We start from the raw sequence: 107,224 nt of genomic DNA, 5'->3' as shown, positions 1-107,224 counted from the left end.
TCCCGGTCATACCGCGAGCCTGATCCTGCGCGGCATCTTCCTCGGCGCGCCCGAGGACCTGCTCTATCTGTACCAGGGCAATGCCGCGACGTGGGCGCAGGACCCGTACGGGCTGACCGAGCCCGGCGCCTATATGAAATATCCCGCCGAATGGGCGGACTTGCTGTCGGTGCTGACTGCCGAGGAGCGCACCGATGTGATGGCGTCGTACAAGGCGATTTTCGATATGGTGCCCGCGACCGAGGCCGAAAAGGCGCGGCAGCTGAAGGCGGCGCTGACCTGGTCGCTGTGGGAAGGGGTGATTTCGAACATGATCCCCGAGACTGCCGACACGGGCAAGTTCGGCGAGGCCGATTTCGCGCTGTGTTTTGCGCAGATCGAGGCGCATTATTTCGCCAATGCGCTGTTCATTCCGGCGGGGCATTTCTTCGACAATATTGCGACGCTTGCAGGCATCCCGGTGCATATCGTCCATGGCCGGTTCGACGAGGTGTGCCCGCTGACGCAGGCCTCGCGGCTGGTCGCGGCGCTGCGCGCGGCCGGGGCCGAGCCGGTGACCTATGTGGTGACCAACGCGGGGCATAGCGCGATGGAGCGCGAGAATGCGCTGGCGTTGACCGCGATCATGGACGGGTTAGCGCCGATTGGGGGTGAATGAAGACGATTGCCCTGCGTTGCGGCAGCTGTGCCCGATGTCGGCCTTTCCGCCGTAATGTCCCTTTGCACCGAAGCGGACGTTCGATAGCATCCGCCACTATGAGCTCCTTCGCTATCCATCATGTCCGGCTCCAACGCTCCTTGTGGAATGCCCAGCGCACCGATCCCTCCCGCGCGCTCCGACAGGATTGATAGGCTGTGGCACCGCACTTGGGACAAGGCCGTTTCGAGACTCGAATTCGGGCCTTGTACATCGGGCTGCTTGGGTCGGGGCGCCAGTCGGCCGGCTCATCCCCGCCGGCATCGATCTCACGCTGCTGTCAACCAGCTGACCTGGCATGAATGCCACGATGTGAGCGTCAGGTATCCCATGGCAGCTCTGAAGCAGACATCCTCTATCGGCCAAGTCCCGCAGTAGCAGGCACGAAATAGGATGCGATGTAGGTTGCATTGTAGGATTGCGATTGTTCTCTTCTTGTTCTCAGTCAGCGGCTTTGCTGGCGTCCAGAGGAGAATTTATGAGCTGCCTTCCCATCGCCACACAAGCCGAAGCCGAGGCCGGTACCGCCAACGACAAGGTCATGACCCCGCTAAGAACAAATCAAGCGATCCGGTTTGTCACGCCCGAACAGTTCGGCGCGAAAGGCGACGGCACAACAAACGACACCCCGGCTCTAGCCCTCATGGCAGCCCACCTTGTCGCCAACGGCGGCGTGGCCGAGTTTCGCGCCGGCGCAACCTATGTTGCATCGGACCAAGTGGCCCGCACTGCTTCTCCTTATCATCCGAAGTATAGCTGGCAACCGGTCGACGGCCTTGTATTCAAGAACGCAACGAAGCCGATTTACCTCAAGGGCAACGGCTGCAAACTGATCCCGAAGGCTGGATATAAATACGGAACGTTCGACGCGGCCGGCAACCCGACAACCCATGCGCTGCCCTATTGGGCGTCGGCGGGCGAGAATGATCTTGCCTCACCGTTCGAGGCTCTGATTTGGTTCCACAACTGCGTTTTCGCGCGCGTGGAGGGGTTCAACTTCGACGGCCTGCTTTCGACTGCGGTTCTCGGCGGCCCTTACGGTGACTTGGGGTGGCAAATCCCTGCCTCGGCTATGAAATTCTCCGACACGAAGGACTGGCGCGTTAACGACTGCAAGGCATGGCAGTTCCCGCTTGATGGCATCCTAGTCGACGACCTCATTCCGGCTGACAAAAAGCTGTCCGGCAACGGTACAGAGGATTGCGAGTTTTGGGAGTGCGGGCGTCAAGGCATTTCACTAGTCGGCGGTTTCGGCAACGTATTTACTCGCACCAAATGCTATCGCATCGCCAAGAATACGGGGACGATCGTCAGCGCTCCCGCTGCCGGGTTCGATATTGAGCCCGAGGGTTCGCGAGTCTGCCATCACATCCGCTTCATCGATTGCGAAGCGAGCGATAATACCGGTCCCGGCATGCTTGACGCTATCGGATCGCGAACTTTTGATGTCGTGTGGGAAGGCGGTAGCCTCATCGGTACTACGTTTGTGCCGCTATACTTTAGTGGCGGTCGGAATATCATTATCAGAGACGCCTTGATTGTTGGGGGCGTCGACACATTCAGAGGGGATGCATCACCCTATGGGCCTGGGGGTGAGCAGTTCGAGAACTGCTACTGGACTAACGATCCGGCTCGCTCGCCCACTGGCGTTGTTTACGATCTTGGCGGTAACAAACTGGCCGCGAATGCTATCACTGGTAACTACTTCCGACGTTGCACCTTCGAGAATGCCATTTCGGCGGCCAGCGCCAACGGAAACACAAACGGGCCGGTCTACGATGCCTGCACGATCCTTGCTAAAGCAGGGACTCTCGCCATGTACGGTCGGTTCCGGGGCGGCACTGAGATTATCGAGCAAGTCGCGAACGGCGTGCAGGCTGTGCCTGGCGGTTTCTCACCCTATATTGATGCGGGCGACTCAGAAAGCGACTTTTACGTCACCACGCTTGTTGGCGGACGACGCCGCTACGGTGCCACGCTCGGCAAGGTAGCGATTGTGCCTTATTCCGCCTCTATCGCGCTAGATTTCAGTATAGCATGGACCAACTATGAGATCACCCTGACGGGCAACCTCATCTTGTCCAACCCGGCGCAACTCGCCGCGGGACGTCAGGGCGAGATCATGCTTATCCAAGACGCTACTGGCGGTCGCACACTAACGGCGGGAGGCGCGTGGAAGTTTGCCGGCGGTGACAAGACCCTGACGGCAACCGCCGGAGCTATTGACATCATCCGCTATCGCGTTGGGCGCGCGAACATCATCTACGCCGAAATACACAGAGGCTATGTCTGATCTCTTGCGCACGGTCGATGCGCCTCGATGGTGCGGCTTTGCGTCTCGCTTGGGCGGCGTTGGCGTTGATCATTACCCACCTGCGCTTCTGCTGGAATAACCAGCGGGGATTCGGTGATGACGGTGCAAAGCGAACTTAACACTTGGAATTAGCGGCCGAAAAAGCTGGCAACTCGATTTGGCGGTTTAACGATTTGGACGACTAGCTTCCAGCATATGATGTGGGCGGCGAGCTATAGTTCGCCGCCTTCATTGTGGCGGCAAAACGGAGGTCTTCGCCTCGGGCGCTCACGGTTCCCCCGACTCATCGCCAGAGGCCTTGGGAAGCTCGGCGCAAACTCGCTGACCATGAATGTCAGCTTTCCCCGTTTTGAGTCCAGAAGCGGTCCGTCTCGAACCGGCCATATACGGCCAAAACGTGCGTCCAAGAGACGTTTAAACCATATAGGTTAAAAACTCTTGACATCGTCACGCTGTTATGGCACAAATGTTCCATCATGAAGAATTGCGAGTCGGGCCGGCGCCCTTCCCATTTGGCGGGAGGGTGTTTCGGCCCCTTTGTTTTTGGAGTGTGGCGATATGGGCGATATGGGCGAGGCAAATGAAGAGATTACCGCTTTTCAGAGCGGGCCGGCGCAGCGGCGGCGGGCAAAGCCGGCCAGCTGGACCGCGGCGCGGCGCAAGACGTTCCTGACCGAGCTGGCCTATAGCTGCAACGTCACGCGTGCGTGCAAAGCGGCGGAAATCTGGAACGCCAGCGCCTATGAGCTGCGGCGGCGCGATGCCGAGTTTGCGCGGCAATGGCAGGCGGCGCTCGAAATGGGTTACGAGCGGCTGGACATGGCGCTGGCGCGGCGCGCGCTGGAGGTGCTGGGCGAGCTGGAACTCGACGAACGCGAGGAGCCGGTCGAGAAGATGACGGTCGCGCAGGCAATCGAGGTGATGGCGCTGCACCGGCGCAGCGTCCAGCAAGGGCGCGGGTATCAGCGCAAGCTGTGCCATGTCGCGACGCAGGAAGAGACCGACGCGGTGCTGCTGAAACGGATCGCGATGGTCGAGCGGCAGCGCGCGCGCCGCGATGCGCTGGCCGCGAACGGGGCACCGGTCGGTACTGCGGCGATCGCGGGTAAGGCCGAGCGCGAGGATGAGCGCAAGGATGGCGAGGCATGATTGCGGCGGCGGCCGCGCCGCGGGTGCGATCCGGCGATGTTCTGCAGCGCCTCCTCCGGTTAAGCGAAGGCGAGCGGCGGTTGGTGCTGCGCGGGCTGACCGATGCGCAGCGGGCCGAATTTGCGGCGCGCGAATTCGGGTGCAAGGATTGCCGGGCATGACGCCGGAGGCGACCGCGCGGCGGGCGCAATCGGACGCGATATTGAAACGATTGCGCGGGATGGACGAGCGGGATCGGCGGCAGGTGCTGCGCGGGCTGAGCAAGGCGCAGATCGCCGAATTCACCGCGCGCTGGTACGGGTTCGAAAATGACGGGCAGCGGGACCCGCCGGGCGACTGGCGCGTCTGGCTGATCCGCGCCGGGCGCGGTTTTGGCAAGACGCGCGCGGGGGCCGAATGGGTGAGCGAGCTGGCGCGGGCGATGCCCGATGCGCGGATCGCGCTGGTCGCGGCGACGCAGGTCGACGGGCAGCGCGTGATGATCGACGGGCCGAGCGGGCTGCTCGCGGTTGCACGCGCCAACGAGGAACCGCGCTGGGTGAAAGGCAAGCGCGAGCTGCGCTTTTCGAGCGGCGCGGTGGCGACGCTCTATTCGGCCGAGGCGGGCGAGGAATTGCGCGGACCCGAACATCATTTCGCCTGGTGCGACGAGCTGGCGAAATGGCGGCGCGGCGAGGCGGCGTGGGATAATCTGATGCTGGGGATGCGGCTGGGCGAGCGGCCGCGTGTCGTGGTGACGACGACGCCGCGCGTCAATGCGGCGATGCGGCGGGTGCTGGCGGCGCCGGGGCTGGCGGAAACGCTGGGGCGGACGCGCGATAATGTGTGGCTGCCCGACAATTTCGTCGAGGCGATGCTCGCCAGTTATGGCGGGACGCGGCTGGGACGGCAGGAACTCGACGGCGAGATGCTCGAGGATGTCGAGAGCGCGCTGTGGACGCGCGCGCTGGTCGAGCAGTGCCGGGTTGCGGCCGACGCGACCGGCAAGCTGGTGCGCGTGGTGATCGGGGTCGATCCGCCGGCGACGAGCCATGGCGATGCATGCGGGATCATTGTCGCGGCAGAGCTGCGCGACGGGCGGCTGGCGGTGGTCGAGGATGCGAGTGTCGAGCGCGCGCAGCCCGGCGTGTGGGCGCAGGCGGTCGCGGCGGCGGCGGCGCGCTGGGGCGCCGACCGGGTGGTCGCCGAAAGCAATATGGGCGGCGAGATGGTCGCGGGCACGCTGCACGCCGCCGAGGCGACGCTGCCGGTGGTGGCGGTGCACGCGAGCGTCGGCAAGGCGCGGCGCGCCGAGCCGGTCGTGCTGGCCTATGAGCGCGGGCAGGTGGTGCATGCGGGGGTGTTCACCGCGCTCGAGGACCAGCTTTGCGGGTTCCAGACCGGCGGTGGTTACGCGGGGCCGGGGCGCTCGCCCGATCGCGCCGATGCGTGCGTGTGGGCGCTGGCGGCGTTGCTGGAGGGACTGCGGCGGGGGCGGGCGCCGGGGGTGCGGCGAATCTGACGTACCTGGGCCCCGGCCTTCGCCGGGGAACAGTGGAGGGAGAATGGCATGAACTGGTTTGGCCGGAAGGCGGCGCAGGGGGCTGCGCGGCCCGCTTTGTCGCGGGTGTATGGGAACTGGTCGGCGCCCGCGCCGCTGTCTTACGAGGCGCAGCTGCGCGAGGGCTATCTGGGCAATGCGATTGTCCAGCGGGCGGTGCGGTTGGTGGCGGAAGCGGCGGGGAGCGCGCCCTTGATCGCGAGCGATCCGGCGCTGGCGGCGCTGGTGTCGGCTTCGTCGGGCGGGCAGGGGCTGATCGAGACTTTGGCATCGCAATTGCTGCTCCATGGCAATGGCTATGTGCAGATTTTGGCCGATGGCGCGGGGGCGCCGGCCGAGCTGTTCGCGCTGCGGCCCGAGCGGGTGACGGTCGAGGCCGATGCGCGGGGGTGGCCGGTGGCCTATCGGTACAAGGCCGGCGGGGCGGTGGCCGTGCTGCCTGCCGCGGATGGCGCGGGGCGGACCGTGGTGGTGCATGTGAAGGCGCTGCATCCGCTCGACGATCATTATGGCGCGGGGTGTCTCGGCGCGGCGGCGGGCGCAATTGCTGCGCACAATGCTGCAGCAAAATGGAATGCGGCGCTGCTCGACAATGCGGCGCGGCCTTCGGGCGCGCTGGTCCATGATCCGGGCGACAAGGGGATGCCTTTGTCGGCCGAGCAGGTCGACCGGCTGCGCGAGGAATTGGCCGAGAGTTTTGCGGGCGGGGCGAACGCGGGGCGGCCGTTGCTGCTCGAGGGCGGATTGCGGTGGCAGGCGCTGTCGCTGTCGCCGGCCGAGATGGATTTCCTGGCGCTGAAGGATTCGAGCGCGCGCGAGATTGCGATGGCTTTCGGGGTGCCGCCGATGCTGCTCGGGCTGCCCGGCGATGCGACCTATGCCAATTACCGCGAGGCGAATCGCGCGCTGTGGCGGCTGACGGTGTTGCCGCTTTGCGCGAAGATCTTGGGGGCGGTGGCGCAGGGGCTGGCGGGGTGGTTCGATGGCGCGGACTTGCGCGTCGATCTGGATAAGGTCCCCGCGCTGGCGGAGGACCGGATGGCGCTGTGGCGCGAGGTGTCGGCGGCCGACTGGCTGACGGCGGACGAGAAGAAGGCGCTGCTGGGCGTCGCTTAAACCGGAGATTGCGACATGGACGAAGAAGAGGCGCTGGCGCGGTTGATCGCGCTGGCGGGGACGAACGCGCCCGATGCGGCACTGCTGCGCGCGGTGGTCGAGGAGGCGAGCGAGCTGGGGGCGCGGCGGGCGCTGGCGCGGCTGGGGCTCGCCGACGAGGCGGCGCGGGACGACATGGCCGATCTGCGCCAGCTGCTCGGCGCCTGGCGCGATGCCAAGACGAGCGCGTGGAAGGCGGCGGTCGACTGGGCGGTGCGCGCGATGCTGGCGCTGCTGGTCGTCGGGCTGGCGATGAAGCTGGGGCTGCCGGGGCTCTTGAAGTGAGGGCGGCGGTAGCCGTCGGGGCGCGCGCCAAGGACGTGCGGTTCGCGGGCTATGCATCGGTGTTCGGCCGCGTCGATCGCGGGGGCGATGTGGTGCGGCCGGGAGCTTTTGCGGCGAGTTTGCGCGAAGGGCGCGCGGTGCCTTTGCTGTGGCAGCACCGGCCGGGCGCGCCGATCGGTATCATCGAGACATTGGCGGAGGATAAGCGCGGGCTGCGCGTGGTGGCGCGGGTGACGCATCCGACGGCGGCGGCGCGGTGCCGGGTGACGGGCAGATCGATGAACGGTCATTGACCGTGCGGGTGGAGGAACGGAGATGACGACAAGTTTGTGGCCGGGCGATGCCCCGGTGAGCCTGGATGAGGCGCGCGGGTGGTTGCGGATGGGGGCCGCGATCGACGATGCGGTGGTGGCCGGGCTGGTGCGCGCCGCGGAAGAGACGTTGCCGATCGGTGCGGGCACCTTGCGGCTGAGTGTCCGCCCGGTCGTCGGGGTCGATGCCGTCGTGCTGTTGACCGACGGGAACGGCGAGGCGGTGCTGGCGGCAGATGATTATCGCGTGACGATCGCGCGCGACGGCACCGCGCGGCTGACGATCGATCATCCCGGCGATGCGCGGCGGATTCGCGTCGCCTATCGCGCCGGCATGGCCGACGACGTCAACCGAATCCCCGAAGCGATCCGGCAGGGGATCGTGCGCATGACGCAGCATTTATACGATGCGCGCGACGGGACGGAGGCGCCGCCGCCGGCCGCCGTCGCAGCGCTGTGGCAGCCGTGGCGGTTACTCGGTCTGGGCGGCAGGCGATGAGCGGCGCCGAACAGGCGGTTCGTGCCAAAGCACTCGCCCTGCTAGAGGGGGACGCCGAACTGGCGGGGATGGTGCACGGGATCTTTGACGGCACGCCGCCGCGCGTGAGCGCGCCCTATGTCGCGGTCGGTGCGGCAGAAGGCAGCGACTGGGGGACCAAGGACCGGGCGGGGCGCGAGATACGCCTGACGCTGGCGCTGGTCGGCGTGGGCAGCGGGATCGACGACAAGGCGGCCGCGCGCATCGAGGCCGTCGTGGCGGCGCTGCGCGGCGCAGCGGGCGCTTGGGCGGTCGTCGGGGCACGGACGATACGGACGCGCTTCACCTTCGCCCGCGAAGGCGGCTGGCGTCACGACATCATGGTGCGTTGCCGTTGTTTGGCGGCGTGAGATGAAAGCCCCTCCCCCCGAAGGGGAGGGGCTTGATGGGATTCACTCGCCGGGCAGCGAGTTGTTCGCTTTGTAATCCTTGAACTTGTCGGTGAAATTGGCGTGGTAATCCTCGATCTGCATGTCGGCGTCTTCGGACGCGACCTTTTCGGAATCGCCGCCCGAGCGGCCGAGCGCGATCACCGCCGCACGGAACGCGTCGCGTTCTTTCGAGCAGTTCGCCTTGAGCCCGAGTTCATATTCGGCCTCCTCCTTCTTGGCTTCGAGTGCCTTCTTCATGTCGTCGCGCAGGCATTTGGTGAATGCGGCGCGCGTCGTGTCGACCGCACCCGTCGGTGCGGGTGCCATGGCGGCCAAAAGCAATGTCGTAATCAGCATCCTGCGACTCCCCGTTAACGCATGATTTTTCTGTCGAGGAGAATAGACGATGGCAATCGAAAATGGGAGCGCTTTTCTGCTCAAGATCGGCGACGGCGAAGCGCCGCCGACGTACCGGACGGTCGCGGGCCTGCGGACGACCCAGCCGAAGGGCAATGCTGGATTGTCGGTGCGACGCCGACCGGCGGCTGGGTGGGCCAGGAAAATGCGATCGCGCTCTGGACCGCAGGAGGGTGGCGCTTTGCATCGGCGCGCGACGGTATGCAGGTAACCCGGCTCGCCGATGGCGCGCAGCTCCGCTTCGACGGGGCCGGATGGGCCGCGCCGGGCGTGGTCGGAACTCCGGCTGGCGGGTCGACAATCGATTCCGAAGCGCGTAGTGCAATCACAACGTTGATCCTGCACCTCGCCGCGCAGGGTCTTCTGATCTCAGGCTGAATTTCCGTTCGACAGCAACGGAAGTGCGACTTTTTGGCAACAGATTATCGATTTGTTCACTTGCACGGAACCAAAGCGGCGAGTAGGACGTCTGCCGAGACGTATATCTCAATTTGAAAGGGGAATTACTATGAGGAAGCTTGCCGTAGCTGTGGCGTTGGCCTCCACTGCCCTGGCGTCGCCTGCTCTGGCGCGCGACGACTCTTGGTATGTTGGCGTTGGCGCTGGCGCCATGCTGGTCGAAGATCTGGATCTCGATATTGGCACGTTCAAAAATGCCGGTACGCTCGATCACCGCGCTGGCTATGATTTCGAAGGCACCGTCGGCTATGACTTTGGCGGTTTCCGCGCTGAAGTCGAAGTCGGCTATCGTGAAGCCGACATCAAGTCGGGCCGTTTCACCGCTCCGGGCATCCCGCAGACGGTTAACGGTTCTGGTGCACTGCGCACGGGTTCGTTTGATCTGAACGGCGACACGAACGCGCTGAGCTTCATGGTCAATGGTATGCTCGACTTCGGTGACGACGACGGCCTTCAGGGCTTTGTCGGCGGTGGTGCCGGTGTCGCTCGCGTTTCGGTTGAACCCGTCTTTGCTGGCGCGTTCCTCGACGATTCGGACACGGGCTTTGCCTGGCAGGCAATCGCGGGCATCCGCGCTCCGCTGACCAAGAGCATCGATGTTGGCCTGAAGTATCGCTTCTTCAATGCCGACAACCTGAACCTGGTCGACCAGGTCGGTCGTGACGTTTCGACGCGCTTCCGTTCGCACTCGATCCTCGGCACCCTGACGTTCAACTTCGGTGGCGCTGCGCCGGAACCGGTTGTGGCACCGCCCCCGCCGCCCCCGCCGCCCCCGCCGCCGCCGCCCCCGCCCCCGCCGCCGCCGGTTGTGGAATGCGCGCCCGGACCGTACATCGTGTACTTCGACTGGGATCAGTCGAACATCACGCCGGAAGCGGCTTCGACGCTCGACAACGCGATCAGCGCCTACAACCGTGGTTGCACGGGTACGCAGGTCATGCTCGCCGGTCACGCTGACCGTTCGGGTTCGGCCAAGTACAACGTCGGTCTGTCGGAACGCCGCAACACCGCGGTTCGCAGCTATCTCACCGCTCGCGGTATCTCGGATGGCTCGATCAGCGCACAGGCATTCGGCGAAAGCCGTCCGGCCGTTGCAACCGCCGATGGCGTCCGCAACGACCAGAACCGTCGCGTGGAAATCACTTACGGTCCGAACTCGGGCATGTAAGACGGTTCCGCTCCCGACTGGGACGGAACGAAAAAGAGGGGCGGTACCGCAAGGTGCCGCCCTTTCTTTATGCGCGCCTAGCCCGGCCACGGCGGCCTGGCATTCTTCGAGATTCCGCTTGCCTGTCTCGTATTATGATATACCATCACAGGAGAGGGCGAGATGGTCTTGGGCCCTCCATGAGCGGGGGCGCCCGTCAAGGGCGGTGCGAACTCCCGCGATCGGGAGAGAGGCAATGCGCAGACGTCGTAGCATGTTTCATCGCAGCATTTTTCGCGCCGACCCCAATGGCGATCCCGACATCAACACGACACCGCTGATCGACGTGATGCTGGTGATGCTGGTGATGTTCATCATCACCATCCCGCCGCCGACGCACAGCGTCGACGTCATGTTGCCGACCGACGTGCCGGGAATATCGGTCGCGGACAACAATCGCATCACGATCGATACGGCGGACGTGATCCGCTGGAACAACGAGGCGGTCGACCTCGCTCAGCTGGGCGTGCTTGTGAAGCAGGCGGCCGAGCGTCCCGAGCCCGCCGCGATCCTGTTCGAACCCGATGCACGGGCGCGTTACCTGCGGGTCGACGAGGCGATCGGGGCGATCCGGCGCAACGGCGGGTCGAAACTGGCTTTTCCGGGCATCCGGAATTACGCGAGCCTGATCTGATCGCCGTGACTGGCGCCTGCCGCCCGGTCAGGCGGCGGGCGCGGTCCCGGGCCGGAGATGGCGCATCATATAGCCGACATAATCGGCCTTGCCGAGCGGGACGCCCATATGGCGGAGCACGGCATAGGCGGCGACGCGGTGGAAATAGAATTGGGGCTGGGCCCAGTCGCGAAGATATTCGAACGCGGTCATGTCGAAGATCATGCCGTTCGGCAGATCGAAGCTGATCGCGCGGTCGCCTTCGTTACCGAGCGCGGCGGGTTCGACGGTATCGAGAAAGGCGAGCGCCGTGGCGATCTGGTCCTGCATCGCCGCAAAATCGTTCGCCTCGTCCGAAAATTCGGGGGCCCCTTCGACGCCGAGGCGGGCCAGCGGCTGGACCGCCTGCACGCATGTAAAGCGGACCTGCGCGGCGAGCGGGAACATGTCGGGCGCCAGCCGGGCGACGGCGAACTGCAATTCACCAATGCCATTCTCCGTGCCCCACGCGAGCGCGCGGGCCAGCTCTCCCGACAAGGCTTTCAGGCCGTTTTCATAAGCCGGGACGGTCAGGTCATAGAGCAGCATCGTCAATCCTTGTTGCGCGAGGAGGGTCAGGCGGCGGCGAGATTATCCTGGAACTGGAGCCGCGCGAGGCGGGCATAGAGGCCGTCGGCCGCGACGAGCGCGTCATGCTTGCCCTCTTCGACAATGCGGCCGTCGTCCATCACGATGATGCGATCGGCGGCGCGCACGGTCGCCAACCGGTGCGCAATGACGATCGTCGTGCGGTCGTGCATCAACGTTTCGAGCGCATCCTGAACGAGCTTTTCGGATTCGGCGTCGAGCGCCGAGGTCGCTTCGTCGAGCAGCAACAACGGCGCCCGGCGGAGCAGCGCGCGCGCGATCGCGACACGCTGGCGCTGGCCGCCCGACAGGCGGGCGCCGCCTTCGCCCATGAAGGTGTCGAGGCCCTGCGGCAGTTTGCGCAGGAATTCCTCGGCGTTGGCGGCGCGTGCCGCCTCCCAGAGATCCTCGTCGGTGGCGGCCCAATTGCCATAGCGTAGATTGTCGCGTGCCGAGGCGGCGAAGATCACGGTTTCCTGTGGCACCATCGCAATGCGCGCGCGGATATCGGCGGGGTCGGCGTCGACCAGCGGCACGCCGTCGAGCAGGATCTGTCCGCCCTGCGGATCATAGAAACGCTCGGCAAGCTGGAACAAAGTCGATTTGCCGGCGCCCGAGGGCCCGACGATCGCGACCGTCTCGCGCGGGCGGATGGCAAGGCTGAAATCGTGCAGCGCGGGGGCGTCGGGGCGCGTCGGATAGTGGAACTCGACGTGCGCGAATTCGAGCGTTCCGACCGGCGGTTCGGGGAAGGGGCGCGGTTTCGCGGGCGGCGCGATGCTCGGTTCGGCGTTGAGAAGTTCGCTCAGCCGTTCGGCGGCGCCGGCGGCGCGAAGCAGGTCGCCATAGACTTCGGTGAGGGCGCCGAACGCGCCCGCGACGAGCCCGCCGGTGAGGACGAAGGCGGCGATCGTGCCGCCGGTGATCGTGCCCGCGGCAACCCCCGCCGCACCGTACCAGAGCAAGGTCGTGATCGCGCCGAAGAGCAGGCCGATGACGATCGCGGTCATCATCGCGCGCAGGCGGATGCGGCGCTTGGCGGTCGCGAAATTCGCCTCGACCGCGGTGGTGAAACGCCCCGCTTCGCGCTCTTCCTGCCCGAAAGCCTGGACGATCTTCATCGCGCCCAGTTGCTCCGCGGTCGTCGCGCCGATGTCGGCGACGCGGTCCTGGCTCGAGCGCGAGACATTCTGGAGTTTCCGGCCGAGCAGCACGATCGGCATGATGATCACCGGGATGCCGAGCAGGATGCCGCCGGTCAGCTTGGGCGAGAGCGAGAAAAGATAGGCGATGCCGCCGATTCCCATCACCGTGTTGCGCAGCGCGACCGAAACGGTGGTCCCGACGGTCTGTTCGATGATCGAGGTGTCCGAGGTCATGCGCGAGGCGATTTCCGACGGACGGTTTTCTTCGAAAAATCCGGGGGCGAGACCGAGCAGGTTGCGCTGGACCGCTTGCCGGATGTCGGCGACGGTGCGTTCGCCGAGCCAGCTGACGAAATAGAAGCGCAGCGCGGTCGCAACTGCGAGCAGCAGCACGATGACGTAGAAAAAGCGGAAATGCGGCGCGACGTCGCCGCCGCCGGCCACGAAGCCGCTGTCGATCATTTCCTTGAATTGATACGGAATCGCGAGCGTTGCGAGCGCGGCGACACCCAGCGCGATCGCGGCGATCAGCAGTTGCAGCGGATAACGGCTGGCATAATGCCAGATCATCCGCAGGCTGCCGAGCTTGCGGCGGGGTTCGGCGGGGGCTTTCGCGGCGGAAAGATCGGGTTGGCTGGCCATTGCTCCGCCCCTAGCAGCGGCGATGGCTGCGCTCAACGACGCAGAATGATGTGGGCCTTCATATGCTATGAAGCCGCGCTACACGACGGGGGCGAAAGGGAGCACGGCGACCCGCGCCGCGCTCCCGATTGTCAGCGATTGTCGAGCTGCGCGCGTACGGCGCGAAGTCCCGCCTGCGTGATGCGGTACGGTGCACCGCGGTGCGAACCGATGAAACCGCGCCGGCGCAGCCGGTTAAACAGCGACAGGCCGGTATCGGCGAGGACGAAACCGTCGCGGGTGAAGCACAGCGCTTCGACGATCTGGCCGTTTTCGCCGCGCCGATGACGGATCATGCCGCCCTGCGCCAGCACATGGAGCACGCGCTGCTCCGCTTTTGAAATGTTCATGGAATATATCCGGGATATCAAGCAACAAAGGCGCGCTGACCGATGGTCTGCACGCTTCCCACATCCCGATTACGCCGGGATGTTAGCGGTTGCCCGCAATCTCAGACATAAAACACTCCGTTGGCGCAAAGCGCGCCGCGGGTGCAGAATATGGACAAAATATGCGTCCCGCAATGATTTTGATGCATTGCACAATGAGACGGAACGCCTAGACTGCTAACCAATGAGCAGGCGCCAGAGAGCGCCGCCGGGGCCACGCTAAGGAACAATCGAATATGCTGTATCACGCCTTTGACATGCAGAAGAACTGGCTGGCGGGAGCGAGCGCGCTCGCGACCGCGGGCGCGCAGGTGATGCAGCATCCCGCGAATCCGCTCGGCTATTTCAGCGGCAGTCCGATGTTCGCCTCGGCGCTCGAAGTCTTCGCGCATGCGTCGGCGCCGCGCGGCAAGCCGGGGTTCGAGCTGTACGAGACCGAAGTCGACGGCGAGACGGTGCGCGTCACCGAGGTGGTCGAGGCGCGCAAGCCGTTCGGCCAGCTCAAGCATTTCAAGCATAAGGGCACGAAGGACGCGCCCAGGCTGTTGATCGTCGCGCCGATGTCGGGCCATTATGCGACGCTGCTGCGCGGTACGGTCGAGCGAATGCTGCCCGGCCATGACGTGTGGATCACCGACTGGCGCGATGCACGCAATGTGCCGCTGGAGGCGGGCAAGTTCGATCTCGACGACTATGTCGATTATCTGATCTCATGGCTCGAACATATCGGCCCCGGCGCGCATGTGCTGGCGGTGTGCCAGCCGTCGGTGCCGAGCCTCGCGGCCGCGGCGATCATGGCGGCGAACAAGCATAAGTGCCGGCCGAAGACGCTGACGATGATGGGTGGCCCGATCGACACGCGCAAGGCGCCGACCGCGGTGAACGAGCATGCGATGACGCGGCCGCACGCGTGGTTCCAGGAAAATGTCATCGCGACCGTTCCCGCTTATTATCCGGGCGCCGGGCGCCGCGTCTATCCAGGCTTTCTCCAGCTTGCCGGCTTCATGTCGATGAATCTGGGCAATCACATGATGAGCCATTGGGAGATGTTCAAACATCTGGTCGACGGCGACGGCGAAAGCGCAGACAAGACCAAGGAATTCTACGACGAATATCGCGCGGTGTGCGACATGACGTCCGAATTCTACCTGCAAACGGTCGATGTCGTGTTCCAGCGCCATCTGCTGCCGAAGGGCGAGATGACGCATCGCGGCCAGCCGGTCGATGTCGGCGTGATCGACGATATCGCGATCCTCGCGATCGAGGGCGAGCGCGACGATATTTCGGGGATCGGCCAGACCAAGGCAGCGCTGACGATCGCCAAGGCGCTGCCCGCCGATCAGAAGAAATATCTGATGGTGAAGGGTGTCGGCCATTATGGCATCTTCAACGGCCGCAAATGGCGCGACGAGATTGCGCCGGTGGTCGAGAAATGGATCCGCGCGCACGGCGGGTAAAGCTGGCGGCGGACCGCTGCGGGAGGACGAAGCCCATGACCCTTATGTTGCCGTCCCGGATCGGTGCCTTTGCGGCGCTTGCGCTGGCCACCGCGACCTCCGCGATCGCGGCCTTGCCGCCCTATCACCAGCGCGCGCGGGAAATCGCCGCCATCCTCGAGAGTGCCGAGGTGCAGGAGGTGCTGCGCGATTCGCCGATCGATTCGATTGCCTGGATCGGGGTCGACCGTTTCACGGTGAAGGGCGGGGCTTGCAGTGCCGAGGTGAAAATCGTCGACACGGGCAAACGCGGCGATCCGCCGGGGCCTCGCAAATTCAGGCTCGATGTGAAAAAGCCGGTCTGCAGATAAGCTGCTCCCGGTGCATACGGGTTGTGCGCTGATGGGCGTGAATGCCGGCTTTGGGGTGGGAAGCGGACATTGAGGTTTTCGGCATTGAGGGCTGTTAGGACGCCCGATGATATGGGGAAGCTTTCAATGCTATCGCCTAATGTCGAAACCTGTGGAGTGAGGGCGACGTGACACGAAGCAGGCATTTTTCTGCTGCTATGGCGTTCGCGACGGGCTTTTTAGGTCTGGCATTCACGATACTAGGGCTCATCTTCACCGCGACGGTGCCGATGCTCGGCTTTTCCCAGAAGGGAGGCTCGCCGTCGTCCGCGATGGAGATCGTAGTTGCATTGGTTATCGGCGTGGGCGGTATCTCGCTTGGATTGAGGCTTAGCCGTGACGGTCGAAACAATGCCGTTGGACATGGTTGTGTGGGTGCAATCGCAATTCCCTTAGCGATTTGGGTCTTTGCCCGTTTGCTTTGAAATCCGGATCTCTACGTCCGCAACTGGTCGATTCCGGTAATTGCCGTCAGATCGGTGGCGAACGTCTGATATGGGGTGGGAAGCCGACGTTCGCTCCCGCTCCTGTTCCCCGGCGAAGGCCGGGGCCCAGAGCGTTAGAAAGCAGACGTCCGCTGGTTGCGCTCTGGACCCCGGCCTTCGCCGGGGAACAGCAACTCTTGGTCCAATTCAGACCATCGTCATCCCGGGCTTGACCCGGGATCCACGACAGCGCTGACGTCATGGACCCCGGATCAAGTCCGGATTGACGATGGTCGATAGGTAGCGGCTGGACGCTTTCGGAAACGTCCCGCGTCCGTTCGCGTCGAGCGAAGTCGAGACACCCTTCGTCCTTGTGCCGTGCCGATGGGCATCTCGACTTCGCTCGATGCGAACGGACAAAGAGGTCGCCTTTCGGTCGAAAGCGGCCAAACCATTTGCGCATCCGCGGCCTAGTGCCAGGGCGACGTCCGCACCGCCCAGTAGACCAGATAAAGCAGCCCCGCCCACAGCAGCAGGATGATCGCCATGCCCGCGCGGCTCGAGGGGCGTTCGCTCGCGGTTTCGGCGGCGGCGTGGAGTTCGGCCCAGAGCGGCGCCGGGATCAGTTGCCGGACCGCCAGCAGGCCCAGCGGGACGATGATGAGATCGTCGAGCCAGCCGAGTACCGGAATGAAATCGGGGATCAGGTCGATCGGCGATAGCGCATAGGCCGCGACCGCGATTGCGAGAAAGCGCGCGAGGAGCGGCACGCGCGGATCGCGCGCCGCAAGCCATGCGGCATGTGCTTCCACCGCGAGGCGGTGGCCGAGGTCGCCGATATGTTCGGAAAGGGATTTGCCGGTCATCGCGATCTACACTAGCCTTCCTGCATGGCTATCCAACTGAAAAGCGCGCGCGTCGAACGCTGGCCGGTCGCGGGTGCGTTCGTGATCAGCCGCGGCGCCAAGACGCACGTCGATGTCGTCGTTGCCGAAATCGAGAGCGAGGGCGAGACCGGGCGCGGCGAGGGGACGCCAATCTATTATCTGGGCGAGGATGCTGCGGGATGCCGTAACCAGTTGCTGCACGTCGCGCCGCATATCGCCGATATGGATGCGGCCGAGGCGCGCGCGGCGGTGCAGGAACTGATGGCGCCCGGCGCAGCGCGCAACGCGATCGACTGCGCGCTGTGGGATCTCGAGGCGAAGCAGCGCGGGCTCAGGCTTTGGCAGCTTGCCGGCCTCGACGGCGCGCCGACCGCACGCGTCACCGCCTTCACCATCTCGCTCGGCACGCCGGGCGCGATGGCCGAGCAGGCGGCCACCGCGGCGGCCGACGGCTATCGGTTGCTCAAACTGAAACTGACCGGCGAGAGCGATCGCCTGCGCGTTGCCGCGGTGCGCAAGGGCGCGCCCGAAGCGCGGCTGATCGTCGATGCCAACGAGAGCTGGGGGGCGATCGACATTTTGAGCGAGGCCGAGGCGCTCGCCGACATGGGGGTCGAAATGATCGAGCAGCCGGTGCCGGTCGGGGCCGACGCGTTGCTCGATCCCGTTTATGCGCCCTTGCCCTTCATTGCCGACGAAAGCTGTCAGACCGCCGCCGATGTCGCGCGCATCGGGGCTTTCTATGACGGGGTGAACATCAAGCTCGACAAAGCCGGCGGGCTGACCGAGGCGCTGCGGATCGCCGATGCCGCCGATGCAGCGGGGCTGTCGATCATGGTCGGGTGCATGTTGTGCACCAGCCTAGCGATCAGGCCGGCCTTCGTGCTGGCGCAGCGCGCGCGTTGGGTCGATCTCGACGGACCTGCGCTGCTGGAGCGCGACCGCGAGGGCGGGTTCGAGTTTCGCGAGGGGCGGATCGGGCCGCCGGTAGGCTACCGAGATCATGGATAGCCGTGTGTCCCCGCGAAGGCGGGGACCCATCTCCGGTGGGTTCAACTTGCACTGGCGGGAGATGGGCTCCCGCCTTCGCGGGAGCGCATAGACCTATAAATCGAAGACAAGATCGCTCTCCGGACGTCGCGCGGGGTGACGATCTTTACAGCGCCACTTCGGCGTGCTTGCCGAACGGCTATTCCTTCATCGTCCGGTCGCTCGCGATCGGAAACGTGCCTTTGCGGCTGGGACGCGGTTCAGCGCGGGCGTGCCTCCGTATAGCTGACGACTTCATATTCGATTCCGTCGGGATCGAAAAAATAGAAGCGGCGGCCGGGTTCGTAATCGCCATGGTTGAACGGGGTCAGACCCACGGCCTTCACGCGCATCTCGATCGTGTCGAGATCGTCGACCTGCACCCCGACATGGTTGAGCGGTGCGCCCTTCGGATATTGCGCCTGCGCATGCGGGCCGCCGGGACCGGCGTAGAGCGCGATATAGGCGGCGTCGCTGCCGAGGTGGATCGTTCGTCCGCCGTCGCGCGCGGGGCCGCGCCAGCGTTCGTGCCAGCCGAAGATTGCCGAGAGGATTCCGGCGGTGCGGTCGGGATCGCTGACGGTCAGATTCACATGTTCGATGAAGGGGTGCGTCACCTTATATTCTCCTGATTCGCGTTGACGCACGGCTTATGAAAGCTCAAGTGAGGTTTAGATCAAGGATAAAATCAGGAGCATCGACTATGCATCGGACCGACCTGATCGCCATCGGCGAACTCGCGGCGCGCACCGGGGTCGCGGTGTCGGCGATCCGCTTTTACGAGGCGAAGGGGCTGGTCGAAGCGCTGCGCACGGGCGGCGGCCAGCGGCGTTTCCTGCGCGCCGACATCCGCCGCGTCTCGTTCATTCTGATCGCGCAGCAGCTGGGGCTGAGCCTTGAAGAGATCGCCACCGAGCTGACAGGGCTCCCGGCGGGGCGAACGCCCAATGGCGCCGACTGGACGCGGATCAGCACCGGGCTTCGCAAGCGGATCGATGCGCAGATCGCGGCGCTCGAACGGACGCGCGAACTGCTGGGCAATTGTATCGGCTGCGGGTGCCTGTCGCTCAAGAAATGTGGGCTCTACAACCGCGAGGACAAGGCGGCGCAGCGCGGCGCGGGGCCGCGCTATGTGCTGGGCGACCGGTCGGGGGAGATTGCCGAGGTCGGGTGATGGGCGGCGGTTTTGGGGTAGCGAACTGCCGTTGCTTCACCCCCGTTCCCCGGCGAAGGCCGGGGCCAGGGCGGTAGAGAGCAAATCTTTGCCAATTGCGCTCTGGACCCCGGCCTTCGCCGGGGAACAGTTCCTTCCGGTCGAAACCGGCCATATTCGCTTTTGCGGCAATGACCCGCCCCGTGATCAGACTGCCGCGAGCGTCTCAATCTCGGGTGCGCCCGCAAGACAGGGGCCGAGCCTGGCACCGATGCTGCGGAAATGGTCCGAGACGCGGTGCGCGTCGAGCGCGGCCTGGTCGTCATAGCATTCGAGCACCTTGTAGACGCCCGTCTCGCCCGTCTGGAACAGGCGGTAATAGCTGTTGCCAGCCTCGTTCGCGTTCACCGCGGCGGCGAGTTCGGCGAAGACGCCTTCGAATTCGGCTTCCTTGCCGGGCTGGACGCGCAGCGTTGCGATCACACCGATTGCACTCATGTATCTCTCCTTTTCGTTCAGGCTTTGAGGTCGGGGTCGACGGTCCAGCCGTCCTCGACCTGGATACCGAAGCTGTTCAAGATCATCGAAACCTGCGTGTACTGGCCGACGGTCATCACGAGATCCATGCGGCCCTTGTCGCCGAGCGGTGCAAGCGCGACCCAGCTGGCGTCGGTGACAAAATGGTTCGTGGTGAGATCGTCGGTCGCGCGGAGCATGGCGCGGTCGAGGTCGCTCCAGCCGTCCGCGTCGGGGCCGGCCTTGATGCGCGCGATCTCGTCTTCCGAGAGCCCGCAGTCGAGCCCGATGCGCTTGTGCTGCGTCCATTCATAGCCCGAGCGGCAGTTGTAGCCGGTGCGCAGGATGACGAGTTCGCGGTCGCGGGGGTGCGCTTCGAGAGGATATAATTGCCCCAGCCGAGGAAGGCGGTGAGCGCCTTGGGCGCGTGGGCGAGGGTGCGGAAGATGTTGAGGATCTTGCCGCCCCCGACCCGGCCGCCATCGGAAGCCAGGAAGGGTTCCAGCGCGGCGCGCTGGTCGGCATCGAGCCGGTCGAGGTCGACCGGCTCGATACGCGGAGCGTTCAAGCGCAAATCAGAAGACCTCGAACAGCCCTGCTGCGCCCTGACCGCCACCGATGCACATGGTGACGACGGCATATTTCACGCCGCGGCGCTTGCCTTCGATCAGCGCGTGGCCGACGCAGCGCGCGCCGGTCATGCCGAAGGGGTGGCCGATCGAGATCGAGCCGCCGTTGACGTTGAGCAGCTCGTTCGGGATGCCGAGCGTGTCGCGGCAGTAGAGGACCTGCACGGCAAAGGCTTCGTTGAGTTCCCAAAGGCCGATATCGCTCATCTTGAGGTCGAAGCGTTCGAGCAGCTTGGGGATCGCGAAGACGGGGCCGATGCCCATTTCGTCGGGCTCGGTGCCCGCGACCGCCATGCCGACATAGCGGCCGAGCGGCTGAAGGCCCTTCTTTTCGGCGACCTTGGCTTCCATCAGCACCGCGGCCGACGCGCCGTCGGCGAGCTGGCTGGCGTTGCCCGCGGTGATCGTGTGGCCTTCGCCCATCACCGGCTTCAGGCTGAGGAGGCCTTCGAGCGTCGTGTCGGGACGGTTGCACTCGTCCTTGTTCGCGACGACGTCCTGGAAGCTGACTTCCTTGGTTTCCTTGTTCACGACCGCCATGGTCGCGTTGCAGGCGACGATCTCGTCGTCATATTTGCCCGCGGCCTGCGCGGCGGCGGTGCGCTGCTGCGACTGGAACGAATATTCGTCCTGCGCTTCGCGGCTGATGTTGTAGCGCTTCGCGACGACCTCGGCGGTGCCGATCATCGGCATATAGGTGTCCTTGTGCATCGCGATCAGCTCGGCGTCGGTCTCGATGAACACCTTGCCGCTGCCGCTGACCTTCGAGATGCTCTCGATGCCGCCGGCGACGGCAATATCCTGGCGGTCGACGATGATCTGCTTCGCGGCGGTCGCGATCGTCATCAGGCCCGACGAGCACTGGCGGTCGATCGACATGCCGGGGACGGTGACGGGCAAGCCTGCGCGGAGGGCAATGAGGCGCGCGACGTTCATCGTCTGCGATCCCTGCTGCATCGCGGCGCCGAAGACGACATCGTCGATCTCGCCGCCTTCGACCCCGGCACGCTCGACCGCGGCGCGGACCGCATGGGCGCCGAGCGTCGGGGCGAGGGTGTTGTTGAACGAGCCGCGTCCCGCCTTGGTCAGCGGGGTGCGGGCGGTGGAAACGATGACGGCGTCACGCATGATGATATTCCTCTTCGGTGAGTTTGGCAGAATCTTTGCCGGGGAGGGGTGAGCTCAAACGAAAAACTGGCTGATCCATTCGGCGATCAGGGCGGGCTTTTCCTCGCCTTCGATCTCGACGGTGACTTCGTTGGTCTGCTGCCACTGGCCGGGGCGTTTTTCGTCGAGTTCGAGCAGCTTCACATGGCTGCGCACGCGCTTGCCCGAGCGGACGGGCGACAGGAAGCGGACTTTGTTGCAGCCGTAATTGACGCCCATCTTGACGCCGCCGACCTTGGGACCGTCGGTGCTCGCACCGAGCAAAGGCAGCAGCGACAGGGTGAGAAAGCCGTGCGCGATCGTGCCGCCGAACGGCGTCAGCTTGGCCTTTTCCTCGTCGACATGGATGAACTGGTGGTCGCCCGTCGCTTCGGCGAACTTGTTGATCATTTCCTGATCGACAAGCACCCAATCCGACGTGCCCAGATGCTCACCGACCTTGGTTTGCAGTTCCTGCGGCGTGATGGTGGCCATAAATCATCCCCTCGATAGCTGGTTCGGGGCGCGTTCTAGGCCTCTCTTGACGCGTTGCACAAGAGCCAAGCCCCGCAGCCGCGCCGCCGTAGCGTCAGCCGGGCTTCGCTGCCTTTGCCGCCGCTGCCCTGGGCTTTGGAGACTCGGAATAGGGCATGATCATCGTCCCGTCGGGTGCCGCAGTAAAGGTTGTCTGCGTCGGATAGGCAAACTCGTATCCGGCTTTCGCCATCGCCTCGAACAGGCGGATGCCGATATCGGTGCGCGCGGCGGCGACGACGTCGAATTCGTCGCTGAAAACGTCGAAGAGCAGCTCGAAATCGAGGCTCGACGGACCGAAGGTCAGAAAGCTCGAGCGGATGAATTCCTGGCCACCGGCGACAACCTGCGCCTCGAGCAGGGCAGGGAGGTCGCGGAGCATCTCGGGCGTGGTCTGATAGATGACGCCGATCTTGAAGGTGATCCGGCGGCGGTGGAGATGCGCGAAATTGGTGATCTCCTTGCTCAGCAAATTGGTGTTCGAGATTACCAGAAGCTCGCCATTGAGCGAGCGCAGGCGTGTGCTTTTCAACCCGATGCGTTCGACGGTCGCGGTGCTCGTGTCATATTTGATCGTCTCGCCGACCCGGAAGGGCCGGTCGAAGATGATCGACAGCGACGCGAACAGGTCGGAGAAAATGCCCTGCGCGGCAAGGCCGATCGCAATGCCCCCGATGCCGAGACCGGCGATCAGGCCGGTGACATTGACCCCCATATTGTCGAGGATGACGATTGCCGCGATCGCGAACAGGGCAATACTGATCAGCAGCCGGATGATCCCCATCGCGTTGCTCAACGTTTCGTTATTTCCTTCGGCGGCGCGGCGCTGGATCAGCCCGAGTATGATTTCGCGCGCCCAGATGGCGACCTGCAACACGACCGCGACGGTGAAGACGAACTGGATCAGCTGCATGATGATCGCGGGCGGCTGCGCGTAGCTCGCGACCATGCGGATCGCGATGATCGCGAGGACGAACGACTTGGTCTTGTGGATCACGCGGCCGGCGATGTGGGTCAGCGTCAGCTCGCCCGCGGCCGATTGCGCATGCTTGAGTGCGAAGCTGCGGGCTATCGACAGCAGAAAATAGATGAGGAGGCCGGCGGCGATCGCGATGCCGATCTGCAGCCAGTGGCTGTTCACCCACGCGACGCTCATATCCCAATAGCGTTGCAGATCGTCGAGCGGGTTGGTCGCGGCCGCTCTTGCGGGTGCGGCTTTCGGGGCGGCGGCGGTCGCGGTGGCAAGGATGGAGAAAGTCATGCGGGTCCTTCGGGGGTCCTCTCGAATCGGATCAGGCGGATTGAAGCAGCACCGCGGCCGCGGGTGCCTGCTCCAGATAGGTCAAAAATCCACGTTCGTAACGCGAAAGATAGCGCGTCGCGCGCGGCAGGTTGCCAACCGCTCCGGCAAAGTCCTCGCGTGCCTGCGCTGCGCCGAGCATCGCCGGGTGGACATAGGCCTTGCGCGCGATCGCGGGCGTGTTGCCAAGGCGGTCCGCCACATGCTCGAGCATCGCCTTCAGCGCCCGCGGTTCGGGGGCGTCGTACAGAAAAGCGAAGGCCTCGACGCTCGCCGTCCAGGTGCGGAAATGCTTGGCGCTGAAATCGCCGCCCATCGCCTCGCGGATATAGGCGTTCACGTCCTCCGAGCCGACCGCGCACAGCCCGTCATCGTCTTCGTACTGGAACAGATTCTGCCCGGGCAGATCCTGCAATCGCCGGACCAGCGTCGTGAGGCTGCGATCGCTGACCGTCACCTCGCGCTTGGCACCGCCCTTCGCACGGTAGCGGAGGTGCAGTGTCTTGCCCGACAATTTTGCGTGGCGCTGACGGAGCGTTGTCGCGCCGAAGCTTTTGTTCGCGGCGACATATTGCTCGTTCCCGATCCGCAGCGCGGCGAGATCGAGTAGCCGCACGACCGCGGCGACGACGCGTTCCGGACACAATGTCCGGCGGTTCAGATCGTCCACCAACCGCGCGCGGAGCAGGGGGAGCGCGTGGCCGAATGCGGCGCAGCGGTCATATTTGTCGGCCTCGCGCGCCAGCCGGAATTCGGGATGATAGCGATATTGCTTGCGTCCCCGCGTGTCGAAACCGGTCGCAAGAATATGACCATTTGCTGCGGGGCAGTACCACGCATCCTCATAGGCCGGGGGCAGCGCGATGGCGTCGAGACGGGCGATTTCCGCGCGTTCGCGGATGATCTTTCCCTTCGCGTCGCGATAACGCCAGCCGGTCGCGATACGCTCGCGGCTGATGCCGGGCAGGCTGTCGTCGACATGGACAAGGCGAGTGGCGGACATGGAGCAATAGCGCTCCGGATGACCGGTTGGTTCCGGCCGACGGTTCCACGTCAGCCGGCGTCCGCCACCGGGTGCCGCGCGGGAACCTGCGCCGGTCGCGCCATCAGCGGGCGCCATCCGGCTTCCTGCTCGCGGCGGCGACAATAGGTCGTCAGGCCCATTTCGAGTGCCAGCATCATGTAGATGAAAGGCTGGAACGCGATGCCGACGAACAGCGATCCGACCATATAGGTAATATGGCCATGCTGGAGCGCCGTTGCCAGCGGTGCGATCCATTGCTCCTCGCCGCGCCGCGTCTTGAGGTAGCGGCGCCGGAGTTGTTCCATCCGCCCCAGGCTGACGACGTGGATCAGCAGCCACAGCGCGAGACCCGGATAGCCTTGTTCGCCGAGCATCTCGAAATAGCTGGAATGATAGGCGCGGGAGCGTTCCTCATACACCGTCGCTGCGGCATTTTGCGGCGCCTTCGGGTCATAGGCGCTTGCGGCGCGTTCGACGCGGACATGGTTCTGGATATAGGCTTCGAAGCCGCCGCCGAATGGATTTTCCTTCGCATAGTCCCACGTCCATGCCCACACGGCGACGCGGGTCGAGGCGGACTGGTCAGCCTTGTGGTCGCGGATCGTTTCCATGCGCTGCGTGAAGCTTTGCGGCAGGAAGGGAATCGCCGCGACGGCGAGCAGCGCCGCACCTGCGATATAGAGGAAGCGGTTCTTGACCGCGCGCAGCGAGAGGATCGCGAGGATGACGAGGCAGACGAGCCCTGTACGTGCCTGCGTGCCGACCGGGAGCAGGGCGCAAGCAAAGACGAGCGCGAAGCAGAAGAGCGAGACGCGCCAGTCGGGCGGAAAGATCGTGCCGTGGTTCCGGTACCAGAGAATGAGCGGAATGATCGCGATGCCGGCCATCGACATGATCGATCCTTCGTAGAGGCCGTAATTCTCGTTGAGCAGCAACTGCAGCTGGCCATAGCCGCCGCCGCCGCCCGCTGTCTTGATGCCGCCGGCGATCGCGATCGCCGCCGCCGATAACAGCATGACCAGGATCAGCGATTCGATACGCAGCTTCGTTCGTAGCGTGAGCGGCAGGAAGATCGCCCAGACCAGCGCCTTCCACACCCAGCTCCACTTATCGGCGGCCTCGACCGGGAAGTCGGCGTTGATCGTCGTCATCCAGCAATAGAAGAGCAGTGCCATCAGCAGGATTTGCCGTCCTGACCATCGGGTGTCCTTCTTGTCGTCGGCCGTCAGCCAGCCGACGATCGCCAGCCCGAAGACGATCAGCGAGATCGGGATCGAGTTGATGAGGAAATAGCTCAAACGCTGCGGCGCGACGACGTCGATGTAGCAAAAGCACAGTATGAACAGGAACGGCTTGCGAAAGCCGACCCCGATGAACGCGAACAGAAAGGCGACGAACGCGATGTCACGCATCGGGGCGTGAATCCTCTTTGGCGCGTTCGGCGTCGCGGTGTTGTTGCCACAGCAGGCGCGGGCTGACCTCGCGGTCGAGATCGTCGCGATGGAGCAGGCGCCACAATGCAATCGCCAACAGGACGTGCGTGAGGCCAATGGAAAAATTGTCGACCATATCCGCTCCCGTTATGCGATCGGGGTTGACGCCGCGTTAAGGCTTGTCTGTCAGTGCTCTGGCCCATGACCCGAATTCTACACGTCCTCGATCATAGCCTGCCGGCGCACAGCGGCTACACCTTTCGCACCCGCGCGCTGATGAAGGCGCAGGTCGCGAAGGGGTGGGAGGTCGCGGGCGTCACCGGGGTACGGCATCCCGAACCCGGACCCGATGGCGAGACCGTCGACGGGCTGACCTTCTATCGCACCCTGCCGATCGCGCCTGCGCGCGCGCCGATCCGCGAGTGGCGCGAAATCGGCGCGCTGGCAAAGCGCGTCGAGGCGCTGGTCAAGGCGTGGAAGCCCGATCTGCTGCATGCGCATTCGCCTGTGCTCGACGGGCTCGCGGCGCTGCGCGTCGGCAAGAAGCTCGGCATTCCGGTCATTTATGAAATTCGCGCCTTTTGGGAGGATGCGTCGGTCGGCAACGGCACCGGGCGCGAAGGCAGTTTGCGTTACTGGCTGACCAGGCAACTCGAAACCCATGCGGTGAAATCGGCCGACGCGGTCGCGGTGATCTGCGAAGGCCTGCGCGGCGACCTGATCGCGCGCGGGATCGACGCGGACAAAATTACCGTGTCGCCGAATGGCGTTGATCTCGACCTGTTCGGTGATCCGACCCCGCGCGACGATGCGCTTGCCGACACTTTGGGCCTCGCTGCCGATGACGCGGTGATCGGCTATATCGGCAGCTTTTACGACTATGAGGGGATCGACGATCTGATCGCTGCCATGCCCGCGCTCGTCGCGGCGCAGCCGAAGGCGCGGCTGCTCCTTGTCGGCGGCGGGCCGATGGAGGCAGCATTGAAAGTGCAGGCTGCGGCGTCGCCCGCCGCGGCGCATATTCATTTTGTCGGCCGCGTGCCGCACCAGGAGGTCGAGCGCTATTATTCGCTGATCGATATCCTCGCCTATCCGCGCAAGAAGATGCGCCTGACCGATCTGGTCACGCCGCTGAAACCGCTCGAGGCGATGGCGCAGGGCAAGCTGGTCGCCGCGTCCGACGTGGGCGGGCATCGCGAGCTGATCGAGGACGGCGTAACGGGCACCTTGTTTGCGCCCGATGATCCATCGGCGATTGCCAATGCGCTGGCGGTGCTGCTCGAAAATCGGGGGATGTGGCCGGAACGGAGGCGGACGGCGCGTATTTTTGTCGAAAGTCATCGTAACTGGTCATCAAACATTTTACGTTACGAGCCGGTTTACCAGCGATTGTTGCGTGGCGCCTGACGGCGGCCGCTCGATGTGACGACAGGATGGCCCAAGCGGCCGATGGATTTGGGACGATATGGAAGAGACCAGCGAGAACCGGGCCAAGGTCATAGCGACCGCGCTGTTGCGCGCGCTCCAGCCCGCGATTCCGGCGGTGATCGGCGCCGCGGCGCTGACCTTCCTGTTCGCCGCCGTGATGCCCCTTTCGTGGGTTGCGGGGATCAGCTGGAATCTTTACCTCGACCGCCTGTCGGACTTTTTCGTACCGCCGATCGGCAATGCCGGCAGGCTGGCGCTCGCGCTCGGAATGTCGGCCGTCGCTGCTGCGATCGCGGGGCTTGTCGCGCTGCTGATTGCAAAGCCCGAAGCGGCGGGGCTGTCTTCGCTGCGTAATCCGTTTCGCCGCGCTGCGGTCGAGATGGACGGTGACGACGAACCGGTTCTGACGCGCCGCCGCGTCGACCTGCATCCCGACGATCCCCCGCGCCCGCCGATCCGCGCGGGCCGCGACTTGCCTGCGGGCGGGCTGGGCGCGCTCGGCGCGCGCATGATCGACGATGCGGACGAACTGGTGCTGGCCGATCTGGCGCCCGAAGAGAGTTTCGACGGCAACGAGCCCTGGCTGCAACCCGCCGAGATGACCATTCCGGCGATGCCCGACCCCGCCGACAAGTCGCTTGGTGCAATGGTAGCCCGGCTCGAGGCCGGCCTTGCCCGCCGCCGGCAGGAGCCGGGCGCGCAGGCCGCGACAGCGGCGATCCCGGTGCCCGAAGGCACTGCTCCCGATACCGGGCCCGAGGTCGATCTCGCGCTTGAAGCCGCCCTCAGCACGCTGCACCGGATGACGCGCCAATCGGCCGGTTAATCCTCGACGGTCAATATTTCGATCCGCAGCGCGCCGGGCTCGGCACCGCGCTCGACCACGACATCGGCAACGATATGCCCGGGCAAACTCCATTCGACCATGCTGAGCCCGTCCTGCAGCGCATCGCGTATTGCCGCGCCATCGCCGGCCGCGAGCGTGCAGGGAAAGATATGACGCGCGCCGACGAAACTGGCGCTTGCCCACGGGCGAAAGACGGAAGCGCCCGGTGCCAGCCCGCGCGGCAATTCGCGCAGCAGCAGGTGGCGGAGCCGACGGTGCGGGCAACCGGGGCGAGCGGGTAGCACGGGCGACCAGCGCATCATGCCCGTGCACCCGCCTCGAGATGGCGCACGGCGCGGGTTCGCCGGTCACCCAGCGGCGCGATCCGGCCGGCATGCCGGTCGGCACGCCATTTGTTCATGAAATGTTCCACACGACATATCACGCGAAGCCCGGGTTCGCGCCCCCCGCGCAAATCGCTGACGAGGCGCGGGTCGCGCACCGCCGCGCGGCCGAACACGCTGGGCGGCATCGCCGATTCCTTCAGAAAGGCCTCGATCCGTTGCAGCAGGCTGCGCTCCATAATTCCTCCCTGATCGCGCTGAAACCGGGCGACTCACCCGATAGGATATTTCCTATTTGATGTTCATTTTCCTACTTGTCTAGGAAAAATCCGCTTGGTAAAGACGAAATAGGAAGGACCAGCCCCCAGCGACCTATGCCCGATTTTGTTCAGGATCCGCGTGCCGCGCTCGACCGTCTCTTGACCGACAAGGGCATCGATTACGCGCGCCTGTCGCAGGTGATCGGGCGGAACCCCGCCTATATCCAGCAATATATCAAACGCGGTTCGCCGCGGCGGTTGGCCGAACAGGACCGCGCGCGGATCGCCGCCTATCTGGGGGTGCCCGAGGCGATGCTGGGCGGGCCGGTGCAGCGCGTCGCGACGCCGGCGCGGGGGCGCGGGCCGGGCATGATCCTTGTGCCGAAACTGGCGATCGGGGCCTCGGCGGGCGCAGGGGCCAGCGTCGATGGCGAGGCGATCGAAGGCGAAGTCGCGTTCGACCCCAAATGGCTGCGCGACCTTGGCGCCGATCCGCGCGCGCTCAGCATCATTCGCGTCGAGGGCGATTCGATGGCGCCGACCCTCGACGACGGCGACGATATATTGGTCGACGGCGGCGATGCCGCGGCGCGGCTGCGCGACGGCATCTATGTGCTACGCATGGACGATGTTCTGATGGTGAAGCGCGTCGCGCGGGCGCCGGGGCAGGGACGGATTTCGGTGATCAGCGATAATCCGCATTATCGCAGCTGGGATGACTTGCCGATGGGGGCGGTGCAACTGATCGGCCGCGTCGTGTGGACGGGCCGCCGGGTGCGGTGAACCGCTTATCGCGGCTGCGCCATCACCGCTTCGATCTCATGCTCGAGCACCTCGGCGCGCTGGCATTGCTCGGCATTGCCATCGCGGCATTTTTCGGCCGCCTTGTCGCGCTGGCGCGACAGCTTGCCCATCTGTTCCTCGCGCTTGCGGATTTCGCGGCCGCGGTTCCGATCGGACTCGTCCTGACTGGTCGTCGACCAGTCGGCGACCTGGCCGACCGCTTTCACCGGTGCGGTCACGACCGTCTTGACCGCACTGATGCAGCCGGCGAGCAGGGGTGCTGCCAGCACTGCCAAGATTATAACGCGCATATTCTTCTCCTCGCGACACGGGTCCATCGCATAAGCGCCGCGATCTGAACAGGATATTGCGACGGATGGCCCCAGCGGATGGCTGATATGTCACATCACTGAAATAAATGGTTAAAGTCGTGTTTACCAAGGCGCTCTAGGTCGGGGCGCATCAGGGTCGCAGAGTGAAGAGAGACGGATGAACGCCATCGGATATGCCTTTACGCCGTCGCCGGGCCATGCCTCGGCGATCGGCGCCGATGCGCATATGTCGCAGGTCATCGACCTGTTTCGCAGCAATCCGCAATTGCGCGCGCTGGCGGTGGTCGACGGTGATGAGGGCCCTATCGGCATCATTCGCGAACAACGTGTCCGCGAGCTGCTCTTCTGTCCCTTCTGGTTTTCGCTGATGCAAAATCCGACGATTGGCGGCTCGATCGCCTCGATGATCGAGCCTTGCCCCGTCGCCGACGTCGCGCAATCGACGACCGATCTGCTGCGCATCGTGGCGCAATCGCCGGGGCAGCAAGAGCTGATCCTCGTTCGCGCGGGACGCTTCGTAGAAACGCTCGATAGCGGCCAGCTCGCCAAGCTGGCGATGCTGCGCGAGGTCGAACTGGCGCAGGAGCGGGCGGCGCGTACGACGCATATCGATGACGCCGGGCGGCAATTCCAGCAAGAGATCACCGCGCTCACCGGCGCCTTGTCCGAGATGGCGCGGAAGGTCGAGGCGGTCGCTGGCACCTTGTCCGAACGCGCGCGGCAAACGGGCACCGACGCGGTGACCGTCGCGGGAGCGACCGCGCAAACGCTTGCGGGACTGCAGGAGTTGGGGGATCGCGGCCACGCGCTCGCCGCGACGATGACGAAGATCGTCGAGGACGGGTCGCGCGCGCGCGCGGTCCGCGGCGAGGCGCACAGCAAGATCAAGCAGGCGGGTGAGCGGGCCCATGCGCTGAAAGCAGCAAGCCAGTCGATCGAGCAGATGCTCGCACTGATTATCGATATGGCGAGCCGGACCAACATGCTGGCGCTCAACGCCGGGATCGAGGCGGCGCGTGCAGGCGATGCGGGTCGCGGCTTTGCGGTGGTCGCATCGGAGGTAAAGACGCTGGCCAGCCAGACGCGTGTCGCGGCGGGCGACATCACGCAATATGTCGACCGGATCCGCAACATCGTCGGCCAGGTCGCCGAAGGCTTTGTCGAGGTCGAAAAGGCGATTGACGCGAACAACGGTTTTTCGGATGCGATCGACCGCGCGGTCAACGGCCAGAGCGCGACGACGCTGATGATCGCAAGCTATGTCGAACAGGCGGTGTTCGCGGGCCGGGAAATCGATGTTCGTGTCCGCGAGATCGGGCATGGGGCGACGGCGGTCGGCGATGGCGCACAGACGCTTGGGCAATTGTCTGCGGGGCTGACGGAGGCGGCGCTGTCGCTGCATCAGCGTGCGCGTCATTTCGTCGAAGCGGTCGCCGTAGCCTGATTTTACGGCGCTTGCGCAAGGGCTTGTCCGGCGGCGCATCCCTGATAGGATGATGCCGCGCCGGCGGCGTCGATGGCCACCGGCGGGGAGGAGGGTCACCATGACCAATATGCAAAAGGGTCTTGCCGAGTTTATCGGCACATTCTGGCTTGTCTTTGGCGGTTGCGGCAGCGCGGTGCTGGCTGCGGCATTTCCCGATGTCGGAATCGGTTTGCTCGGTGTTTCACTCGCTTTCGGTCTGACGGTGGTGACCATGGCCTATGCGATCGGGCATATTTCGGGCTGCCACCTCAATCCCGCGGTGACCGTGGGCCTATGGGCAGGCGGACGTTTCGACGCACGCGACATCCCGCTTTACGTCATTGCGCAGGTACTCGGCGCGATCGTCGCGGCGTTCCTGCTCTTCTATATCGCCAGCGGCAATCCTGCCTATGACCTGGCGACCAACGGTCTGGCTGCCAATGGTTTCGATGCCGGCTCGCCGGGGCACTACGATATCTGGTCGGGCTTTATCATCGAGATCGTGCTCACGGCCTTCTTCCTGTGGATCATCATGGGATCGACCGACGGCCGCGCGCCGGCCGGATTCGCACCGATCGCCATCGGCCTCGCGCTGACGCTGATCCACCTCATCTCGATCCCGGTGACCAATACGTCGGTCAATCCGGCGCGCAGCACCGGCCCGGCGCTTGTCGTGGGCGGCATCGCCCTGCAGCAATTGTGGCTGTTCTGGGTGGCGCCGCTGATCGGCGGAGCGATTGGCGGCCTGCTCTACAAGACGCTGGGGGCCGACAGCTCTCCGAAGCCGAATATCGAGGGCGAATGATCGTCGGGCCGGCGGGGGCCAAAGCCTCCGCCGGCCCTATTTCAGCAGATCGATCGCAAAGGCGCGGACTTCGTCGGCGATGTCGGGGCGTTCGAGCGCCACCGCAAGATTGGCTTGGATGTAGCCGGCTTTTGACCCGCAATCATAGCGCGCGCCGTCAAAAGTGACGGCGTGGAATGCTTGTTTGCCGATCATCGTCGCCATTGCATCGGTCAGCTGGATTTCGCCGCCCGCGCCTTTTTCCTGCCGCTCAAGCACGCGCATCACTTCGGGCTGCAAAATATAGCGGCCCGAGATGATCAGGTTCGACGGCGCTACGTCGACCGCAGGTTTTTCGACAAGGCCTTTCACCTCTGTCAACGCGCCGTCGCGTGCGCCGGGCGCGATGACGCCATAGCTCGATACTTGTTCGTGCGGGACTTCGAGGACCGAGATCAGATTGCCGCCGACCTTGTGATAGGCATCGACCATCTGCTTCATGCAGCCGGGCGTTCCGTGCATGAATTCGTCGGGTAGAAAGATGGCAAAGGGTTCGTCGCCGACGATGTCGCGCGCGCACCAGATCGCGTGCCCCAAGCCCAGCGGTTCCTGTTGCCGGACGTAGGCGCAGGCGCCCGGTCCGAGCCGCGTGGGTTCGAGCACCGACAGATCCTTGCCGCGCTCGGACATCGTCTTTTCAAGTTCGAACGCGACGTCGAAATGATCCTCGATCGCGCTCTTGCCGCGCCCCGTGACGAAGATCATCTGTTCGATCCCGGCCTCGCGGGCTTCGTCGACCGCATATTGGATCAACGGCCGGTCGACGACGGGCAGCATTTCCTTGGGGATCGCCTTGGTCGCGGGCAGAAAGCGGGTGCCGAGACCGGCAACGGGAAAGACGGCTTTGCGGATGGGTTTCATGGCCAGAGGCTTAGCTGTGAATTTCCAGCAAGAAAAGGCGCGAGGATCGCGACTTCACCCCGTTGTTACGGCGTGACGATCACGACGACGCGCCGGTTGTCCTGGCGGCCTTCGACGGTGTCGTTGCTCGACATCGGCACCGCCTCGCCGCGGCCGACGATCTGGTCCGCGGTGAAGCGCATCCCGCCCGCCTGCAACGGCGCGGCAACGGCTTGTGCGCGTGCCTGCGACAGCGCCAGATTATAGGCCGAAGCGCCGGTCGAATCGCTATGCCCCTCGATCCGCGCGGTGAAGATACCCACCGACGTCAGGTTGCGCGCCAGCGTCGCGATGCGCGCCTGCTGTTCGGGCTGCACCGCGCTTTCGTTCGAGGCGAAGAGCAGGCGTTCGTTGAACGTCAGCGCCCAACCCGTGTCGGTTTCGACAAATCCTTCAGTCTTCAGCGCTGCGATCTGTGCAGGCGTAAAGCCGGTTGGCGCGGGTACGCTCTGACAGGCTGCGAGCATGGCCGCGAAGACGCTCAGGAACAGGGTTCGGATCGATCGGGGGAAATCAAGAGTCACGGTGTTCTCCGCTGGTTATTATCTGGAACGGTTGGTCAGTTTGTCTGCATACATCGCGGCGTCGGCGGCGGTAAGCAGCGCGGTCGCGTTGCTGCCATTGTCGGGAAAGACTGCCACGCCGACGCTCACGGCCGCGCTGTACGTGTCTCCTCCGGGCAGAAGCACCGGTTCGGTGACGCTGGCCCGGATGCGGTTCGCGAGGCCGTCGGCCCGGGCATCGCTGTCGAGTGGATCGATGATGACGATGAATTCGTCACCGCCAACGCGGGCCGCGAAATCGCCCTTGCGCAATGTGTCCTTGATCCGCGCCGACAGCGCGACGAGCACCGCGTCACCTGCGGCATGACCGAAATTGTCGTTCGCGGCCTTGAAGTTGTCGGCATCGATGAACAGCAGGGCAAAGCGGCTCCCGCGCCCCTCGGCCGCTTCGATGCGCTGTGCGAGCTGCTCGTCAAACGCGGCGCGATTCGGCATCGCGGTCAGCGTATCGTGTGATGCGCGATGGGCCAGCATCGCATGTTCGCTTTCCATATGGCCCTGCCAACCGTGCAATTCGTCGAGCAGGGCATTGATATCGCCGCCAAGCCGGTCGAGTTCGGCAATGCCGAGCGGCTTGACGCGCTTGTCGAACCGGCGGTGCAGGCGCACGTCATGCGCCACGGTTGCAATCTCGTTCAATGGCTTCACCAGCTCATATTCGAAGCGCCGCGCAAGGAAGATTGTGCCGAAGGCCGTGATCAGCAGGCAGGCGAGCCCGGCAAGCAAGCCGAGGCGGACATAATCGATCAACGTCGAGCTGTCGCCCCATACCTCGATCGTTCCGATCGCCGATCCACTGCGCTGGACCGTCACCGCGAACGGGCGGGGAAAGAAGATGCGCGTGAGGATCGGTGCCGGGTCGGCGACGGGCGAGGTCCATTGACTGAGCGGTTGCCCGACATCGTTCAGCACCCGCAGCCGTGCAATACCGGGGATCCGGGTGAGCGGCTCGAGCCCCTCGCGAACCGCTTGCGGATCGTTGAACACCAGCGCGGGTTCGACACCATAGGCGCCGAGCTGCGCCGCGAGTTCCATGTTGCGGTCGGCATAGCCGCGTAGCGCAGTCACCCCGGCGAGCAGAATGGTGAGGCCCGAAAGCGCGACCGCGAACAGCGTAATACCGAAATGGAACCGCGACAGCAGTTTTTGCAGCGTCGTGCGCGCACCGATCCGTTCCGGAGGAGTGGGGCTTTGCCCGGTCATGGCGTGCCCCCTTCGCCGCCGCCGATCCGCAGCACGCGCGGATCGATTCGCAGCGGGCCACGGCCGATGGCGTCGAGATTGACCGAGAAGCTGATACTTGCCGCCCTGTTGTTCAGGCAGAACATTGCGCCATAGATGCACGCGGCATCGTCGTCGGTGATGGTCAGGATGGGGCGTCCGCGTACCCAAGCGATGAGCTGCCGCCGGTCGGCAACGGGCATCCGGCCAAGGAACAGCATGTCGCAATCGGTGCGGTTTATTGCCATATCCGCACTCATCCGGCGCACGGTGATCGCGCCCGGCCCAGGGGCGTCGGGCGCCATGCGATCGGTCAGTCGCGGGGTCCCGACCAGGCACATGACGCGCCCGGTCCTCGCCGAGCCGTCGGGCCAGCGGGCATAGCTCGCGATACCGCCAATCATCCGGTTGACGGCGCGCGTCATTCCACCGGAGCCGTCCTCGACAACCGTCAGGCTGGCGGCCTGAACCGACATCTGGGGTGTCGAGAACAGCGCGCCGATCAGAAACAGTGATGCCAACACCTGGCAACGCCCCCAACTGCGTTTCAGGGGCATCCTGCCCCAACGAAGGCGCGTCCGCTAGCCAAAACTATTGGAAAGTCAATGAAAAGTGACGTCATGCGGCCATATTGCAACACCGCCGCCGCCGCCGTGAGGCCGCCTAGCCGGCGCGCAGTCGATCGCTGAATCCTTTGCGCAATTTGGCCAGTTTCGGCGGAATAACCGCCATACAATAGGGATTGCGCTGCCCTTCGCCTTCCCAATAGGATTGATGATAATCCTCGGCCGGATACCAGTCCGATGCGGTTTCGACCGTGGTGACGATCGGTGCAGGCCAGTCGGCGGCGGCGCGTTCAATCCCGGCACGCGCGGCGTCGGCCTGCGCCGCATCGAGCGGGAACAGGGCGCTGCGATACTGGGTGCCGATGTCGTTGCCCTGCCGGTTCAGGGTCGTCGGGTCATGCGTCGCGAAATGAACGTCGAGCAGGTCGTCATAGCTGATGATCGAGGGATCAAAGGTGATGCGGATCGCTTCGGCATGGCCGGTGTCGCCGCCGCAGACCTGCTTGTAGGTCGGGTTGGGGACGGCTCCGCCGATATAGCCGCTCTCGACGCCTTCGACCCCGCCGAGGGACTGGAACACGGCTTCGGTGCACCAGAAGCAGCCTCCGGCAAAAATCGCTGTCTCGTGGGTCATGGCGTCGGTCCTTGCGGGAGGAAGATCAGGTGGTGCCAAAATAGGATGCCCGCCGCTTTATTCCAAGGGCGGTGGTGCATCGATCAGCGGCGGGTGCAGTGGCTGTCCCGCCGCCCGCGCGGCAGCGATCGCGGCGGCCTCTGCTTCGAGCGACGCGACGCGGTCGCGCCAGTTCGGATGCGTGCCCGCCTGGAACAGCGGCCGCCCCTTGCGCTGACCGAAGCGCGTCCAGAAGCGCGCCGCGGCGGCGGGATCGTAGTCCGCGCCGGCGAGCAGCCACACCGACAGCCGGTCGGCTTCGACTTCGGTCTGCCGGAACAGGCGGGCGTTGCGGCCGAACTGCTTTCCGGCGCCTCGATCGACCCCTGCCGCGTCGAGCCGCGCACGGTGACGCAGGATATTGTGGGCCAGTTCGTGAGCGATTGCGGCTGCGAGTTCATTGTCATCGGCAGCAAAATCGGCGAGGCCCTGGTTGACCAGCACCATCCGCCCGTCGGCGACGGCGCCCGGCTTCTCGCTGGTCTCGACGCGAAAATCGCTGACGCATCCCGGCACGGGCTGGACGCTGACCGAATGGCTATCGCCGGTATCGAGCGCAAGCGGTGCATTGGCCGGCCGCGCGGCAAGGCGGGTCTCGATCGCCGTGATCCGGGCAAAGGGGTGGTCGCCTTCGCCCGCCGGTACGGGGCTGCCCGCCATCCCGAATATTGGCGTGCCGACGCGTATACCCGCCGCCGCAGCAGGGGAAGCCGGCGCGAGTCCGGCGATGAAGGGCACGCCGCGATCTGTGGTACCATAAGCTGCAAGCGCTTGGGCACGCTGGTCCGATGCGTAAAGACGGGGGTCGCCCCATATCCATCCGAACTGGGGCTGGCGTGCCGGGCACCATACCGCATTGGTCGTGGTCAGGCGAAAGCCGATCGTCGCCACCCGCGCCTCGATGGCGGCCCAGGCTTCATAGGAGGGTTCGGCCGGAGCCGCCGCGGCGGCGGGCGTCGCCATCGATAGCGACAGGGCGGCAAGGACGGATCGGGCACGGTGCGGCATCGGCATCCCCTATCAAGGCGCGCCTGTCGGGGCCATGAATTTCCCTGGAGCGTTCGGGTTCGGACCTCTTGCCTATCGCCCTGCAAGCGCCGATAGGGCGGGCGATGACGCATGCCTCCACCTTGCATTCGCCCGCCGCGCGCAAGCCCCGCCCCGCGGCGCTCGCGCGCTGGCTCTGGGCCGTCGCGCTGCTCGTAATCGCGGTTGTGGCGGTCGGGGGTATCACCCGCCTGACGGAATCGGGTCTCTCGATCACCGAGTGGCGCCCCGTTTCGGGTGTCCTGCCGCCGTTGAACGAGGCCGACTGGGTCAGCGAATTCGAGAAGTACAAGCAGATCCCCGAATATAAGGAGATCAACCTCGGCATGACGCTGGCCGGCTTCAAGGCGATCTTTTTCTGGGAATGGCTGCACCGTATCCTTGGCCGTCTGGTCGGGATGGCGCTGGTCGTGCCGCTGGTCTGGTACGCCTGGCGGCGCGCAATTCCGAGCGGTTATGGCGGGCGGCTGCTCGCGCTCGCGGCGCTCGTCGGGTTGCAGGGCGCCATCGGCTGGTGGATGGTTGCCTCGGGCCTCGAATATCGCACCGACGTCAGCCATTTTCGCCTCGCAACCCATTTGCTCACCGCGCTGTTCCTGCTCGCGGGGCTCGTGTGGACCGCGCGAGATCTCGGCGTATTGGCGCGCGATGCGGCAGCGCGACCGGCGCGGCTGACCGGGCCCGCGGTCGGCATCATCCTGATCCTGTTCATCCAGTTGCTGCTCGGCGCGTGGGTCGCCGGGCTCAACGCCGGTTATGTCGCCAGCACCTGGCCGCTGATGAACGACCATTTCGTGCCCGAGGGCATCGACTGGGCGGGGGGTGCCTGGCTCGCGATGACCAACGATCCGTTTCTGATCCATTTCCTCCATCGCTGGTGGTCGTGGGTCGCGGCGCTGGCGCTCTTGCTCCTTGCGCGTACATTGTCGCGGCGCGGCGCGCGGCGTGAGGCCGGACTGCTTGTTGCGGTCGTCGCGGCGCAGATGCTCCTCGGCATCTGGACCGTCATGTCGGGCGTGTCGATGTGGGTTGCGGTGCTGCACCAGGTCACTGGCGCCATCCTCGTCGCCAGCGCTGCGGCGGGTCTTCATCGTCTGGGTCGCCGGACCCCATGATCTTGGCGGGCAGCCTCGGCGGCGCGCTGTTGCTGCTGGCGGCCCAGCCCCTGCCGCTCGCGGTGCCCGGCGACCTTCCCGCGGCCGCCGCGGTCTATTCCCGGTTTGCGCCGCCGGTAGGCGTGCCCATGATCTACCGTGTGACGTCGCGCCGTATCGGCCGTGACGGAACGCTGATCAGTTTCGCGCTCATCTATGCACTGCAATGGCAGAGGATCGGGCGCGGTTATCGGCTCGAGGCGGTGCTGCAGCGAATCGAATCCGACGCGCGGCCCGAAGTGACCCGCGCGGTGACGATGATGCTCCAGCCGCTGATCGGTGAAGCGGTGGCCTATCTTGTCGCGCCCGACGGCAGCCGCATCGACCTTGTCGATCCCGAAAGCTTGTGGGACCGGGTGATCGCGCGACACCAGGCAACGGCGGCCGAGGCCGGACGTTCCGAAGCCAGGCAATTGGCGCAGTTGATCGCCGCGCTTCCTCCCGCCGAACGCGACCGGCTCGCCACCGCCGACATTCGTGCGCTCGTCGCACCGGCGAACGAGGCCATTCCGGTTAAAGCGCCGGGCGAAGATGCCAGCGTGTCGATCCGGCACGACGGGGCGCAGCGGACGATTGCCAGGGTCGAGCATGATTCGGTGACAATCGGCGCCGCCGACCAGCCGGTGGAAATCGACCATCTGTGGACCATCGACACCGATACGGGGCTGGTGATGCGCGAGCGGCAGCAGAGCTGGATCGTCGAGGCGGATGGCAAGGGACGGACGCTCGTCGAGGAGCGGGTGCGTGCGCTGGAACCCGCCTTATAACGCCTAGGGTATCATAATACCTGTCAGCAAAGCCGCTCTATGCTTGACTTTCCGTCCGCCTGGCGCCATTGGCCCGCTCCGAAGCGCCGCTGCGTCCCCTTGTGGATCAGGCGGCGCGGTTTGTTTCGGGGTCGCAGGCATCGTGCCGGTCGCCCCAGTCCATATCTGTCAAGGAGCGTGCCATGATGAAGGCGCTGACCAAGACGACCGCATCGGCAAACGCCGCGACGGTCGAAAAGAAATGGGTGCTGATCGACGCCGAGGGTCTCGTTGTGGGCCGCGTTGCATCGATCATCGCCAACATCCTGCGCGGCAAACACAAGCCGAGCTTTACCCCGCACGTCGATTGCGGTGACAATGTCATCGTGATCAACGCCGAAAAGGTGGCGTTCACGGGCAAGAAGCTGCAGGACAAGCGTTACTATAAGCACACCGGCTATGCCGGCGGCATCAAGGAAACGAGCCCGGCGAAGATCCTCGAAGGCCGTTTCCCCGAGCGCGTGCTCGAAAAGGCCATCGAACGCATGATCCCGCGTGGCCCGCTCGGCCGCCAGCAGATGCGCAACCTGCGCGTCTTCGCCGGAGCTGAACATCCGCACGAAGGGCAGAGCCCCGAAGTGATCGACGTTGCGTCGATGAACCGCAAGAACAAGGTGGGTGCATAATGGCTGACGAACAGACCATGACCGATCTCAAGGATCTCGCCGGCGCCGTCGAAGGTACCGTCGCAGCCCCGGTCTCGACCACGCCGCTGCGCGAGAAGATCGTCGACAAGCAGGGCCGCGCTTATGCGACCGGCCGCCGTAAGGACGCTGTTGCCCGCGTGTGGCTCAAGCCCGGCACGGGCAAGATCACGATCAACGGCCGCGACCAGGAAATCTATTTCGCGCGTCCGACGCTGCGCCTCGTGATCAACCAGCCCTTTGGTCTGACCGATCGCATCGGCAGCTATGACATTATCGCCACCGTCAAGGGCGGCGGTTTGTCGGGCCAGGCGGGTGCCGTGCTTCACGGCATCGCGCAGGCGCTGACCCGTTTCGAACCCGCGCTGCGCGGTGTCGTCAAGACGGCCGGCTTCCTGACCCGCGACAGCCGCACCGTCGAGCGTAAGAAGTACGGCAAGGCGAAGGCCCGCCGCAGCTTCCAGTTCTCGAAGCGCTAAACAAGTTTTTCCGTCGACGGACGGAGAAGGGAAGGGCGGTCCGGCAACGGGCCGCCCTTTTTCTTTGGGCAAAGACATCTCCGCGAATTTCCACTTTGGGGTAATGAAGAGCCGTTGCCTTCTTTCGTCATCTTGGGTTGGATCCGGCCGACGCAGGGAGCGCGGAATCATTCCAAAGTTCAGGAAAGTTCAGCCCTGTGCACGCCCCTGACGTGGACCGCGCGGCCTGCTGGACGCGCCGGGCACGCCCGCCGTGACCGCGCGCGCAAGCGAGGCAGCGACCGCTTTTATCCACCAAATGAAAGAGCCGGATGAAGGCTGGCACAGCCGGATAATGTAGGAAAGGCCTATTTGAAGGCGACGCCTGCTTTCGCCGGAGTGCACGTCATTATCGGCAGCAAGCGGTCGACGGCCTGAACTAGAGCAGATCCAGACTCCCCAGCGCCAGCGCCTGCCGCGCCGGGCGTTCGGCCATCACCGCGAACATCTCGTCGCCGCGGGCCGTGCGTTCGACACTCATCGAGGCGAAGACGGCCATGAAATAGCCGCTCAAGGCGCCGACGCGATAGTCGGCCCATAGCGCTTCGCCATCGGCCGCGACGCCGGCCGCGGTCAGCGCCGCGATCCAGTGGTCGAACGCGGGCCGGTCGGCGGCGGCGCGATCGAACGGATCGGCGATGCTGGTGCCGATCAGATAGGCGAGGTCGGCGGCGCCGCTGCCGCGCCCCAGTGTCTGCCAGTCGACAAGCCAGCAGGCTTCGCCGCCGGGCGCAAACAGGATATTGTCGATCCGCAGGTCGCCATGGATGATCGTCCGCGCCGCGGGTTCGTGTGCCAGATAGGCGTCGAGGCGGTCGACGATCCCTGCGCCCACATCGAGCAGGTCGGGCGCGAGCCTTGTCGCATAGCGCTCGCGAAAGCCCAGATAGAGCTGCGGAAAGAGCGCGCGGACCAGATCGCCATTGTCGCGCGCGAGCCAGGGTATCTGCGCGAGCCGCGCATCGTTCCACAGATGGGCGTGGAGCTTCGCCGCGGCTTCGATGCAGGGGATGAGGCCGGTCAGTCCGATCCCTGCCAGCTGGTCGCCCTGCCGCGCCGGGGCAAGGTCGGAGAGGATCAGAATGAAATCGACGTCGTCTTCGGCGATCTCGCCATAATGGCACAGAGGCGCCGGAACGCCGCTCGCTTCGGCCATTTCGCGATACCAGCTCACCTCCTTGACATAGGTGCCGGTGAGCTTGGCGATATTGCGGCTGGCCTCGTCATGGCTCGGGAGTTTGGCGATCACGCTGGCAGGCGCGTCGACGCCATCCTCCCAATCGAGCGACAGGCGATAGCTGTCGCACATCTGACCGGTGCCGACCTTCGCGGAGGTGAAGGCCCGCAGCTTTTCGGGATACCCGAGCGCGGCGCCGAGCCATTGCGGTTCGATCGCCCCGGGCGAGGTCGGAAAACTCACGCGATGGGGTCCAACAGGCCGGTGAGACCGGTCGGTGCGTGCGGGCCGACGAACAATTGCTCGAGCACGCCTATACCGCGCTCGCTGCGGTCGCCGTCGCTCAGCTCGGCATGGACCAGCGCCTGCACATGCATCGCGAGCGGATTGCCCCAGTAACGGTCGGCTTCGGACAGGCTGTCGTGTGCGACATCAAGGTCGCCATGATCGAAGCCATGCCCCCAGACGGGATGGGTGTAACCGAGCCCGCTCATCGCAAACATCGGTCCGCTCGGGGTGAGCGTCAGGCGGGTGCTGGCATCGAAATCGGCGGTCAGCCGGTTCAGGCGACGCGTTCTCGGCAGCCATTCGGCGGTGAAGCCGGGGTCGGCATAGTGGCGCTCGCCCCCGTTGCTGCCGACAAGCACCGCGCGACGGTTCCAAGGGGTCCCTTCGCCATCGTCGTTGCTGTGGAAAAAAAGCGATCGGTCGGCGAAATTGCACGGCGTCCACAACCAGAAAAACTGGTGGAAATTGCCCTGCGGCGGGGGTTGCGGTTCAGCGGCACCCACCGGGCGGATGCCCCAGCTGCGGTCGCGTGTTCCGGCCCAGTCCTTGTCGGCATCGATGCGCTGCCCGCCAACCGAGAGCCACCCCGACCAATGGCCGTTCTGGGTCATGCGCGTATAGTCCATGAACAGGCGCGTCCCGTTGCGGCGGGTGAAACGCGGCTCCTCGATCGGAAAATGGCGCGCGGTAAAACGCAGCTCGCCGGCGAGCGGCCCGTCGTTGGCGGCGATACGCAGCGTTAGCGTTTCCAGCGGCGTGTCGATGCTGATCGCGATCGGTCCCGCCGACAGGTCGAGCCGCTCGCCGCCCGACCGGCGGCTCGCGCGTAAATTATGCTGCACGCCATCGACCAGCACGCAAAAGGCCGCATCGACGATGCCAAGCTGTGGATAGAAGCCCATCGCCGCGGCGAAAAAGACCGATCCGTCGGGCGAATAGCCGTTGAAGAAATAGCGGTCGTAAAAATTGCGGTCGGTGCCCGCGAACGCAATCGGCTCGGCACTCTGGTGCAGCGGGAAATCGTCGCCCTTGGTCAGCATCGTTTATCATCCCATTTCCGTTTTTTGTTGCAACGTAACGGGATGCCGAGATGCGTCAATGGGCGGCGTCAGTGCACGGGTGGATCGACCGGCGGCACGGCATCGATGGGCGCGACCGGTTCGCCCGGTGCGCGGGGCGGCAAGGCGTCGGGCGGGACGTCGGCTATCTGCATGTCGGGGGTCGGCACTGCCTCGACATTCCGGACGCGCACTGCGATCGCGCCCTGTTTGACGCGAAGTTCGTTGAAGCCGGGCGGGGTCGAGCGGATGCGCTGCGATAGCGTGCCCGCGCCGATCATGCGGATCGGCCCGTCTTCGGTTTGCATGACGAGATCGAACGCGTCATGGACGTGGCCGGTGAGCACCGCCGCGACGCCGCGGGCCGCGAGTTCGCGCAAGGCGCGGGCGCCGCCGCGGGTCAGCGCGCGGCCGCGTGTCCCTGCCTCGACCAGCGGATGATGCGCGGTCACCAACACCGTCGTACCGGGCGGAAGCGCATCGATCGCGGTCAGCGTTCTGGCCAGCGCTTTCGCCGTCACCCAGCCTTTCGACCAGTCGAACCGCCATTGCGCGCGCGCCGTCGTTTTGAGCGGGATGATCGCGACGCCGGCCAGATCGAGTTCGCGTTCGACCAGCCGCTCGATCCCGCGAATCCGGCGATAGGGGTAAAAGAAGCGCGCAACCGGGTTGAAATAAGGAAGGTCATGGTTGCCGACCTCGACGGTGACAGGCACATCGAGGCCGCCGATCCAGTCGACGGCGGCAGCGAATTCCCGGCTTCGTGCGCGCATCGTAAGGTCGCCGGTGATCAGCACCGCGTCGGGTTGTTCGCGGCGCACGCACTCCTTGAACCATGCGAGCGCGGTGCGATCCTCAAGTCCGAAATGCAGATCGCTGATGTGAAAGAGCCGCGTCATGCCGTCGCCACAAAGTCCACCACGCTCGTTCCCAGCGCGAAGCGGGCGGGCGAGGCCGTCTCGGCCAGTTCGCCATCATATTCGAGGCTGATGGCCGCGTCGCTTTCAAGAATGATCGTTTCGCCCGTCGCAATTTCTTCGCTCGGTCCGTTGCGAAAATCCCCGCCCAGCCAGGCGAGGCCGTGACGCAACACATCGCCGGTGCCTTCGGTCAGGATTCCGTCGGCGCGGATGCCGTCGGGGGTGGGGGTGAGGATGACCGCAGGATAGGGCTGCTCATCGCCCGCGACCTTGACCCCGGGTGCGTTCGTCATCGCATCCAGCGCGTCGGGTGCCGCGCGGCTTGCCTCGATCAGCCCCTCCTGGCGCATCGTCTCGCGCACCTCGGCCCAGCGTGTCGCCGGCCCCGCGACGACGGTGATGAAGGCTTCGCCTGTGGCGGACCGGATCGTCGGGATAGGGCTGCGCCGGCCTTTGCCCTGCAGCGTGTCCGCCAATATCACGGTCGCCTGGCGGTCGCCGTGCAGCGCTTTCGACAGCAGGTTGAGCGTGCCGCCGGGTAGCGGCAGGATCGCGCCGTCCCAGCCTGCCGCCTTGGTCGCCGCGGTGTTGATTGTCCCGTCGCCCGTCCAGACGAGCAGTAGGTCGATGCCCTGCCGGCCGAGGTCGGCCGCGCCTGGAATCTCGTCGTCGGGGAGCGCAAAGACGGCGACGAGCGGCGCGCCCGCAACGCGGCAGGCTTCGACAATCGCCGCGAGTACGGCGTCGTCATGACTTCCGCTCTGGCTGTTGCAGATAAGGGCGGGACGGGAGAAGGAACTGGCCATTGCCCTCTCCTACGCGCGAGTGGCAAAAAGGTGGCGGCCTATATCGTGTAGCCGTCTTGTTCGCCGCCTCGCCGCCCTGTAGGGCGCGGAAGATGGCGGGGCCGGTTTCCAAAGGACGACGGTTGATCAAATTCCTCTTCGTGGTGCTGTTGCTCGTGCTGCTATTCGGTGGCGGCGCCAAGATGATCGTCGCGGGCGGTGCGAAGTCTCTCGACATGGCCGACCGGCTGCTCGGACAGGGCGACGGCACACGGCTCCTGCTCGGGGACCAGCCCTATGGCAACGGGCCCCGACAATCGCTCGACATCTGGGTGCCCGAGACCGCCCAGGCGGGCGATCAGCTGCCGGTGATCGTCTTTTTCTATGGAGGGGGCTGGGACAGCGGCGAGCGCGGCAGCTACGGCTTTGTCGGGCGTGCGCTGGCGCAGCAAGGATTTGTCGTCGTGATCCCCGACTACCGGCTCGTGCCCAAGGCGCATTGGCCTGACTTTATCGAGGATAGCGCGGCGGCGGTCGCATGGACGCACGAGCATATCGCCAAACTTGGCGGTGACCCCGACCGGATCGCGCTGATGGGCCATTCGGCAGGCGCCTACAATGCCGCTATGCTCGCGCTCGATCCGCAGTGGCTGCGCTCGGCGAAGAGCGATCCGTCGATCATTCGCGGTGTTGCTGGCCTTGCTGGCCCCTATGACTTCCTTCCGCTCGAGAAGGGCGGCCGCGGGGACAAGGCGATGGGCAAGGTCAAACCGATCGAAAAGACCCAGCCGATCCATTTTGCGCGCGGCGACGCGCCGCCGCTGTGGCTGGCAAGCGGCGACGAGGATGACACTGTGCGTCCCCGCAACAGCCAGAATCTTGCGGCGGCGATCGAGCGCGCCGGCGGTCCGGTGGCGCTGCGCATCTATCCCGGCATGGGGCATACGGGCATCGTGATGGCGCTGGCTGCGCCTTTCCGTGGCAAGGGACCGGTGCTCGAAGAGGCGACCGACTTCCTGCGCGGGGTCACGGCGCGCCGCATCGTGCCCGCGGCGAAGGTGGCACAGTGACCGGCCAGATTCCGGCCATCGTTCTCGCGGGCAGTCGCCCCGGTTCCGACCCGCTGCTGACGGGTAGCGGCGTGTCGACCAAGGCGCTGTTGCCGGTCGGAGGTCAGGCGATGCTTGTTCATGTCGTCGGGGCATTGCGTGCCTCGCCGCTGATCGGTCCGATCATCATCCTCGCGCAGAACAGCGCCAAGCTGGCCGCCGAGCCGGGTCTCGCGAACCTCCCCGACCTGCATTTCGCCGATTCGGGGCAGGGGATCAGCAGTTCACTCGCTGCGGCGCTTCCTCCGGGCGACGACCCATTGCTGGTAACGACCGCCGACAATGTGCTGCTGACGCCGACGATGATCGCTGAATTTCTGACGGGTGCCGAGGATAGCGACGTCGCCGTCGCGATGGTCGAGCGCGATGTACTGCTTGCGCGCTATCCGCAATCGCAGCGGACCTGGCTGAAATTCCGCGGCGGTTGGTGGTCGGGCGCAAACCTGTTCCGCCTGCGCGGGCGCCGCGTGCTCCCTTTGCTCGATTTTTGGGGTCGCATCGAACGCGATCGCAAAAAGGGGCTGAAGATCATCGCCGCCTTTGGGCCGTGGTTGCTGATCGGCGCGCTGCTCCGCCTCTTCACGATCCAGCAGGGCGTGGCGCGCGCGGGGCTCCGTTTCGGGCTCAGGGCAAAGGTGGTGCCGATGTCCGAAGGCGAGGCGTGCATCGACGCCGATAAGCCCGCCGACATCGAGCTGATCGAAGCCATATTTGCCGCACGGCGGTAAGGCGCTATAGGGCGGCCCCTATGAGCATCGATAAAGCCATCATCCTGTCGGCCGGGCAGGGCTCGCGCCTGCTGCCGCTGACCCGCGACATCCCCAAATGCCTGATCGACCTGAACGGTCGCACGCTGATCGGCTGGCAGGTCGCGGCGCTCGCCGCGAACGGCATCAAGGACATTGTCGTTGTGACCGGATTCCGCACCGAGCGGGTCGAGGATCATGCGTTGCAGCTTTACCGCGACACGGGCGTGCGCATCCGCACTTTATTCAACCCCTTCTTTCAGGTCGCCGACAATCTCGGCACCTGCTGGATCGCACGCGAGGAGATGGACCGCGACTTCATCATCCTCAACGGCGACACCATCATTTCGGAAGAGATTGTCGCGAAGCTGATCGCGGGCGCGAACGAGCCGATTACCGTCACCGTCGACGTCAAGGCCGACTATGACGACGACGATATGAAGGTGAACCGCGACGCCGAAGGGCGCCTGCATCATATCGGCAAGCGGTTGCTGCCGCCCGATACCAATGCGGAGTCAATCGGCATGCTGGCTTTCGTCGGCGACGGCCCGTCGATCTTTCGCAATCAGGTCGACCAGATGATGCGCACCCCCGAAGGGGTCGAGCGCTGGTATCTGCGCGCGATCGATGTCATCGCCAAGGGCAACCGTGTCGGCACCGTGTCGATCGAGGGGCTCGAATGGCAGGAAGTCGACTTCCCGCAGGACGTCGAAGCCGCCGATGTGCTTACCGCCAAATGGGCGGAAGAAGGCCGTTACGCGAAATAGGGTTTGAGCCAGCCGACGAGTGCGGCGACTTGAGCGTCATCCAGTTTTATAGCCTGCCCGAGGTCGGGCTGCGCCGGCCAGCCTGCGTCGGCGACCGTCAGTCCCGCGCCCGAGCGTTCGCCCTCATAGCGCGGCAGCACGTGAAAATGGACGTGCGGGTCGACCATCATCAGCATCAGATAGTTGATCCTCGCATAGCCGACCGCCTGGCGCAGCGCGGCCTCGATCGCGGCGGTCGCGATCTTGAGTTCGGCATGGGCGTCGACGGGCAGCTCGCCGAACGCCGTGGCGTCCGATTTCGCCGCCAGCACCAGCGCGCCGAGTGTCGGTTGCGCGGGACGGAGAAGCACGACCCAATGATCATATTCGGCGATCAGCGTCGCCGGATGGCCGAATTTTGCGATGGTCTCGTTCATGCTTCTTCCATCCAGCTGACAATGGGGCGTCCGGCGCGCCGCGCAGCATAGGCCTGCATCAGCTGTATTGCATGGACGATCAGAGAGATGATGGTCCACCATGCAACCGCGATCAGGCCGATGTCGGGACGTCCGGCAAGTGTGGCGAAGAACAGGATCGCGATATTCGGATTGCGGCGCGCGGTGATCAAGCGGAACTGGCTGTCGAAAGGCCGCCAGACATGGACGTCCATGCCGAAATCCTTGATGAACATCCCCTCGATCACGCGCTGGAGCACATAGCCTGCGACCACCGCGATCATCACCAGGATGAACGTCTGGTTCGACAGCGCGAGACCCCAGGTGCCGAGCCCGACGCCCCAGAAATACCACCAGAAGGGCGGATGGATCAGATCGACGCCATGGTCGGCGACATTGCCCCATTTCGACGAGGTGATCGTGCAGCGCGCGAGCTTTCCGTCGACCGTATCGAGCACCATGAAGATGAAGCCCGCGAGCATCCCCTCCCAATAATGGCCGTAAGCGAAAAGATATGTGGCATAGACGCAGAGCGTCGCGCCGATCGCGGTGACCATGTTGGGCGTCATGCCGATGCTCGCGGCGATCCGCGTCAGCCACAAAGCGAGTTCGGGCCACAGATATTTGGTCAATGCATCGGTGACGCCCTTATAGGCGCCAAAATAGCTTTTCCGTTCGATCGCGCGCCGCGTCTCGGGGATCAGGCGCTCGATGAACGGGCATTCGAGCTTGCGCAGCTGGCGGTTATAGATTTGCGGATTGTCGCGATAGTTGATGACCGTAAGCGCGCCGCGATGCTGCGCCATATCCTCGGCCATATTCTCGGGGCGCATGCCGCCGGTCAGATACGCCATCACCAGTTCGTCGCCATCCATCACCACCGTGCCCGGCAGCGTCAGGATATGGCGCAGCCATACCGGATCGAACACATAAGCCAGATTGACGAAAAGCTGTGCGCCCGATTGTCCGGCGGTTTCGGGCAGGCCTTCGGCTCGCGCCAGCCGGCGCAGTCGTTCGGCATTGGTCATACCCCACAGCGGCGTCGAATTTTCACCGATCAGCGAAAGGGCGGGCAGGGAGGAGGCTTCGGTCATCCGCCGCTCTTATCCTGTACCGTGCCCTTTGCAAGGAAGCGCGAAATCGCTTCGGCCCCGCGCTGGGCCGCACCCGCGGGATCGCCGCCTATCGATTCCGCCAGCCTTTCGCATTGGGCGTCGGCATAGAGCGGGTGGCGCGTGGGCGCCTGATCGAGCGCCTCGGGCAGCTCGGCAAGATCGTCAACGACATCGCCCAGCGTCCAGAACAGATAATCGGGATCGCCGTTCCAGTCGACGCGGTGGGCATTGAGGAAGACGCAGGGGCGCGGGGTTGCGAGAAATTCGTAAACCTGGCTGCTGACATCGCCGAGATAGATGTCGGCGCCGCTTGTATAGCTCATGTCGAACAGGCGGTCTGATTCGAGGTCGACCCGGATTTTTCCGGGTACCGCCAGCGCAGCCACGGCTTCGCGCTCGGCATCGCTCGCTTCGGCAAACAGGCGCACGTGCGGCGCGACCACGAGGTTGTAGCGATCCTGCGCTGCGAACCAGCCAATGATATCCCGCCCGAACCGGTCCCACGACGACAGCTCGCGCCGGAAATGCGGCGCATAAAGGATCGTCGGCCGGTCGTTTGCAAATAGCGGCTCGCGCGCCGCCTGCAGCCGCGGCATCAGGTCGAGTTTCACATAGCCGTTGACCGCATAATGGCCCGGCCGGATTGTCCCGGCATCGAGCAGGCGATGCTCGCTCTTCTCGCCCGCGACCAGCACGAAATCGAAATGCCGATCGCGCGGGTCGAGCATGATCGCGCGGTCCCCTGCGCCGTGGGGGGTGAAGATCAGGCGCGTTTTGCGCGGCAGGAAGTGCCGGATTGCCGTGGTCGTCCGTTCGGGCACGACGATCGCATCGAACTGACGCAAGAAAGGCAATGCATCAAGCAGGATCGGCAGGCGCGGGTTGCGAAACAGCCCGCGCCTCCGCAGCCACCCGGTGAGGCCTTTCTGCCCCAGCAGCGTGACGCGCGGGGCAAAGCCGGGATAGGCGAGCGAGACCTGATCGACCATGCGCAGATGGTCTGCGCTCGCGACGGCCACTTCGACATCATGCCCCGCGGCTGTCATTTCGGCGGCGATCGGCAGCGCGTGAAATATCTGGTGCGGTTCGCCGATGAACAGGAAGAGCGAATGCATTATCGAACTCCAGCAAGGGCGCTTGTCGCGGCATCCTCGAAATCCGCCGTCTGCCAGCCGTGCCGGGCCGCCAGCCGTCTGAATCTGGCGCCGTGCCCGACCAGCCAGGCTTCGCCGGCGAGCGCAAAGGTCGGCGCGTCGCTGGCATGATCGGAATAGGCGCGGATATGGGCGGCGCCGCCCGCCGTATTGGCATCCAGCCATTCGGTGACGCGCCGCGCCTTTTCGGCACCGTAGCAATTCGGCCCGTCGAGCAAGGGCAACCAGTTCCCGGCGTCGTCACGTTGGTGGCGCGAGGCAACGATCGCGTCGAAGTCGAGGGCATCGGCGATGGCGCCGGCGTAGAATTCGGGTGCCGCGGTCGCCATCAGCAAGCGATATCCCTCGACCCGGTCGCGCGCGATGCATGCTGCGGCGCCCGGCGGGACGTCGCCGGGCACGCGCCATGCGGCGAAGCCGGCGGCGAGTGCCTCGGCCCGCGCCGGGGCGATGCTCGCGCCCAGCATCAGGCGGATCGCTGCCGGTTTGAACCGGTCGCGGCCGTAGAAGCCTAGCGCGTAGCCGATCATCAAGGCGGCGAGCACGGGGAGCAGCAGCAACCGCCAGGGCGCCTCGCGCCATGCCGCCCACAGCAGGAACAGGGTGAAGGTCGGCTTGCGCAGCACGGTGCGATCGAGATCGTAGATCGCGACGCGGATGGGTGAGGTCGTCTCGATCATGCAGTTTCGCGTTCGAACAGTCGAAGCTGGCGGCCGGTCTTGCCCAATGACATGCGATCGGCGAGCGGCAAGGCAAAGCGCAACGAAAGCCATATCGAAGCGACGGCGATCAGTGCGAGCAAAGGCAAGGACAGCGCGTCGGGGAGGAGGTCGGCGAGCATGGCGGCTGTTCCTGCCACCAGGGTGATCGCAAACCCGCGGAGGGCCACCGCCGGAAATTGCGCGTCGAAGGGATGGAGTTTCTCGACCAGCGCCAACTGAAGCGTCGGGATGGCGGCCATCACGACAAGGCCGATTGCGGTGGCCAGCGTCACCCCGGTCAGGGCATCGAGGTGGCCGACGATCAGCCACCCCGTGCCAACCGCGACGCCGACGCCGAAAATGCTGGCGGTCAGTTGCTGACGGAACGCGGCGACGACCTGCAACACCGGCGCCGAAATCCCGAGCACCGCTTCGGCGGCGCGCGCGAACAGCAGGATGACCAGCGCCGCCTGTGCGGCCTGTGCCTGATGCCCGAACAGCCCGAGCAGCGAGGCACTGCCCGCCGCGAGTACGGCGGCAAGCGGAAGCGCGATCGCCGAGATCAGCCGCGTCGCATAGGCATAGATATCGGCGACCTGGCGCCGGTCCTCGCGCTCGGCGCTCGCCGCGAGCGGCGCCATCACATAGGTGAAGGCGATGCGCACCAGCTGGACCACGCTCGACAGTTTTCGCGCGATCGTGAACAGGCCCGCCGCCGCCGCGCCCGCTGCGCCGGGCAGCAACATGTTGAGGATCAGCGCGGGTGCGTCGCCGAACAATCGCGCGATGATGTTCGACGGCAGGATCGAAAGCCCGGCCAGGAAGGTGTTGCGCGCGGTGTTCGATGCCCATGGGCCGCGCCACAGGTCGGCGAAGCTATAATGTTTGGCGAGCAGGCGGACGCAAAGCGCCGCCGCGATCGCGAGCGAGCACAGATGCGCGATAAACAGGCCCTTCAGACCGAGCCCGCCGGCGAAGAACAGACCCGCGAACACCAGTCGCAACATCTGTTCCCAGACGATCCGCAGCCGGATTTCGGCCCCGAACACCATGCGCGCGCGCAGCGCCGAGGTCGCGATCTCGACAAACGCCCAAAGCGGGAGCGCCCAGACAAAAATGCGGATAGCGGGGGTGACGAGCGCGCGGTCATGGTCCGCGACATTGAGCAGCGGGCCGAGGTCGGCAGCAAAGAGCGCGATCAGCGCCGCGACGATAATGCAGGGCCCGACGCCAAAGATCATCGCCGTGCGCAGCGCCGCTGCGGCCTCCGCATCGCTCGCCGATTGCGGTACCGTGCGCTGCATCGCGCTCGTCATGCCCATGTCGAAGATATTCTCGAGCAGGTTCACAGCCGCCCACAACACGGCATAGAGACCATAGCCCGCGAGGCCGAACATCAGGACGTAAAGCGGCTGCGCGACAATTTCGACCACGGCGCCCAGTCGCGCCAGCACGGTCGTGCCAAGTCCGCGCGCGACGCTGCGGCTGGTTACGGCGGGTTGGGCGACGTCTTCGCTCATCGTTGCCGCACCTAGCGGCTCGTCTGCCGCGCCGCCAGCGGCTTTCGTGCGCTCAACCCCTCTTCACCCTCTTGTCGACTCCGCCAATCGGGTCTAGGCAGCCCGCAATTGCATAGGGAACCCCGCGATATGGCCGAATTCCGCCTGCCCAAGAACAGCCGCCCGCAAAAGACGGGCAAGGTCCACAAGGCCGACGGCGCCGCGGCAGTGAAGAAATTCAAAGTCTATCGCTACGACCCCGACAAGGGCGAAAATCCGCGCTTCGACACGTTCGAGATCGACACCGAGAAATGCGGCCCGATGGTCCTCGACGCGCTCATCAAGATGAAGAGCGAGCAGGATTCGTCGCTGACCTTCCGCCGTTCGTGCCGCGAAGGCATCTGCGGCAGCTGTTCGATGAACATGAATGGCAAGAATGGCCTCGCCTGCACGACCGCGATCGAGGATTTGAAGGGCGACGTCACGATCACCCCGCTGCCTTCGATGGACGTGATCAAGGATCTCGTTCCCGACTTCACCCATTTCTACGCGCAATATGCCTCGATTGAGCCCTGGCTGAAGACCAAGACGACGACGCCGAGCGGCAAGGAGCGGCTGCAGTCGCCCGCCGAGCGCGAAAAGCTCGACGGGCTCTATGAGTGCATCCTGTGCGCCTGCTGCTCGACGAGCTGCCCTAGCTATTGGTGGAACAGCGACAAGTTCCTCGGTCCGGCGATCCTGCTTCAGGCGTATCGCTGGCTCGCCGACAGCCGCGACGAAATGACCGGCGAGCGCCTCGACGAGCTCGAGGATCCGTTCCGCCTCTATCGCTGCCACACGATCATGAACTGCTCGAACGCCTGCCCGAAGGGTCTCAGCCCCGCGCGCGCGATCGCCGAGATCAAGAAGCTCGAGGCCGAGCGGCAGGTGTGAACGACGGGATCGAGGACCCGAAGCGCCGCGACCATTTCAGCGCCGAAGAACTCGAAGGCGGCTGGCTGAGCTGGGACCTCAAGGACCCGACGCGCTTCAACAGCTTCATCGAACCGTTGATGGTGCGCGCCGAACCGTCGGCCTCCGATGGCCGTCCGTGCGCGCGGGTGCGCATGCTACCGGAACGCAAGCACAGCAATCTTGGCGACAATGTCCATGGTGCGGTGACGCTCGCGCTCGTCGACATCGCGCTGTTCGCGGCATCGCATCAGTTCGGCGCGCTCAATGCGGGCCATTCGGTGACGCTCGACCTGTCGACGCAATTTGTCGGCGCCGGCCGTGTCGGCGAGCCATTGGACGCGGTCGTCGAATTGGTGCGCGAAACCGGCCGACTGATTTTCCTGCGCGGGCTCGTCGTTCAGGGCGAGGGGGATGAGCATATCGTGCTGACCTTTGCCGGAACCATTCGCAAGGCGAGCAAGGATCGCGGCTGATGGCGGTGCTGGCAGCTTATGATGCGCTGGTCGCCGCGGGCGAACTGAGACCCGACCCCGAACAGCGCGCCGCTGCCGAGCGGCTGAACCAGCTACAGGCCGAGTTGGAAGCCGTGCCGCCGCGCGGCAGCCTGCTCTGGCGCCTGACCGGTCGCAAGCCGCAGGCATTACGCGGCGTCTATCTGTGGGGTGCAGTAGGCCGCGGGAAGTCCATGTTGATGGATCTTTTCTACGACCATCTCTCCATCCAGCGGAAGCGGCGCGTCCATTTTCATGCCTTCATGCTCGACGTCCATGCGCGGATGCGCGATGTCCGGAAGAGCGAGAGCGGCGATCCGATCCCGCTCGTTGCCGATGCTCTCGCCGCCAACACGCGCTGCCTGGCGTTCGACGAGATGGTCGTGAACAACAGCGCCGACGCGATGATCCTGTCACGCCTGTTTACCGCGCTGATCGAACGCGGGGTGACGATGGTCGCGACCTCGAACCGCCCGCCGCAGGATTTGTACAAGGACGGGCTCAACCGCGAGCATTTTCTGCCCTTTATTGCGCTGGTTGAAGACCGGCTCGACGTGATGAGCCTGAACGGTCCGACCGATTATCGCCGCGACCGGCTGGGCGACGGCGCCCGCTGGTTCGTGCCCGCCGACGACATAGCGAGCGCGGCGCTGTCGGCCGCCTTCTTCCGCCTCACCGATTACCCGCCCGAGGATCGTGCGAACGTCCCGACGCTCGAACTCGACGTCGGCGGCGGCCGGATGCTGCATGTGCCCAAGGCGCTGAAGGGCGTCGCGGTTTTCTCGTTCAAGCGGCTTTGCGGCGAAGCGCGCGGCGCCGCCGATTATCTGGCGGTCGCGCGGCATTTCCATGCGGTGATCATCGTCGGCATTCCGCGCATGGGGCCGGAGAATCGCAACGAGGCGGCGCGCTTCGTCACGCTGATCGACGCGCTCTATGAATATAAGGTCAAGCTGCTCGCGAGCGCAGCGGCGATGCCCGACCAGCTCTATATCGCGGGTGATGGCGCGTTCGAATTCGAGCGAACCGCGAGCCGCCTCGCCGAAATGCAGTCGGACGATTATCTGGCGCTGGGCCATGGATCTGCCGAAGGCGCGATCGCCTAGGCGATCATCCGGCCGGTGTCGCGAGCGCCTAGGCGATCGCGAGGACGACGCCGCTGGCAATCTTTCCCCACCGTGACGTATTGACCGTTACATAGATAAGGTTGCGCACATAGCGCACCTCGTGCGCCAGATGGCCGTAAGCCTGCTCGATCGTGCGGCGCAGCGTGCGCAGCGGCTTGGGCGCGGCGATGCCGATGCGGGCGGGGCGCTCGGGCGGGCCGGGCAGCGTCGCGAAGCCGCCGCTGGTGACGCGTGTGTCGTCGGCGACCGCGCGGCACAACGCCTCCATGCGCGAGATGGCGAGGCCGTTGGGCACCTCGCGGTCGCGACTCAAAAGTTCGAAGCTGTGGCTGAAGGCCGAAAACTGGATCGCGCCGCTTGCGGCCGAATGGTCGAGCGCGTCGCGCATTTCCTCTTCGGACATCGCGCAGAGCTGTGCGGGGCGAAAGCGGTTCGCGCGGTCCATCAGGCCGCTGAGCGGCACTTCGCAGACGCCATGATGCGTTCGCATGCCGAGGTTGCCGGCATCGAGCGAGATCGCGCAGCCATGCCCCTGATATGCGCCGTTGAAGCTGCTGTCGAAACGGAAACCCAGCGCGGCGAGCGCGCGCAGCGTGTCGTCGTTGGCGCCGAAATTGCCCGCGCGAAAGGCCGTCGGTTTCGGGGCGCCCGCACCGGTCAATATGTCGCGGGCCAGCGCGATCAGCTTCTTTTGGGCCGGCAGGGGGAAGTCGCCGATGTTGCGGCCCGTCAATCGTCCCACCGGGTTGAAGCGCGCAAAGGCGAGCCATTCGGTGTGGATATGGACCTGCACCTCGTGCCCGCGTTCGATGACCGGCTGGACGATCGCGTCGATCACTTCGGGTCCGTAAACCAGCGCGGGCATCGGATCGACGAAGAAGACCCCGGTCAGGCCGTGGCGTTCGAGCATGTCCATCTGGAAGTGGATGCCGAAATCGCCGTCGCGGCACCGGCCGAGGATCGAGCTTTCGAAATTGGTGCGTGCGTCGGCGCCGCGCTGGTAGAGGCCGGCCGACAATTCGGTGTCAAAGCTGATGATTGCGCGTGTCATCGTCCCGCGCGTAGCACGGCTGCGATAAGGGAGGGTTAACCGATGCCTGCGCGATCGCCGCGAAAACGGAGGTGGGCCCTTGCTTCGTTCTTGTCACATGAGCCGGCTATTCCCAGCTATGGCCGACCGCACGGCATCGGGTTATTGTTATTGCGAACTATTTGCAAAAAAAGGCAGATTTTGGAGCTTTTCGCGGTTGTTTCGTTAAGGGAATCGGCGTAGGGGCGACCCCATCATTGGGACCGGCAAGGGGTTTAAGCCCGTGCCTCCGTCGGTCTGTGACGCATTGCCGGGCTTGCCAGGAAGGGAGTGCCGCGCACCATGGGACGCAAGAAGATCGCTTTGATCGGAGCCGGGAATATCGGCGGAACGCTGGCGCTGCTCGCCGCGCAGAAGGAACTCGGCGATGTCGTCCTGTTCGACGTGGTCGAAGGCGTGCCGCAGGGCAAGGCGCTCGACCTGTCGCAGGTTGGCCCCGTCCAGGGTTTTGACGCGAAGATCACCGGCACGAACGATTATGCCGACATCGCCGGCGCCGACGTCATCATCGTCACCGCCGGTGTCGCCCGCAAGCCGGGCATGAGCCGTGACGACCTGCTCGGCATCAACCTGAAGGTCATGAAGGCCGTCGGCGAAGGCATCAAGGCCAACGCCCCCGACGCCTTCGTCATCTGCATCACCAATCCGCTCGACGCGATGGTGTGGGCGCTGCGCGAATTCTCGGGCCTGCCGCACAACAAGGTTGTCGGCATGGCCGGCGTCCTCGATTCGGCGCGCTTCAGCCATTTCATCGCCGACGAATTCGACGTCTCGGTCAAGGATGTGAACACCTTCGTGCTCGGCGGCCATGGCGACACGATGGTTCCCGTCACGCGCTATTCGACGGTCAACGGCATCCCCGTTCCCGACCTCGTCAAAATGGGCCTGTCGAGCCAGGAAAAGATCGACGCGATCGTCAAGCGCACCCGCGGCGGCGGCGGCGAAATCGTCGCGCTGCTCGGCACCGGTTCGGCTTTCTATGCGCCCGCCGCGTCGGGCATCGCAATGGCCGAAGCCTATCTGGGTGACCAGAAGCGCATCCTGCCCTGCGCCGCCTATGTCGACGGCCAGTACGGCCTCGACGGCCTGTATGTCGGCGTTCCGGTGCTGATCGGCGCCGGCGGCGTCGAGAAGATCGTCGAGATCGCACTCGATGACGAAGACAAGGCGGGCCTTCAGGTGTCGGTCGACGCGGTCAAGGAACTGCTCGATGCATGCAAGGCGCTGGATCCGTCGCTCGCATGATATCGCGCATCGCCATATTGGCACTTGGCTTGGGCATTGCTCAAGGCGCCTCGGCGCAGTCCGTGACGCTAACGGTCAAGGATGGGCGGGCACTGGTCGTCGGCGGCGAGGCGCTTCTCGGAGCCGGCCTTGCCGCCACCGATCTCGACGCTGCCGCAATCGTTGCGGAGTTTGGGCGACTTTGCCTTGACCCCGCGACCGTTGGCGACCGGGTAGGAGGGTCGCCTTTCGGTCTGGCAGAGGCCGATGCCGTATTCGCTGCGGAAGGCAAGCAGGGCGAGGCGCGAGTCAAGCAGTGGCGTGGCTCGGCAGCGGCTGTGTCGGCATGGACCGGCGATGATGCGAACCTCAAGAATCGCGCGATTGCGATGCCGAGCCGCGCCGGGGTGACAACGGGACCCTATGGTCCGTTCCGGGCCTTTGGCGCACAATGCAATCTGGTGTTCGGCGTTCGCGATTTTTCGAGCGTTGGCCCTCTCGTCGAGACGCTTCGGGCAACATATGGCGAACCGGGCAAGCTGGTTGTCAAAAATACTTTTGCCGACGGTTTCTGGGTGGTGAGCACGGGCGGCGCGTCCGCCCGCGTCAATCTGAACACACCCACGACACGAAATGGAACGCAGCCGGTGCATCTGTCGGTGCAGATGGTCGAGCCAACGGCAAAATAATGGTTTGAGCCCTGCCATGGGCACCTCCAAGGAGTTATACAGGTTATGAGCATCCTCATCGACAAGAACACCAAGGTCATCACGCAAGGGATGACCGGTGCCACCGGCACCTTCCACACCGAACAGGCGCTGGCCTATGGCACGCAGATGGTCGGCGGCGTGACGCCGGGCAAGGGCGGCACGACGCACATCGGCCTGCCGAACTTCAATACGGTTGAAGAAGCCAAGGCCGCGACCGGCGCAACCGCATCGGTCATCTATGTTCCGCCGCCGTTCGCCGCCGACTCGATCCTCGAGGCGATCGACGCCGAGATCGAGCTGATCGTTGCGATCACCGAAGGCATTCCGGTGCTCGACATGGTCAAGGTGAAGCGCGCGCTCTCGGGTTCGAAGTCGCGCCTGATCGGCCCGAACTGCCCCGGTGTGCTGACCCCGGGCGAATGCAAGATCGGCATCATGCCCGGCAGCATCTTTTCGAAGGGCAGCGTCGGCGTCGTCTCGCGCTCGGGCACGCTCACCTATGAAGCCGTGTTCCAGACCACGAATGTCGGCCTCGGCCAGACGACTGCGGTCGGTATCGGTGGCGACCCCGTCAACGGCACCAACTTCATCGACGTGCTCGAACTCTTCCTCGCCGACGAGGCGACCAAGTCGATCATCATGATCGGCGAAATCGGTGGCGACGCCGAGGAACAGGCAGCGCAGTTCCTGATCGACGAAGCCAAGCGCGGCCGCAAAAAGCCGATGGCCGGCTTCATCGCGGGCCGCACCGCGCCTCCGGGGCGCCGCATGGGCCATGCCGGCGCGATCGTGTCGGGCGGCAAGGGCGACGCCGAAAGCAAGATCGCGGCGATGGAAGCCGCGGGCATCAAAGTGTCGGCGAGCCCGTCGGAACTCGGCACCACGCTCGCCGAAGTGTTGAAGGAACGCGTCTGACCGGAGGCCCGCCGGCACCCTTTGCCGGTGGGCCTCCGCTCCCCATATAAAACCCACCCCTATCTCCCCGTGGAAAAGCAGATGAACCTCGAACGACAGAGCTTTGACATCGACGAGCCGCAAGCCGGCCCGAGCTGGGCGCCCAAGAACTGGCCCCAGATCGACAGCGACGACCTGACCGCCGCGCTCGATCCGCAGCAGATGCAGGTCGCGGTGAAGGCTGCCGCCGCCAAGGCGGGTGCGCCACTGTCGAACGCCGAAGTCGAACGCGCCGCGGACGATTCGATCCGCGCGATGATGCTGATCCGCACCTATCGCGTGCGCGGGCATCTTGCCGCCAATCTCGATCCGCTCGGGCTCAGCCAGCGCGAGCTGCCCGCCGACCTGACGCCGGAATTTCACGGCTTTGTCGGTGCGGATCAGGATCGCCCGGTGTTTATTGGCGGGGCGCTGGGCCTCGAAAAGGCGACCATTCGCGAGATCGTCGCGATCCTGCGCGCGAACTACTGCGGCAATGTCGGCCTCGAATATATGCACATCTCCGACATCGAGGAGCGTGCCTTTCTTCAGGAGCGGATGGAAGGCGCCGACAAGATCATCGAATTTTCGGTCGAGGGCAAACGTGCCATCCTGAGCAAGGTGATCGAGGCCGAGGAGTGGGAGAAATTCCTCGCGCGCAAATATGTCGGGACCAAGCGCTTCGGGCTCGACGGCGGCGAAAGCATGATCCCCGCGATGGAAGCCATCATCAAATATGGCGGCCAGTACGGCGTGAAGGAAATCGTCTATGGCATGGCGCACCGCGGGCGCCTCAACATGCTCGCGAACGTGCTCGCCAAGCCGTACAAGGTGATCTTCCACGAATTCGCCGGCGGATCGGCGAACCCCGACGATGTCGGCGGATCGGGCGACGTCAAATATCACCTCGGCACCTCGACCGACCGCGAATTTGGCGGGGCATCGGTGCATATGTCGCTGGTTCCCAATCCGTCGCACCTCGAAGCCGCCGACCCGGTCGTGCTCGGCAAGGTGCGTGCGCAGCAGTTCGTGCGCGACGATCTCGACAAGCATGAGCAGGTGCTGCCCGTGCTGATCCACGGCGACGCGGCGTTCGCAGGGCAGGGGATCGTCTGGGAATGCCTCGGCTTCTCGGGCATCCGCGGTTACAACACCGGCGGCTGTATCCATTTCATCGTCAACAACCAGATCGGTTTCACGACCAGTCCGCAATTCGCACGCTCGTCGCCCTATCCGTCGGACGTGGCGAAGGGCGTAATGGCGCCGATCCTGCACGTCAACGGCGACGATCCCGAAGCGGTGACCTTTGCTTGCAAGCTCGCGATCGACTTCCGCCAGCAGTTCAAGCGCGACGTCGTCATCGACATGTGGTGCTATCGCCGCTTTGGCCATAACGAGGGCGACGAGCCTTCGTTCACGCAGCCGCTGATGTACGCGATCATCCGCCAGCATCCGCCGGTATCGCAATTGTGTGCGGCGAAGCTGGAAGCTGAAGGCGTGATCGATGCGGGCTGGGCCGATGCCCGCCGCGCCGAATTTGTGGCGCGGCTCGAAGGCGATTTCGAGGCGGCAAAAAGCTACAAGCCGAACAAGGCCGACTGGTTCGCTGGCCGCTGGTCGGGGCTACACGCCCCTGCCGATCCGGAGAATGCGCGCCGCAACATCTCGACGGGCGTCACCGACAAATTGTTCGACTCGATCGGCCGTGTGATGACAACGATCCCGGGCGACCTCGACGTGCACAAGACGCTGCGCCGCGTCATCGACGCGCGCGGCGCGATGTTCGCCGACAAGAGCGACACCGAAGTGTTCGACTGGGCGACCGCCGAAAGCCTCGCTTTTGGTACCTTGCTCAGCGAAGGCTATCAGGTGCGCCTGTCGGGCCAGGATTCGGGCCGCGGGACCTTCAGCCAACGCCATGCCGTCTGGGTCGACCAGAAGGACGAGCGTAAATATGTCCCGCTGACGACTGTGCCGCACGGCCGGTTCGAAGTGCTCGACAGCCCGCTTTCCGAATATGGCGTGCTCGGCTTCGAATATGGCTATGCGATGGCCGATCCGAAGAGCCTCGTGCTATGGGAAGCGCAGTTCGGCGACTTCGCCAACGGCGCGCAGATCATGATCGACCAGTTCGTCGCGTCGGGCGAAGCCAAGTGGCTGCGTGCCAACGGCCTCGTGATGCTGTTGCCGCACGGGTATGAAGGACAGGGGCCCGAACATAGCTCGGCGCGTCTCGAGCGTTTCCTGCAGCTGTGCGCGGGCGACAATATCCAGGTGTGCAATATCTCGACCCCGTCGAACTATTTCCACGTCCTGCGCCGCCAGATGCTGCGCCCTTTCCGCAAGCCGCTGATCATTATGACGCCGAAGTCGCTGCTCCGTCACAAGCTGGCGGTGTCGCAGCGGTCGGACTTCATCGGCGATGCGCATTTCCGCCGCCTGATGTCCGACCGCACGCCGCCGGCCGACGCCGACGTCAAACGTGTCGTGCTGTGTTCGGGCAAGGTCGGTTACGACCTGATGGAAGCGCGCGATGCCGCGGGCCTGACCGACACGACGGTGGTTCGTGTCGAGCAGATCTACCCCTTCCCGGGTGAGCCGCTTGCGGCGCGTCTGAAGCGCATGCCGAAGCTCGAAGAGGTGGTGTGGGCGCAGGAAGAACCGCGCAACAATGGCGCGTGGTTCTTCGTCAACGAACTGATCGAAGAGGCGCTGACAGAGGCCGGCAAGAAGGGGATGCGGCCGCGTTACGCGGGTCGTACCGCCGCGGCCTCGCCCGCGACGGGCCTGATGAGCCGCCACCAGACCGAACAGTCGGCGCTCGTCGCCGATGCGCTCGGCCTTTCGGTTCGCGCCGAAATCCGCCGTACCAAGAATAAAGCCTGAGCCCCCCAAGGAACTGCACCTATGAGCACCGAAGTCAAAGTCCCCACGCTGGGCGAAAGCGTTACCGAAGCGACGATCGGCGAATGGCTGAAGAAGCCCGGCGAAGCGGTCGCGCTCGACGAGCCGATTGCGAGCCTTGAGACCGACAAGGTCGCGGTCGAAGTGCCGTCACCCGTCGCCGGCGTGATGGGCCAGCAGCTCGCCGCGGTCGGCGATACGGTCAATGTCGGCGCGGCGATCGCGACGATCGAGGCCGGTGGCGCTGCCGCAGCCCCGGCGCCTGCGGCCGCTGCGCCCGCTCCGGCGAAAGCCGAAGCGGCGGCGCCTGCCCCTGCCACGGCAGCGGCCGAGGAGACCGGCGACGGCGTTACGACGCTCTCGCCCGCGGTCCGCCGCCTCGTCCTCGAGCATGGCGTCGACCCGAGCAAGATCAAGGGCACCGGCAAGGACGGCCGCCTGACCAAGGAAGACGTGCTTGCCGCTGCGAACAATGCGCCCGAAGCCGCGCCTGCTCCGGCTGCCGCTGCACCGGCCCCCGCCGCCAGCGGCGCGTCCGGCCGCCGCGAGGAGCGCGTCAAGATGACGCGGATGCGCCAGACAATCGCCAAGCGGCTGAAGTCGGCACAGGACACGGCGGCGATGCTGACGACGTTCAACGACGTCGACATGTCGGCGGTGATGGCGACGCGCGACAAATATCGCGAAAGCTTCGAGAAGAAGCATGGCGTCCGGCTGGGCTTCATGAGCTTCTTCACCAAGGCGGTCGCGCTCGCCGCGCATGACATTCCCGCGGTCAACGCGCGCATCGACGGCGGCGAGATCGTCTATCACGACTATCTCGACGTGTCGGTCGCGGTCAGCGCGCCGAATGGCCTTGTCGTGCCCGTCGTCCGCAACGCCGACAGCCTGTCGTTCGCCGACATCGAAAAGGCGATCGCCGACCTTGGCAAGCGCGCCAAGGAGGGCACGCTGACGATCGACGACATGACCGGCGGTACCTTCACCATCTCGAACGGCGGCGTGTTCGGGGGACTGATGTCGACCCCGATCATCAACCCGCCGCAGTCGGCGGTGCTCGGGCTTCACCGCATCGAGGATCGTCCGGTCGTGCGGAACGGGGAGATCGTGATCCGCCCGATGATGTATCTGGCCATGAGCTATGACCATCGCCTGATCGACGGGCGCGAAGCGGTGACCTTCCTGAAGACGATCAAGGAAGCGATCGAGGATCCGACGCGCCTGCTGATCGATCTTTGATCCGATGATCGCCCTCTCTCCTCGCGCGATTCTGGCCTTCGCCGCCGCTGCCGCCCTTGCGGGTTGCAGCGAAGGCGAAAGCCGGATGCAGAAAGGGTTCGAAGACGGGCTCAAGACCAGTTTCGTCGAGAGCTTCGGTGAATCGTGCCGTACGGCGGCCGAGGGTGGCGGAGCTGCGGCAGACATCGCGGCCAAGGTGTGCAAATGTACGGCCGACGAATTGATCAAGAAATATAGCGCATCTGAACTGATCGGCCTGTCGCCCGAAATGGCAGCGCCGGTTATGAAGTCATGCGCCGCGAAATCCGGGCTGCCCATTTGAGCGGATTCGCTCGTTGACGGTGCCAGGCAGAAAATTGAGGTAGATTGAACATGGCTGATTACGACTACGACGTCCTTGTCATCGGTTCGGGCCCCGGCGGCTATGTCGCGGCGATCCGCGCGGCGCAGCTGGGCCTGAAGACCGCGTGCGCCGAAGGGCGCGAGACGCTGGGCGGCACCTGCCTCAATGTCGGCTGCATCCCGTCGAAAGCCATGCTCCACGCATCGGAATATTTTGACGCTGCCGCAAATGGTTCGATGGCGAAGATGGGGATCGACGTGACACCCAAGCTGAACCTGCCCGCGATGCATGGCCAGCGTATCGACGCGGTGAAGGGCCTGACCGGCGGCATCGAATTCCTGTTCAAGAAGAACAAGGTCGACTGGCTGAAGGGCTATGCGAATTTCACGTCGGCCGACACGGTCGAGGTCGCGGGCAAGGCCTATCGCGCCAAGAATATCATCATCGCGACGGGCTCGTCGGTCACCCCGCTGCCCGGCGTCGCGGTCGATAATGACAAACAGATCGTCGTCGATTCGACCGGCGCGCTGGAGCTTGCCAAGGTACCGGGCCATATGGTCGTCATCGGCGGCGGCGTGATCGGGCTCGAACTCGGCAGCGTGTGGCGACGCCTTGGCGCTAAGGTCACCTGCGTCGAGTATCTCGACCAGATCCTGCCCGGCATGGACGCCGACGTCCGCAAGGATGCGAACCGCATCTTCAAGAAGCAGGGCATCGAATTCAAGCTGAAGACCAAGGTCACCAAGGCCGAGGTTAAGGGCAAGAAGGCGGTTCTGACGCTCGAACCCGCCGCCGGCGGCGATGCGGAAACGCTCGAGGCCGATGTCGTGCTCGTGTCGATCGGGCGGCGTCCGAACACCGACGGGCTGGGTCTCGACAAGGCGGGGATCGCGGTCAATCAGCGCGGCCAGATCGAAACCGATCATGATTTCAGCACGCAGGTTCCCGGCATCTGGGCAATCGGCGATGTGATCCCCGGCCCGATGCTCGCGCATAAGGCCGAGGACGAAGGCATCGCCTGCGCCGAAAATATCGCCGGGCTGACCGGCATCGTGAATCACGATGTCATCCCGTCGGTCGTGTACACCATGCCCGAAATCGCCGGTGTCGGCCTGACCGAAGAGCAGGCGAAGGAACGCGGCGAGGTCAAGGTCGGCAAATTCCCGATGGCGGGCAACAGCCGCGCCAAGACCAATCACGAACCCGACGGTTTCGTGAAGGTGATCGCCGACGCCAAGAGCGACCGCGTACTCGGCGTCTGGATCATCGCCAGCGTTGCGGGCACCATGATCGCGCAGGCGGCGCAGGCGATGGAATTTGGCGCGACGTCGGAAGATATCGCCTATACCTGCCATGCGCATCCGACGCATAGCGAGGCGGTCAAGGAAGCGGCGATGGCGGTGACGGGCAAACCGATCCACATCTGATACGGATAAATGGGGGAGAGAATGATGGCGAAGCATGGGCTCTGGGCAGCGGCTTCGCTGGCCCTCTCCCTCACCGCAACCGCGGCTGAGGCCGCGCCGGATTTGAATGCGGCGAATGCGCGGATCACGGCGCTGCTCGACAAGAATTACCCGGCGCTCGACGCGCTCTACAAGGATCTGCATCAGAACCCCGAACTCGGGCTGCAGGAGGTCCGCACCGCGGGCATTCTTGCGCAGCATCTGCGCAAGGCGGGCTTCACCGTCACCGAAAAGGTCGGTGGCACAGGCGTTGTTGGCGTCCTCAAAAATGGTGCAGGTCCGACGATCCTTATCCGCGCCGACATGGACGCGCTGCCGATGGAGGAAAAGACCGGGCTCGCCTGGTCGAGCAAGGCGCGTGCGACCTATGAGGGCAAGGATGTGCCCGTGATGCACGCGTGCGGCCACGACACGCATGTCGCCTATCTGGTCGGCGTCGCGCAGGCGCTTTCCGCGATGCGTGACAGCTGGTCGGGCACGATTGTGCTGATCGGCCAGCCCGCCGAAGAGATATTGAAGGGCGCGAAAGCGATGCTCGACGACGGGCTGCTGACGCGCTTTCCGAAGCCCGACTATGGCTTTGCGGCGCATGTGCTCAACGGCCCGACAGGCACGATCGGGATCAAGGCGGGGACCGCCTTCTCGGCATCCGACAGCTATTCGATAACCTTCCACGGACGCGGCGGGCACGGTTCGATGCCGTCGGCGGCGCTCGATCCGATCCCGATTGCGGCACGCTTCGTCACCGACGTGCAGACGGTGATCAGCCGCGAAAAGGATCCGGCTGCGTTCGGCGTGCTGACGATCGGTGCGATCAATGCGGGCAGCGCCCCCAACATCATTCCCGACAGCGCCGAGGTGAAGGTCAATATGCGTTCGCTGACGCCCGAGGTGCGCGAATTGCTGCGCGCAGGGGCGCAGCGTTCGGCCAAGGCGGCGGCGGCGATGGGCAACGCGCCCGAGCCGACGATCACCTATCTGAGCGGCACCGCCAGCCTCGTGAATAATGAATCGATGGCCGCCAACGGCCTTGCAACCCTGAAGCCGGTGTTCGGCGACCGGTTGCTGTTCGCGCCTGCGAGCGCCGCGCCGGTGTCGGCGAGCGAAGATTATTCGGAGTTCGTCGATGCGGGCATCCCCTCGCTCTATTTCGCCATCGGCGGTTATGATCCCGCGGTGCTGGCCGACCTGAAAGCCAAGGGCCAGCCGGTGCCGACCAACCATTCGCCCTTCTTCGCGCCCAAGGCCGAGCCGGTGATCCGGAACGCGGTCGCCGCGATCGTGCTGTCGGTCATCGGCGGCGTGCGCCCCGCCGCGAAGTAACGCCGGCCGATGGTCGACATCGACAATGTGCTGATTGTCCGCCTGCTCGACCTCGCCGGGATCGGCGTGTTCGCGCTGTCGGGCGCGTTGATGGCGGTGCGGTTGCGCCAGACACTGGTCACCGCCGCCTTCTTCGCGTTGGTGACCGGCGTCGGCGGCGGCAGCGTGCGCGACCTGCTGATCGGTGCGCCGGTGTTCTGGGTGCAGGATGGAGCCATTGCCGCAGTCTGCATCGCGATCGCGCTGATCGTCTGGCTCACCCCCGAACGCTGGTGGCCGGGGCGATTGCTTGAATGGGCCGACGCTGTCGGACTCGCCGCTTACGCCGTGTTCGGTACGGCCAAGGCGCTGGCGTGGGGCGTTCCGCCCGTCCCGGCGCTGATGATGGGGGTCATCACCGGCTGCGTCGGCGGGACGATCCGCGACATCCTCGCCGGCGTGCCGTCGATCATCATGCGGCCCGAAGTCTATGTGACCGCCGCTGCGCTCGCATCGGGCCTGTTCCTGCTGCTGCAATGGCTGGGCACGGGGACGCCGGTCGCCGCGGTCTCCGGCGCAATTGCCGGCTTCATCCTGCGCGGCGCGGCGATCCGCTGGTCGCTCGCGCTGCCTGCCTATCGCGATCCCAAGGCGGGCGCCTAGGCGCCCGCCTTGACGTTCGCGTCAACTGCGTCATGTTGGCCGGAATCTGGCAAAGGATTTCCCGTACCATGACGATCACACAGACGACCGCCAACGGCATCAGCATCACCTATGAGGACAAGGGGCCACGCGATGCGCCGGCGATCCTGCTGGTGATGGGGCTGGGCGGGCAGTTGACGCTGTGGCCCGACGAGTTTGTCGATGCGCTGAACGCGCATGGATTTCGCACGATCCGCTATGACAATCGCGACGTCGGCCTGTCGACACGCTTCGAGGCAGCCGGGGTGCCGAACGTCAAATGGATGGTCGTCAAATCGATGATCGGCCTGCCGGTCCGCCCGGCCTATACGCTGGCCGACATGGCCGCCGACGGCATGGCTTTGCTCGATCATCTGGAGATCGCGCGGGCGCATATCGTTGGCGCGTCGATGGGCGGAATGATCGCGCAGCATATCGCGGCGCGCTATCCGGACCGCGTGCTGTCCCTGACCTCGGTGATGTCGACCACCGGCAACCGCCGCCTGCCGCGCGCGCGGAAAGAGGCCATGCAGGTGCTCGCGAACCGGCCGATGAGCGGCGATCCCGAGGATATGATCGCCTATTCGATCCGCGCCGCGCGGGTGATCGGCAGCCCGGGATATCCGGCGGCCGAAGACCGGCTGCAGCGCCGGGTCCGCGCCGATTTCGAACGCGGTTTTTATCCGCAGGGCGTCGCGCGACAGATGGCGGCGATCGTCGCCGATGGCGACCGGCGCGCGTTGCTGAAGGACATCAAGGCGCCGACATTGGTGATCCATGGCGAGGACGATCCGCTGGTGCCGATTGCCGGTGGGCGCGACACCGCGGAGAATATCGCCGGGGCGCGGCTGCTGACGATCCCCGGCATGGGGCACGACCTGCCGCTGGCGCTGGTCGATACGCTGGCGGATGCGATTGCGGGCCACGCGAAGGACAGCGTCGTCGCAGCCTAATTCCCCCCTCCCATTTATGGGAGGGGTTGGGGGAGGGCATGTCGCTGGGAGGCCCGTCGAAACAGGCCCTCCCCTAACCCCTCCCGCAAGCGGGAGGGGGACTTAGCGCAGCAAAAGCGCCATCGTCGCGAAAAAGCCCTTCGTCTCGGCCTTGCCCGGCCGCGGGACCGCGGGCAGATAGGCGCGGCAGTCGAGGCACGACGCCTGCACCGACCCCACCTGCGTCAGCATCGTCAGATCCTGGATCAGGCGTCGCTCGGTCAGCTGGCGGTTCATCGCCGCGATACCGAACCAGCCGCGCGGGAGGGCGGCGGTTTCCTTTTCGGCGCCTGTCCAGCTTGCGAGCATTTTCGAGAATTCACTCGGCTCGTCCTCGAAATATTTGGCGTGGAAATTGCCTTCGACCTTGGCGAGCTTCGCCGCCGCGGCCAGCGCGTCGGGCAGGCCGCCGAACTGGTCGACAAGGCCAATCTGCCGCGCGGTACCGCCCGCCCAGACACGGCCTTCGGCGATCGTCCGGATCTTTTCGATCGGCTGCTTGCGGCTTTTCGCGACGAGGCCGGTGAAGCGGCCGTAAACATCCTCGACGCTGGCCTGCGCCAGTGCGTTGAACTCGTCGTTTACGCCGCCGAACACATCGGGCTGGCCCGAGAGCGGCGTCGTCGCGATCCCGTCGGCGTTGACCCCGATCTTGGCAAGCGCCTGATCGAAGCTTGGCAGGATGCCGAACACGCCGATCGATCCGGTGATCGTCTCTGGCTCGGCAAAGATGCGGTCGGCGGGGGTCGAGACCCAATAGCCGCCCGAGGCCGCGACATTGGCCATCGATACGATGATCGGCAGCTTCTTCGCCTTCGCGGCAAGCAGCGCCTGCCGGATTTCTTCAGACGCCATCACCGATCCGCCGGGCGAATCGACGCGGAGCACGATCGCCTTGATGCTGCTGTCGGCAGTGGCATCGAGGATGTGCTGCGCGATGGTTTCGCCGCCGGCGACCCCCGTCGGGGCCTCGCCATCGACGATTTCCCCGACGATCGGGACGACCGCGATTGCGCTGCCCTTTTGTTCGGGCGGGTTGGCCGCGACCCAGTTTTCGAGCGGGATCGCATTATATTCCCACGGTTTGCTGTCGTCGGGGGTGCCGCTTATGTCGGCGATGCGGCGGTTGAAGGCCATGCGGCTGCCGAGCTTGTCGACGAGGCCGGCGTCGAGCGACGCTTTTGACAGGTCGTTGCCCGCCGCGCGGACCGCGCCGACGGTATCGGCGATATAGGTGTCGATCTTCGCCGCGGGCCGCGCCTTTTTGACGTCGGCCAGCCAATTGTCCCAGAGTACGCTGGCATAGGCGAGGTCGGCTTCCTTCGCTTCGGGTGACTGGTCGGTGCGGAGATAGGGTTCGACCGCGCTTTTGAAGGTGCCGACGCGATAGATATGCGCGGTGATGCCGAGCCGGTCCATCAGCCCCTTGTAATAGAGGCGCGAGCCGCCTGGTCCGGCAATCGCGACGCCGCCGATGCTGTCGGCCCAGATTTCGCTGGCGTGCGCGGCGACCTGATAGCTGTCGGTGGTGTAGGCGGTGGCGAAGGCGAGCACCGGTTTTTTCTTCGCGCGGACCTTGTCGACTGCGGCGCCGATTTCGGCAAGCGACACCTGTCCGCCGCCGAGGAAGCGGTCGAGGTCGAGCACGACCGAGGTCACGCGCTTGTCGTCGGCGGCAGTCTCCAGCGCATGGACGACGTCGCGGACGCGAATTTCGCGGAGCTGCTCGCTGCCCGACAGCGCGGCGAGCGTATCGACTTCGGCGGGCTGTTCACTGACGACCCCGTCGAGTTCGATCAACAGCGCGCCCTGGCTGACCGGCAGCCCGGCATTGGGGCGCCCTGCGAGCAACCCGAACAGCACGACAAAGAAAAGCAGCAGGAAGATGAGGGCCAGCGCGTCCTTGATCCCGACGAGCAGGTTCCAGACCTTGCGTGGAAAGCTGGTCGTCGACCTGGGTTTGTCGTCGCCGGGCAGCGGCCGGCGGACGGGAATGGCCCAGGGGCCGGCGGGATCGTTTGGGGCGCTCGTGGTGCTATCGGTCATGCCCGCGAACCTAGGGATGCGTCCGGCCCTTGGCAATGCACGCTTCGACGGGCGGGCGATGCCGCCGTACCGGCGACGTCAGAGCCAGCCTTCGCGGCGATACCAGCGCACCGTTTCGGCGAGTGCGTCATCGGTGTCGCGCTCGGGGCGCCACAGATCGGGGGGAGGGCAGGCGCCCTCGGCCGCGACCCAGTCGGGGTGCGCGATGTACCGCGCGCGATCGGGGGTGAGCTTGGCGCGGCTGCGGCGCACCAGTCTATCGAGCCGCCCGCCCGCTTTGAGCAGCAATGCCGGCGTTGCGACGGTCGCGAGGCGATGGCGTCCGACGGCGCGTCCGACGGCGCGGGCAAAGCTGCGGTGCGACCAACCGGTCGCGCGGCCATCGTCGGGTTCATAAATCTGACCGACGCTCGCACCGCGATCGGCCGCGAGCGCGACGAGCAGCCGGGCGAGCTCGTCGACATAGATGGCCGACATGCGCCCACTCGGCACCAGGGCAACGCCGCGCCGCGCCATACGGAACAGGTCGAGCATTTCGGTGTCGCCCGGGCCGAAGACCGCGGGCGGGCGAACGATCGTCCAGTCGAGGCCGCTGTCCCGGACGATGATTTCGGCGCGCTCTTTCGACCAGCCATAGTTGGAGATGCCGGGTTCGCGTGCGGCGAGCGATGAAACATGGATGAAGCGCGTGACGCCCGCACCGCGCGCGGCGTCGACTACATTGTGTGTCGCCGTTGCATTGCCCGCCTCGAAGGCAGCGCGGGTCGGCACATTGACGACCCCGGCGATGTGCATGACGACGTCGCTGCCCGCCGCCATTTCGGCGAGGCTGTCGGTGTTGTCGAGCGCGCCAGCGATCCATGTCACGCCTTCGCGTTCGGGCTGCGGGCGGCGGGTGAGAGCGCGGACGTGCCAGCCCGCAGCGACCGCATCGCGCATCGTCGCGCCGCCCACGAAACCGGTCGCGCCGGTCATCGCGAGAATGGGGGCACCCATTAAATCCTCCCCTTGCAGGGGAGGATCACAACAGCACCATATGATCGCGGTGGACCATGGCGCTGCGCGGTGCATAGCCGAGCGCGGCTTCCTGCGCGTCGCGGCCGAGGCCGAGGATCGTCGCGATGTCGGCGGCCGGATATTCGGACAGGCCGCGCGCGATAACGCGTCCATCGGGTCCGGCAATGTCCAGAATATCGCCGCGAGCGAAACTGCCGGTGACAGCGCTCACGCCCGCCGCAAGCAGGCTCGCGCCGCCGCGTAGCGCACGGACCGCGCCGGCATCGATCGTCAGCCGACCCTTGGCGGTCAGCCCGCCCGCGAGCCACGCCTTGCGCGCGCTCGCGCCCTTTTCGGCAACGAACAAGCTGTGCCGCGCTTCGGTCGACAGCGGCCGGTCGATGCGGCCCGAGGCGATGGCGAGGTGCGCGCCTGCTGCGTTGGCGATGCGCGCGGCGGCAATTTTCGACACCATGCCGCCCGACCCCATGCCCGACGCCGAGCCGGTGTCGGCCATCGCTTCGATGGCGGCGTCGATCCGTTCGATGCGCGCGATGTGGACCGCGCCGTCCTGCGCCGGATTGCGGTCGTAAAGGCCGTCGATGTCGGAGAGCAGGATGACGCCGCCCGCCGCCGCCGCCTGCGCGACGCGCGCGGCGAGGCGGTCGTTGTCGCCGAACCGGATTTCCTCGGTCGCGACGCTGTCATTCTCGTTGATGATCGGGACGACCCCGAGCGACAGCAGCCGGTCGAGCGTCGCGGCGGCGTTGAGATAACGGCGGCGATGTTCGAGGTCGTCGAGCGTCACCAATATCTGCGCCGCGGTCAGCCCTTCGGCGCCCAGAACGTCGGCCCAGACCTGCGACAAGGCAATCTGTCCGGTCGCGGCGGCGGCCTGCGCATCTTCCAGCGACCCGCGCCCGCCTTTGGCCAGCCCCAGCCGCCGCGCGCCAAGCGCAATCGCGCCGGAGGAGACGACCGCGACCTGCTGGCCTGCGTGCGTCCGTTCCGCAATGTCGGCGGCAATCCCGACCAGCCAGTCGCGCCGCACCGCGCCATCCGGATCGACGAGCAACGCCGATCCGATCTTGACGATCAGCCGGGGACAGGAGGAGGGCGGAAACAGGCGCATGTCCGGCGCCGCTTAGCGCGCGTCGCGGCCCATGGCTATTCTTTCGTCGCGGGCATGTCGCGGCCGCCTTGGTGGAGGACGAGGCCGGCGATCGTGCCCGCCGTGTTGCGGTTGAAGCTGACCTGCGCATCGACGACGCGCAGGAAAAAGCGATCGGGCGTTTCTGCGAATATCTCGTTCGGCTGTTGCCCGCTGAGCTGCGCGGTTAGCTTGCCATCGGCAAAGGCGATGGTGATCGTGCGCGTCGGGCTGACCCGATAGGTCCCTTCATATTGGCGCAGCGTTGCGGGGGCGATCACGATTGCCTTGCGTTCGCTGGGCAGGGTGACGCTTTCGCCGCGCGCCAGCGCCATCATCGACACACCGAGTCGCGCCGGGGCAGGGCCGTTGAGGTTGCCGAGTACCGCGACCGTGATCTTCGCGTCGGGATCATAAGCGAGATAGGCATTGAAACCATTTATCCCGCCCGAGTGGGAGTAAAGGCGCCGATCACCGGTGGCCTTCACGTTAACGCCGAGCGCATAATCGTTGCGGCCCGGGGTGATGAAGGCGGCGAGGGTTTCCCCGCGCAGGAGGTGGCCGCCGTACAGGCCCTGCTGCCACTTCAGGAGATCGCGTGTCGTCGAGTAGAGACCGCCGGCGCCTTGCGGGACCGACATGTCGACAAAGTCGGCGTTCGCGACGCCCTTTTTTGTGGGCGAATAGCCCGCCGCCCGGTGCGGCAGGATCGTTGCCGCATCGTCATAGCCGCTGTCGGCCATGCCGAGCGGCTGGAAGATGTTCGCGGTGACGAAATCGGCATAGGATTGGCCGCTGACCTTTTCGATGATCGCGGTCGCCACCACATAACCCGAGTTGGAATAAGCCCAGTCCGCACCCGGCGCGAAGTCGAGCGGCTTGTCGCGAAAGCGGGCGATCAGTTCGTTGGCCGTCGTCGGCCGCGCCTGTTTTTCGAAATAGTCCGGAAAGCTCGTGAAATTGGCGATGCCCGACGTGTGACCCAGCAAATGCCGTACGGTCACGGCATCCCATGCGGTGGGCGCGTCAGCAAGATAGGTCTTTACCGGCGCGTCGAGGTCGATCTTGCCCCGGTCGTGAAGTAGCAGGACCGATACGGCGGTAAACTGCTTGGTGACCGACGCCATCCGGAAACGTGTCGCGCCATCATTGGGAATATTCCATTCGCGATTGGCGAGGCCATAGCCCTTCTCGAGCAGCAGCTTTCCGTCCCGCGCGACAAGGATGGCGCCCGAAAATTCGTCGCGGTCGACATCTGCGTGTGCGACCTGATCCATGCGCGCGGGATCCTGCGCGATAGCGGAGGCCAGCGGCAACAGCGTCAGTGCGATCAGTGCCGGGAAGCGGGTGAACATGCGCTCTACTCTCCATCTTATGAATGCGATGGATGTGTAATAGTGATATATATCACCAACACAATAACTTGTGCAGAATTCCTGGCGCGATCCGCCGAACTCGTAGCTGAACGCAAGACCGGCCGATCGCGGTAGCGAGATCGCGGTTCGGTTCAGTCTTCGGCGGAGTGACAGACAAATTCGACCAGTCGTCCATCGGGATCGCGGGCGTAACCGGCATAATAATCGGGGTGGATGTGCGGAGCGAGTGCGGGCGCGCGATCCTGTTGGCCGCCGTTCCCGTTGGACCGCAAAAAGGCATCCTGCACGATCGCGCGCGTTGGCGCACCAAACGCATAATGAACTTCGATCGAGGGATCTCCATCGACGAGCCAGAAGTCGAGGCGGCCTTCGTGGCCAAATCCCTTGGTCGGGCCATCGATGACAAGCTCATAGCCAAGCGGTTCGAGAATGGTTCGGTAAAAGGCGACACAATCGTCCATGCGGCGCGTGCGGATTTCGAGATGGTCGAGCATAAGGGGGCTTTCCGGAAGACGGTTGGGAAGCCCAGTTTAGGGAGCGCGTCCGGTGATTTTCCGCGTTGATCGACATCAAATAGCGGGCAATCGGCGGAAAGTGCCCCTATCATGCCGGACATGGCCACAACCGACCTCGATCGTTTTGACCGGCAATTGCTGGCCGCGATGCAATCCGACGCGACCGCGACGTCGGAAAAGCTTGCGGAGACGATTGCCCTGTCGCCCTCGGCGATCCAGCGCCGGTTGCGGCGGCTGCGCGATCTGGGCGCTATCGTCCGCGAAACCGCGATCCTCGACCCTCGCTTCGTCGGCAACCCGACCCTTTTTGTGGTCGCGCTTCAAGTCGAACGCGAGCGCCCCGAGTTGCTGGCGCAACTCCGCCGTTGGCTCCTGGCGGAAGAACATGTCCAGCAAGCCTTTTATGTGACGGGCGAGGCCGATTTCATCCTGATTGTCACCGCGCCGAGCACCGAGGACTATGATGCGTTGATGACGCGGCTGGTCAGCGAAAATGCCAATGTCCGACGCTTCACGACCAATGTCGCGCTCGGCGTGGTCAAAAGAGGGTTGATGATTCCGATCGCCGAAGATTGAAACGGTTGCGGAAAATCCGCTGCCCGATCGCCAGCATCACTCAAATTCCGCGTGCGGCAATCCCGAAATGCGGCCTGTCACTCTAGGCCGATGATAAAATCGCGGCATGGAACAAATATCTCAGCAACCCGGCGATGGGATCTCCGATCGGCCCACGTCGCTCATCGATCTGCCATGGCTCGCCGAGCGATGCGGCGTCGCAAAAATATGGGCGAAACTGGAAAACGAAAGACCACTCGGAAATTTCAAATCGCTGGGCGGTACGCATGCCGCGCTGTGGGCGCTCGCAACGGCAACGGGGCATGAGGATGTCCCGACCTTTCTGGCCCGCCTGCCCATGCCGCTTCCCACCCTGACTTGCGCAAGCGACGGCAATCATGGTCTCGCGGTCGCGGCCGCCGCCCGCCGCGTCGGAGCGCCCGCGCGCATCTATCTTCCCGCTTCGGTGGGTGGAGCGCGCGCGGCACGGATCGAGGCGATGGGGGCCACCATCATCCGTATCGAAGGAACCTATGACGAGGCGGTTGCCGCTGCTGCCGCGGCAAGCGACGGTGTGCAGACCCTGCTCGTGGCCGACACCACCGACCGCATGGACGATCCGGTCGTTGCCAAGGTCATGGAAGGATATGGGCGGATCGCAACGGAGATTTGCGCCCAATTGCACGCCGCCGATCGATCCGCTTATCCCACCCATGCCTTTATCCAGGCGGGCGTCGGCGGACTGGCAGCTGCGATGGCGGAAGGCCTCGGTCCGCATGGAGAGGGACCCTGCCAATTGGTCACGGTCGAGCCGCAATCGGCGCCGTGCGTCGAGCGGGCGCTGCGCAATGGTTCGCCGATCCATGTAGACGGGTCGCTCGAAACCGCGGCCGAAATGCTGTCCTGCGGCCTCGCATCGGCGCCCGCTGTCGCTACGCTGCTTCGGTACGGCGCGGTGCCGCTGCTGGTCGACGAAGACATACTCGTGGAAGCGGTCGAAGTGCTGGATCTTGCAGGTGGTCCTCGGACCACCCCGTCGGGTGCAACGGGGCTGGCCGGGCTTCTCCATGCGTCGCGCGACGGGGAGGCGCGTGTTCGGTTAAAGCTCGATGGTCAGTCGCGCGTCCTGCTTTTGGTAACCGAGGGCGTCTGAAACGGGTAAGCCTGTTGTGTCACCGGTCTCCGCCGAAGGTGTAGCTGAGGGCGAGGCCGGCCGATGGCTGGTTGCGCGACCCGAGTTCGCGCGTGACGGGGGAGTCCGCGGCGTCGCCAACGAGTCGGTCGTAGCGACCATAGACGGCGATGCCCCAGCGCTTGCCGAGCATGCGGTGGTAGCCGGCCGTGACGCCGACCGACTGGATGCCGCCGCCGGCATCGAAAGCGGCCAGGCCCGACGTTGCTGCCGCGGCAGGGGTCACGCCGAAATAGGCATTTGTGTATTTGGCGTCGCCCAGTGTGACGCGCGGGCCGACCGAAAAGAGCCAGTCGTCGCCCTTGCGCGCGACATAGTCGGCGCTGACTTCGCCGGTCCATCCCTTGTGGCCGCTCAGCCCCTTGCGTCCTTCGAGACGCACGCGGAGTTCGGGGGTCAGATGGACCTGCCCGAACGCGCCGGCCTCGACCGACAAGCCGACCTTGGGCAGGTCGGCGCCGATATCGGATGCCTTGCGCTTGCCAATGAAGCCGAAGGCGGGGCCGAAAGCGAAATTGCCCGAATAGAGCAGGGGCGAGCCGAAGCTTTCATCGGGGGCTTCGAAGGCGAATTCGCGGTCGCGGGTGCGCGAGACGTCGATATAGGGACCGACACTATATTTGTCGGCGCCCGGCCAGGACGGCGATAGCTGCGGGCCGAAAATAATGCGGGTGCGCTTCTCGCCGCCGTTGTCGGCCTCTTGCGAATAGGCCGGAAGCGAAGTCAAAACGAGAAATGGGGAAGCATAGAGGAGCAGGCTGGGGGCATTTCGGCGACTGGCCATTCGTTATTCCTTGTTGTTCCCGGATAAAGCGCCCGCCCGGCTCATTCGTTCCTAGATCGGCGACCAGTCGGCGGTTTCTTCGCCTTCGCTATCGTCTCCGCCCGGGGCCGCCTTGCGCTTTTCGGGGCCAATGATCTCGAGCAGCTTGTCGAGTATCGCGGGTACGCCCGCGCCGCTCGCGCCCGACAATGCCATCACCGGATGCCCGCTTTCTGCGGCGAGTTCCGCCGAAAGCGCCGCGACCAGTTCGTCATCGAGCGTGTCGATCTTGTTCAGCGCGACGATCACCGGCTTGTCGACGAGGTCGGCACCATAGGCCTCGAGCTCGTCACGCACGATACGATAGCTGGTCGCGACATCCGCGTCATTCGCATCGACGAGGTGCAGCAACACCCGGCAGCGTTCGATATGGCCGAGAAAACGGTCGCCGACCCCGGCGCCATCAGCGGCGCCCTCGATCAGGCCGGGGATATCGGCGACGACAAATTCATGCCCCTTGTGGCTGACAACGCCAAGCTGCGGGCGCAGCGTCGTGAAGGCATAGGCGCCGACCTTGGCCTGCGCGTTGGTCACGCCGTTGATGAAGGTCGACTTGCCCGCATTGGGCAGGCCGACAAGGCCGGCATCGGCGAGCAGCTTCAGCCGCAGCCACACCCACAATTCTTCACCGGGCCAGCCTGGACCGTGCTGGCGCGGGGCGCGGTTGGTCGATGTTTTATAGCTGGCATTGCCGCGGCCGCCGTCGCCGCCGCGCAGGAAGACGATCTGTTCGCCCTCTTTGGTCAGGTCGGCGAGCAGGCTGCGGTCCTCGTCATCGTCGAGGATCTGGGTACCGATCGGCACCTGGATGACCAGATCGGGGCCGCCCGCGCCTGTGCGGTCGCGCCCCGCGCCGGGGGTGCCGCGCTTCGCCTTGAAATGCTGCGTGTAGCGAAAGTCGATCAACGTGTTGAGACCCGCCACCGCTTCGAAAATGATGTCGCCGCCCTTGCCGCCGTTGCCGCCGTCGGGGCCGCCATATTCGACATATTTCTCGCGCCGGAAGCTGACGGCGCCGGGGCCGCCATCGCCGGACTTGATATAAATCTTGGCTTGGTCGAGGAAATGCATGGCGGGGCCTTTAGGGCGTAAACTTGACTACATATCAAGCTCCGTTCGTGTCGAGCGAAGTCGAGACACCCATCGAATTGGCGCAAGGCCGATGGGCATCTCGACTTCGCTCGATGCGAACGGAATGAATGGATTGCCGCGCCCCCTAGCGTGCGCGACACAAAATTGCCAGCCCTTAGCCCTGCGGCTTGCCGCCATGCTCGCTCCAGAAGTTCGCGATGCGTCCGGTGATCAGCTCGGTCGCGAGCACGCGCGACGTGTCACGCGGCAGGTCGAGTGCCTCGGCCATCGGTCCGCCAAGCTGAGCATCGCCGAGCGCCATCAGCACCAGCGCCAGCGTATCCTCGTGCATCAGCCGCTTTTCATGCGCATCGGGTGACATGCCGTCGATCAGCTTGTGGATCGCAGCGACGATCGGGTCGAGCGCATCGTCATTGCCTGTTGCCGCCATCCACGTCGCGAGCGCGCCAGCGCCGCCCTCGTTAAAGGCGTCGAAGGCGAGGTCGACGATCTCGCGTACATTACGCTCGCCCGGCGGCGATTCGGCCATTTTCTGGCCGATCGTCGCACATACGGTTTCGGCCTGATAGGCGGCGAGGGCCTTTTGCAGCCCGGCCGCGCTGCCGAAATGGTGAAGCAGATTGGCATGCGTCCTGTCTATGCGCGCCGCTACCGCTTTCAGCGTCACCGCCGCCGGCCCCATTTCGATCAATATATGGCGCGCCGCCTCGAGTGCCGCCGACCGGCTTTCCTCGGGACTCAGGCGCTTCTTCACTATTGACATATATGTAAGTAAACCCTATTTGCTGGCCCCAACGCCCCTTTTCGACGGTATGAGCCATATGTCCAGCCTTTCCCAATCGCCGACCCCGCAGGATTTGTCGATCACACCGCGCGACATGCGCTTTGGCCGCGACGACAAACAGGGCCGCTGGTGGCTGAACGGCGACCCGATCGCCTCGGCTTTCCACACCGCGCTGTCGGTCACCTTCCCGCGCGGCGAGGCAATGTTCATCGAGGCGGTGAAGGCCCACCGCGACGGGGTGGACGAGAAACTGGGCCGCGAAATCCGCGCCTTCACCAAACAGGAAGTGATCCACAGCCGCGAACATGTCGTCTTCAACAAGAAGGCGGCGGAAGCGGGGTATGACCTGTCCGAACTCGAAGCCGATGTGAATCAGGTCCTCGACCTCATCAAGACGCGTCCGCAGATCGTCAACCTGATGGCGACGATCGCGCTCGAACATTATACCGCGATGATGGCGGCGGTGATGCTGCGCGACGACCGCATGTATGCGGGCGCCGAGCCCGAATGGGCGGCACTCTGGAAATGGCACGCGATCGAGGAAATCGAGCATAAGGGTGTTGCTTACGATACCTGGCTGCATGCCACGAAGGACTGGAGCCGGTTCCGGCGCTGGCGCGCCAAGTCGCTGATGATGATCCTCGTCACCACGCGCTTCTGGCCGAAGCGGGTGAAGGGGATGAAGGCGTTGCTCAGGCAGGACGGCCTGACCGGCTGGCGCGTCACGGCGCGTATCTGGTGGTATCTGCTCGGTACGCCCGGCATCCTGCGCCGCAGCTTCCTGCCTTGGCTCGGCTATTTCATGCCTGGCTTCCATCCGTGGAACCACGACGACCGGTCGCTGATCAAGAAATATGAAAGCGATTATGTCGACGCGATCATGCCGGCGCGTTCGTCTCAGCCCGAACTGGCTGCGGCCGCAGCCTGATCCCACTCTCCGCGGTTGCGGGGGTCCAGAGCGGTTCTCTCTCCCTGTCTCTGGGCCTCCTCATCCGCGGAGAGGATATGCGTCAATGCCGGCTGGACGCGGTGGATGCGGTCCCATATCCCGTTGCGGGTGGAGGGGACCATGCAACCACATATGACCGCGGCCGAAGTCACGCAGTTCGAACTGCAACTGGCGGGGCTCGGATCGCTGCTCGAATTCGGGTGCGGCGGCAGCACGCTGGTGGCGGCGCGGCAAGTGCGACGGATCGTCAGCGTCGACAGCGACCCCGTCTGGCTGGCTAAGGTCCAGGCCGAAGTGGCGCGCGAGGCCGTCGAATTTACCCCTGTTCATGCCGATATCGGCCCCGTCGGAGAATGGGGCTATCCGATCGACGAAGGCCGGATCCGCGACTGGCCGCGCTATCACAACGGGATCTGGCGCAGCATGGCGGGCAGTCCCGACGCGGTGCTGATCGACGGGCGCTTTCGGGTCGCTTGCCTGTTGCAGGCAATCATCCATTGCAAACCCGAGTGCATTTTCCTCTTCCACGACTTTAGCGATCGGCCACACTATCATGTCGTGCTGAAACATGTTGATGTGCTGGCGCGCGTCGACACGCTCGCGGTGCTCCGCGCGAAGCAGCAGGTCGACGGCAAGGCGGTGTTGCACGACCTGTTCGACCATTATCTGATCCCCGATTGACCGGCGGGGTGGGCTTGGGCACAGCGGCATCCATGTCGTTCAAAACCATTTCAGCGCCCCCCGTCATCGAAACCGAGCGCCTGCGCCTGCGTCCGGGGCGCCTGTCCGACAAGGATGTGCATATCGCGATGTGGGCCGACGAGCGTGTGACGCGCTTCATCGGGGGTGAACCGCGTGCTCCCGACGTCAGCTGGGGAAAATTCCTCAGTTCTGCGGGGCTGTGGCCCGTGATGGGTTTTGGCTATTGGGTGTTCGCCGACCGGCTAAGCGACGCGCTCGTCGGCATGGGTGGCCTTAGCTATTTCTGCCGCGGCATTCCCGAACTCGAAGGATTGCCCGAGGCGGGCTGGGCGTTCGATGCCGACCATTGGGGGGCGGGTTATGCGACCGAGGCAATGCGCGCGGCGCTTGGCTGGGCTGATGCAAATCTCGACGCGGCCGAAGTGCGCTGCATCATCGACCCAGGCAATGATGCGTCGGAACGCGTTTCGGAAAAGCTCGGCTTTCGCCGCATCGGCGACAGCGACGCGCTGGGGCATGTTGTGGCGATTTATGCGCGGCCGCGCGGCGGTTAGGCCGCCTCGACCACCAATATGCCGCCGTCGGCGCTGACGACGCGGACCTTGCTACCCTCGGCCGCATCGGGGCCGCGGACCGGCCATTCGCCGTCGCCGACCTTGGCGCGGCCGCGGCCGTCCTCGATCGCCTTGGTCACCGTCAGCACTTCGCCGATCAGCCGGCCCGCGCGCTGGTTGAGATAGGGGTCGGTTGTCGTGATCGGGTTCGCCTTGAGCCAGCGGCGTGCGCCATAGAGCGCGACGAAGGATAGCACCGCAAAGATGCCGAGTTGCGCCGGGATGCCGAGCGGCACGACCCAGGCGATCAGGCCGGTAACGATCGCCGCAAAGCCCAGCCAGATGAGGAAGAAGCCGGGCGCGACGATTTCGGCGGCGGCGAGCAGGACCCCGAGCGCGAGCCACGCCCAATGCGGTTCGAGGTTGGCGAGCCAATCGGGCATGTCAGGCGCCCGCCTTGCGGTCGAACGCGTCCTTTGCGAGTTCGCCGATACCGCCGAGCGTGCCGATCAACTGCGTCGCCTCGACCGGGAACAGGATCGTCTTGCTGTTCGGGCTGGTCGCGAACTGGCTGACCGCCTCGACATATTTCTGTGCGATAAAGTAGTTGATTGCTTGCGCATTGCCGCCCGCGATGGCGTCCGACACCATCTGCGTTGCCTTGGCCTCTGCCTCGGCTTCGCGCTCGCGCGCTTCGGCGTCGCGGAATGCGGCTTCGCGGCGACCCTCGGCCTGCAGGATCTGGCCCTGCTTCTCGCCCTCGGCGCGGAGGATTTCGGATGCGCGGGCACCTTCGGCCTCGAGGATGTTGGCGCGCTTTTCGCGTTCGGCCTTCATCTGCCGCGCCATCGCGTTCGAAATGTCGGCGGGCGGGCGGATGTCCTTGATCTCGACGCGCGTGATCTTGACCCCCCACGGCGTCGTCGCATCGTCGACGACATGCAGCAGGCGCGTGTTGATCTCGTCGCGCTTCGATAATGTTTCGTCGAGGTCCATCGAACCCATCACGGTGCGCAGGTTCGTCGTCGTCAGGTTCATGATCGCCAGATAGAGATCGCTGACTTCATAGGCGGCCTTGGCGGCGTCGAGCACCTGGAAGAAGACGACGCCGTCGACGGCGACCATCGCATTGTCCTTGGTGATGATTTCCTGGCCCGGAATGTCGAGCACCTGTTCCATCATGTTCACCTTGCGACCGACGCGGTCGAAGATCGGCATGATGAAGTTCAGGCCGGGCTGCGCCGTGTGCGTGTAGCGGCCGAAGCGCTCGATCGTATAGGCAAAGCCCTGCCGCACGGGCGTCAACGCCCACAGCAGGAACACCAGCGCGAGCACGACCGCCGCAATCGCAACATAACCCATCGATTATCCCCTCGGAAAATTCCGGTCTGAAAACGCCCTTCCTTATTGCGGCAATGGTCCGGCTGCGCCACAGAAAAGCGCATGACCCCAAGTGAATATGCCCCGCGCTCGCTGCTCTATGTTCCCGGTTCCAACGCCCGCGCGCTTGAAAAGGCGGCGGGCCTCGCCGCCGATATGCTGATCATCGATCTTGAGGATGCGGTGCCTGCCGATCGCAAGATCGAAGCGCGCGGCGCGATGCGCGCGGCGGTGACGACGGGTTTTCCGGGGAAGCGCGTCGCGGTGCGGATCAATGCGACAGATACGGCCGAGCAGGCGGACGACATTGCCGCGCTGGCCGGGTTGAGGCTCGATGCCGTGGTGCTTCCAAAGGTCGACGCACCGTCCGATCTCGATCCGCTGCGCGGCCTCGATCTGCCGATCCTCGCCATGATCGAAACGCCGGCCGCCATCTATGCCGCGCCGGGCATTGCCGCCGATCCCGCGGTCGCCGGACTGATTGCGGGGCTCAACGATCTGGCGCACGAACTGAAGCTGCCCGACGGAATGGACCGTAGTACGATGAGCCATGCGATCCAGGCGATCGTCCTCGCAGCGCGCGCCGGCGGTGTCTGGGGCTTTGACGGCGTTTATAACGCGATCGACGATGCGCAGGGCTTTGCGGCCGAAGCGGCCGAGGGGCGGCGGCTCGGCTTCGATGGCAAGACGCTGATCCACCCGTCGCAGGTCGCGCCGTGCAACGCGGCCTTCGCGCCGTCGGCGCGCGAGATCGCCGCTGCCAAAGCGTTGGTCGCGGCGGCGACCGGCGGGGCGCAACGGCACGACGGCCGGATGATCGAGGATATGCATGTCGCGGCGGCGCGGGCTCTGCTCGAACGGACCGGCGGGGCGGCCTGACGACCGTTCGTCTTTCGACGAACGTGCCTTGCCTGTCATTGGCGGAAATGCCATGCGGCGACCCCATGAAAACTACCCAGTTCCGTGCTGCCATCGCGGCCGTCGCCCTCGTCGCCTGTTCCCCCGCCATCGCTTCGGCCGCGCCTGCCAAGGTTGATGCTCCGGTTACCGAGGCGCAGCTTGCCGAGCATATCAGGATATTGGCGAGCGACGCCTTCGAGGGTCGCGCTCCGGGGAGCGAAGGCGAGGATCGCACGATCGCCTATATCGTCGGCGAATGGGCGAAGGCCGGGCTTGAGGCTGCCACCGGCAGCGCAACCCCCTGGCTCCAGCCGGTCCCCTTCGTCGAAACGCAGGCGCTGAGCAGCAGCGCACTGTTCAAGGTCAACGGCCGCGACTTCGCGCTGGAGGATGACGGGGTCATTCTGACTGGCCGCGATCCGTCGGTTGCGCTGACCGATGTGCCCGCGATCTTCGTCGGCTATGGCGTCGATGGGGCAGGCAACGTCAATGCCGACGTCAAGGGCAAGCTGGCGATCATGCTGTTCGACAATGCGCCCTTTGGCGAAAAGCTGCCGCGGTATCGCGAGCGGCGGCAGATGCTGGCCGATGCGGGTGCGAGCGCCGTGCTCGTGATCGCGACCGATGCGGTGCCGTGGGCGCAGCTGCGCAAAAGTGCAGGCAGCAAGGCGGTGCGTCTCGCGAGCGCGAAGCCAGGCGCGCCGGTCACGGGCTTCCTGTCGCTCGAAGCCGCCGATGCCTTGCTCAAAAAGGCCGGGCAGGATGGCGGCGCGGTGCGCGACGCGGCGAAGTCGCCCGACTATAAGGGCGCGGCGCTGCCCGTGACCGTCAGCCTCGCGACGCAATCGGCGATTCGCTCCTTTGCCAGTAACAACATCATCGCCAGGCTTCCCGGCGCGAAGCCCGACGGCAAGGCTGTGCTGTTTCTCGGGCATTGGGATCATCTCGGCATTTGCGGAGCCGAGGGCGATGCCGATCGCATCTGCAACGGCGCGGTCGACAATGCGAGTGGCATTGCGGTGCTGATCGAGGTCGCCAAGCGGCTGGCTTCGGGCGCGCGTCCCGACCGCGACATCTATTTCATGGCGACGACGGCAGAAGAAAAGGGCCTGCTCGGCGCGAATTATTTCGCCGATCATCCGGTGGTGCCGCTCGGCGACATCACTGTCGCGCTCAACGTCGACACCATCGCCATTTCGCCGCGCGGTACCCCCGTCGCGACGATCGGGCGGGGCAAGCCCGCTTATGACGCGGTGGTCCGCGAGGCGGCGACCAAGCTTGGCCGCAAGCTCGACGAGGATGGCGAGGCCGATGCGTTTATCCAGCGGCAGGACGGCTGGGCGCTAGGCGCCAAGGGCGTCACGTCGCTGATGGTCGGCGGCAGCTTTTCGGATATGAAGCTGCTCGAGGCCTTCCTCGGCAGTGACTATCATACCGCCGCGGACAATTTTTCCGACAAGATCCCGCTTGGCGGTGCCGCGGAAGATGCCGACCTGCATGTCGCGCTGGGCCGGGCTTTCGCCGATACCAAGCGCTGGTCGGGAACGGCGAAGTAAAAGGAAAAGGCGTCGCCCCCACCTTCGCGGGGGCGACGCTATTCTATAGGGTAAGTCCTTACGCCGCCTGCTTGGCGCGGTCGGCCATTTCCTGATTGAGCATTTCCGCCAGCAGGAACGCGAGTTCCAGCGACTGCCCCGCGTTCAAACGCGGATCGCAGTGCGTGTGATACCGGTCAGCCAGATCCATCTGCGTCACGTCCATCGCGCCGCCGGTGCATTCGGTGACATTCTGGCCAGTCATTTCGATATGGATCCCACCGCCATGCGTGCCCTCGGCGCGGTGCACCGCAAAAAAGCCGCGTACTTCGGCGAGGATGCGTTCGAACGGACGCGTCTTGTAGCCGTTGGGCGTCTTGATGACATTGCCGTGCATCGGGTCGCACGACCAGACAACGGGGTGGCCCGATTCCTTCACGGCGCGCACCAGCTTGGGCAGATGCGCCTCGATCTTGTCGTGGCCATAGCGCGTGATCAGCGTCATGCGGCCCGCGACATGGTTCGGGTTGAGCGTGTCGAGCAGGCGCAGCAGCACGTCGGGCTCGAGGCTGGGGCCGCACTTCATGCCGACCGGATTGCCGATACCGCGCAGATATTCGATATGCGCCGAGCCTTCGAAGCGGGTGCGGTCGCCGACCCACAGCATATGGCCCGACGTGTCGTACCAGCCGCCGGTCAGGCTGTCCTGACGGGTGAGAGCCTGCTCATAGGGGAGCAGCAGCGCTTCGTGGCTTGTGTAGAAGCTGGTGCCCTTGATCTGCGGCACCGTTTCGGGGGTCACGCCGCATGCTTCCATGAAGGCGAGGGCTTCGGAAATGCGCGCGGCAGTTTCCTGATATTTCTTCGCCCACGGGCTGCGATCCATGAAATCGTGCGTCCAGGCGTTGACCTGATGCAGGTTCGCATAGCCGCCGTTCGCGAACGCGCGCAGCAGGTTCAGCGTTGCCGCCGACTGGTTATACGCCTTGATCATGCGCTGAGGGTCGGGCTCGCGGCCCGCTTCCTCGAACGCGATGTCGTTGATGATGTCGCCGCGATAGCTCGGCAGCGACACGCCATCGACATCTTCCATGTCGGCCGAGCGTGGCTTGGCGAACTGTCCGGCCATACGGCCGAGCTTCACCACGGGCATTTTCGATGCAAAGGTCAGCACGACCGCCATCTGCAGCAGCACACGGAAGGTGTCGCGGATGTTGTTCGGATGGAATTCGGCAAAACTCTCGGCACAGTCGCCGCCCTGCAGCAGAAACGCCTTGCCCTCGGCAACACGGCCGAGATCGGCGGTCAGGTCGCGCGCCTCGCCGGCAAAAACCAGCGGCGGATAGTTGCTGAGTTCGCGCTCGGCCGCCGCGAGCGCATCGGCGTCGCGATAGGTGGGCAGCTGGCGAGCATCGTGCGAGCGCCAGCTGTGGGGTTGCCAATTTTTCGTCATCTGCCTGTTCTTTTCGCGTTCGAATCGAGCGCCACATGGCGCTTATGTCCCGCGGACGCAATGTTTGCGGCACGGGCAAACCGCAAAATTAGCATTATCGTGACGTTTGCGCACCTATGCTTTTCTTGGGCGTCAAAAACTGATAGTTTGTTACGCGCTTTTGAAACGATAATCGGGATGCAACCAAGGCATTTGGCTATCGGTAACGTTATCACCCAGTGACCTGACTTCGGGTCTCGACGCGAAGCGATTGGCTATGGCGAATTTCGATTCCGCTTGGTTTCTATATGGGGCGCTGGTGCTGCTGCTGGCGACAAGCTTTGTCGTGCGCATAGACTATGTTCGCATCGGCTTGGCCGGGGCTGCGCTGGTGGCCTTGCCGCTGGTGTTGTTTCGCGGCCCGGACGTGGGTTATGGCCTGCTCGTGCTCGCCATTCTCGTCGTCAATATCGGTATATTGGCACGCCTGTGGCTACGCGGCGCGAAGATACGGTTCTCCGCCGAAGAAGAAGAATTGCGCCGTCAGCATTTCGGCGGCCTGGGCGCCGTAGCGGCGCGCGACCTGATCGATCAGGGGCACTGGATCTCGGCGCGGCGCGGTGAAGTGCTGATCCGCGAAAACCAGGCGACACCCAGCCTTTTCTATCTGGCCGAAGGGCAGGCGGCGATCTTGCGCGACGGTATCGAAGTCGGGAAATTGTCCGATGGTGCGCTGATCGGCGAAGCGACCGTACTCGACGGCACCCATGCGACGGGAACCGTGCTGCTTGGCTCCAACGCGCGGCTGTGGTTCGTTCCTGCCGCGGCGTTGCGCGCCTATCTTGCCGCAAATCCGGGCATTGCCGGCACGCTGCATGAAGGGTTCGCGCGCGCGCTGCGCGGCAAATTGGCAAGCGCAAATACGCGCATCGCCGACCGCGTAACGATTTCATAACGTCAAGATTGTTCTGTGCCTCGAATATGCAACTCGCACCTGCTAACCTTCTCGACATGACGCTGATTCTCTATGGCATTTCGAACTGCGACACGGTGAAGAAGGCGCGGCGCTGGCTCGACGGGCAGGGTGTCGCATACCGCTTTCATGACGTGCGCAAGGATGGGCTCGACCCCGCGCGGCTCCAGAGCTGGATCGACGCGCTCGGCTGGGAAAGGCTGCTCAACAAGGCGGGCACGACCTTTCGCAAGCTGCCCGACACGCAGAAGGACGGGCTCGACGCCGTGGCGGCCAAGGCGTTGATGCTGGACCAGCCTGCGATGATCCGCCGCCCGGTCGTTGAGGCGGTGGACGGGATTAGCGTGGGCTTTTCTGTGGATGACTGGCAGGCACGTTTTGCAGCATGATCCGGTGGCTTGTGGCCTTCACGGTCCTGACGCTGTTGGCCGGTTGCGGGGCTGAGCCGGTGACAGCCCGCGCTACTCTCGATGGCCAGCCGCCGATCATCATCGCGCATCGCGGTGCGTCGGGCGAGCGCCCCGAACATACGATCGCCGGCTATCGGCTCGCGATCGAACTCGGCGCTGACTATATCGAACCCGATCTGGTGCTGACGAAGGATGGCGTGCTCGTCGCGCGACACGAGAACGAGATTTCGGAAACGACAGATGTCGCCGCACATCCTGAATTCGCGGCGCGCAAGGCGACGAAGACAATCGACGGGCAAAAGATGACCGGTTGGTTCACCGAGGATTTTACGCTTGCCGAACTCAAGACACTCCGCGCACGCGAACGGCTGCCGAAACTGCGCAGCACCGAATATGACGGTCAGTTCGAAATCCCGACTTTCGAGGAAATCCTGACGCTGCTCGCAGAGGTCAACAAGGGGCGCAAGAAACCCGTCGGTGTCTATCCCGAAACCAAGCACCCCAGCTATTTCGTTTCGATCGGCTTGCCGCACGAGGCGCCGTTGCTCGCGATGCTCGATCGCTTTGGCTATCGTGGCCGTAGCGCGCCGGTTTTCATCCAGAGCTTCGAAGTCGGCAATCTGATGGACCTGCGTGCGGAAAGCGATCTGCCGTTGATCCAGCTGATGGATGCCGAAGGTGGCCCCGCCGACCGACCGGGCACCAGCTATGCCGCCATGACGTCGCCTGCGGGGCTGAAAATGATTGCCGCCTATGCCGACGGCATCGGCCCCAACAAGGCGATGGTAATCCCGCGCGGCGCGCTGGGCCGGCTGGGCGATCCGACAACATTGGTGCGCGACGCCCATATCGCGGGGCTCAAGGTTCATCCGTGGACGTTCCGGCGCGAAAATTATTTCCTGCCGCTCGGCGACAAGGGCGGGGTCAATCCTGCCGGGCACGGCGATCTTGCCGGCGAGATCACTGCCTATCTGAACACCGGTATTGACGGCCTGTTCAGCGACAATCCGCGCGAAGCGGTCGCGACCGTGAAGGAGGAGCGCGGGCAATGACCGAAAGAGCATTGGGCAAGAGTGGCTTGTCGATCCGGCCCTTCGTCCTCGGCGGCAATGTCTTTGGCATGACGGCGGGGCGCGATGCGAGTTTCGCGGTTCTCGACCGCTTCGTCGAACTGGGCGGTGGGATGATCGACACGGCCGACGTCTATTCGGCCTGGGTTCCCGGTCACAAAGGCGGCGAGTCCGAAAGCATGATGGGCGCCTGGCTGAAGGAAAGCGGTGCGCGTGACAAGGTTCTGATCGCGACCAAGGTCGGCATGATGGCCGGTGGTCTGAAGCCCGACCGCATCCGCGAAGGCGTACAGGGCTCGCTCGATCGTCTGGGCGTCGATGTCATCGACCTGTATTTCGCGCACAAGGACGATCCCGACGTGCCGCTGGGCGAAGTGCTGGGTGCTTTTGCCGAACTGATCGATGCCGGGACTGTGCGCGCGATCGGCGCTTCCAACTATTCGGCCGGGCGGCTGGCAGAGGCGCTGAGCGTGGCGGACGAAATGGGCTTGCCGCGCTTCACCGCGATGCAGCCCGAGCTCAACCTGCTGGACCGCGAGCAATATGAGGGGCCGCTGCAGCAATTGTGCATCGACGAGGGACTGGGCGTCGTCACCTATTTCAGCCTCGCGTCAGGCTATCTGTCGGGCAAATATCGCGGCCCCGATGATCTCGGAAAAAGCCCTCGCGGCGCGCGGGTCAAACCCTATCTGGAAGGCAAGGGGCCTGCCATTCTTGCGGTAATGGACCGCATTGCCGCTGAAACCGGCGCCACCCTGTCGCAGATCTCGCTCGCGTGGGTCGCGCAGCAACCGGGCGTGACCGCGCCGATCGCGAGTGCGACGACAGTGGCACAACTCGACGAGCTTCTCGGCAGCTCGGACCTGACGCTCAGCGCCGAACAACTCACGGCGCTGGGCGCCGCCTAGCCGCGGCGTTTCCGCCCTCGCTGCGCTGCAGCAAAAAAGGGGCTTTGTCGCTTTCGTCTTGTCATTTTAGCGGCTAGACCCTCGCGCCATGTCCACACTCCCTAAAACGCTCACCTTCGACACCTCGACCAGCCGCGCCAATCCGACGCCGCAGCCGATGAAACGCCTGACCGTGCCGCGGATCCGGCAGCGCAAGGGCGGCGAACCGCTCGTGATGCTGACTGCCTACACCGTCCGTATGGCCCAGTTGCTCGACCCGCATTGCGATATGCTGCTCGTGGGCGATTCGCTGGGGCAGGTGATTTATGGTTTGCCGCACACCGTCGGCGTGACGATGGAAATGATGGCGCTGCACGGCGCCGCGGTGGTGCGCGGCAGCTATCATGCCGCGGTCATCGTCGACATGCCCTTTGGCAGTTATGAAGCAAGCGCCGAACAGGCGTTCACCAACGCCGCACGCCTGCTGAAGGAAACCGGCGCCGCTGCGGTGAAGCTCGAGGGCGGTCGCGCGCTCGCTCCAACGATCGAATTCCTGACCCAGCGCGGTATCCCGGTGATGGGGCATGTCGGGCTGACGCCACAGGCGGTGAACATCCTTGGCGGCTATGGCGTGCGTGGCAAGAGCGACGAAGAAGCCAGGGCGATCGTCGAGGATTCGATTGCCGTCGCACAGGCCGGCGCCTTTTCGCTGGTGATCGAAGGCGTTCTCGAATCGATTGCGATCGAGGTGACGAACAAGGTTGCGTGCCCGACCATCGGCATCGGCGCATCGGCGCAATGCGACGGCCAGGTGCTGGTGACCGAAGACATGCTGGGCATGTTCGAGCGTGTCCCCAAATTCGTGAAACGCTATCAGGACATGGCGGGTGTCGTCGAAGGCGCGGTCAAGGAATATGCCGGCGAAGTCAGGTCCCGTTCATTCCCCACCGCCGATCAGATCTACGCTGGCTGATACCGGGCGGCGCAGATCGGGGCCAAGTGAATCGCTTGGCCTTTTTCAGTGCTGTCGCTAAGGAAGCGGCCGGCCCAGAGCCATGACGAGTATATGGAGGTTTGATTGGCCCTGAGCCCGACGAACGACGCCGCGCTGTTGCAAGAGGTCGACGAGGCCGTCCGTAAGGACCGCCTCGATACGATCATGCAGCGCTATGGTCGCTGGATCATCGGTGGCGTTCTCGCCGCGTTGATCGCGTTCGGTGGCTATCTTTTCTGGAACCATCGCCAGGATGCCGCGCGCGGTGAGCAGGCCGAAGAGCTGATTGCAGCGTTCGAGAAACTGGCAACCAACCAGCCCCGCGCTGCCACCACCGAGCTGCAGAAGCTCGCGGCTGAAGGCGCGCCCGCGTATCGCGGGGTCGCCATGATGCAAGAAGCGAACATCAAGGCGCAAACCGGCGATCTGAAAGCCGCCGCCGCGTTGATGGCAAAAGTCGCCGCTGATACGAAACTCGACAAGTCGCTGCGCGATCTGGCGCTGATCCGCCAGACGGCGTTCGAATATGATTTGTTGAAGCCCGAGGTGGTGATTGCCCGGATGAAGCCGATGGTCGATGCGAAAGACCCGGTGTCGAGCTGGTTCGCCAGCGCCGCCGAACTGTCGGCCACCGCGCATTATCAGCTTGGCCAGTTCGATCAGGCCGGTGCGCTCTATGGCCGCATCGCCAAATTGCCCGGCGTTGCCAAATCGCTGCAATCGCGTTCGGTGCAGATGGCGGGCATGCTCGGCGTGGATGCGGTCGCAGATCGGGCGGCGGACAGTGCCGACGCCGACAAAAAAGAGGCGCCTCAGGGCGCCGGAGCCAAACAAGAGGCGTCGCAGGGCGCCGCCGGGGACCAGAAAGGCAGTGCTGCGCCTAAGGCAGCGGCCGCCGAAAAAGCTGAGGAAGCCAAGTAATATGCGGAAAGCGCGTTTTGGAATTTATGCGGTGCTGCTGGCACTGCCGCTTGCCGGCTGTGGCGCACTGAAGGGTGACGGCGGGCCCAAGACGCCGACGGTCGGCGATCGGGTGTCGATCCTGTCCAACGACAATAGCATCAAGGTCGACCCGGCCACGGCGGACATTGCGGTTGTCCTGCCCGAACCGGCGGTCAACGCCGCTTGGGCACAATCGGGCGGTAATGCGTCGAAATCGATGGGGCATCCGGCGCTTGGCACGACACGCGCCAAATTGTGGCAAGCGAATGTTGCGGGTAGCACCAACAAGCAGCGCCTCGCGGCGTCGCCGGTGATTGCCGACAACCGTTTGTTCGTTGTCGATACCGATGCTGTCGTGACCGCCTTGGCCGCCGATACCGGCGCGCCGCTCTGGCGCGTGGCGATTGGCAGCACGGGCAAGGATTTCAAGAATTCGCTGTTCGGGGGCGGTGCCGGGGTCGATGGAAACGTCGTTTACGCAACGAGCGGTGCCGGCGATGTCGCCGCGCTGAACGTCGCCGACGGGTCGGTGATCTGGAAAGTGAAGCCCGCGGGTCCGCTGCGCGGCGCCCCGACGATCGCCTTCGGCGGCGTGTATGTGATCAGCCAGGACAATCAGATTTTTGCCCTTAATGCCGCCAATGGCGCGGTGCAGTGGCAGGCCACGGCGTCGATGGAAGCCGGCAGCGTATTCGGCGCGGCGTCGCCCGCGGCGGGGCAGGGGACGATCGTCGCGGGCTTCTCGTCGGGGGAAGTCCAGGCCTATCGCTACGAAAATGGCCGCGACCTGTGGGAAGACGCGCTGGCGCGTACGTCGATGGCGCTGTCGGTATCGACGCTCACCGACGTCGATGCCGATCCGGTCGTCGATCGCGGCCGCGTTTTTGCGCTCGGGCAGGGCGGCCGCATGGCGAGCTATGAGCTGGTCACGGGCCAGCGCAGCTGGGAAATCTCGATCGCCGGCATCTCGACGCCTTATGTTGTCGGCGAGTGGGTCTATGCGATGACCGATGACGGCAAGTTGCTGTGCGTCGCGCGTTCGACCGGCAAGGTACGCTGGCTCCAGCAACTCGCACGCTTCCGCGTCGAAACCGAAAAGAAGAAGAAGGACCCGATCCGCTGGACCGGCCCGATTTTGGCCGGCGGCCGCCTGATTGCGGTCAACAGCGAAGGCATATTGTCGGAATTCTCGCCGACCGATGGATCGCTGCTCGGCTCGACCGAATTCAAATCGTCGCTGTCGCAAACCCCGGTGGTTGCGAACAATATTTTGTACGTCCTGGCGGACGACGGGCAGATCACGGCCTGGCGCTGACACGGCGTCCGGGCCGGGGCGGCCCGGTGGTATAATAGGGATAAGTTTCATGTCGCGATTCGCGACGATTGCCATTGTCGGCCGGCCCAATGTGGGTAAATCGACGCTGTTCAACCGGCTGGTCGGCAAGCGCCTTGCGTTGGTCGACGATCAGCCCGGGGTGACGCGCGACCGGCGCGAGGGTGACGGCAAGCTGCTCGGGCTCGAATTCCGTATCGTCGATACCGCGGGTTTCGAGGATTATGACGCCGCGACGCTGCCCGGGCGGATGCGCGTGCAGACCGAAAAGGCCGTGCGCGAGGCCGACGCGGCACTGTTCATGATCGACGGCCGCGCCGGGGTGACCCCGCTCGACGAGGAAATCGCACGCTGGCTGCGCAGCGAAAACACGCCGATCATCCTCGTCGTCAACAAGGCCGAGGGGAAGCAGGGCGAAAACGGCCTGATGGAATCCTATTCGCTCGGCTTCGACAATCCGATCGCGCTCAGCGCCGAGCACGGCGAAGGCATCGTCGACCTGTTCGACGCGTTGCGCCCGATTGTCGACGGTTTCGACGCCGCTGCGTTCGAGGCAGTGCCCCCCCCGGTTGAGGGTGAGGAAGACGAAGACGCGCCGCTCGGCCCAATGAAGCTGGCGATTGTCGGCCGCCCGAATGCGGGTAAGTCGACGCTAATCAACCGCATGATCGGCGAGGACCGCCTGATCACAGGGCCCGAGGCCGGGATCACTCGCGACTCGATCCGTGTCGACTGGCAGTGGGAAAAGGACGGCGAGGTCCACGAGATCCAGCTGTTCGACACCGCGGGAATGCGCAAGCGCGCAAAGGTGCAGGACAAGCTGGAGAAATTGTCGGTCGCCGACGCGCTCCACGCGGTCGATTTCGCCGAGGTTGTTGTCCTGCTGCTCGACGCCACGAAAGGACTCGAGGCGCAGGATCTGCGCATCGCCGACAGGGTGTTGCAGGAGGGGCGGGCGCTGATCGTCGCGCTCAACAAATGGGACGTCGCCGAAGATCCGTCGTCGCTGTTCAACGGAGTTCGGGGCGCGCTCGACGATGGCCTTTCGCAGGTCAAGGGCGTACCGGTCCTCACCATTTCGGGCGCGACCGGAAAGGGCATCGATACGCTGGTCCGGGTCGCCTTCGAGCAACGCGATATCTGGACCAACCGCGTCTCGACGGCTCGGCTTAACCGGTGGTTCGAGGGTGCGGTCGAGAACAATCCGCCGCCGGCGCCGGGCGGAAAACGGATCAAGCTGCGCTATATCACACAAGCTCGGACCAGGCCGCCGACCTTCGTCGTCTTCGGTACCCGCACCGATTCGCTACCCGGAAGCTATGAACGTTATCTGGTTAACGGCATGCGCAAGGAACTGGGATTCCAGGGTGTTCCGGTGCGCCTCAATTTCCGCAATTCGCGCAACCCCTATGACGAATAACGTGTCGACGCTGGTCGTCGACGCGCGCGGTATGCGCTGCCCCTGGCCGGCGCTCCGGCTGGCGCGCGCGATGCGTGAGGTGTCTGACGTCTTGCTGATCGCCGACGATCCGCAGGTGGGACGCGAAGTGGCCGCGCTGGCGGGTGAACATGGCTGGCTGGTCGAGGGCGACGTTACGGCCGCTGACGAGGGATGCTGGCGCGTTCGGCGCGACTGACCCGAAACGGGGCGGCTTTCGTTGCCGGGCTGCAGGCTCCGTAACGTCTTTTTTACCGAACTTGGGCATGGATCGGTTGGGACCACGGCCGAATTTGAACACCAAGGAACGAAGCATTGGACGAAATCCTGGTCGATTGGGATGAATTTCGCGCGACGCGTACCCAACTGGGCGCTGCGTTTGTACGGATTCTGGGCTATTTTCGCGAAGATGGCACCAAGTCGGTAGCGGCGATCGAAGAGGCGATGCGCGCCCGCGACGCGCGAGGTCTCGTGATGCCGGCGCACACGCTGAAAAGCGAAGCGCGCCAGTTCGGCGGCGAAAAACTGGGGGCACTCGCCGAAGATATCGAGGTGTTCGCCCGACACTGCGTCGAAAGCCAGACCAGTCCTGAGGAATATCTGCCGCGCGTCGTCACGTTGCGTCCGCTATTCGAAGAAACGCTGGCTGCGTTGGAGCGCGAAGCCAATCCACTCGTTCAGCGCCGCGCCGGCGGTCTGGATCGCGCCATCGGTTACTGACGCATCGGTTGCAGCGACCCGCGCGCCAGACTGCGCCACAGCCATTCGAGCGGCCCATAGCGAAAGCGTTCGAGCCACGGCTTTGACCACAGCAGCATGACGGCCCACATGGCGGCGCAGACCAGATAGAGCGTCCATCGGCCGACATCGCCGAACAGACCGAGCCCATAGCCGTAGAAGATTGTCGTCATCGCGATGCTGGTGCCGAGATAGTTGGAAAAGGCCATCCGTCCGGCCGCCGCGACGCGGGCAATGGCGGCGCTGGCGCCGGCGCGCCGGACCAGCAGGACAAGCAGGGCGGCATAAGCGATCGTCATCATCAGCCGGCCTGGCCCGGTCCACGCCATGAAGGCGTTGACGGCGACGATATAGTCGAAGCCCGACCGCCACTGGAGCCAGCCGACGAGCAGGGTCAGCACCACTCCGGGGGGGAGCCAGCGCAGCGCGATCCGCCGATAGCCGGCGGTGGTCCAGCCGCCGGTCAGGAAGCCGTTGCGAAACAAGGCCATGCCCAGCATCATCAGCGGCAGCGTTTCGAGCATTGTCATCGGCACGCCGACGAACGGATTGGCGGCGCTGTCGAGCCGCGAGTCCAATATTGGCAGATAGGGGCCGCGGTACAGCGAGAGTTCTTCGGCAACCTCGGCATCGATTTCGGCATATTCGTCGCGAATGTCCCGTCCGGCTTCGGCCATCGGGGACGCCGGGTCATCGGCGGCGTTCGCGACGACGAGTTGCGCACCAAAAAAGAGCGACGTCAGGACGATGCCGAGGGTGAAGAGGCCGAGTGCCCATTTGATCAGGCGGCGCGGTTCCCAGTAGCGGAAACGGAACGCGATGCAGCCGACGGCGGCATAGAGGAACAGGATGTCGCCCCACCAGATGAAGAAATAATGGCAGAGGCCGAAGATCGCGAGCCACGTCATGCGGCGATAATGGACCGATGCCGGGTTTTGCCCCGATCCCTCGGCGCGATCGACGATCAGCAGCATGCTCGCCCCGAACAGGATCGAGAACAGCCCGCGCATCTTGCCATCGAACAACAGGAAGCCGAGCGCCCAGGCGGCGATGTCGGTGGAGGTCTCGCCGCCATAGGCCTTGGGCGAGACATAGGCCATTTCGGGCATCGCAAAGGCGACGATGTTCATCGCCAATATGCCCATCACGGCAAAACCGCGCAGCGCGTCGAGGGTGACGAGGCGTTCGCCGGCAGCTTCTCTGTCTTCGCGCACGTCGATCCCCTGCTGTATTATGAGAGCATTACGGTTGGTGGTCGATGCGGTCCAGCGGTTAAGTCATTATTGACATCTATGTCAGTAATGCTATTTGACCATCATCATCTGATTCGCAAGAGACCAGCCATGACCCCCACCATCTTCTCCCACCCCGACCGCCAGCCGCAGAAGTTCCGCCCGTTCAAGGCGTTCCAGCACTTCCGCAACCTCATCAAGGACAAGGAAGACACAGAACAGGTCTTCCACATCTTCGAGAATCTGCCGCGCAAGGGCTTTATGGACGACGCCCGTGCTTTCGTCGAAAGCGATTTCGGCAAGAAGCTGATGGAGCGCGAGCCCTATCTTCCCGACCTGCTCGACGACCATAGCTGGATCGACGAACTGCCCGAAGGCAGCGTCGGCCACGCTTATGTCACCTTCATGCGCCGCGAAGGCCTGTCGGCCGCGGGGCTCGTTGCCGAGGCCGACAAGATGGGCCGGCCGAAGTTCGACGACCAGGTACAATGGTATTCGAACCGCCTGCGCGACACGCACGACCTGTTCCATATCCTGACCGGCTATGGCCGCGACGCGCTGGGTGAACAGTGCGTGCTCGGCTTCACCTATGGCCAGACGGGCAATTATGGCAATTTCTTCATCGCCTATGCTGGCGGTTATGAAGTGAAGCGCAGCATCAAGAGCGATGCGCCGGTGATGGGCGCGATCCGTCAGGGTCAGCGCAACGGCAAGGCATCGAAGGCGATCATCGAGCAAGACATCCGCTCGCTACTCGCCGAACCGCTCGACGCCGCGCGTGCGCGCCTCGGCATCGGCAAGCCGACGCTGTATGAGGAAGCGCACCGCGCATATCGCAACCGCGGCATCGACCCATACAACTTCCTCGCCCCGCAGGCTGCAGCGGCCTGAGTCTCTTATTTCGACACCCCGGCGAAGGCCGGGGTGTCGATGTTTGTTTAGCCTGGCTGGCGATATCAGCTCGCGCTTTGCGGCCAAACGCGCGGGCTGCGCGGCGTCTCCAGCCTGTAGTCGGAATATGATCGGGAAAATATCTCTCGGCCCAGGCGTTCGGCGTCCCCGATCGGGTTCGCCGGATCGTTTTGCACTTCGCCGCGGCTGTTGCCGGCTCCACGCACTACGCTGACAAAGTCCGAATTTGTGTAGCGGGAAAATTCCTGGATCTGGTGGACGATGCCGAGGGCGACGCCGGGATATGTTTCCTCGGAGGCCAGCACCAGGCCGAGCCGTTTGCGTGCCATCGCTGCGAGTGCTTCCTTCGAACCCGGATAGGACGCGGCATAATAGCAGAAGCTGCGATCGAAGAACGCCTTGATCTGGGCGGATACGCCGTACCAATAGATGGGCGAGCAAAAAATCACACCCCGCGCCGGCAAAAAGTCTTCGAAGAACAGGGCGCGATACGGGTCGTCGATCGCGCACTCGCCATCGGGTCGACGGCATTTGCGGCAATCGCGCAGAAACCCGGAAATATGGTCATCCAGAAAACGCAGCGTAACATCGTAGCCTGCCGCCTCTGCGCCACGCCGAGCGGCTTCGGCAAGCGTTGCGGTGTTTCCGTTCCTGCGCGGGCTTCCGACAAGAATGAGCAGTTTTTCCGGCATATCGACCGATCCTTTCGTGTGGGCCGTGGCACGGCTGCCGGGCCTGTTGACGAAAAGGGGTGGCGTGATACGTTCGATTGATCAACTACCTACTATTTTGTCATATACTAACCTTTTGGTAAAAATTAGCGATCATGACGACACGCAAATTGCCCTATAATGACGGTCTTGGACCGGTGTTCGAGATTGTCGGCGGGAAGTGGAAGGCCCGAATTCTCTGGGAACTGCACGATACCCCGGTACGCTTCGGTGCGCTCAAGCGGCGCATTGCCGGGATCAGTGAGAAGATGCTGATCCAGCAATTGCGAGAAATGGAAGTCGACGGTCTTGTGCACCGCGAAATGTTTCATCAGGTCCCGCCGCGCGTCGATTACTCGGTTACCCCCTTGGGGGCATCGCTCAACGATGCGCTGACGCCGCTATGCGAATGGGGGAAGCACAATCTGGAAGAGCGCCGGTCATCGGATCAGATGCCCGACTGACGTGCCGCGGCGGGCGGGCGTTCTTTGCCCGGTCGTTCTTCGATCTCGACGTCGTGACGATGGCGGTCAGCCGAGCTTTGCGATCAGCGCCTGCGCCGCTGCCGGGTTACGCACTTTCGCACCCGAAATGAAGAAGATGTAGACGTCGCGGTCTCCTTTGGCCCAGTCGCCGGCCTGTTTTGCCCACTTGTCGAGCGCCTTGTCGTCGTAACCGGTTTCGACATCCTCCTGGCTGCGCTGCAGCCGCGCATAGGTGAAATCGGCGGTCTGTTCGTCGATGCACGGGAATTCGTCGCTGTCGGCATAGACGACCGCCATGTTCCTTTCGCGCAGCATGTCGATGAAGGCCGGATCGCGGAAGCTTTCGTCGCGGACCTCGATCGCGTGGCGCAGTGGCAGGCCATCCTGCGTATCGGGGAGCAGGTCGAGAAAGCCCGCAAAATCGTCGCGATCGAACTTCTTCGTCGCCATGAATTGCCAGTGGATCGGGCCGAGCCGGTCGCCGAGGCGCGTCAGTCCCTGAGTCAGGAACTTTTCGATCGAGGCGGCGCCCTCCTTCAGTATCTTGCGATTGGTCGTGAAGCGCGACGCCTTGACGCTGAACTTGAAGCCGTCGGGGACCGCAGCGGCCCAATTGGCGAAGGTTTCGGGCTTTTGGCTGCCATAATAGGTGCCGTTGATTTCGATGCCGGTCAGACGCTCGCCCACATATTCGAGCTCGCGCTTTTGCGGGTGGCCGGCGGGGTAGAAGGGGCCGCGCCACGGCTCGAAAGTCCATCCCCCGACTCCGACGTAAATGCTCATGCGTCTATCTCTCCTCGGATGACGTCTTCGTCCAGTTTTGCACGCGCTTGCGCACGACCATGGCAAGTTCGTTCATTGTCGCAACTTGCTCGACGCCATAGTGCTCCGCAGTGATATCGACATTGCCCTTGCGCCAAAAGCCCTCGGGACACAGCAGGACCAGTTTTCCGCTGCGGGCATGGAGGCCCATTTCGAGCAGGCTGACCGGGCTTTGTGACCCCGGCGCGAAATACATGACAATGATGTCGGCAGATTCGAGCGCGCCCAATTCCCATTCGACCTGACGGCGAAATTCGGGCTCTTCCACAACGGGCTTCCACTCGGGGTTCCAGTCGGGACGACGCGGGTTCAGAAACAGCACGTTGAGGTCGCCAAGCGATTTCACGAGCTCGGCCTGCCAATCCACTGCGCGGCCCATATCGATGCTGCCACCAAGAAAGATGCGCGGTCGATCGTGAATGGCGGGCAACGGCTGCGGCGAGGTCGCCATCGGTGCCGCAGCGTGCGCGGGTGCGGAGGTCGCCGTCAGCAGTGCCATTGCCGCTAGCGCCCCACGCATCAGGCGAGCGCCGCGTCGGCCCCCATCAAGGCCGGCAAGAAACCTTCATGCGCTTCGCGCAGTTCGGCGAGCGTGACCTGATGGTCGCTGCCCTCGAGTTCGAACACGATGCGGTCCTTGATCGTGCGGCCGACCGGGTCGACGGGCACGTCGGCGCGGCCGGCAGCATCGAGGAAATCGGCGAGGCAGGTGTCGCAGACGGTAACCAGATACAGGCCCTGATCTTCACCGAAGAAGCTTTCGGCGACCCCGAACGGCTGTTCTTCGCTGACGAGGACGCCGATGTTCGACTTCAGCGCCATTTCGGCGAGCGTCACCGCGATCCCGCCGTCTGACACGTCGTGGCAGGCGGTGATCCAGCCGGCGTTGATCGCGTTGCGGATGAAATCGCCGGTGCGCTTTTCGCAGCGCAGATTGACCTCGGGCGGCGGGCCTTCCTCGCGGTCGTGAATTTCGCGCAGCCAGATCGACTGGCCGAGATGACCCGCACGTTCGCCGACCGCGAGCACGATGTCGCCGGTGCGCTTGAAGCCGATGCCGACCGCCTTGTTCCAATCCTCGATCACGCCGACGCCGCCGATCGCGGGGGTCGGCAGGATGGCGCTGCCGCCGCCGGTCGCCTTGCTCTCGTTATAGAGGCTGACGTTGCCCGACACGATCGGATAGTCGAGTGCGCGGCACGCCTGCGCCATGCCGTCGAGGCAGCCGACAATCTGCCCCATGATTTCGGGGCGCTGCGGATTGGCGAAGTTCAGGCAGTTGGTGATCGCGAGCGGGGTCGCGCCGACCGCGCTGATGTTGCGCCAGGTTTCGGCGACCGCCTGCTTGCCGCCCTCGACGGGGTCGGCATAGCAATAGCGCGGGGTGCAGTCGGTCGACATGGCGAGCGCGCGGTTGGTGCCATGGATGCGGACGAGCGCAGCATCGCCGCCGGTCTGCACCGTGTCGGCACCGACCTGGCTGTCATACTGCTCCCAGATCCAGCGGCGGCTGGCGATGTCGGGGGTGCCCATCAAGGCTTTGAGGTCGGCGGCGACGTCCTTCGTCTCCGGGACGTTGGTCAGCTCGGGCTGCTTGGGCGTCGGGACGTGCGGGCGGTCATAGAGCGGCGCGTCGTCGGCGAGCGGCGCGAGCGGAATGTCGCAGACGATCTCGCCTTTATGCTCGAGCACCATGCGGCCGGTGTCGGTGACGGTGCCGATGACCGCGAAGTCGAGTTCCCATTTGTGGAAGATCGCGGCGGCGAAATCTTCGCGGCCGGGCTTCAGCACCATCAGCATGCGTTCCTGCGATTCGGACAGCATCATTTCATAGGCGGTCATATTGGCTTCGCGCTGCGGCACATCGTCCATCTTGAGATGGAGGCCGACGCCGCCCTTCGACGCCATCTCGACCGACGAGCTGGTGAGGCCCGCGGCGCCCATGTCCTGGATCGCAACGATCGCGTCCGACGCCATCAGTTCGAGGCACGCCTCGATCAGCAGCTTTTCGGTGAAGGGATCGCCGACCTGCACCGTCGGGCGCTTTTCCTCGGCGTCCTCGCCGAAGTCGGCCGACGCCATCGTCGCGCCGTGGATGCCGTCGCGGCCGGTCTTCGAGCCGACATAGACGATCGGATTGCCGACGCCGCTCGCGGCCGAATAGAAGATCTTGTCCTGTTCGGCGACGCCGACGGTCATCGCGTTGACGAGAATATTGCCGTCATAGGCCTTGTGGAAATTGACCTCGCCGCCGACGGTCGGAACGCCGACGCAATTGCCGTAGCCGCCGATGCCGTGGACGACGCCCGAGATGAGATGCTTCATCTTCGGATGATCGGGGCGGCCGAAACGCAGCGCGTTGAGGTTCGCGACCGGGCGCGCGCCCATTGTGAAGACGTCGCGGAGGATGCCGCCGACCCCGGTCGCCGCGCCCTGATAGGGTTCGATATACGACGGATGGTTGTGGCTCTCCATCTTGAAGATCGCGGCGAGCTTCTTGCCGTCCGGCCCTTCGCCGATATCGATGACGCCCGCATTTTCACCGGGGCCGCAGATCACCCAGGGGGCCTCGGTCGGCAGTTTCTTGAGGTGGAGGCGCGAGCTTTTATAGCTGCAATGCTCGGACCACATGACCGAGAAGATGCCGAGTTCGACAAGGTTCGGTTCGCGCCCGAGCGCGTGCAGGACGCGTTCATATTCTTCCGGAGACAGGCCGTGTTCGGCGACGATCTCGGGGGTGATGACGGAGGCGGGCGCGGTTGCGGTCTGAGTCATGGCGCGCCTTTAGCGGCCCGCGCGTAAAACGAACAGACCCCATGATGCGAAAACATCATGGGGTCTGCGGTCGGAGAGACGATTTAGCGCGAGGCGAGGGTCGCGGGCTTCACGAGCGGTTCGACGTCGCGCAGTGCGAAACTGACCTGCTGTGAGCCAACGGTGCCGCGGACGCGATGCTGGCCGACGCGGAGCGTGAAAGGCTTACCGGTCCGTTCCTCGACACCGCTGATGACGCGGGTGTCGCCGACTTTGGTCACGGTATAGCTGTAGGTGGCGCCTTCATGCTCGAAGCGCTGGGTCGGAGCGTCCTGCGCGATCGCGATGGACGGCGCCAGCGCGAGCAGGCCGAGGACGGGAAGAATGATCTTTTTCATGATGCAAGTCCTTGTCTAGCGAACAAAACTTGCCTTCGAGCCCCTCTCTTCTTGTGCGGTGCAGCATGACGGGCGGAGCGGGGCCCAGCAATTGCAAAAAACAGAACCGTGATTGCGCCGGACGACGGGATCAGGTGCGGGCGGACACCACGAACCCACGGTTGGCGCCCACCCATCCGGCGGTGCCGGCAAGCAATGCATAGGCGGTGAGCATCGTCGCCGGGATGGCGAGCGAATAGACCGGTTCCTTCGGCCCGAACCAGTCGATTGCCTGCACAAGCGCGAGCAGCGCCGCGAGTATCCAGAGCCGGCGGTTGCCGCCCGGGGCTTCGGTGCGCCGCATATAATAGATGAACGCGCCGCCGATCAGCATGATTTCGAGCGGCATCGCGACGAGCGGCTGGTTCCACAGCCCGAGCCCGAGCTTCGGCGGTGCGCCGAACAGCGTGAGGTCGGGAATATGGACGAGCAGATCGATAAACCAGTGCGAGACGACGACCAGCGCCGCACCGATCGCGGCCTCGCGGCGCTTTGTCGCGAGCCAGACGAGGAGACCGAAAACACCCGCCCATATCGCGGCGCCGAGCAGGCTGTGCGTATAGGGCATATGGTGCAGATCCATCGGGTTCATCGCCGTGATGCCGGGGACGATCCGCATTGCCTCCACTCCCGGGATCAGCAGTGCGGCAAAGCCGATGTCGACAAGCTGCGCGGCAACGAACAACGTCCCGAGCCCCGCCGCCCTGGGGCGGGCCGCGGCGATCAGCGCCGGGGCGAAATGACCGATGAACATGGCAGGATGCTATAGGGCAAAAGCGCGACGTCAAGCTTGACCGAACGGGTATGAAGGGGCCAAAGCAGGGCGCATGACGGACACCCCCGAACCCGCCGCCCCTTCCGCCATTTCGTCGCTGTCGTTCGAGGCCGCGATGGGCGAACTCGAAACGATCGTGCGGCGGCTCGAAAGCGGCGACGTCAGTCTCGAAGAATCGGTTGCGCTCTACGAGCGTGGCCATGCGCTGCGCGGACATTGCGAAGCGCGGCTTGCGGCGGCGCAGGCGCGCATCGAACAGGTCAGCCTGGGCGCCGACGGCCGGCCGGCTGGAACCACCCCCTTCGGCGAAAGCTGATCCGGCATGGCGTTCGACGACGACGAAGTTTCGCGCGGAACGCAATTGCTCCTTTCCACGCAGGCCGAGGTTGTCGCGGGGATCGATCAGTTGTTCGACCGGCTGCTGACTGTCCCTTCCGACCCGCGCGGGCCGCTTTATGAAGCGATGCGCCACGCGGCGGTCGCGGGGGGCAAAAGGCTGCGCCCGCTGCTCGTCCGCGCTGCGGGCGACCTGTTTCACGTCGACCGCACGCTGACCCTGCGCGTCGGTGCGGCGGTCGAGGCGATGCACGTCTATTCGCTGATCCACGACGATCTGCCGTGCATGGACGATGACGACCTGCGTCGCGGCAAACCGACGGTGCACAAGGCCTTCAACGAGGCGACGGCGGTTCTCGCAGGCGATTCGCTCCATGCGCTGGCCTTCGAATGGCTGTGCGATCCGGTAACGAGCAGTGACCCGTTCGTGCGCGGCGAACTGTGCTGCGAACTTGCGCGCGCCGCTGGCCCAGCGGGTATGGCGGGCGGGCAGATGATGGACCTTGCCGCAGAGACGTCGAATTTCGACCTGCCGACGGTGACGCGCCTGCAACAGCTCAAGACCGGCGCACTGATCGCCTTTTCGGTCGAGGCGGGGGCGATCCTCGCGCGTATCCCGCCCGAAAGCCGCACGCCGCTGCGCGGCTATGCGCGCGACATCGGGCTCGCCTTCCAGATCGCCGACGACATCATGGACGTCGAGGGCGACGAGGCGCTTGCGGGCAAGGCGCTGCACAAGGATGATGCGGCGGGCAAAGCAACCTTTGTGACGCTGATGGGGTTGGAGCGCGCGCGCGAACAGGCAACCGCGCTTGTTGAACAGGCGATCGGACATCTGTCGAATTTTGGTGAAGAGGCGACGCTGCTGCGTGCGATTGCGCGTTATGTCGTGGAAAGGGACCGTTAATGCGGGTGGGGGTTTATCCGGGCACGTTCGATCCGATCACGCTCGGGCACATGGATATTATCCGGCGCGGCGCGAAGCTGGTCGACCGGCTGGTCATCGGCGTCACGACCAACATCACCAAGTCGCCGATGTTCGACGATGACGAGCGGATCGCGATGGTGAAGGCCGAGGTTGCGGGTATCGACGGCGACATCCGCGTCGTCGGTTTCAACGCGCTGTTGATGGACTTTGCCGAGCGCGAGGGCGCCAGCATGATCGTCCGCGGGCTGCGTGCGGTCGCCGATTTCGAATATGAATATCAGATGGCGGGCATGAACCAGCAGCTGAACGACCGGATCGAGACGGTGTTCCTGATGGCCGATGTCGGACTCCAGCCGATTGCGTCGCGACTGGTCAAGGAAATCGCGATCTTTGGCGGCGATATCCGCAAATTCGTGACGCCTCCGGTGCGCGATGCCGTCGTCGCCCGCATCGCCGAGCGCGGGCTGCTCCAGGGCGACCGCTGATACCGATCATTGAGCGTTCAGCTTTTTCCGGCTAGGGCGCGCCATCGGGGCGCAAATCCAGTTTATTTTTCCAAAGGCCGATCCAGCATGAAATCTTCCTTCCGCCCCTTGGTTCTGACGGCGATGGCGTTCGGTCTTGCGGCTGCTGCCGTTGCGCAAGAGGCGCCGCCTGCGCCCGCACCGAATCCCGAGCAGAGCCTGCCGGAACCGCCCGTGCCTGCGCCTGCGCCGGTCGAAGCTCCGCCCACCCCCGCGCCGGCTGCGGACGCGGCAACCCCGGCGACAGAAGTCCCCGCGGTGCCAGCGATGACCCCCGATCAATATATCAACAACCCCGAATATATGCTCAATATCGACCTTTCGACGGGCGGCCGGGTCGTGATCCAGCTCTACCCCAATGTTGCGCCGAACCATGTCGAGCGGCTGAAGCAACTGGCGCGCGCCGGTTTTTACGACGGAGTGAAATTCCACCGCGTGATCGACGGCTTCATGGCGCAGACGGGCGACCCGACTGCGACCGGGCAGGGTGGTTCGCAGCTTCCCGACATCAAGGCCGAATTCAACGTGACCCCGCACTTGCGCGGCACGCTGTCGATGGCGCGCGCCGAAAGCGAGGACAGCGCGAACAGCCAGTTCTTCATCATGCTCCAGCCGCGCTTCTCGCTCGACCGCCGTTATACTGCCTTCGGCCGCGTTGTGTCGGGGATGCAATATGTCGATGCGATTCATAAGGGCGAGCCGCCCGAAGTCATGTCGCGCATGGTGCAGGTTTCGGTCGCCGCGGACAACAAGCCGATGCCGCCGGCATCGATGCTGACCGAGGCGGCGCCCCCGCCCGCTGCAGCGATCACCGCCGACCAGCTCAACGCTCCGATCAAGCAGTAAGCGCGGGGACGCGCGCGAACCCTTATGCGCGTCGACGCCTTCGATTTCGATCTCCCCAACGAGCGTATCGCGCTCCGCCCCGCGCGGCCGCGCGATGCGGCGCGGATGCTCGTGGTCGATGGCGGCGAGATCGTCGAAGCGGGGGTCGCCGACCTCCCCGCATGGCTGCGCCCTGGCGACTGCCTTGTGTTCAACGACACGCGCGTCATCCCGGCGCAGCTCGAAGGCCGGCGTGGGCCAAGGGAAGAGGACGGCGCGCAGGGCGCGCCTGGGGCGAGGATCGGGGCGACGCTGCATAAGCGCATCGATCTGCGCCGTTGGCAGGCGTTCGTGCGCAATGCGAAGCGGCTGCGCGCCGGCGAGACGGTCGATTTCGGCGCGGGGGTCACGGCGCTCGCCGAGGAGCGGCTGGCCGATGGCAGCTTCATTCTCGCCTTTGCCGGCGACGAACCGGTAGAGGTCCTGCTCGAACGCGCCGGTACGATGCCGTTGCCACCCTATATCGCGGGTAAGCGTGCGACCGACGACGACGACCGCGCCGATTATCAGACGATGTTCGCGCGCGAGGACGGCGCTGTCGCAGCGCCCACAGCGGCGCTGCACTTCACGCCGAAGCTGCTCGCCGCTCTGGCCGCGGCGGGTGTCGCGAGCGAAACGCTGACGCTGCACGTCGGCGCCGGAACCTTCCTGCCCGTGAAGGCCGACAACACCGAAGATCATGTCATGCACGCCGAATGGGGGCGGATCGACGCCGATACCGCCGCCCGGCTCAATGCCGTGCGCGCGGCGGGGCGCCGCGTCATCGCGGTCGGCACCACCAGCTTGCGCCTGCTCGAAAGCGCGGCGCAGGACGACGGCATGATCGCGCCCTTCGCGGGCGACACCGCGATCTTCATCACCCCGGGCTATCGTTTCAAGGCGATCGACGGGTTGATGACCAATTTCCACCTGCCGCGCTCGACCCTGTTCATGCTGGTCAGTGCGCTGATGGGATTGGAGACGATGCAGGCCGCCTACGCCCACGCCATCGAAAGCGAATATCGCTTCTACAGCTATGGCGATGCGAGCCTGTTGCTGCCCCGTCAGAGCGATCGGTCGGCGTAAATCGCCATCGCGTCTGCGATGAATTCGGGGCAGCCGGGTAACGCGTCATCGTCATAGGTGCCCCGGAATTCGGGGTTCTCGACATAATAGCGGCCGAGCCCCTTGAACGCCGCGGCATCGGGAGTCCAGCTGTGCGATACCCAGCCATAGTGGCGGCGGGTTACGGTCTGTACCGCGTCTGAGGCCGGGTCGGCGCCCTCGCGAAACAGGCGCAGGAAATCGTGCCGGATCGCCTCCATTTCCGCCTGGATCGCGGCGACCTGCTCCTTGCTGAACGACCGTGCCTTGGCCTGCGCAGCCGCAACGGCGTCCTTGCCCCAATAATCCTCTGCCTCGCGCTGCCAGTGCTCGCGCGTTTCGGGGGCGATGCCTGCGTAATAGTCGTTGGCGTCCATGTCTTCGTCCTTTTCCAGTGATGCAATCGTGCGATCTATGGTCTGGATGAGGGTTCGATGGTGCGCGATCCGGCCCTCGAGCGCCGCGCGGTGCCCGCGTAGCGCCGCCAGCGGATCGAAGGCGGGATCGTCCAGAACGGCGGCTATCTCTGCCAGCGGCAGGCCAAGCTCACGGTAAAAGAGGATCTGCTGCAGTCGCAGCAATTCCTCTTTCCCATAATATCGGTAACCATTGCCACCGATATGGCCGGGTTTCAGCAGGCCGATCGCATCATAATGATGCAGCGTCCTGACGCTGATCCCCGCAGCCTTCGCGACCTGCCGAACCGTCCGCATTCACCGTCTCCTCATCACAGGACCTGCCTATCGGCGATGACGCAGCGTGAGGGTCAAGCGCTTTTGTGCCTTTTGATCGACGGGCGCGGCGCGGCAATATTTACACTATTGCAAGGCATTGTCGGCATAGCGGCCGAAGTGTGGGGATCAGTAAAGAGTTTGTTTAATGGAAGCGCCATCGCGGATGGACTCCGGCGACCGGGGGGATGATCAAGCCGATGAAGGCCAGCGCGGCTTTTTAGGCATGTTCGGCTCCCGTATCGGCAAACAGCGCGGCGATGTCGTGCCGAACCTGCACACCCGTGAAGCTCTGTTGCTGCTCCAGAACTATGAGGAAAGCGGCGAGGGATGGTTCTGGTCGACCGATGCCAGAGGGCAGCTGACCTATATCACCGATTCGGTCGCGCGGTTGATGGGCCGAACCGCCGGAAATCTGCTCGGTGTGGTATTTACCGAATT

The 107,224-nt window shown here is 64.7% G+C and carries 120 protein-coding genes and 1 pseudogene (2 of these 121 only partly in view); 68 read left to right on the top strand and 53 right to left on the bottom strand.

What is annotated here, in order from left to right; all coding sequences use genetic code 11:
- Nucleotides 1-658, top strand: partial view of a prolyl aminopeptidase gene (gene pip / locus AC07NV_RS03420; RefSeq protein WP_495164932.1) — the 3' portion only. 437 nt of this gene lie to the left of the window's left edge; 658 of the gene's 1,095 nt are visible here — the last part of the coding sequence; its start codon lies off the left edge, out of view; the stop codon is at nucleotides 656-658.
- A gap of 118 nt (nucleotides 659-776) precedes the next feature.
- Here the strand turns inward: pip and AC07NV_RS03415 are convergent, their stop codons facing one another.
- Nucleotides 777-911, bottom strand: a complete 135-nt coding sequence (locus tag AC07NV_RS03415) for a zinc finger domain-containing protein (protein WP_495164931.1) — start codon at nucleotides 909-911, stop codon at nucleotides 777-779.
- 264 nt (nucleotides 912-1,175) lie between these two features.
- Here AC07NV_RS03415 and AC07NV_RS03410 point away from each other — a divergent pair, with 264 nt between their 5' ends.
- From AC07NV_RS03410 to gp17, 9 genes and pseudogenes are all read left to right on the top strand, one after another.
- Nucleotides 1,176-2,990, top strand: coding sequence for a hypothetical protein (locus AC07NV_RS03410; protein ID WP_495164930.1), 1,815 nt, complete (start codon nucleotides 1,176-1,178; stop codon nucleotides 2,988-2,990).
- Nucleotides 2,991-3,569: 579 nt separating this feature from the next.
- Nucleotides 3,570-4,160 carry a hypothetical protein gene (locus tag AC07NV_RS03405; RefSeq protein WP_495164929.1) on the top strand — a complete coding sequence of 197 codons (591 nt, stop codon included), beginning with the start codon at nucleotides 3,570-3,572 and terminating at the stop codon, nucleotides 4,158-4,160.
- Nucleotides 4,157-4,321: a hypothetical protein gene (locus AC07NV_RS03400; protein ID WP_495164928.1), complete on the top strand. Its 165-nt coding sequence runs from the start codon at nucleotides 4,157-4,159 to the stop codon at nucleotides 4,319-4,321. Before AC07NV_RS03405 ends, AC07NV_RS03400 begins: the two co-directional genes overlap by 4 nt.
- The gene (locus AC07NV_RS03395; protein WP_495164927.1) at nucleotides 4,318-5,661 is read left to right on the top strand and encodes a DNA-packaging protein; all 1,344 of its coding nucleotides are present in this window, start codon (nucleotides 4,318-4,320) and stop codon (nucleotides 5,659-5,661) included. The genes AC07NV_RS03400 and AC07NV_RS03395 overlap by 4 nt, the downstream gene beginning before the upstream one ends.
- 48 nt (nucleotides 5,662-5,709) lie before the next feature.
- Nucleotides 5,710-6,816, top strand: coding sequence for a phage portal protein (locus AC07NV_RS03390; protein ID WP_495164926.1), 1,107 nt, complete (start codon nucleotides 5,710-5,712; stop codon nucleotides 6,814-6,816).
- 15 nt (nucleotides 6,817-6,831) lie between these two features.
- Nucleotides 6,832-7,140, top strand: coding sequence for a DUF6127 family protein (locus AC07NV_RS03385; RefSeq protein WP_495164925.1), 309 nt, complete (start codon nucleotides 6,832-6,834; stop codon nucleotides 7,138-7,140).
- Nucleotides 7,137-7,397: pseudogene (locus tag AC07NV_RS03380) on the top strand (HK97 family phage prohead protease); the annotation flags it as partial. The gene AC07NV_RS03385 and the pseudogene AC07NV_RS03380, both read left to right, overlap by 4 nt.
- Before the next feature lie 58 nt (nucleotides 7,398-7,455).
- Complete coding sequence (locus tag AC07NV_RS03375; RefSeq protein ID WP_495164924.1) at nucleotides 7,456-7,950, top strand: head-tail connector protein; 495 nt, start codon at nucleotides 7,456-7,458, stop codon at nucleotides 7,948-7,950.
- Nucleotides 7,947-8,339: a tail completion protein gp17 gene (gp17, locus tag AC07NV_RS03370; protein WP_495164923.1), complete on the top strand. Its 393-nt coding sequence runs from the start codon at nucleotides 7,947-7,949 to the stop codon at nucleotides 8,337-8,339. The genes AC07NV_RS03375 and gp17 overlap by 4 nt, the downstream gene beginning before the upstream one ends.
- Nucleotides 8,340-8,381: 42 nt before the next feature.
- Here gp17 and AC07NV_RS03365 read toward each other — a convergent pair whose 3' ends face one another.
- Nucleotides 8,382-8,717: a hypothetical protein gene (locus tag AC07NV_RS03365; RefSeq protein WP_495164922.1), complete on the bottom strand. Its 336-nt coding sequence runs from the start codon at nucleotides 8,715-8,717 to the stop codon at nucleotides 8,382-8,384.
- Nucleotides 8,718-8,738: 21 nt separating this feature from the next.
- Here AC07NV_RS03365 and AC07NV_RS03360 point away from each other — a divergent pair, with 21 nt between their 5' ends.
- The 3 genes from AC07NV_RS03360 to AC07NV_RS03350 all read left to right on the top strand — a co-directional run bounded on the left by AC07NV_RS03360 (nucleotide 8,739) and on the right by AC07NV_RS03350 (nucleotide 11,077).
- The gene (locus AC07NV_RS03360) at nucleotides 8,739-9,155 is read left to right on the top strand and encodes a DUF2793 domain-containing protein (protein WP_495164921.1); all 417 of its coding nucleotides are present in this window, start codon (nucleotides 8,739-8,741) and stop codon (nucleotides 9,153-9,155) included.
- A gap of 130 nt (nucleotides 9,156-9,285) precedes the next feature.
- Complete coding sequence (locus AC07NV_RS03355; protein ID WP_495164920.1) at nucleotides 9,286-10,404, top strand: OmpA family protein; 1,119 nt, start codon at nucleotides 9,286-9,288, stop codon at nucleotides 10,402-10,404.
- A 235-nt stretch (nucleotides 10,405-10,639) separates the two neighbouring features.
- Complete coding sequence (locus tag AC07NV_RS03350) at nucleotides 10,640-11,077, top strand: ExbD/TolR family protein (RefSeq protein ID WP_495164919.1); 438 nt, start codon at nucleotides 10,640-10,642, stop codon at nucleotides 11,075-11,077.
- 27 nt (nucleotides 11,078-11,104) lie between these two features.
- On the opposite strand, the gene AC07NV_RS03345 is transcribed toward AC07NV_RS03350, so the two are convergent.
- From AC07NV_RS03345 to AC07NV_RS03335, 3 genes are all read right to left on the bottom strand, one after another.
- Nucleotides 11,105-11,644, bottom strand: a complete 540-nt coding sequence (locus tag AC07NV_RS03345; protein WP_495164918.1) for a DUF1993 domain-containing protein — start codon at nucleotides 11,642-11,644, stop codon at nucleotides 11,105-11,107.
- 26 nt (nucleotides 11,645-11,670) lie between these two features.
- Complete coding sequence (locus AC07NV_RS03340; protein WP_495164917.1) at nucleotides 11,671-13,470, bottom strand: ABC transporter transmembrane domain-containing protein; 1,800 nt, start codon at nucleotides 13,468-13,470, stop codon at nucleotides 11,671-11,673.
- 131 nt (nucleotides 13,471-13,601) lie between these two features.
- Nucleotides 13,602-13,859 carry a YjhX family toxin gene (locus tag AC07NV_RS03335; RefSeq protein ID WP_495164916.1) on the bottom strand — a complete coding sequence of 86 codons (258 nt, stop codon included), beginning with the start codon at nucleotides 13,857-13,859 and terminating at the stop codon, nucleotides 13,602-13,604.
- Nucleotides 13,860-14,134: 275 nt separating this feature from the next.
- On the opposite strand from AC07NV_RS03335, the gene AC07NV_RS03330 reads away from it, so the two are divergent.
- The 3 genes from AC07NV_RS03330 to AC07NV_RS03320 all read left to right on the top strand — a co-directional run bounded on the left by AC07NV_RS03330 (nucleotide 14,135) and on the right by AC07NV_RS03320 (nucleotide 16,169).
- A complete protein-coding gene (locus AC07NV_RS03330; protein ID WP_495164915.1) occupies nucleotides 14,135-15,355 on the top strand; it encodes a polyhydroxyalkanoate depolymerase in 1,221 nt (406 codons plus the stop codon).
- 35 nt (nucleotides 15,356-15,390) lie between these two features.
- Nucleotides 15,391-15,705: a hypothetical protein gene (locus AC07NV_RS03325; protein WP_495164914.1), complete on the top strand. Its 315-nt coding sequence runs from the start codon at nucleotides 15,391-15,393 to the stop codon at nucleotides 15,703-15,705.
- A 197-nt stretch (nucleotides 15,706-15,902) separates the two neighbouring features.
- Nucleotides 15,903-16,169: a hypothetical protein gene (locus AC07NV_RS03320; RefSeq protein ID WP_495164913.1), complete on the top strand. Its 267-nt coding sequence runs from the start codon at nucleotides 15,903-15,905 to the stop codon at nucleotides 16,167-16,169.
- A 470-nt stretch (nucleotides 16,170-16,639) separates the two neighbouring features.
- Here AC07NV_RS03320 and AC07NV_RS03315 read toward each other — a convergent pair whose 3' ends face one another.
- The gene (locus AC07NV_RS03315; RefSeq protein ID WP_495164912.1) at nucleotides 16,640-17,035 is read right to left on the bottom strand and encodes a YkvA family protein; all 396 of its coding nucleotides are present in this window, start codon (nucleotides 17,033-17,035) and stop codon (nucleotides 16,640-16,642) included.
- A gap of 24 nt (nucleotides 17,036-17,059) precedes the next feature.
- Between AC07NV_RS03315 and AC07NV_RS03310 the strand changes: the two genes are divergently transcribed.
- On the top strand, nucleotides 17,060-18,067 hold the full coding sequence (locus AC07NV_RS03310; RefSeq protein WP_495164911.1) for a dipeptide epimerase: 1,008 nt from the start codon (nucleotides 17,060-17,062) through the stop codon (nucleotides 18,065-18,067).
- A 239-nt stretch (nucleotides 18,068-18,306) separates the two neighbouring features.
- Here the strand turns inward: AC07NV_RS03310 and AC07NV_RS03305 are convergent, their stop codons facing one another.
- Nucleotides 18,307-18,702, bottom strand: a complete 396-nt coding sequence (locus tag AC07NV_RS03305; RefSeq protein WP_495164910.1) for a VOC family protein — start codon at nucleotides 18,700-18,702, stop codon at nucleotides 18,307-18,309.
- A gap of 86 nt (nucleotides 18,703-18,788) precedes the next feature.
- On the opposite strand from AC07NV_RS03305, the gene soxR reads away from it, so the two are divergent.
- On the top strand, nucleotides 18,789-19,259 hold the full coding sequence (soxR, locus tag AC07NV_RS03300; protein WP_495164909.1) for a redox-sensitive transcriptional activator SoxR: 471 nt from the start codon (nucleotides 18,789-18,791) through the stop codon (nucleotides 19,257-19,259).
- Nucleotides 19,260-19,445: 186 nt separating this feature from the next.
- Here soxR and AC07NV_RS03295 read toward each other — a convergent pair whose 3' ends face one another.
- The 8 genes from AC07NV_RS03295 to AC07NV_RS03260 form a co-directional block, all read right to left on the bottom strand.
- Entirely contained in the window at nucleotides 19,446-19,736 is a 291-nt protein-coding gene (locus tag AC07NV_RS03295; RefSeq protein ID WP_495164908.1) for a putative quinol monooxygenase, read from the bottom strand.
- A 17-nt stretch (nucleotides 19,737-19,753) separates the two neighbouring features.
- Nucleotides 19,754-19,954: a hypothetical protein gene (locus AC07NV_RS03290; RefSeq protein ID WP_495164907.1), complete on the bottom strand. Its 201-nt coding sequence runs from the start codon at nucleotides 19,952-19,954 to the stop codon at nucleotides 19,754-19,756.
- A gap of 375 nt (nucleotides 19,955-20,329) precedes the next feature.
- Nucleotides 20,330-21,511, bottom strand: coding sequence for an acetyl-CoA C-acyltransferase (locus tag AC07NV_RS03285; RefSeq protein ID WP_495164906.1), 1,182 nt, complete (start codon nucleotides 21,509-21,511; stop codon nucleotides 20,330-20,332).
- A 54-nt stretch (nucleotides 21,512-21,565) separates the two neighbouring features.
- The gene (locus tag AC07NV_RS03280; RefSeq protein ID WP_495164905.1) at nucleotides 21,566-22,024 is read right to left on the bottom strand and encodes a MaoC family dehydratase; all 459 of its coding nucleotides are present in this window, start codon (nucleotides 22,022-22,024) and stop codon (nucleotides 21,566-21,568) included.
- Nucleotides 22,025-22,118: 94 nt separating this feature from the next.
- Nucleotides 22,119-23,324, bottom strand: coding sequence for a mechanosensitive ion channel family protein (locus AC07NV_RS03275; protein WP_495164904.1), 1,206 nt, complete (start codon nucleotides 23,322-23,324; stop codon nucleotides 22,119-22,121).
- Nucleotides 23,325-23,355: 31 nt separating this feature from the next.
- The gene (locus AC07NV_RS03270) at nucleotides 23,356-24,366 is read right to left on the bottom strand and encodes a DNA topoisomerase IB (protein ID WP_495164903.1); all 1,011 of its coding nucleotides are present in this window, start codon (nucleotides 24,364-24,366) and stop codon (nucleotides 23,356-23,358) included.
- A 50-nt stretch (nucleotides 24,367-24,416) separates the two neighbouring features.
- A complete protein-coding gene (locus AC07NV_RS03265; protein WP_495164902.1) occupies nucleotides 24,417-25,799 on the bottom strand; it encodes a putative O-glycosylation ligase, exosortase A system-associated in 1,383 nt (460 codons plus the stop codon).
- Nucleotides 25,792-25,956 (bottom strand): hypothetical protein, encoded by a 165-nt coding sequence (locus AC07NV_RS03260; protein ID WP_495164901.1) that lies wholly within the window; start codon nucleotides 25,954-25,956, stop codon nucleotides 25,792-25,794. The genes AC07NV_RS03265 and AC07NV_RS03260 overlap by 8 nt, the downstream gene beginning before the upstream one ends.
- 65 nt (nucleotides 25,957-26,021) lie before the next feature.
- Between AC07NV_RS03260 and AC07NV_RS03255 the strand changes: the two genes are divergently transcribed.
- Nucleotides 26,022-27,227 carry a TIGR04063 family PEP-CTERM/XrtA system glycosyltransferase gene (locus AC07NV_RS03255; RefSeq protein ID WP_495164900.1) on the top strand — a complete coding sequence of 402 codons (1,206 nt, stop codon included), beginning with the start codon at nucleotides 26,022-26,024 and terminating at the stop codon, nucleotides 27,225-27,227.
- A 58-nt stretch (nucleotides 27,228-27,285) separates the two neighbouring features.
- Complete coding sequence (locus AC07NV_RS03250) at nucleotides 27,286-28,074, top strand: hypothetical protein (RefSeq protein ID WP_495164899.1); 789 nt, start codon at nucleotides 27,286-27,288, stop codon at nucleotides 28,072-28,074.
- On the opposite strand, the gene AC07NV_RS03245 is transcribed toward AC07NV_RS03250, so the two are convergent.
- Entirely contained in the window at nucleotides 28,071-28,397 is a 327-nt protein-coding gene (locus AC07NV_RS03245) for a hypothetical protein (protein ID WP_495164898.1), read from the bottom strand. The genes AC07NV_RS03250 and AC07NV_RS03245 overlap by 4 nt on opposite strands.
- Nucleotides 28,394-28,657 (bottom strand): hypothetical protein, encoded by a 264-nt coding sequence (locus tag AC07NV_RS03240; RefSeq protein WP_495164897.1) that lies wholly within the window; start codon nucleotides 28,655-28,657, stop codon nucleotides 28,394-28,396. Before AC07NV_RS03240 ends, AC07NV_RS03245 begins: the two co-directional genes overlap by 4 nt.
- 135 nt (nucleotides 28,658-28,792) lie before the next feature.
- On the opposite strand from AC07NV_RS03240, the gene AC07NV_RS03235 reads away from it, so the two are divergent.
- Nucleotides 28,793-29,461 carry a S24 family peptidase gene (locus AC07NV_RS03235; RefSeq protein ID WP_495164896.1) on the top strand — a complete coding sequence of 223 codons (669 nt, stop codon included), beginning with the start codon at nucleotides 28,793-28,795 and terminating at the stop codon, nucleotides 29,459-29,461.
- Nucleotides 29,462-29,466: 5 nt separating this feature from the next.
- On the opposite strand, the gene AC07NV_RS03230 is transcribed toward AC07NV_RS03235, so the two are convergent.
- The gene (locus AC07NV_RS03230) at nucleotides 29,467-29,772 is read right to left on the bottom strand and encodes a hypothetical protein (protein WP_495164895.1); all 306 of its coding nucleotides are present in this window, start codon (nucleotides 29,770-29,772) and stop codon (nucleotides 29,467-29,469) included.
- 178 nt (nucleotides 29,773-29,950) lie between these two features.
- Between AC07NV_RS03230 and AC07NV_RS03225 the strand changes: the two genes are divergently transcribed.
- Together AC07NV_RS03225 and aqpZ are read left to right on the top strand one after the other, a co-directional pair.
- Nucleotides 29,951-31,237 (top strand): methyl-accepting chemotaxis protein, encoded by a 1,287-nt coding sequence (locus AC07NV_RS03225; protein WP_495164894.1) that lies wholly within the window; start codon nucleotides 29,951-29,953, stop codon nucleotides 31,235-31,237.
- Nucleotides 31,238-31,337: 100 nt separating this feature from the next.
- Complete coding sequence (gene aqpZ, locus AC07NV_RS03220) at nucleotides 31,338-32,063, top strand: aquaporin Z (protein ID WP_495164893.1); 726 nt, start codon at nucleotides 31,338-31,340, stop codon at nucleotides 32,061-32,063.
- 36 nt (nucleotides 32,064-32,099) lie between these two features.
- On the opposite strand, the gene galU is transcribed toward aqpZ, so the two are convergent.
- The 6 genes from galU to AC07NV_RS03190 all read right to left on the bottom strand — a co-directional run bounded on the left by galU (nucleotide 32,100) and on the right by AC07NV_RS03190 (nucleotide 37,033).
- Nucleotides 32,100-32,963, bottom strand: coding sequence for a UTP--glucose-1-phosphate uridylyltransferase GalU (galU, locus tag AC07NV_RS03215; RefSeq protein WP_495164892.1), 864 nt, complete (start codon nucleotides 32,961-32,963; stop codon nucleotides 32,100-32,102).
- A 65-nt stretch (nucleotides 32,964-33,028) separates the two neighbouring features.
- Nucleotides 33,029-33,526, bottom strand: a complete 498-nt coding sequence (yfiB, locus tag AC07NV_RS03210) for an outer membrane lipoprotein YfiB (protein WP_495164891.1) — start codon at nucleotides 33,524-33,526, stop codon at nucleotides 33,029-33,031.
- A gap of 18 nt (nucleotides 33,527-33,544) precedes the next feature.
- Nucleotides 33,545-34,768 (bottom strand): diguanylate cyclase DgcN/YfiN, encoded by a 1,224-nt coding sequence (gene dgcN / locus AC07NV_RS03205; RefSeq protein WP_495164890.1) that lies wholly within the window; start codon nucleotides 34,766-34,768, stop codon nucleotides 33,545-33,547.
- On the bottom strand, nucleotides 34,765-35,310 hold the full coding sequence (yfiR, locus tag AC07NV_RS03200) for a regulatory sequestration protein YfiR (RefSeq protein ID WP_495164889.1): 546 nt from the start codon (nucleotides 35,308-35,310) through the stop codon (nucleotides 34,765-34,767). Before yfiR ends, dgcN begins: the two co-directional genes overlap by 4 nt.
- 139 nt (nucleotides 35,311-35,449) lie before the next feature.
- On the bottom strand, nucleotides 35,450-35,986 hold the full coding sequence (msrA, locus tag AC07NV_RS03195) for a peptide-methionine (S)-S-oxide reductase MsrA (RefSeq protein ID WP_495164888.1): 537 nt from the start codon (nucleotides 35,984-35,986) through the stop codon (nucleotides 35,450-35,452).
- A 57-nt stretch (nucleotides 35,987-36,043) separates the two neighbouring features.
- Complete coding sequence (locus tag AC07NV_RS03190) at nucleotides 36,044-37,033, bottom strand: M48 family metallopeptidase (RefSeq protein WP_495164887.1); 990 nt, start codon at nucleotides 37,031-37,033, stop codon at nucleotides 36,044-36,046.
- A 104-nt stretch (nucleotides 37,034-37,137) separates the two neighbouring features.
- Between AC07NV_RS03190 and AC07NV_RS03185 the strand changes: the two genes are divergently transcribed.
- The 4 genes from AC07NV_RS03185 to rpsI all read left to right on the top strand — a co-directional run bounded on the left by AC07NV_RS03185 (nucleotide 37,138) and on the right by rpsI (nucleotide 40,155).
- Nucleotides 37,138-38,187 (top strand): COX15/CtaA family protein, encoded by a 1,050-nt coding sequence (locus tag AC07NV_RS03185; RefSeq protein WP_495164886.1) that lies wholly within the window; start codon nucleotides 37,138-37,140, stop codon nucleotides 38,185-38,187.
- Entirely contained in the window at nucleotides 38,184-38,993 is an 810-nt protein-coding gene (locus AC07NV_RS03180; RefSeq protein ID WP_495164885.1) for a hypothetical protein, read from the top strand. Before AC07NV_RS03185 ends, AC07NV_RS03180 begins: the two co-directional genes overlap by 4 nt.
- A 185-nt stretch (nucleotides 38,994-39,178) precedes the next feature.
- On the top strand, nucleotides 39,179-39,658 hold the full coding sequence (rplM, locus tag AC07NV_RS03175) for a 50S ribosomal protein L13 (protein ID WP_495165147.1): 480 nt from the start codon (nucleotides 39,179-39,181) through the stop codon (nucleotides 39,656-39,658).
- Nucleotides 39,658-40,155: a 30S ribosomal protein S9 gene (rpsI, locus tag AC07NV_RS03170; protein ID WP_495164884.1), complete on the top strand. Its 498-nt coding sequence runs from the start codon at nucleotides 39,658-39,660 to the stop codon at nucleotides 40,153-40,155. The genes rplM and rpsI overlap by 1 nt, the downstream gene beginning before the upstream one ends.
- 418 nt (nucleotides 40,156-40,573) lie before the next feature.
- On the opposite strand, the gene AC07NV_RS03165 is transcribed toward rpsI, so the two are convergent.
- From AC07NV_RS03165 to AC07NV_RS03150, 4 genes are all read right to left on the bottom strand, one after another.
- A complete protein-coding gene (locus AC07NV_RS03165; RefSeq protein ID WP_495164883.1) occupies nucleotides 40,574-41,614 on the bottom strand; it encodes a phosphotransferase in 1,041 nt (346 codons plus the stop codon).
- On the bottom strand, nucleotides 41,611-42,699 hold the full coding sequence (locus AC07NV_RS03160) for an Rv3169 family protein (protein WP_495164882.1): 1,089 nt from the start codon (nucleotides 42,697-42,699) through the stop codon (nucleotides 41,611-41,613). The genes AC07NV_RS03165 and AC07NV_RS03160 overlap by 4 nt, the downstream gene beginning before the upstream one ends.
- A gap of 68 nt (nucleotides 42,700-42,767) precedes the next feature.
- Nucleotides 42,768-43,616, bottom strand: a complete 849-nt coding sequence (locus AC07NV_RS03155; RefSeq protein ID WP_495164881.1) for a metallophosphoesterase family protein — start codon at nucleotides 43,614-43,616, stop codon at nucleotides 42,768-42,770.
- The gene (locus AC07NV_RS03150; RefSeq protein WP_495164880.1) at nucleotides 43,613-44,443 is read right to left on the bottom strand and encodes a diacylglycerol/lipid kinase family protein; all 831 of its coding nucleotides are present in this window, start codon (nucleotides 44,441-44,443) and stop codon (nucleotides 43,613-43,615) included. Before AC07NV_RS03150 ends, AC07NV_RS03155 begins: the two co-directional genes overlap by 4 nt.
- Before the next feature lie 122 nt (nucleotides 44,444-44,565).
- On the opposite strand from AC07NV_RS03150, the gene AC07NV_RS03145 reads away from it, so the two are divergent.
- Genes AC07NV_RS03145 through AC07NV_RS03135 form a run of 3 tightly spaced genes read left to right on the top strand, consistent with a single transcriptional unit; the run spans nucleotide 44,566 to nucleotide 47,044 of the window.
- Nucleotides 44,566-45,492, top strand: a complete 927-nt coding sequence (locus AC07NV_RS03145; protein WP_495164879.1) for an alpha/beta hydrolase — start codon at nucleotides 44,566-44,568, stop codon at nucleotides 45,490-45,492.
- Nucleotides 45,489-46,259 carry a nucleotidyltransferase family protein gene (locus AC07NV_RS03140; RefSeq protein ID WP_495164878.1) on the top strand — a complete coding sequence of 257 codons (771 nt, stop codon included), beginning with the start codon at nucleotides 45,489-45,491 and terminating at the stop codon, nucleotides 46,257-46,259. The genes AC07NV_RS03145 and AC07NV_RS03140 overlap by 4 nt, the downstream gene beginning before the upstream one ends.
- A 20-nt stretch (nucleotides 46,260-46,279) precedes the next feature.
- Complete coding sequence (locus AC07NV_RS03135; RefSeq protein WP_495164877.1) at nucleotides 46,280-47,044, top strand: phosphocholine cytidylyltransferase family protein; 765 nt, start codon at nucleotides 46,280-46,282, stop codon at nucleotides 47,042-47,044.
- On the opposite strand, the gene AC07NV_RS03130 is transcribed toward AC07NV_RS03135, so the two are convergent.
- The 5 genes from AC07NV_RS03130 to AC07NV_RS03110 are packed head-to-tail and all read right to left on the bottom strand — an operon-like array spanning nucleotide 47,032 to nucleotide 51,968.
- Entirely contained in the window at nucleotides 47,032-47,460 is a 429-nt protein-coding gene (locus AC07NV_RS03130; protein ID WP_495164876.1) for an HIT family protein, read from the bottom strand. The two genes, AC07NV_RS03135 and AC07NV_RS03130, sit on opposite strands and share 13 nt — an antisense overlap.
- Nucleotides 47,457-48,572: a CDP-alcohol phosphatidyltransferase family protein gene (locus AC07NV_RS03125; RefSeq protein ID WP_495164875.1), complete on the bottom strand. Its 1,116-nt coding sequence runs from the start codon at nucleotides 48,570-48,572 to the stop codon at nucleotides 47,457-47,459. Before AC07NV_RS03125 ends, AC07NV_RS03130 begins: the two co-directional genes overlap by 4 nt.
- Complete coding sequence (locus tag AC07NV_RS03120) at nucleotides 48,569-49,708, bottom strand: CDP-glycerol glycerophosphotransferase family protein (RefSeq protein WP_495164874.1); 1,140 nt, start codon at nucleotides 49,706-49,708, stop codon at nucleotides 48,569-48,571. Before AC07NV_RS03120 ends, AC07NV_RS03125 begins: the two co-directional genes overlap by 4 nt.
- Nucleotides 49,708-50,427 carry an HAD family hydrolase gene (locus AC07NV_RS03115; RefSeq protein ID WP_495164873.1) on the bottom strand — a complete coding sequence of 240 codons (720 nt, stop codon included), beginning with the start codon at nucleotides 50,425-50,427 and terminating at the stop codon, nucleotides 49,708-49,710. The genes AC07NV_RS03120 and AC07NV_RS03115 overlap by 1 nt, the downstream gene beginning before the upstream one ends.
- On the bottom strand, nucleotides 50,424-51,968 hold the full coding sequence (locus tag AC07NV_RS03110; RefSeq protein WP_495164872.1) for an oligosaccharide flippase family protein: 1,545 nt from the start codon (nucleotides 51,966-51,968) through the stop codon (nucleotides 50,424-50,426). Before AC07NV_RS03110 ends, AC07NV_RS03115 begins: the two co-directional genes overlap by 4 nt.
- A 129-nt stretch (nucleotides 51,969-52,097) precedes the next feature.
- On the opposite strand from AC07NV_RS03110, the gene AC07NV_RS03105 reads away from it, so the two are divergent.
- Genes AC07NV_RS03105 through zapE form a run of 3 tightly spaced genes read left to right on the top strand, consistent with a single transcriptional unit; the run spans nucleotide 52,098 to nucleotide 54,498 of the window.
- Nucleotides 52,098-52,880, top strand: a complete 783-nt coding sequence (locus AC07NV_RS03105; RefSeq protein ID WP_495164871.1) for a succinate dehydrogenase iron-sulfur subunit — start codon at nucleotides 52,098-52,100, stop codon at nucleotides 52,878-52,880.
- Complete coding sequence (locus AC07NV_RS03100) at nucleotides 52,877-53,374, top strand: PaaI family thioesterase (protein ID WP_495164870.1); 498 nt, start codon at nucleotides 52,877-52,879, stop codon at nucleotides 53,372-53,374. The genes AC07NV_RS03105 and AC07NV_RS03100 overlap by 4 nt, the downstream gene beginning before the upstream one ends.
- Nucleotides 53,371-54,498: a cell division protein ZapE gene (gene zapE / locus AC07NV_RS03095; protein WP_495165146.1), complete on the top strand. Its 1,128-nt coding sequence runs from the start codon at nucleotides 53,371-53,373 to the stop codon at nucleotides 54,496-54,498. The genes AC07NV_RS03100 and zapE overlap by 4 nt, the downstream gene beginning before the upstream one ends.
- A gap of 28 nt (nucleotides 54,499-54,526) precedes the next feature.
- On the opposite strand, the gene AC07NV_RS03090 is transcribed toward zapE, so the two are convergent.
- A complete protein-coding gene (locus tag AC07NV_RS03090; protein WP_495164869.1) occupies nucleotides 54,527-55,570 on the bottom strand; it encodes a polysaccharide deacetylase family protein in 1,044 nt (347 codons plus the stop codon).
- Nucleotides 55,571-55,891: 321 nt separating this feature from the next.
- On the opposite strand from AC07NV_RS03090, the gene mdh reads away from it, so the two are divergent.
- From mdh to AC07NV_RS03040, 10 genes are all read left to right on the top strand, one after another.
- Entirely contained in the window at nucleotides 55,892-56,854 is a 963-nt protein-coding gene (gene mdh / locus AC07NV_RS03085; protein ID WP_495164868.1) for a malate dehydrogenase, read from the top strand.
- Nucleotides 56,851-57,522, top strand: a complete 672-nt coding sequence (locus tag AC07NV_RS03080) for a hypothetical protein (RefSeq protein ID WP_495164867.1) — start codon at nucleotides 56,851-56,853, stop codon at nucleotides 57,520-57,522. The genes mdh and AC07NV_RS03080 overlap by 4 nt, the downstream gene beginning before the upstream one ends.
- 45 nt (nucleotides 57,523-57,567) lie before the next feature.
- Nucleotides 57,568-58,458 carry a succinate--CoA ligase subunit alpha gene (gene sucD, locus AC07NV_RS03075; protein ID WP_428678966.1) on the top strand — a complete coding sequence of 297 codons (891 nt, stop codon included), beginning with the start codon at nucleotides 57,568-57,570 and terminating at the stop codon, nucleotides 58,456-58,458.
- A gap of 81 nt (nucleotides 58,459-58,539) precedes the next feature.
- Nucleotides 58,540-61,362 (top strand): 2-oxoglutarate dehydrogenase E1 component, encoded by a 2,823-nt coding sequence (locus tag AC07NV_RS03070; protein WP_495164866.1) that lies wholly within the window; start codon nucleotides 58,540-58,542, stop codon nucleotides 61,360-61,362.
- A gap of 21 nt (nucleotides 61,363-61,383) precedes the next feature.
- Entirely contained in the window at nucleotides 61,384-62,619 is a 1,236-nt protein-coding gene (gene odhB, locus AC07NV_RS03065) for a 2-oxoglutarate dehydrogenase complex dihydrolipoyllysine-residue succinyltransferase (protein WP_495164865.1), read from the top strand.
- Nucleotides 62,620-62,704: 85 nt separating this feature from the next.
- Nucleotides 62,705-62,941 (top strand): hypothetical protein, encoded by a 237-nt coding sequence (locus AC07NV_RS03060; protein WP_495164864.1) that lies wholly within the window; start codon nucleotides 62,705-62,707, stop codon nucleotides 62,939-62,941.
- Between the two features lie 50 nt (nucleotides 62,942-62,991).
- On the top strand, nucleotides 62,992-64,389 hold the full coding sequence (gene lpdA / locus AC07NV_RS03055) for a dihydrolipoyl dehydrogenase (RefSeq protein WP_495164863.1): 1,398 nt from the start codon (nucleotides 62,992-62,994) through the stop codon (nucleotides 64,387-64,389).
- A 21-nt stretch (nucleotides 64,390-64,410) separates the two neighbouring features.
- Nucleotides 64,411-65,751, top strand: a complete 1,341-nt coding sequence (locus tag AC07NV_RS03050) for an amidohydrolase (protein ID WP_495164862.1) — start codon at nucleotides 64,411-64,413, stop codon at nucleotides 65,749-65,751.
- Between the two features lie 9 nt (nucleotides 65,752-65,760).
- Nucleotides 65,761-66,393 carry a trimeric intracellular cation channel family protein gene (locus AC07NV_RS03045; protein ID WP_495164861.1) on the top strand — a complete coding sequence of 211 codons (633 nt, stop codon included), beginning with the start codon at nucleotides 65,761-65,763 and terminating at the stop codon, nucleotides 66,391-66,393.
- A gap of 68 nt (nucleotides 66,394-66,461) precedes the next feature.
- Nucleotides 66,462-67,364, top strand: a complete 903-nt coding sequence (locus tag AC07NV_RS03040; protein WP_495164860.1) for an alpha/beta fold hydrolase — start codon at nucleotides 66,462-66,464, stop codon at nucleotides 67,362-67,364.
- A gap of 102 nt (nucleotides 67,365-67,466) precedes the next feature.
- On the opposite strand, the gene sppA is transcribed toward AC07NV_RS03040, so the two are convergent.
- The 5 genes from sppA to AC07NV_RS03015 all read right to left on the bottom strand — a co-directional run bounded on the left by sppA (nucleotide 67,467) and on the right by AC07NV_RS03015 (nucleotide 73,465).
- Entirely contained in the window at nucleotides 67,467-69,449 is a 1,983-nt protein-coding gene (gene sppA, locus AC07NV_RS03035; RefSeq protein WP_495164859.1) for a signal peptide peptidase SppA, read from the bottom strand.
- A 78-nt stretch (nucleotides 69,450-69,527) separates the two neighbouring features.
- Nucleotides 69,528-70,445, bottom strand: a complete 918-nt coding sequence (locus tag AC07NV_RS03030) for an NAD-dependent epimerase/dehydratase family protein (RefSeq protein WP_495164858.1) — start codon at nucleotides 70,443-70,445, stop codon at nucleotides 69,528-69,530.
- A 25-nt stretch (nucleotides 70,446-70,470) separates the two neighbouring features.
- The gene (gene proB / locus AC07NV_RS03025) at nucleotides 70,471-71,577 is read right to left on the bottom strand and encodes a glutamate 5-kinase (protein ID WP_495164857.1); all 1,107 of its coding nucleotides are present in this window, start codon (nucleotides 71,575-71,577) and stop codon (nucleotides 70,471-70,473) included.
- Nucleotides 71,578-71,612: 35 nt separating this feature from the next.
- Entirely contained in the window at nucleotides 71,613-72,950 is a 1,338-nt protein-coding gene (locus AC07NV_RS03020; protein WP_495164856.1) for a serine hydrolase, read from the bottom strand.
- Between the two features lie 152 nt (nucleotides 72,951-73,102).
- On the bottom strand, nucleotides 73,103-73,465 hold the full coding sequence (locus AC07NV_RS03015) for a VOC family protein (protein WP_495164855.1): 363 nt from the start codon (nucleotides 73,463-73,465) through the stop codon (nucleotides 73,103-73,105).
- A 120-nt stretch (nucleotides 73,466-73,585) separates the two neighbouring features.
- Between AC07NV_RS03015 and AC07NV_RS03010 the strand changes: the two genes are divergently transcribed.
- Complete coding sequence (locus AC07NV_RS03010; RefSeq protein WP_495164854.1) at nucleotides 73,586-74,062, top strand: Lrp/AsnC family transcriptional regulator; 477 nt, start codon at nucleotides 73,586-73,588, stop codon at nucleotides 74,060-74,062.
- Between the two features lie 106 nt (nucleotides 74,063-74,168).
- Entirely contained in the window at nucleotides 74,169-75,194 is a 1,026-nt protein-coding gene (locus AC07NV_RS03005; RefSeq protein ID WP_495164853.1) for a pyridoxal-phosphate dependent enzyme, read from the top strand.
- 19 nt (nucleotides 75,195-75,213) lie between these two features.
- Here AC07NV_RS03005 and AC07NV_RS03000 read toward each other — a convergent pair whose 3' ends face one another.
- The 3 genes from AC07NV_RS03000 to AC07NV_RS02990 form a co-directional block, all read right to left on the bottom strand.
- Complete coding sequence (locus AC07NV_RS03000) at nucleotides 75,214-76,017, bottom strand: MipA/OmpV family protein (protein ID WP_495164852.1); 804 nt, start codon at nucleotides 76,015-76,017, stop codon at nucleotides 75,214-75,216.
- A 51-nt stretch (nucleotides 76,018-76,068) separates the two neighbouring features.
- Nucleotides 76,069-77,127 (bottom strand): GTPase ObgE, encoded by a 1,059-nt coding sequence (gene obgE, locus AC07NV_RS02995; protein WP_495164851.1) that lies wholly within the window; start codon nucleotides 77,125-77,127, stop codon nucleotides 76,069-76,071.
- A 175-nt stretch (nucleotides 77,128-77,302) separates the two neighbouring features.
- Complete coding sequence (locus AC07NV_RS02990; RefSeq protein WP_495164850.1) at nucleotides 77,303-77,911, bottom strand: TetR/AcrR family transcriptional regulator; 609 nt, start codon at nucleotides 77,909-77,911, stop codon at nucleotides 77,303-77,305.
- 58 nt (nucleotides 77,912-77,969) lie between these two features.
- On the opposite strand from AC07NV_RS02990, the gene AC07NV_RS02985 reads away from it, so the two are divergent.
- The 3 genes from AC07NV_RS02985 to AC07NV_RS02975 all read left to right on the top strand — a co-directional run bounded on the left by AC07NV_RS02985 (nucleotide 77,970) and on the right by AC07NV_RS02975 (nucleotide 80,137).
- Complete coding sequence (locus AC07NV_RS02985; RefSeq protein ID WP_495164849.1) at nucleotides 77,970-78,860, top strand: metal-dependent hydrolase; 891 nt, start codon at nucleotides 77,970-77,972, stop codon at nucleotides 78,858-78,860.
- 153 nt (nucleotides 78,861-79,013) lie between these two features.
- Nucleotides 79,014-79,562 (top strand): hypothetical protein, encoded by a 549-nt coding sequence (locus AC07NV_RS02980; RefSeq protein ID WP_495164848.1) that lies wholly within the window; start codon nucleotides 79,014-79,016, stop codon nucleotides 79,560-79,562.
- A gap of 32 nt (nucleotides 79,563-79,594) precedes the next feature.
- A complete protein-coding gene (locus tag AC07NV_RS02975; RefSeq protein WP_495164847.1) occupies nucleotides 79,595-80,137 on the top strand; it encodes a GNAT family N-acetyltransferase in 543 nt (180 codons plus the stop codon).
- On the opposite strand, the gene AC07NV_RS02970 is transcribed toward AC07NV_RS02975, so the two are convergent.
- Together AC07NV_RS02970 and AC07NV_RS02965 are read right to left on the bottom strand one after the other, a co-directional pair.
- Nucleotides 80,134-80,580, bottom strand: coding sequence for an NfeD family protein (locus AC07NV_RS02970; RefSeq protein ID WP_495164846.1), 447 nt, complete (start codon nucleotides 80,578-80,580; stop codon nucleotides 80,134-80,136). The two genes, AC07NV_RS02975 and AC07NV_RS02970, sit on opposite strands and share 4 nt — an antisense overlap.
- 1 nt (nucleotide 80,581) lies before the next feature.
- Nucleotides 80,582-81,499 carry an SPFH domain-containing protein gene (locus tag AC07NV_RS02965; RefSeq protein WP_495164845.1) on the bottom strand — a complete coding sequence of 306 codons (918 nt, stop codon included), beginning with the start codon at nucleotides 81,497-81,499 and terminating at the stop codon, nucleotides 80,582-80,584.
- 81 nt (nucleotides 81,500-81,580) lie between these two features.
- Between AC07NV_RS02965 and AC07NV_RS02960 the strand changes: the two genes are divergently transcribed.
- Together AC07NV_RS02960 and AC07NV_RS02955 are read left to right on the top strand one after the other, a co-directional pair.
- Complete coding sequence (locus AC07NV_RS02960) at nucleotides 81,581-82,396, top strand: HpcH/HpaI aldolase/citrate lyase family protein (protein ID WP_495164844.1); 816 nt, start codon at nucleotides 81,581-81,583, stop codon at nucleotides 82,394-82,396.
- A gap of 65 nt (nucleotides 82,397-82,461) precedes the next feature.
- Nucleotides 82,462-83,973 carry a M28 family peptidase gene (locus AC07NV_RS02955; protein ID WP_495164843.1) on the top strand — a complete coding sequence of 504 codons (1,512 nt, stop codon included), beginning with the start codon at nucleotides 82,462-82,464 and terminating at the stop codon, nucleotides 83,971-83,973.
- Nucleotides 83,974-84,031: 58 nt separating this feature from the next.
- Here AC07NV_RS02955 and AC07NV_RS02950 read toward each other — a convergent pair whose 3' ends face one another.
- Nucleotides 84,032-85,405, bottom strand: a complete 1,374-nt coding sequence (locus AC07NV_RS02950) for a class II 3-deoxy-7-phosphoheptulonate synthase (RefSeq protein WP_495164842.1) — start codon at nucleotides 85,403-85,405, stop codon at nucleotides 84,032-84,034.
- Nucleotides 85,406-85,661: 256 nt separating this feature from the next.
- Between AC07NV_RS02950 and AC07NV_RS02945 the strand changes: the two genes are divergently transcribed.
- From AC07NV_RS02945 to AC07NV_RS02900, 10 genes are all read left to right on the top strand, one after another.
- Complete coding sequence (locus AC07NV_RS02945) at nucleotides 85,662-86,339, top strand: cyclic nucleotide-binding domain-containing protein (protein ID WP_495164841.1); 678 nt, start codon at nucleotides 85,662-85,664, stop codon at nucleotides 86,337-86,339.
- A 56-nt stretch (nucleotides 86,340-86,395) separates the two neighbouring features.
- Nucleotides 86,396-86,746, top strand: coding sequence for an ArsC family reductase (locus tag AC07NV_RS02940; protein ID WP_495165145.1), 351 nt, complete (start codon nucleotides 86,396-86,398; stop codon nucleotides 86,744-86,746).
- The gene (locus AC07NV_RS02935) at nucleotides 86,743-87,819 is read left to right on the top strand and encodes a glycerophosphodiester phosphodiesterase (RefSeq protein ID WP_495164840.1); all 1,077 of its coding nucleotides are present in this window, start codon (nucleotides 86,743-86,745) and stop codon (nucleotides 87,817-87,819) included. The genes AC07NV_RS02940 and AC07NV_RS02935 overlap by 4 nt, the downstream gene beginning before the upstream one ends.
- Nucleotides 87,816-88,745, top strand: coding sequence for an aldo/keto reductase (locus tag AC07NV_RS02930; RefSeq protein ID WP_495164839.1), 930 nt, complete (start codon nucleotides 87,816-87,818; stop codon nucleotides 88,743-88,745). The genes AC07NV_RS02935 and AC07NV_RS02930 overlap by 4 nt, the downstream gene beginning before the upstream one ends.
- A gap of 88 nt (nucleotides 88,746-88,833) precedes the next feature.
- A complete protein-coding gene (panB, locus tag AC07NV_RS02925; RefSeq protein ID WP_495164838.1) occupies nucleotides 88,834-89,697 on the top strand; it encodes a 3-methyl-2-oxobutanoate hydroxymethyltransferase in 864 nt (287 codons plus the stop codon).
- A 105-nt stretch (nucleotides 89,698-89,802) separates the two neighbouring features.
- Nucleotides 89,803-90,639, top strand: a complete 837-nt coding sequence (locus AC07NV_RS02920; RefSeq protein ID WP_495164837.1) for a tetratricopeptide repeat protein — start codon at nucleotides 89,803-89,805, stop codon at nucleotides 90,637-90,639.
- Nucleotide 90,640: 1 nt separating this feature from the next.
- Nucleotides 90,641-91,975, top strand: coding sequence for an outer membrane protein assembly factor BamB family protein (locus AC07NV_RS02915; RefSeq protein ID WP_495164836.1), 1,335 nt, complete (start codon nucleotides 90,641-90,643; stop codon nucleotides 91,973-91,975).
- Between the two features lie 49 nt (nucleotides 91,976-92,024).
- Complete coding sequence (gene der, locus AC07NV_RS02910) at nucleotides 92,025-93,413, top strand: ribosome biogenesis GTPase Der (RefSeq protein ID WP_495164835.1); 1,389 nt, start codon at nucleotides 92,025-92,027, stop codon at nucleotides 93,411-93,413.
- Nucleotides 93,403-93,630: a sulfurtransferase TusA family protein gene (locus AC07NV_RS02905; protein WP_495164834.1), complete on the top strand. Its 228-nt coding sequence runs from the start codon at nucleotides 93,403-93,405 to the stop codon at nucleotides 93,628-93,630. The genes der and AC07NV_RS02905 overlap by 11 nt, the downstream gene beginning before the upstream one ends.
- 116 nt (nucleotides 93,631-93,746) lie before the next feature.
- Nucleotides 93,747-94,151, top strand: a complete 405-nt coding sequence (locus AC07NV_RS02900) for an Hpt domain-containing protein (protein ID WP_495164833.1) — start codon at nucleotides 93,747-93,749, stop codon at nucleotides 94,149-94,151.
- Here AC07NV_RS02900 and AC07NV_RS02895 read toward each other — a convergent pair.
- Nucleotides 94,145-95,383, bottom strand: coding sequence for a DUF418 domain-containing protein (locus AC07NV_RS02895; protein WP_495164832.1), 1,239 nt, complete (start codon nucleotides 95,381-95,383; stop codon nucleotides 94,145-94,147). The two genes, AC07NV_RS02900 and AC07NV_RS02895, sit on opposite strands and share 7 nt — an antisense overlap.
- Before the next feature lie 129 nt (nucleotides 95,384-95,512).
- Between AC07NV_RS02895 and AC07NV_RS02890 the strand changes: the two genes are divergently transcribed.
- The gene (locus tag AC07NV_RS02890) at nucleotides 95,513-96,292 is read left to right on the top strand and encodes a Coq4 family protein (protein WP_495164831.1); all 780 of its coding nucleotides are present in this window, start codon (nucleotides 95,513-95,515) and stop codon (nucleotides 96,290-96,292) included.
- A gap of 65 nt (nucleotides 96,293-96,357) precedes the next feature.
- Here AC07NV_RS02890 and AC07NV_RS02885 read toward each other — a convergent pair whose 3' ends face one another.
- Complete coding sequence (locus AC07NV_RS02885; RefSeq protein WP_495164830.1) at nucleotides 96,358-97,005, bottom strand: flavodoxin family protein; 648 nt, start codon at nucleotides 97,003-97,005, stop codon at nucleotides 96,358-96,360.
- 134 nt (nucleotides 97,006-97,139) lie between these two features.
- Here AC07NV_RS02885 and AC07NV_RS02880 point away from each other — a divergent pair, with 134 nt between their 5' ends.
- Nucleotides 97,140-97,487, top strand: a complete 348-nt coding sequence (locus AC07NV_RS02880) for a winged helix-turn-helix transcriptional regulator (protein ID WP_495164829.1) — start codon at nucleotides 97,140-97,142, stop codon at nucleotides 97,485-97,487.
- A gap of 66 nt (nucleotides 97,488-97,553) precedes the next feature.
- Here AC07NV_RS02880 and AC07NV_RS02875 read toward each other — a convergent pair whose 3' ends face one another.
- The 5 genes from AC07NV_RS02875 to AC07NV_RS02855 form a co-directional block, all read right to left on the bottom strand.
- Nucleotides 97,554-98,291: a DUF72 domain-containing protein gene (locus tag AC07NV_RS02875; protein WP_495164828.1), complete on the bottom strand. Its 738-nt coding sequence runs from the start codon at nucleotides 98,289-98,291 to the stop codon at nucleotides 97,554-97,556.
- 4 nt (nucleotides 98,292-98,295) lie between these two features.
- The gene (locus AC07NV_RS02870; RefSeq protein ID WP_495164827.1) at nucleotides 98,296-98,829 is read right to left on the bottom strand and encodes a nucleoside 2-deoxyribosyltransferase domain-containing protein; all 534 of its coding nucleotides are present in this window, start codon (nucleotides 98,827-98,829) and stop codon (nucleotides 98,296-98,298) included.
- A 20-nt stretch (nucleotides 98,830-98,849) separates the two neighbouring features.
- Nucleotides 98,850-101,105 (bottom strand): phosphoribosylformylglycinamidine synthase subunit PurL, encoded by a 2,256-nt coding sequence (gene purL / locus AC07NV_RS02865; RefSeq protein WP_495164826.1) that lies wholly within the window; start codon nucleotides 101,103-101,105, stop codon nucleotides 98,850-98,852.
- Nucleotides 101,106-101,188: 83 nt separating this feature from the next.
- Nucleotides 101,189-101,482, bottom strand: a complete 294-nt coding sequence (locus AC07NV_RS02860; protein WP_495164825.1) for a hypothetical protein — start codon at nucleotides 101,480-101,482, stop codon at nucleotides 101,189-101,191.
- A 130-nt stretch (nucleotides 101,483-101,612) separates the two neighbouring features.
- Nucleotides 101,613-102,275 carry a hypothetical protein gene (locus AC07NV_RS02855; protein WP_495164824.1) on the bottom strand — a complete coding sequence of 221 codons (663 nt, stop codon included), beginning with the start codon at nucleotides 102,273-102,275 and terminating at the stop codon, nucleotides 101,613-101,615.
- Between the two features lie 73 nt (nucleotides 102,276-102,348).
- Between AC07NV_RS02855 and AC07NV_RS02850 the strand changes: the two genes are divergently transcribed.
- The 5 genes from AC07NV_RS02850 (at nucleotide 102,349) to queA (ending at nucleotide 106,034) form a co-directional block, all read left to right on the top strand.
- Complete coding sequence (locus AC07NV_RS02850; protein ID WP_495164823.1) at nucleotides 102,349-102,612, top strand: exodeoxyribonuclease VII small subunit; 264 nt, start codon at nucleotides 102,349-102,351, stop codon at nucleotides 102,610-102,612.
- 6 nt (nucleotides 102,613-102,618) lie between these two features.
- The gene (locus AC07NV_RS02845) at nucleotides 102,619-103,539 is read left to right on the top strand and encodes a polyprenyl synthetase family protein (protein ID WP_495164822.1); all 921 of its coding nucleotides are present in this window, start codon (nucleotides 102,619-102,621) and stop codon (nucleotides 103,537-103,539) included.
- The gene (coaD, locus tag AC07NV_RS02840; RefSeq protein WP_495164821.1) at nucleotides 103,539-104,045 is read left to right on the top strand and encodes a pantetheine-phosphate adenylyltransferase; all 507 of its coding nucleotides are present in this window, start codon (nucleotides 103,539-103,541) and stop codon (nucleotides 104,043-104,045) included. Before AC07NV_RS02845 ends, coaD begins: the two co-directional genes overlap by 1 nt.
- 87 nt (nucleotides 104,046-104,132) lie before the next feature.
- A complete protein-coding gene (locus AC07NV_RS02835; RefSeq protein ID WP_495164820.1) occupies nucleotides 104,133-104,930 on the top strand; it encodes a peptidylprolyl isomerase in 798 nt (265 codons plus the stop codon).
- 24 nt (nucleotides 104,931-104,954) lie between these two features.
- Entirely contained in the window at nucleotides 104,955-106,034 is a 1,080-nt protein-coding gene (gene queA / locus AC07NV_RS02830; RefSeq protein WP_495164819.1) for a tRNA preQ1(34) S-adenosylmethionine ribosyltransferase-isomerase QueA, read from the top strand.
- Here queA and AC07NV_RS02825 read toward each other — a convergent pair.
- Nucleotides 106,013-106,765, bottom strand: a complete 753-nt coding sequence (locus tag AC07NV_RS02825) for a MerR family transcriptional regulator (protein ID WP_495164818.1) — start codon at nucleotides 106,763-106,765, stop codon at nucleotides 106,013-106,015. The two genes, queA and AC07NV_RS02825, sit on opposite strands and share 22 nt — an antisense overlap.
- A 244-nt stretch (nucleotides 106,766-107,009) precedes the next feature.
- Here AC07NV_RS02825 and AC07NV_RS02820 point away from each other — a divergent pair, with 244 nt between their 5' ends.
- Nucleotides 107,010-107,224: the beginning of an EAL domain-containing protein gene (locus tag AC07NV_RS02820; protein ID WP_495164817.1), read on the top strand. 1,897 nt of this gene lie beyond the right edge of the window; the window shows 215 of its 2,112 coding nt (coding positions 1-215); it begins with the start codon at nucleotides 107,010-107,012; its stop codon lies off the right edge, out of view.

The organism is Sphingopyxis sp. GW821-FHT10B01 (genome assembly GCF_059415685.1).
The sequence above is the reverse complement of the archived record's forward strand: the minus strand, read 5'-3'. Positions and strand labels throughout refer to the sequence as shown.

Excerpts from the sequence above, each read along its gene's own strand:
- AC07NV_RS03250 (WP_495164899.1), top strand. The coding sequence starts at position 27,286 with ATGGAAGAGACCAGCGAGAACCGGGCCAAGGTCATAGCGACCGCGCTG.
- AC07NV_RS03020 (WP_495164856.1), bottom strand. The coding sequence starts at position 72,950 with ATGTTCACCCGCTTCCCGGCACTGATCGCACTGACGCTGTTGCCGCTG.
- msrA (WP_495164888.1), bottom strand. The coding sequence starts at position 35,986 with ATGACCCACGAGACAGCGATTTTTGCCGGAGGCTGCTTCTGGTGCACC.
- queA (WP_495164819.1), top strand. The coding sequence starts at position 104,955 with ATGCGCGTCGACGCCTTCGATTTCGATCTCCCCAACGAGCGTATCGCG.
- AC07NV_RS03260 (WP_495164901.1), bottom strand. The coding sequence starts at position 25,956 with ATGGTCGACAATTTTTCCATTGGCCTCACGCACGTCCTGTTGGCGATT.
- AC07NV_RS03270 (WP_495164903.1), bottom strand. The coding sequence starts at position 24,366 with ATGTCCGCCACTCGCCTTGTCCATGTCGACGACAGCCTGCCCGGCATC.
- AC07NV_RS03180 (WP_495164885.1), top strand. The coding sequence starts at position 38,184 with ATGATCTTGGCGGGCAGCCTCGGCGGCGCGCTGTTGCTGCTGGCGGCC.
- AC07NV_RS03405 (WP_495164929.1), top strand. The coding sequence starts at position 3,570 with ATGGGCGATATGGGCGAGGCAAATGAAGAGATTACCGCTTTTCAGAGC.
- AC07NV_RS03060 (WP_495164864.1), top strand. The coding sequence starts at position 62,705 with ATGCAGAAAGGGTTCGAAGACGGGCTCAAGACCAGTTTCGTCGAGAGC.
- AC07NV_RS03045 (WP_495164861.1), top strand. The coding sequence starts at position 65,761 with ATGGTCGACATCGACAATGTGCTGATTGTCCGCCTGCTCGACCTCGCC.
- AC07NV_RS03395 (WP_495164927.1), top strand. The coding sequence starts at position 4,318 with ATGACGCCGGAGGCGACCGCGCGGCGGGCGCAATCGGACGCGATATTG.
- AC07NV_RS03120 (WP_495164874.1), bottom strand. The coding sequence starts at position 49,708 with ATGCATTCGCTCTTCCTGTTCATCGGCGAACCGCACCAGATATTTCAC.
- AC07NV_RS03345 (WP_495164918.1), bottom strand. The coding sequence starts at position 11,644 with ATGCTGCTCTATGACCTGACCGTCCCGGCTTATGAAAACGGCCTGAAA.
- galU (WP_495164892.1), bottom strand. The coding sequence starts at position 32,963 with ATGAAACCCATCCGCAAAGCCGTCTTTCCCGTTGCCGGTCTCGGCACC.
- AC07NV_RS03400 (WP_495164928.1), top strand. The coding sequence starts at position 4,157 with ATGATTGCGGCGGCGGCCGCGCCGCGGGTGCGATCCGGCGATGTTCTG.
- AC07NV_RS03335 (WP_495164916.1), bottom strand. The coding sequence starts at position 13,859 with ATGAACATTTCAAAAGCGGAGCAGCGCGTGCTCCATGTGCTGGCGCAG.
- panB (WP_495164838.1), top strand. The coding sequence starts at position 88,834 with ATGTCCACACTCCCTAAAACGCTCACCTTCGACACCTCGACCAGCCGC.
- AC07NV_RS03350 (WP_495164919.1), top strand. The coding sequence starts at position 10,640 with ATGCGCAGACGTCGTAGCATGTTTCATCGCAGCATTTTTCGCGCCGAC.
- AC07NV_RS03230 (WP_495164895.1), bottom strand. The coding sequence starts at position 29,772 with ATGCGCGTTATAATCTTGGCAGTGCTGGCAGCACCCCTGCTCGCCGGC.
- AC07NV_RS03275 (WP_495164904.1), bottom strand. The coding sequence starts at position 23,324 with ATGACTTTCTCCATCCTTGCCACCGCGACCGCCGCCGCCCCGAAAGCC.
- AC07NV_RS03340 (WP_495164917.1), bottom strand. The coding sequence starts at position 13,470 with ATGGCCAGCCAACCCGATCTTTCCGCCGCGAAAGCCCCCGCCGAACCC.
- AC07NV_RS03360 (WP_495164921.1), top strand. The coding sequence starts at position 8,739 with ATGATTTTTCTGTCGAGGAGAATAGACGATGGCAATCGAAAATGGGAG.
- AC07NV_RS02885 (WP_495164830.1), bottom strand. The coding sequence starts at position 97,005 with ATGCCGGAAAAACTGCTCATTCTTGTCGGAAGCCCGCGCAGGAACGGA.
- purL (WP_495164826.1), bottom strand. The coding sequence starts at position 101,105 with ATGACTCAGACCGCAACCGCGCCCGCCTCCGTCATCACCCCCGAGATC.
- AC07NV_RS02955 (WP_495164843.1), top strand. The coding sequence starts at position 82,462 with ATGAAAACTACCCAGTTCCGTGCTGCCATCGCGGCCGTCGCCCTCGTC.
- sppA (WP_495164859.1), bottom strand. The coding sequence starts at position 69,449 with ATGACCGATAGCACCACGAGCGCCCCAAACGATCCCGCCGGCCCCTGG.
- AC07NV_RS02945 (WP_495164841.1), top strand. The coding sequence starts at position 85,662 with ATGGCGAATTTCGATTCCGCTTGGTTTCTATATGGGGCGCTGGTGCTG.
- soxR (WP_495164909.1), top strand. The coding sequence starts at position 18,789 with ATGCATCGGACCGACCTGATCGCCATCGGCGAACTCGCGGCGCGCACC.
- AC07NV_RS03410 (WP_495164930.1), top strand. The coding sequence starts at position 1,176 with ATGAGCTGCCTTCCCATCGCCACACAAGCCGAAGCCGAGGCCGGTACC.
- AC07NV_RS03265 (WP_495164902.1), bottom strand. The coding sequence starts at position 25,799 with ATGCGTGACATCGCGTTCGTCGCCTTTCTGTTCGCGTTCATCGGGGTC.
- AC07NV_RS02960 (WP_495164844.1), top strand. The coding sequence starts at position 81,581 with ATGACCCCAAGTGAATATGCCCCGCGCTCGCTGCTCTATGTTCCCGGT.
- AC07NV_RS03295 (WP_495164908.1), bottom strand. The coding sequence starts at position 19,736 with ATGAGTGCAATCGGTGTGATCGCAACGCTGCGCGTCCAGCCCGGCAAG.
- AC07NV_RS03280 (WP_495164905.1), bottom strand. The coding sequence starts at position 22,024 with ATGGCCACCATCACGCCGCAGGAACTGCAAACCAAGGTCGGTGAGCAT.
- AC07NV_RS03415 (WP_495164931.1), bottom strand. The coding sequence starts at position 911 with ATGTACAAGGCCCGAATTCGAGTCTCGAAACGGCCTTGTCCCAAGTGC.
- rpsI (WP_495164884.1), top strand. The coding sequence starts at position 39,658 with ATGGCTGACGAACAGACCATGACCGATCTCAAGGATCTCGCCGGCGCC.
- AC07NV_RS03030 (WP_495164858.1), bottom strand. The coding sequence starts at position 70,445 with ATGGGTGCCCCCATTCTCGCGATGACCGGCGCGACCGGTTTCGTGGGC.
- AC07NV_RS02980 (WP_495164848.1), top strand. The coding sequence starts at position 79,014 with ATGACCGCGGCCGAAGTCACGCAGTTCGAACTGCAACTGGCGGGGCTC.
- AC07NV_RS03005 (WP_495164853.1), top strand. The coding sequence starts at position 74,169 with ATGGAACAAATATCTCAGCAACCCGGCGATGGGATCTCCGATCGGCCC.
- AC07NV_RS03110 (WP_495164872.1), bottom strand. The coding sequence starts at position 51,968 with ATGAGCGAAGACGTCGCCCAACCCGCCGTAACCAGCCGCAGCGTCGCG.
- AC07NV_RS03310 (WP_495164911.1), top strand. The coding sequence starts at position 17,060 with ATGGCTATCCAACTGAAAAGCGCGCGCGTCGAACGCTGGCCGGTCGCG.
- AC07NV_RS03105 (WP_495164871.1), top strand. The coding sequence starts at position 52,098 with ATGGCCGAATTCCGCCTGCCCAAGAACAGCCGCCCGCAAAAGACGGGC.
- AC07NV_RS02825 (WP_495164818.1), bottom strand. The coding sequence starts at position 106,765 with ATGCGGACGGTTCGGCAGGTCGCGAAGGCTGCGGGGATCAGCGTCAGG.
- AC07NV_RS02915 (WP_495164836.1), top strand. The coding sequence starts at position 90,641 with ATGCGGAAAGCGCGTTTTGGAATTTATGCGGTGCTGCTGGCACTGCCG.
- AC07NV_RS03160 (WP_495164882.1), bottom strand. The coding sequence starts at position 42,699 with ATGCTGACCAAGGGCGACGATTTCCCGCTGCACCAGAGTGCCGAGCCG.
- AC07NV_RS02905 (WP_495164834.1), top strand. The coding sequence starts at position 93,403 with ATGACGAATAACGTGTCGACGCTGGTCGTCGACGCGCGCGGTATGCGC.
- AC07NV_RS03090 (WP_495164869.1), bottom strand. The coding sequence starts at position 55,570 with ATGACACGCGCAATCATCAGCTTTGACACCGAATTGTCGGCCGGCCTC.
- AC07NV_RS03255 (WP_495164900.1), top strand. The coding sequence starts at position 26,022 with ATGACCCGAATTCTACACGTCCTCGATCATAGCCTGCCGGCGCACAGC.
- AC07NV_RS03290 (WP_495164907.1), bottom strand. The coding sequence starts at position 19,954 with ATGCTCCGCGCGACCGACGATCTCACCACGAACCATTTTGTCACCGAC.
- gp17 (WP_495164923.1), top strand. The coding sequence starts at position 7,947 with ATGAGCGGCGCCGAACAGGCGGTTCGTGCCAAAGCACTCGCCCTGCTA.
- AC07NV_RS03330 (WP_495164915.1), top strand. The coding sequence starts at position 14,135 with ATGCTGTATCACGCCTTTGACATGCAGAAGAACTGGCTGGCGGGAGCG.
- mdh (WP_495164868.1), top strand. The coding sequence starts at position 55,892 with ATGGGACGCAAGAAGATCGCTTTGATCGGAGCCGGGAATATCGGCGGA.
- AC07NV_RS02845 (WP_495164822.1), top strand. The coding sequence starts at position 102,619 with ATGGCGTTCGACGACGACGAAGTTTCGCGCGGAACGCAATTGCTCCTT.
- AC07NV_RS03130 (WP_495164876.1), bottom strand. The coding sequence starts at position 47,460 with ATGAACGAGACCATCGCAAAATTCGGCCATCCGGCGACGCTGATCGCC.
- AC07NV_RS02940 (WP_495165145.1), top strand. The coding sequence starts at position 86,396 with ATGACGCTGATTCTCTATGGCATTTCGAACTGCGACACGGTGAAGAAG.
- AC07NV_RS03375 (WP_495164924.1), top strand. The coding sequence starts at position 7,456 with ATGACGACAAGTTTGTGGCCGGGCGATGCCCCGGTGAGCCTGGATGAG.
- AC07NV_RS02870 (WP_495164827.1), bottom strand. The coding sequence starts at position 98,829 with ATGGCACTGCTGACGGCGACCTCCGCACCCGCGCACGCTGCGGCACCG.
- AC07NV_RS02935 (WP_495164840.1), top strand. The coding sequence starts at position 86,743 with ATGATCCGGTGGCTTGTGGCCTTCACGGTCCTGACGCTGTTGGCCGGT.
- AC07NV_RS03315 (WP_495164912.1), bottom strand. The coding sequence starts at position 17,035 with ATGACCGGCAAATCCCTTTCCGAACATATCGGCGACCTCGGCCACCGC.
- odhB (WP_495164865.1), top strand. The coding sequence starts at position 61,384 with ATGAGCACCGAAGTCAAAGTCCCCACGCTGGGCGAAAGCGTTACCGAA.
- AC07NV_RS03225 (WP_495164894.1), top strand. The coding sequence starts at position 29,951 with ATGAACGCCATCGGATATGCCTTTACGCCGTCGCCGGGCCATGCCTCG.
- AC07NV_RS02970 (WP_495164846.1), bottom strand. The coding sequence starts at position 80,580 with ATGCCCGATTGGCTCGCCAACCTCGAACCGCATTGGGCGTGGCTCGCG.
- AC07NV_RS03040 (WP_495164860.1), top strand. The coding sequence starts at position 66,462 with ATGACGATCACACAGACGACCGCCAACGGCATCAGCATCACCTATGAG.
- der (WP_495164835.1), top strand. The coding sequence starts at position 92,025 with ATGTCGCGATTCGCGACGATTGCCATTGTCGGCCGGCCCAATGTGGGT.
- AC07NV_RS03080 (WP_495164867.1), top strand. The coding sequence starts at position 56,851 with ATGATATCGCGCATCGCCATATTGGCACTTGGCTTGGGCATTGCTCAA.
- AC07NV_RS03010 (WP_495164854.1), top strand. The coding sequence starts at position 73,586 with ATGGCCACAACCGACCTCGATCGTTTTGACCGGCAATTGCTGGCCGCG.
- AC07NV_RS03320 (WP_495164913.1), top strand. The coding sequence starts at position 15,903 with ATGGCGTTCGCGACGGGCTTTTTAGGTCTGGCATTCACGATACTAGGG.
- lpdA (WP_495164863.1), top strand. The coding sequence starts at position 62,992 with ATGGCTGATTACGACTACGACGTCCTTGTCATCGGTTCGGGCCCCGGC.
- AC07NV_RS02835 (WP_495164820.1), top strand. The coding sequence starts at position 104,133 with ATGAAATCTTCCTTCCGCCCCTTGGTTCTGACGGCGATGGCGTTCGGT.
- AC07NV_RS02890 (WP_495164831.1), top strand. The coding sequence starts at position 95,513 with ATGACCCCCACCATCTTCTCCCACCCCGACCGCCAGCCGCAGAAGTTC.
- AC07NV_RS03190 (WP_495164887.1), bottom strand. The coding sequence starts at position 37,033 with ATGCCGCACCGTGCCCGATCCGTCCTTGCCGCCCTGTCGCTATCGATG.
- coaD (WP_495164821.1), top strand. The coding sequence starts at position 103,539 with ATGCGGGTGGGGGTTTATCCGGGCACGTTCGATCCGATCACGCTCGGG.
- AC07NV_RS02975 (WP_495164847.1), top strand. The coding sequence starts at position 79,595 with ATGTCGTTCAAAACCATTTCAGCGCCCCCCGTCATCGAAACCGAGCGC.
- AC07NV_RS03070 (WP_495164866.1), top strand. The coding sequence starts at position 58,540 with ATGAACCTCGAACGACAGAGCTTTGACATCGACGAGCCGCAAGCCGGC.
- AC07NV_RS03155 (WP_495164881.1), bottom strand. The coding sequence starts at position 43,616 with ATGACGCGGCTCTTTCACATCAGCGATCTGCATTTCGGACTTGAGGAT.
- AC07NV_RS02930 (WP_495164839.1), top strand. The coding sequence starts at position 87,816 with ATGACCGAAAGAGCATTGGGCAAGAGTGGCTTGTCGATCCGGCCCTTC.
- AC07NV_RS02965 (WP_495164845.1), bottom strand. The coding sequence starts at position 81,499 with ATGGGTTATGTTGCGATTGCGGCGGTCGTGCTCGCGCTGGTGTTCCTG.
- AC07NV_RS02985 (WP_495164849.1), top strand. The coding sequence starts at position 77,970 with ATGTCCAGCCTTTCCCAATCGCCGACCCCGCAGGATTTGTCGATCACA.
- AC07NV_RS02880 (WP_495164829.1), top strand. The coding sequence starts at position 97,140 with ATGACGACACGCAAATTGCCCTATAATGACGGTCTTGGACCGGTGTTC.
- AC07NV_RS03245 (WP_495164898.1), bottom strand. The coding sequence starts at position 28,397 with ATGATGCGCTGGTCGCCCGTGCTACCCGCTCGCCCCGGTTGCCCGCAC.
- AC07NV_RS03390 (WP_495164926.1), top strand. The coding sequence starts at position 5,710 with ATGAACTGGTTTGGCCGGAAGGCGGCGCAGGGGGCTGCGCGGCCCGCT.
- AC07NV_RS03115 (WP_495164873.1), bottom strand. The coding sequence starts at position 50,427 with ATGATCGAGACGACCTCACCCATCCGCGTCGCGATCTACGATCTCGAT.
- AC07NV_RS03125 (WP_495164875.1), bottom strand. The coding sequence starts at position 48,572 with ATGACCGAAGCCTCCTCCCTGCCCGCCCTTTCGCTGATCGGTGAAAAT.
- aqpZ (WP_495164893.1), top strand. The coding sequence starts at position 31,338 with ATGACCAATATGCAAAAGGGTCTTGCCGAGTTTATCGGCACATTCTGG.
- AC07NV_RS03050 (WP_495164862.1), top strand. The coding sequence starts at position 64,411 with ATGATGGCGAAGCATGGGCTCTGGGCAGCGGCTTCGCTGGCCCTCTCC.
- obgE (WP_495164851.1), bottom strand. The coding sequence starts at position 77,127 with ATGCATTTCCTCGACCAAGCCAAGATTTATATCAAGTCCGGCGATGGC.
- AC07NV_RS03240 (WP_495164897.1), bottom strand. The coding sequence starts at position 28,657 with ATGGAGCGCAGCCTGCTGCAACGGATCGAGGCCTTTCTGAAGGAATCG.
- proB (WP_495164857.1), bottom strand. The coding sequence starts at position 71,577 with ATGCGCCTGTTTCCGCCCTCCTCCTGTCCCCGGCTGATCGTCAAGATC.
- dgcN (WP_495164890.1), bottom strand. The coding sequence starts at position 34,768 with ATGACCGGGCAAAGCCCCACTCCTCCGGAACGGATCGGTGCGCGCACG.
- AC07NV_RS03000 (WP_495164852.1), bottom strand. The coding sequence starts at position 76,017 with ATGGCCAGTCGCCGAAATGCCCCCAGCCTGCTCCTCTATGCTTCCCCA.
- AC07NV_RS03185 (WP_495164886.1), top strand. The coding sequence starts at position 37,138 with ATGACGCATGCCTCCACCTTGCATTCGCCCGCCGCGCGCAAGCCCCGC.
- AC07NV_RS02860 (WP_495164825.1), bottom strand. The coding sequence starts at position 101,482 with ATGAAAAAGATCATTCTTCCCGTCCTCGGCCTGCTCGCGCTGGCGCCG.
- AC07NV_RS03365 (WP_495164922.1), bottom strand. The coding sequence starts at position 8,717 with ATGCTGATTACGACATTGCTTTTGGCCGCCATGGCACCCGCACCGACG.
- rplM (WP_495165147.1), top strand. The coding sequence starts at position 39,179 with ATGAAGGCGCTGACCAAGACGACCGCATCGGCAAACGCCGCGACGGTC.
- AC07NV_RS02875 (WP_495164828.1), bottom strand. The coding sequence starts at position 98,291 with ATGAGCATTTACGTCGGAGTCGGGGGATGGACTTTCGAGCCGTGGCGC.
- AC07NV_RS03355 (WP_495164920.1), top strand. The coding sequence starts at position 9,286 with ATGAGGAAGCTTGCCGTAGCTGTGGCGTTGGCCTCCACTGCCCTGGCG.
- AC07NV_RS03325 (WP_495164914.1), top strand. The coding sequence starts at position 15,391 with ATGACCCTTATGTTGCCGTCCCGGATCGGTGCCTTTGCGGCGCTTGCG.
- AC07NV_RS03150 (WP_495164880.1), bottom strand. The coding sequence starts at position 44,443 with ATGGCCAGTTCCTTCTCCCGTCCCGCCCTTATCTGCAACAGCCAGAGC.
- AC07NV_RS02990 (WP_495164850.1), bottom strand. The coding sequence starts at position 77,911 with ATGTCAATAGTGAAGAAGCGCCTGAGTCCCGAGGAAAGCCGGTCGGCG.
- AC07NV_RS03135 (WP_495164877.1), top strand. The coding sequence starts at position 46,280 with ATGAGCATCGATAAAGCCATCATCCTGTCGGCCGGGCAGGGCTCGCGC.
- AC07NV_RS02855 (WP_495164824.1), bottom strand. The coding sequence starts at position 102,275 with ATGTTCATCGGTCATTTCGCCCCGGCGCTGATCGCCGCGGCCCGCCCC.
- AC07NV_RS03235 (WP_495164896.1), top strand. The coding sequence starts at position 28,793 with ATGCCCGATTTTGTTCAGGATCCGCGTGCCGCGCTCGACCGTCTCTTG.
- AC07NV_RS02850 (WP_495164823.1), top strand. The coding sequence starts at position 102,349 with ATGACGGACACCCCCGAACCCGCCGCCCCTTCCGCCATTTCGTCGCTG.
- sucD (WP_428678966.1), top strand. The coding sequence starts at position 57,568 with ATGAGCATCCTCATCGACAAGAACACCAAGGTCATCACGCAAGGGATG.
- AC07NV_RS02950 (WP_495164842.1), bottom strand. The coding sequence starts at position 85,405 with ATGACGAAAAATTGGCAACCCCACAGCTGGCGCTCGCACGATGCTCGC.
- AC07NV_RS03015 (WP_495164855.1), bottom strand. The coding sequence starts at position 73,465 with ATGCTCGACCATCTCGAAATCCGCACGCGCCGCATGGACGATTGTGTC.
- AC07NV_RS03285 (WP_495164906.1), bottom strand. The coding sequence starts at position 21,511 with ATGCGTGACGCCGTCATCGTTTCCACCGCCCGCACCCCGCTGACCAAG.
- AC07NV_RS03385 (WP_495164925.1), top strand. The coding sequence starts at position 6,832 with ATGGACGAAGAAGAGGCGCTGGCGCGGTTGATCGCGCTGGCGGGGACG.